The following is a 115343-nucleotide window of genomic DNA, read 5'->3' on the forward strand; positions in this document are numbered from 1 at the left end:
ATCGTCATGGGGGCGCTGGTCGTCGGGGTAGCGCGAGGAATCCTCGTCATTTTGGAAGACGGCAAGATTCTGGATACGATCCTCTACGGCCTCGCCAACGCGGTCGGGACGCTCCCGGCTGCATTGACGGCGATCGGCATGTACATCGTCCAGGCATTGGCGAACTTCATTATTCCATCGGGAAGCGGACAGGCTGCGGTTACGATGCCGATTATGGCTCCGCTCGGCGACCTCGTCGGTGTGACGCGGCAGACAGCCGTTCTTGCATTCCAGCTGGGCGACGGGATCTCCAATATTTTCACGCCTACGTCCGGCTATTTCATGGCGGGCCTTGCCCTGGCAGGAATCTCCTGGATCAAATGGGTCAAGTGGATTTGGCCGTTGATTCTCATTCACTACACGCTGGGTGCGGTTTTTGTCACGATCGCCCACATCATCGGCTACCAGTAAGGCAAAACGGCTGACAACGGGAGAATACGAGTATGAAGATTGCGTCTATCACGCTGTACGGGTTGCGGCTTCCCCTCATACGTCCGTTTATCGTGGCGTATGAGACCTACGCGGACATGCCGACGATTCTCGTGAAAATGGAGACGGATGAAGGGATTGCCGGATACGGAGAAGCGACTCCGGACCAGCATGTGACAGGGGAGACATGGGAGGGGACGTTCAGTCTCCTGCTGCACCAGTTGGCTCCGGCAGTCATCGGAGAGAATCCGTTTCAGATCGAGCGGATTCACGAAAAAATGGCGACGACGGTCTACGCAGCGCCGAGTGCCAAGGCGGCCATCGACATTGCGTGCTACGATGTGATGGGCAAAGCGGCGGGGCAGCCCGTCTACAACCTGCTGGGCGGACGCTACCACGACAAGCTGTCTGTACCGTATGTGGTAAGTATTCTCGAACCTGCCGTCATGGCCGAGGAGGCGCTCCAGGCGGTGAAAGCAGGGTATCGTTCGATCAAGATCAAGGTGGGTACCGACCCGCACGTCGACGTCGAGCGGATTCGCGCTGTGCGCAGCGCCATTGGCAAGTCGGTGCCGCTGCGCGTCGACGCCAACCAGGGCTGGAGAAACAGAGCCGTCGCCATGTGGGTTTTGGAGCAGGTCAAAGGATGTGACATCGACTGGATCGAGCAGCCCGTGATCGCGGACGATCTGACTGCTCTTGCGGAAATTCGCAGGCAGTCGATCGTTCCGGTCATGGTGGATGAAGGCGTCCACGGCGACCGGGAAATGCGGGAGACGATCGTCCGGCAGGCTGCCGACAAGCTGAACATCAAGCTGATGAAATGCGGGGGCTTGTACCCGGCGTTGAAGCTCGTGGCACAGGCGGAGATGGCGGGAATCGAATGTCAGGTCGGCTCGATGGTGGAGTCTGCTGTCGCGACGGCGGCGGGTGCCCATCTGGCTGTCGCCAAAAAAACGATTCGCTCCAACGAATTGGTCGGTCCGTTGATGTTTTCCCGCGATGTCGCCGCTTTTCCCTATGAGAGCTTGCACATTTGCCTGTCTGAAGCCCCCGGTCTGGGCTTGCAGGTAGAGGAGCAGGCGCTGGCAGCGCTGACCCGGATGACGGAGACGGTCAAGGGCTAGGGACACCCTGGGCTTCAGGAATAAGTACGATAAATGACGGGGCTGCTCCGCTGGGGCGGCCTCGTTTTTTTATGGCGTCTGACAGCGAGTGGTGTGTCCCAGTCGTTCCAGCCGTTTGCTGCACAGAATGTCCGGTTTTTCGGACACTGATGTCTGGCGGGTGTCTTCTTATGTACAGTTCTCATCGGCAAGAACGCAAGCGAGCAGGCGCGAGCCATGACTTCACGCTTTGGTATCTTCCTTGCATCCCATCTCGGCATGGTTCGAGGAAGGAGAGGAACGGCGTGGATATGCAAAATGCAGTTGTCATCGTAACGGGGGGTGCCTCGGGTCTGGGAGAAGCCACCGTCAGGCAGGTGGCTGCGCGTGGGGGCAAGGCAGCGATTCTCGATCTCGCCATGGAACAAGGGCAGGCGCTGGCAAAGGAGTTGGGGCGCGAGCGCGTGATGTACGTACAGACAGATGTGACGAACGAGGGCAGCGTGCAGGCCGCGATCGAGCATGTAGCCGGGAGTTTCGGCACGATTCATGTCGCTGTGAACTGCGCAGGCATCAGCATGGCCCAGAAGACGCTTTCGCGCAACGGGCCGCATCGTCTCGATCACTTCACCAAGGTCGTGTCGGTCAACCTGATCGGCACCTTCAATGTGATTCGCCTGGCAGCCGAACAGATGGCGGGCAACGAGCCAAACGTCCACGGAGAGCGTGGAGTGATCGTCAATACTGCGTCCATTGCCGCTTTTGAAGGACAGGTCGGGCAGGCAGCATACAGTGCATCAAAGGCGGGAATTGTCGGCATGACGCTGCCCGTCGCACGCGATCTGGCCCAGCTCGGAATCCGCGTGATGACGATTGCGCCGGGGCTGTTCGATACGCCGATGTTTGACCAGCTTCCGCGCTTGGCACGGGATGCGCTGGGAGCGATGGTGCCGTTTCCGCAGCGTTTGGGAAAACCCGAGGAGTACGCCATGCTTGCCGCACAAATTGTGGAAAATCCGATGCTGAATGGAGAGACGATTCGCCTGGACGGCGGGATTCGGATGCAGGCGAGATAGCCCTTTCTTTGCGAATAAACGATTGCCCGAAGGTCGGTTGCGCTCGACTGCGGGCAGTCTTTTTTTGTCCGGATACGGATTGTCAGGGATATTCGCAAACCAATAATTGGGAATTAACAAAAAAACCAAACCAGTTCCAATCAATAAAATTATCAAAATCTTTTGTATTGACACCATCATTACGAAAAAATTAAAATAAGAGTACAACTTAAAAACAAACTTTGTTTTCTATATGAAACAAAACGCAATCATTCACATGAATGACAAAAAAGAGGATCAGCAGGTAGGATGTTGCGTTTCTTTTTTTTATTGATTTTTGTAAACATTGTTTCATATACAAAACAATCTGCTTCACAAAATGATCCCTGTATTCAAAAAATGAAAAAGAGGTGATTTCCTATGTTGGGTATTACCCATCTGCGTCACATCAGCCTGTTCAGCCCCGTGTTGAAAGAGCAAGCCGACTTTTATGAAAAGGTGTGGGGTCTCGACAAGCTGCACGAAGACGAGAATAACGTCTACTTCCGCGGTGCAGGCTCGGAAAACCACATTCTGCATCTGCAGCGCGGCGAAAAGCGCGGATTGCATCACATCGCGTTTGGGATGGTTGACAAGCATGCCGTCGATAAAGCGGCTGAAACCTTGAAATCACTGGGTGTTCCGCTCGTACAGGAGCCCGGCTATCTGGACGAGTTCGGAGCGGGCTACGGTCTTCGCTTTCTCGATCCCGAGGGCAGATGCATCGAGCTGTCCTGTTGGGTAGAGATTCACACGACCGACTGGAGCAAGAAAAACGTCGATCCGATCAAGCTCAACCACGTCGTTATGAACACGAAAGACATCGACATGATCACCGATTTTTACACAAAAGTAATCGGTTTCAAAGTAACCGACTGGAGCGAGCATCAAATGGTGTTCCTGCGCTGCAACAAAAACCACCACTCGCTCGCCTTCAACCAGGATGAGCACGCTTCGGTAAACCACATCGCCTACGAAGTGGAGAGCGTGGATGAAGTCATGCGCGGCATCAGCAATGTTCGCAAGGCAGATGTAGAGCCGATGTGGGGACCAGGCCGCCACGGTCCGGGGAACAACATCTTCTGCTACTTCCGCGACCCGGCAGGCTATGTAATGGAGTACACCTGCTACCTGACTACGGTAGAAGACGACGACAAATGGGAAGCGCTCGTGTGGAAACGCGTGCCGCATCTGATGGACCGCTGGGGAACGGCAGGACCGCCGCCGCCAGGAGCGCGCGCTTCGATGAAAGGCGATCCCGACGAAGGCTGGGCCAGCAAACTCGGAAACAAAGGCTGAACCCCCACAACGAGCCAGGGCAGAAGAAGGAGTGTTGAACAAGATGGATCTGGGTCTGAAAAACAAAGTGGCGATCATCATGGGGGGAACCTCTGGTGTCGGACTGAAGACCGCTGAGATGTTTTTGCAGGAAGGCGCGCGCGTCGCCATTTGCGGCCGCGACCAGAAGCGGATGGAAGCAGCCTGTCAGCATTTGCTGCAGTTCGCTCCTGCAGATCAAGTATTCGCACAGACATGTGACGTCACCAGCAAAGAAGATGTGCATCGCTTCATCGACGGCACGGCAGCTCACTTCGGCAGTATCGACGTTTTGGTCAACGCCGCCGGACAGAGCGTGATGGGCTATTTCTTCGACATTACGGACGAACAGTGGCGACAGCAGATTGACCTGAAGTATTTCGCCATCATCTACGCTGTTCACGCCGTCTATCCGCACTTGAAGAAACAGGGCGGTGGCCGGATCATCAACATCAACGCGACCCTGGCAAAGGAGCCGGAACGCCATATGGTCGCAACGGCGGCAACGCGCGCAGGCCTTTTGAACCTGAGCAAAACCCTTTCACAGGAATTGGCGCCAGACAACATTCTCGTCAACTCGGTCAGTCTGGGGCTGATCGCTACCGATCAATGGGAACGCAGACGTTTGAAAAATGCACCGGATATGGACCCGACGGAATACTACAACGATTTGGCAAAAAAACGGAACATACCGATGGGCAGAGTCGGACAGCCGGAAGAGGTAGCAAGCGTCATTTTGTTCCTCGCTTCCGAGCAGGCCAGCTATGTATCGGGGTCTACCATTGAAGTAGCGGGGGCTTTGGGAAAAGCGCTCTAATGGGAGGGGAGTATACCATGACAACGAATGTGCAAATGGAATATACGACAGCGGATGCTGTAGTCGCCGAGCTCGTACGCGCCGGCGTAGAGGTAGTGTTTGGGGTCGTCAGTATTCACAATATGCCGATTTACGATGCGCTGCTGCGCGAGGGAAGCATCCGCATCGTCTGCTCCCGTGGTGAGAGCGGTGCGGCGAACATGGCAGATGGCTACGCGCGTGCGACCGGGAAGCTGGGCGTCGTGATTACGAGTACCGGAAGCGGTGCCGGAAACGCAGCAGGCTCGCTCGTCGAGGCATGGGCTGCCGGCGTGCCGGTCCTGCATCTGACCGGTGAAGTATCCTCCAAGTACCTGGGAACAGGCAGAGGGTATATCCACGAGTGCAAAGACCAGCTTTCGATGATGAAAGGCTGCTGTAAAGAGGCGTACCGTCTGCGCAAGCCTGAACAGGCTGCGTCCGTAGTGCGCCAGGCGATCCAGATGGCGCAGGCAGCTCCGGCTGGCCCGGTCTCTCTGGAAATCCCGATCGATTTCCAATCGGCAATCGTCCCGCAAAGCAAGATCGAAGCAGTGCAAACGGTACAGGCTGCGCACGAGATCGCTCCTGTCATTCCCGCAGAGGTCATCGAGCAGATCGCGGCAGCGCGCCGTCCGGTTATCTGGGCTGGTGGCGGCGTGATTACGTCCGGAGCCTCCGAGGAACTGACCAGACTGGCCGATTTGACCGGCGCGGCTGTCATTACCAGCCAATCCGGCAAAGGCTCGATTCCGGAGGATCATCCGCAGTGTATCGGCCATTTTGCAGCCTATGAAGCAGTCAAGGAACTGTTGAAAAACGCGGATTTGCTGGTTAGTGTAGGCGTTCGCTTCCGCGGCAACGAGACATCCAACTGGAAAGTGACGGCACCGGAAGCGCACATCAGCATCGATGCCGACTACACGGCTTTCAACCGCAACTACGAAGTGACACACGGCCTGCTGGGTGACGCCAAGCCGATCCTGAACGCCATAAACGAAGCGCTGAACGCGCGCGGCAAAGCACCGGAAGCTGCATACGTGGCAGAGGTGAAGGCAGTCCGCGAGCAAGTTCGGGCGACGCTTAGAGCAACTCTCGGACCGTATGAGGCAATTGTCGACGGCATGCGCAAGGTGCTGCCAAAAGACGCGATTCTCGTCCGCGACGTGACCGTGCCCGCCAACGTATGGGGCAGCCGCTTGTTTGAAATCTACGAGCCGCGCACGTCGATCCACGCTTCCGGCGGTGGTATCGGACAAGGTCTGCCGACTGCGCTCGGTGCACAGTTGGGGCAACCGGATCGCGTCGTCGTCCTGATGGCAGGCGATGGCGGCTACATGCTCAACGTCGGCGAAATGCCGGTTGCCGTCCAGGAAAACCTGCCGCTGATCGTACTCTTGTTCGACGACCAAGGATATGGCGTACTGCGCAACATCCAGCAAAACGCTTACGGACGCCAGGTCGCAGTCGATCTCGTCAGCCCGGATTTCGTAATGCTGGCCAAAGCGATGGGCTACGAAGCGAGCCGCATCGGCTCCCCTGACGAACTGGTGCAAGAGCTGGAGACTGCGGTAGCGAAACGGAAACCGACGATGATCGTGGTAGACATGAATGCGGTCGGACCGATGGCCAAGCCGTTTGGTGGCCCTCCGGGAGCAGCCGACGCGTTCAAGCCGAAAAAACTGTAAGGAGGCCGCACCATATGAGCGTATACCCAAGCATTTCCGGCCAATTTCTGATAAATGGCGAGTGGATCAAAGGCGGGAAGGTCACAGATGTGACCAACCCTGCCGACATCAAGGAAGTCGTAGGCCAGGTCGCCTTGTGCAGCAAGGAAGAAGTGGCTCAGGCGATCGATTCAGCTGAGCGGGCGTTCTCTGCCTGGGCCAGCACCCCGGCGGAAACGAGAGCGGCACTGGTAAAACAGGCCTCCGAAAAGCTGGCAGCGATCATCGAAGAGACCGTTCCGCTGTTTGTGCGCGAGAACGGGAAGGTACTGGTCGAAGCGAAAAAAGACATGCTGCGCTGTGTGGAGATTATGAGCAAAGGTGCGGACGCACTGGTCAAATGGTGGCAAACCGAGACGCTCCCTGGAGCGCAAATGGTGCAAATCCGTCGCCGCCCGCGCGGTGTAACGGCTGTCATCTCGCCGTGGAACTCGCCGATGATTCTCACCTTCAAACGCGTCATTCCTGCCGTTTTGGCCGGAAACAGCGTCGTCGTCAAGCCGGCGACAGACTGTCCGCTGACGGTTCTGGAAACACTCAAGGTAGTAGCGGCAGCGCTCCCGCCTGGTGTCATCAATATCGTCACTGGCTCTGGCTCGCTTGTAGGAGAAGTCATCTGCAACGATCCTCGCGTGCGTACGATTGCCTTTACAGGGAGTACGGAAACAGGCAAGCGGATTATGAGCATGTCGTCTGGAACGGTGAAAAAGCTGTACATGGAGCTGGGCGGAAACGATCCGGCACTGATCTTGCCTGATGCCGTCCTCGATGACACCGCGATGCAGCGCATCCGCATGGGAATCTTGCGCGCCGCAGGGCAGGTGTGCTCGGCGATCAAGCGGGTCTACGTGCACGAATCCCGCTACGAAGAGTTTATGGGCAAACTGACCAAGGAATTTCAGCGCATGATCGTCGGCAACGGCATCCAGCCTGACGCGATGATGGGTCCGATCAACAACAAGGCCCAGTTCGACTACGTCGCCGGCCTGATCGAGCGGACCCGACAGTCCGGCGCACATGTAGAGACATTGGGCATCAAGCTGGATGAGGAAACGTGGGAAAACGGTTACTTCATGCTCCCTTCGATCGCGACCGGTGTAACACAGCAAAGCGAACTGGTCCGTGCCGAGCAGTTCGGTCCGGTCATTCCCGTCTTGACGTACAGCGACCTGGACGAAGCGGTCGCGATGGCGAACGACACGGAATTCGGCTTGCGCGCATCCGTTTGGACGGCTGACCAGGCACAGGCGGAGAATCTCGCTGACCGTTTGCAGGCAGGAGCCGTATTCTTCAACAACCACACGATTTTCCAGGATTTGCACTACGACTTCCCTGGCCTGAAAGAAAGCGGTCTGAGCCGGGAAACGGAATGGTGCAGCATCGACTTGTTCGCAGATAAATACGGCTTTGCCAACTAAATGTGAATATTGGGTACCTTTCTCATCCTAGAGGAGAGAGTCAAGACACCAGGAGGCGCAGATAATGCTTAGCAAAAACATGCGATGGGTCTACATCACGATACCGATTTTCTTCTTTTGGTTTTTTGGCCAAATCGACAAGCTGGGAATCTCGGTTATTCAAACCGACCCTGGATTTTTGGCGGACATGGGGCTTACCGGACCTGACAAAAACGCCAAGCTTGGTTTTCTGACCTTTATTTTTACCGTTTCGTACGCTCTGTCCAACTTGTTCTGGGGCGTAATTATCGACAAGCTGGGCGCCCGGAAAACAGCGATGCTGGGCATTAGCGTCTGGGGTTTGACGATGATTATGGCCGGGATGTCTACTTCGTATGAGATGTTCGTCGTATCGAGAATTATCCTCGGGATCGGGGAAGGGATTATGATTCCGATTTCCGGCAAATTTATCGCCAACTGGTTCAATCGCAAGGAGATCGGGAAAGCGCAAGCCTCCTGGATTTCCGGCAACTACCTGGGACCTGCTCTCGGGGCGCTCGTCCTGACGCTTCTGATCGCCAATGTCCACTGGGAGTACGCATTCTACCTGCTGGCGGCATGTAACCTGCTGCTGAACATCCCGATGTTCTACTTCCTGACGCGCGAGAGACCAGAAGAGCATCCGGGCATGAGCAAGGAAGAGATCGCCTACATTCGCCAAAACGACGAGCCTTCCGACGCTCCGAAACAGCGCTTTACCCAGGATTACCGCTATTGGATGGTGTGGGTAGGGATGCTTGCTTCCTCCTTCCTTTTCTTTGGAATCAGCATCTGGCTGCCGACGTATTTGACGCAGGGCAAAGGTTTTGCCGTCGAAGAGATGGCGGGAATCACCTCGCTGTCCTGGCTGTTCGCCTTGTTTTTCGTACTGATTTGCGGATACTTGTCTGACAAGACACAGCGGCCTTCGCTTTTGGCAAGCATGATGTTCGGGATGAGCGCCATTTTCCTGCTGATTGCTTCCAATTCGACCAACCCGATTGTTGCCGGCGTCAGTCTCGGCCTGGCAATGGGCACGCAGGGCGGAGTCTTCCATTTGAGCAATCTGTTTATCGTGAAGTTCTCTACGCCTGAAACGGCTGGCCGCGCAGCGGGGCTGATGGGCTTTACCAACATTCTCGGCGGTTTCGCCAGCTACATCATGGGCTGGATGCGGGATGCGTCCGGCGGAGACTTCGGTCCGTCCATTCTCATGCTGATTGGCGTCGCCCTGATCGGATTTATCGCCTACGTCACGACGCTGAAAAAAGAAGCGTCCGAAGTGAGACTGTACAAGCAAGCCTAGAAAGATCATCGGAAATGGAGTGATCACGTATGAACAAGCCACAAGCGCTGTTGCATGAAATGACGCGTGAAGAGGTCGTTCAACACCTCAACGACACGGTTCGTCCGGAAGAAGGAGCGATTCCTGCCTACATCCTGGCAGACCCCTCCATTTACAAGCTGGAGCACGAAAAGATCTTTATGAAAACCTGGGTCCTCCTGGGACATGAGTCGGAGCTGTCGGAGAAAAACGATTACCTGACCCGCGATCTGGCCGGCTATTCCGTTATCATTACGCGTGGTGCGGACGGGGAACTGCGTGCTTTCTACAACATGTGTACCCACCGCGGGATGAAGCTGTGCCGCGCCGACAAAGGCAACAAGGCGAACTTCGTCTGTCCGTACCACGGCTTCAACTTCCGCAATACCGGAGAACTGATCGGTGTTCCGTTGCAAAACGACATCTACGGCGACGGCATGGACAAATCGAAAATGGGCCTGCACCAGGTGACGATCGCCACCTACAAAGGACTGATCTTTGGAACGTGGAACGACAATCCGCAGCCGCTGGATGAATTCCTGGGCGATTACAAATGGTACCTGGACATCGTCTTCGGACGCACCGAGATGGAAGTCGTCGGCCCTCCGCAAAAGTTCGTCGTACACTCCAACTGGAAGATCGGCTCCGACAACTTCGTCAGCGATTCCTACCACACGATGGTGACGCACGGATCGATCGCAGCGCTCGGGATGGTGCCAAGTGCCACGTACTCCAAAAAAGGGTACCAGGTGTACACGAAAAACGGACACGGCTGCAACATCGGGATGCCAAACCCTGATTTCGCCTTCCCGGAAGAGCTGATGGACGAGTACAAGGCGAACCTGAGCCCTGAGCAGTTCGATCTGATGTCCAACATCAAAAACTTTATCGGTACACTGTTCCCGAACCTGTCCATCCTGATTTCCCACACCAAGGTCAAGGACAAACTGATCTCCAACACGACCATGCGTCTGTGGAAGCCGATCGGTCCGGACAAAATGGAAGTAATGACGTGGTTCCTGGTGGAGAAAAACGCGACCGAAGACTGGAAGCAGCGCTCCCGCGAGGCGTACGTTCTCACCTTCAGTCCATCGGGTATTTTTGAACAGGACGACACAGAGGTGTTCACCGACATCACGGCTGCGGCGACTGGAACGATGCCGTTTACGAAGCAGCTTACCTACAACTACACGATGGGGATGCACCGCGAGCAGGTCAAGGACTTCCCGGGTCCTGGCGTCGTATATCCTGACAAGTTCTCGGAAGCAAGCTCCCGCAACTTTTACCGGTACTGGCTGGACCTGATGAAGTCGTAATCTGCGATCAAGGAGGATGGGCGTAATGAGCATGGAAATGATGCTGGCTACACACGAATTTGAACAATGGCTGTACCGTGAAGCGAATTTGCTGGACGAAATTGATTTTGACGGTTGGTTTGCCCTGCTGCACCCCGAGATCAAATACGTCATGCCTGTGCGCGTGAACAAAGAGGGGATGGAACGCCCTGATTACGCTACGGACATGTTTGCCTTCAACGACGACTACGAGCTGATGAAGCTGCGCGTTGAGCGCTTGAAAACGGACTATGCCTGGGCGGAAATGCCTCCATCCCGGACGCGCCGTTCGGTCAACAACGTGCGGGTGATGGAGTATGTGGCCAACGAGCGGGCAGTTGTCAAAAGCTACCTGCTGTTGTACCGCAGCCGTTCGACGGATATTTTCCACGATCTCGTATCGGGAGAGCGGACCGACGAGTTTCGCTTCGTGGATGGAGAGTGGAAGCTGTCCAAGCGCTTTTTCCTGATCGACCAGACGACGATCAATACGCGCAATCTGGCTATTTTCGTATAGAGAGCTACGTGAGGAGGCAGACAGCAATGGCAGAGCTTACAGGAAAATCGGTCTACGTAACGGGCGGTGCCTCCGGGATCGGCAAGGCAGTGGTGGAGGAGTTCGTCAAACAGGGAGCTGTCGTTACTGTCCTCGACCGTTCAGCAGAAGGACTGCAGGAGCTTGAAGCGCAGTTTGGCGAGAAAATTCGCACGATCGTCGGCGATGTGAGGGTGTACGAAGACCATCAGCGCGCCGTGGAGACGGCTGTAGCCGCATTCGGCAAGCTGGATGTGCTGATCTCCAACGCGGGCGTGTTCGACGCCTTTGCCAAATTTGTCAACGTCACCCCGGAAGCGTTGGCCGATGCGTACGATGTGCTGTTTTCGATCAATGTCAAAGGCTCCTTTTTCGCTGCAAAGGCAGCAGTCGACGAACTGAAAAAGACACAGGGGAACATGATTTTCACCGTGTCCGGAGCAGCCTTCTACCCGGACGGCGGAGGAGTCTGGTACACCGCCAGCAAGCACGCACAGCTCGGTCTGATGAGACAGCTCGCGTTTGAGCTGGCTCCGGATGTGCGTGTCAACGCGGTCGCACCAGGCGGGACGTTGACGGCACTCTCCGTCATCCCTCCGCTGCGCCCCTTTGTCACCGTGGTAGACAATGAAACCAAGGCGAAAAGCATCAAGACGCGCAACCCGCTGCGCATTGCGATGATGCCGGAGGATCATGTCGGCGCCTATGTGTTGCTTGCGTCCAGCAAAGCCTCTGCGATCACGGGAGAAGTCATTTCCAGTGACGGGGGACTTGCCGTGCGCGGACTGAGCTAAAAGGAGTGGACGCACAAATGGATAAAGCATTGCTTGGGACCAGCGAGATCAACCAGATCTGCTTCGTCGTACGCGATATTGAAAAAGCGGCAGAATCGTTCGGAAAACTGCTGGGTGTGCCGAAGCCGGACTGGTTTTTGACAGGCGACAGCTCGATTTCCCAAATCGTCTTCAACGGCCAGCCCACCGGTGCGCGAAATAAACTGATTTTCATCAATACACCGTCTGTTCAGATCGAGCTGATCGAGCCGGACCAAGAGCCTAGCACGATGCGGGAATTTCTCGACACCCAGGGTGAAGGCATCCACCATGTCGCCGTAGATGTAGACGACATGAAAAAGCAACTGGCAGTCCTGGCAGAACACGGCTATCCGGTCGTGCAGACAGGCGAGTTTACTTCCAGCAAGGGGCGCTATGCCTACGTGGACAGTGTCCCTGCGTGCAAGACCATGATCGAGCTTCTTGAGCGTGACGAGCCGCAGGCGATCCCGCCCGCGGCGAAGAAGCCGGAGGGACTCGCACCGCTGCTCGGCTCCGATACCGTATCGCAGATTGCGATCGTCGTCCGCGATCTCGACGCGGCTGCGGAAGCGTACTGCTCGCTATTGGGCGTAGAAAAGCCGACTGTCCTCAAGGAAGGAGCGCCACAGGTGACGCAGGTCGTCTATCGCGGCGAGCCGACAGAGGGCAAATGCCGCTTTATGTTCATCAAGACGCCGCTGATCGAGATCGAACTGATCGAGCCGGGTGATTCGCCCAGCACGTGGAAAGAACATCTGGATACGAAGGGCGAGGGCGTGCATCACATTGCCTTCCATGTCCAAAACCTGGATGAAACGGTAGCCAAGCTGGAAGCGATGGGTTACCCGCTGATCCAGAAAGGGTATTTCTTTACAGGCAATGGAAAGTACGCTTATATGGATACGCTGTCTGAATATCACGTCATCATCGAGCTCCTGGAGAAGTTTGCGAACAACTAAGCTTTGACCGGTATGCTCTTAATTCCTAGGAAAGTGAGGGCAAAACGGTGAAAAATGAAGAAAAGACACGCTACAGCTCAAGCTCCCTCGTGCGAGGACTGGAAATTTTGCGGCTGTTCCGCCCGGAGCAGCCGACGCTCTCGCTCGTGGAGATCGCCAATGAATTGGGCGTCAGCCGTACGACGCCCTTTCGCCTGCTGTTTACCCTGCAGCATCTGGGGTACCTGAAACAAAATGAAAGCACCAAGCGCTACGAGCTGACGCCAAAAGTGCTGGAGCTGGGCTTTGCCTATCTGAGTTCGCAGCCGATCACGGAATTGGCCCGACCGTATCTGGACAGGCTATGCAAGGAAATCGGCGGTTCTGCCCACATCGGCATCCTCGATGACACCTCGGTCGTATACGTTGCGAGCAAGACCGCTCCCAATGTATCCAACATCAATGTATCGATAGGTTCCCGCCTGCCCGCACATGCCACCGCAGTCGGCAAGACGCTGCTCGCATTCCAGCCGAAGGAGAAATGGCAGGAGCTGCTGCTCGTCTCCGACCTGCAGACGTATACCAATGAAACAAAAATTATGATCACCGCTCTGCTCAAGGAGCTCGAGCAGGTGTACCGCCAGGGCTACTCGATCAGCAGCGGCGAATTTCAGGTAGGGATACGCTCGGTTGCCGCACCGATCTTCGATGAGCAGGATCAGTTGATTGCGGCGATCAGCGTAGCTGCTCCCGAGAGCAGCTTGTCGGAAGAGTTTGTAGCCGATTACGTACTGCCTGCGATTCAGGATGCAGCCAGCGAGCTTTCCACCTTTTTCGGCTACAAAAAAGTCAAACAAAGGAGGAGTTAAGGTTGTCCTTGCATACGGAATGGATTCAGTTTGAGCAGGATGGCGTCCGGCATCGGCTGTATGCCGCTCGTCTTGCCCGGGCGAAGGGACCGCTGCCGACCGTTATCGTCATTCAGGAGCTCTGGGGGACGGACGCGCACATCCTCGATCTCACCGAGCGTTTTGCCAAGGCAGGCTACTTGGCGGTCGCACCGGATTTGTTCGCGGAAAACGGAGAGCGCCGGGACGTTCTTTCAGAAGAGCGGATCGAAGAGATCAAGTCGTTCCTCGACACGCTGGCTCCTCCGTCCTGGCACGATCCGGCTGCTCGCGAAGCGGCACTGGAGCAGCAGCCCGCAGCGATTCGCGAAAGAGTTCGGGAGACATTTCCCGAGCTGTTCGCATCGTTGACCAAGCTGCCCGAGCTGCTGGAAACAGTCAAGGCGACCGTCTCGTTTTTGTCCGCGTACGAGTGGAGCAAAGGACAGAAGGTGGCGTCCGTAGGCTACTGCATGGGTGGAGCGATGTCCACGATGCTGGCTGCAGCGCTGCCGCAACTGGCGGGAGCGGTCAACTACTACGGACGGATGCCGCTATCCAAAGAAGAGGTTGCCGCCATCCAATGTCCGGTGATCGGCTTCTTCGGAGAGAAAGACCCGAAAATCACTTCGCTCGTCCCGGAATTTGCCGAGGCGATGGAGGCAGCCGGAAAAACATTTATCTATAAAGTATATGAGGAAGCCCATCACGGCTTTTTCAACGACAGTCGGGGTGCTTATCATGTCCAAGCCTCCCGTGATGCCTGGGAGCGGACATTAAACTTTTTTAATAAAGTTTTGTCATAATCGGCGCGCTACTTTTACCCCTATTTTCCCTTTTTATACCAGTGGAGAATAGGGGATTATTTAGGTATCTAATTAGTTTATCTAAAAACAATATTCGTATTATTTACATCCTTTTAAATATTGACAAGGATATGACAGTCTGAGTAAGATAAGATATACATAGAAAACACCGTTTTTTATGTAAAACAACAATTTGCTGATAAATTTGAAAACAAGGGGGCATCATCGTGAAAAAGGGCTTAGGAAAACTTGCATGTATCTTGAGCATGGCTGTAGCTCTGGCAGCCTGTGGATCGGGGCAATCGAACGGGCCGCAAGCGACACCTGGACAAGGTGGAGAACAGGCCGCAGGCGATCAGCCGGTTGAGATCAGGCTGGGTGGCGGCTTTGCGTCTGAAGAAACATTTTGGCTGATGCAAATCGATCCTTCTCTGACGCCGAATCAGGGCAAGAGCTATACCCTGAACCTCACTCAGTTCCGGGCAAACGCTGACAGGCTGAATGCATACCAAGCCAATCAGATTGACATCGCATCGATCGGCCAGGGCGCGACGATGCTGGCTGCATCCCAAGGCATTCCGCTCAAGGTGATTGCCTCCGTGGTGAAAGACTCTCCTGATGAAGGATTCAACACCAAGTTTATGGCATTGAAAGATTCCGGCATCACGAGCATTGCTGATCTGAAAGGAAAGGTCATCGGTATCCCGGACTTCAAGGCACCGACTGACCTGTGGGCTCGCTCCGCTGTTCGCTCCGCCGGTCTGGACCCGGATGTGGACGTGAAGTACGCAGTCATTCCGATCCCGTCGATGGGAGAAGCGGTGAAGTCGAAAAAGATCGACGTTGGCGTATTCCCGCAGCCTTTCTATGAAACAGCCTATGCCAGCGGCGAGTTCGTCGAAGTATTCAACTCCAAAACAGGCGTACCTGTCGAGGAAGACTTCCTCGTGATGATGGCCAACCCTGACTTTTTGGCGAACAACGAGCAAGCGGTGAAAGACTTCCTGAGCGATTTCACGAATGCCGTCAAATACTATCAAGAAAACGGTGCCGAAGCGCGCCAAAAGCTGATTGACGCAAATAAAGTACAGGCCGATCCGGAACTGTACGTGAATATGACCGACAGCCACCGGGCAGTCGACGGCAAAGTAAACATCGAGGCCTGGAGCCAACTGCAAGAGATGCTGGTAGAGGAAAAATGGGTAGACAGTCCTGTAGATCCAAACACCATCATCGACATGTCGTACTTGCCAAACTAACGCATACGCGCTAAACAGTAGCGACCCCTATTCCCCACTATAGGGGTCGCTTATCTGTCTCTTACCTTATAGTGAAGGAGAATCAGTGATGGATAATAAGACACCAGCCATGGACATTGAAAAGTTGGGCAAAGTTTACACAAGAGGGAAAGAGGAAGTCACTGCTATCCAGGAGATCAGTCTGCAAATACCGGAAGGAAAGTTTGTCAGTATCGTCGGACCCAGCGGATGCGGAAAAAGTACCTTTTTGCACATCGTCGGCGGCTTTATTCCCAAGTCGAGCGGCACGGTGCGTATTCGCGGCAAGGAAGTAGACAAGCCGGGGCCGGATCGCGGCATGATGTTTCAGGAATCTGCGCTGTTCCCGTGGAAAAACGTCTTTGACAACGTCGCCTGGGGCCTTGAAGTGCAAGGCGTCGAGAAGGCGAAACGCGACGAAATCGTCGAGCACTATTTGAAAATGGTCCATTTGTGGGACTTCCGCAACAACCTGCCGTCCGAGCTTTCCGGGGGGATGAAGCAGCGCATCTCGCTGGCCCGTGTCCTCGCATTCAATCCCGATGTACTGCTGATGGACGAGCCGTTCGGCGCCCTCGACGCCCAGACGCGGGAGCAAATGCAGGTGGAATTGCAACGCATCTGGCGAGAATCCAACAAGAGCGTCCTGTTTGTCACGCACGATATTGATGAGGCCGTCTTTTTGAGCGACCTGGTCGTCGTCTTCAGCTCCAGGCCGGCAGTGATCAAGGAAATCATTGAAATCGACTTCCCGCGTCCACGTACGCTTGATATTCATAAAACGCAGGAGTTTATGAAGATTCGCAGCCATATCTGGGATCTGCTCCATCAAGAACACGGAAAGACGGGCGAGGAGGGGCTCTGATGGACAAACGCATGTACAAAATTGCCGTGATCGAGATTGCTGCATTGCTCGCGATCTGGCAGCTTTTGGCGAGCTTGCAGTGGATACCGGGCTATCTGTCCAGCCCCGCTGTAATCGGTGCGGAAATGTGGAAACTGGTGGTCAGCGGCGATTTGTTCACCAATGCGGCGGCCAGCCTGTACCGTTCCCTGATCGGCTTTTTGCTGGTCATCGTGCTGGGGATTGTGCTGGGAATTGCCGCCGGATTTTTCAAGCCTGTGGGCAGTTTTTTGCAGCCGATCGTGGATGTGCTCAACCCGGTTCCGAAGATCGCGCTGCTGCCGATTTTGCTCGTCTGGTTTGGCATTAGCGATACGACCCGCGTATTGCTGATTTTCTTGACCGCGTTCTTCCCCTGTTTTATTGCGACCAAGGATGGAGTGCTGGCCGTTCGCCAGGTGTTCATCTGGGCGGCCGAAAACATGGGCGCAAACCGCTTTCAGATTTTGTGGAAAGTGATTTTGCCTGCTGCATTGCCGAAAATTTTTGACGGTTTGCGCGTATCCCTCGGACTTACTTTCGTTATGATGTTTTCTTCGGAAATGATCGGTTCTTCCAACGGCCTGGGGCTTGGGTTCATGATTTTGACAGCGGATATGGCGGGACGTACCGACCTGATGTTTGTCTCCATCTTCATCATTGCCCTGCTCGGCTTTGTCTTTGATCGAATTTTGCTGGCCATCCGCGCGAAGATGCTCTGGTGGTCGGAGAACAGGGGGTAGATGAGGCATGAACAAAGCATGGAAGCTGATAGTCGAATACCAGTCGCTGATCTGGATCGTCGTAGCCTGGGAGTTGATCGTCCTGCTGCAAGTGATGCCGGAGCGGCTGTTCCCGTCCTTGTCCAAAGTAGTAGTCGTTTCGTATGAACTGATCGCAAACGGAATGTTGATAGAAAACTTGCCCGTCACTTTGTTCCGCGTCTTTGCCGGCTTCGCGCTGGCAGCAGTGGTCGGAATTCCCCTGGGGCTGATGATGAGCCGTTCGAAGCTGTTCAACGACCTCGTACAGCCCGTCTTTTCGATCGGGTTCCCGATTCCACGTGTGGCGCTCTACCCGATTCTCGTGTTTATTCTCGGACTTGGCTCTGCTTCCAAAATCACGCTGATTTTTCTGGAGTGTCTGTTCCCGATCGTGCTGAACACGTACTATGGCGCGACACGGGTCGGGAAGCTGTACCTGTGGGCAGCGGAAAACATGGGAGCCAACAAGCGGCAAGTATTCTGGCGCGTCCTCATGCCAGCGACGATGCCGTCCATTTTTACCGGCCTGAAAATCGCGCTGCCGATGGCCTTCATTATTGCCATTCTCACGGAGATGATTGGTGCGACTGCCGGAATGGGGTACATGCTGACGTACATGTCGGCGTCGCTGATGCAGGAGAAAGTGCTGGCTTGCGTCGTGCTCATCACGATTGTCGGCTACCTGCTGAACCTGTTCATCCAGGCGATTCAGCGCAAATACGTATATTGGCAATGAAACGAGAATCGTCTTACCATTTCGAATATTGACTTCCATCGGAAATTGCCCTATAATTTTAAATACAAAACAAAGTTTTATATTTAAAACACAAACACTTCTAAGGAGGCATTCCCATGAGTGAACAAAACATTTCGATTCAAGAGTTCGAACAAAAGTATGTGGCACGTCTGCAAACACGGACAATCGACTATAACGCACTCTCGTTCCAGGAGCAGGTAGACCCGTCCTACCGTCGCGCGCAATGCCGCTACGTTGGTACAGGCGGTGTCGCAACGACTGACAGCAACGTCATCCAGGCTGGTCACTTCACCCTGAGCAACATGTACCTGCCGCCAGGCGCACAAGGACCGCTCCACTTGCACAGTGACGTAGAAGAAGTATTCTTCGTGATCAAAGGCTCCATCACCGCGCTGGTGCAAATCGGCGAAGAAGTGCATGAGATCAAGCTGAGCGAGCGCGATTGCATCTGGACTCCTCCAGGCTACTACCGCGGCGTTCGCAACGACGGCGACGAAGAGGCGATCATGGCTGTTATGCTGGGTGCACCGAAACCGCAAATCCCGACTTACCCAGAAGGCAGCGAACTGGAAAAAATCCGCGTCGAGCGCGCCAAGGCAAAAGCAGCGGCAGCAGCGGCCGAACAACAAAAATAAAAGCGGGCAACCGCCAGGAAAACATGAAAAGACCGGCATTTCAATCCGCCGGCTCTTTTCATTTCAGCACATATGTTTCGCGCAGAAATGATACTTTTCTGACCTAGATGAGGTGAACGCAATGTCAGTTGTTCAAGTTGGCTCGCTATCCATCCACTACCAGTCGGCTGGCACAGGTGCCCCGCTGGTCCTGCTCCACGGTCTCGGCAACAACTCGCAGTCGTGGTCGAGACAATACGCCGGATTGCAAGAGCATGTTCACGTGATCGGCTGGGATACCCCGGGCTACGGCAAAAGCTCTGATCCCGAACCGGAATTCCGCACCTTCGGGGAGCTCGCGGAGATACTCAAAGGTTTCCTCGATGAACTGGGCCTTGGACCGGTCTACCTGCTCGGTCATTCCATGGGCAGTACGCTGGCGATGGAATTCGCCGCCAAGTACCCGGAATACTTGAAAGGGCTGATTCTTGCTGCCAGCACGCGAGGCGGCGCGACCAACCCGGAAACCAATGAGAAGAAACTGAAAAACCGCCTGCACAACATCGAAAACCTGCCTGCCCAGGAGCTCGCCGAACTGCGTACCCCGGCGATGTTCTCGCCGTACGCGTCGCCAGAGCTGATCGCCGAAGGCAAGGCGATCATGTCCCAGGTGCGGCTGGCAGGCTACCGTTCTGTTGCCTATTCGCTGTTCCACGCGGATCAGACTCGCTTCCTGGCTGCGATCAAGGTCCCGACGCTGCTGTTGTGCGGCGAAGACGACAGTGTGACGCCGGTTGCAGAGTCGAAGCAGGTGGCACAGGGCATCGCAGGCTCCACGCTGAAGCTGATTCCGCGAGCAGGTCACCTCTGCTACATGGAGCAGCCGGAGATGTTCAACGAGTTTGTCCGCACGTTCGTCCAGGAGCGCGAAGCGGCTGCCAAAAAGGGGGATGCGCAATGAAAATCGGCATTATCGGCGGGGGAAACGTCGCCCAGTACCTGCTCAAAAGCATCAACGTCGAGCGGCTTTTGCCCAATGTGGCGATTCGCTCCGCCTTGCTGCGACGGCCCGAGGCTGGGGCAGAGTGGGAGCGTGACTACGGCGTTCACGTATACACGGACATTGACGCCTTTCTCGATTCCGGGATTGACATCGTAGTCGAGGCGGCAACTGTACAAGCCGTACAGGATTACGCGGAAAAGGTCGTCGCCAAACGCAAAAACCTGGTCGTCATCAGCGTCGGCGCGCTCGTCGATCAAGATCTGGTGAGCCGGCTGAACGAGACCTGTCGTCAGTTGGGCACCCGCGTGCTGCTGCCGTCCGGGGCGATTGGCGGGCTGGACGTCATCCACGCCGCGATGGCTGCCGGCGAATTGCAATCCGTCGAGCTGACCACGCGCAAGCCACCGCTGTCCCTGATCGGACGGGAAGTAGAACAGGAAGAAGTCGTATTCGAGGGGACGGCGACAGACGCGATCGCCCGCTTCCCGAAGAACATCAACGTCGCCATCGTCCTCTCGCTCGCCGGTTTGGGAAGCGACAAGACGACAGTGAGAATCGTCGCCGACCCGCAAACGGTGAAAAATACACATTGCATCGAGGCTGTCGGCGCCTTTGGCAAAATGACGATCCAACTGGAAAACGATCCGATGCCGGCCAACCCGAAAACGAGCTATTTGGCGGCTCTGAGCGTCCTGTCTACGCTGAAAAAGCAAACCGAAAACATTTCTGTCGGCTGACGCAAAAACAAGTGACAGCTTCGCCAGTAGCGGGGGGCGAAGCTGTTATTTTCCAATCGGGTTCCAGTTGGCTCTTGTTACAACGTGGCTGAAAAGACTACAATAGGGTGAGAGGAGCCCATACCCCTCGTGAAAGGAGTAACAAGTGTTCATGTCGAACCCTGAAAAAGACCGCTATCTTTCTAATTCCTTAATCAGAGGATTGGAAATATTGAAAATGTTCGATGCCTCGACACCGACGTTGAGCCTGGTCGAAATTGCAGCCAGAATGGGAGTAAGCCGTACCGTTCCCTTCCGCTTTCTCTATACACTTCAATATCTGGGATACCTGCAGCAGGACGAGGTCACGAAGCGCTATCAGCTTACGCCCAAAGTAATGGAGCTGGGCTTCGCGTATCTAAATACGATGCAGCTTCCCGAATTGGCCAGGCCCTATCTGGAAAAGCTGCGCGATCAGACCGGTGCCTCTGCACACATGGGCATCCTGGACGGGAACGAAGTCGTCTACGTCGCCAGGGCAGCGACCAGTACCAATTTTTCCGCATTGAACGTAATGATCGGCTCCCGCCTGCCGGCGCATGCGACTTCGATGGGCAAAGTGCTGCTCGCCTTTTTGTCCGAAGAGAAACTGAAAAGTTTTTACGATAGCGTCAGCCTCCCCTCCTTTACAAGCCAGACGAAGACGATGATCGACGATCTGAAAAAGGAGCTGGAGGAAATCCGGCAGAACGGATACGCCATCAGCAAGGAAGAGTTTGAGATCGGCATTTGTTCGGTCGCCGTACCCATTTTTGACCGCGACGGCGTGATCGTCGCAGCGATCAACGTCGCCGCGCCAGTCAGCGTGATGCGCCCGGAAATCATGGAAACGGACATCATCCCGGCAGTCGTCGAAACGGCAAAAGCCTTGTCCGGCTACGCCCGGTAATGTGTCGGCAATGGAACAAGAGTGCGACAAAGCCGCTGCTTGATGCAGCGGTTTTTGTTCGTTGCAGGACACGTTGACAAACGGGCTGGAAGCTGCTACCATTATGTCTATAAAACATACTATTTAGGTAGGAATAATAAGGATAAAACAAGGCAATGCCAAGGAGGGAAACGCAAATGGCCAACGTGCTTGTCGTCGGAGGAGATCGGGTAGCAGAAATTGAATCGATGCTGTACGATAAGGGCTTTGAGCAGGTGTATCACGTATCGGGCAGAAAAAAGTCGGATGTCAAGGCGAACATTCCTGCTGACACGGCATTGATCATCGTCTTTATCAACTTCGTCAACCACAATCTGTCGCGCAACATCAAAAAGCTGGCGAAGCAAAGGCAGGTACCGATTGTCTTTTGCCGCCGCTCCTGTGAGTCGCTTGCCCTGGCATTGTAGACGAGCTGGTGATGTCGGCTGCGCTACTCTTTCTGCCATTTTTTCCGATTCGCCGTCTCGTCACCTCGCAGTGTCACGACGGTTCATACATGATATACATAAAAGCATCGTCGCAGATGCATGTCCCTTCTGGCCGGAGCAGTAGGAGGGTCTGCGAGGATGCTTTTTTTTTGTCATGTAAGCGCTATCTTGAAGGAATGTAAACCTATATCATGGAACTATATATGAAGAATGATCCTATCACATGGAAAGGGAGTGTTAGTAATGTCCTACCTCGACATGGAGCAGATGACGCTGCCAGAAGTGCTGGAGCAAACCTGCGGGCGCTACCCAGAGAGAACGGCGATTCATTTCAAGGGAGTGGAAATGGATTACACGGTATTTGGCGAGCATGTGCGGCGCTTCGCTGCGGGTCTGTCCGAGCTTGGCGTGGAAAAGGGAGACCGGGTCGGAATCATGCTGCCCAATTGCCCGCAGTTTGCCATCGCCTACTACGGCATCCTGCACCTCGGGGGGATCGTGGTGCAGATCAACCCGATGTCGGTGCCCGGCGAGTTGGAGCATTTTATCGGCGACTCCGGTGCCAAGACGCTGGTCATCTACGCGCCGTTGCTTCCGGTCGCTGAAAAGGCAAGCAATCTGGCGGAAGTCACCAAAATCGTCGTCGAACTTCCTCCCAGTGGTGGGGTCTACAATGGAAATACGGTCTTGTTCGAGTCGCTGTTCGCGTCCGGCCAAGCATTGCCGCGCCAGCCACTGGCACCGGAGGATATTGCGGTCTTGCAATACACCGGCGGGACTACCGGACGCTCCAAAGGGGCGATGCTCACTCATCGCAACCTCGTCCTGAACGCCTGGCAAATTTCGCAAATTTTGAAACAGTCCAACCCAAATGGAGAGCAGGAGCGCATCTTGACGGTCATTCCCCTGTTTCACGTCTATGGCATGACGGTTTGCATGAACATGGGCGTCCTGGACGGCTCGCAGATGATTTTGCTGCCGCGTTTTGATCGGGAGGAAGTGCTGGAGACGATCCGCGACACCCGGCCGACGATATTTCCCGGCGTACCGACGATGTACGTGGCAGTCAACGCCCACCCCAAGGCAGTCGACTACGGCATTTCCTCGATCCGCATCTGCCTGAGCGGGTCTGCGCCGCTGCCGGTGGAGATCATCAAGGAGTTTGCCGAGAAGACGGGCAGCACGATCATGGAGGGCTTCGGCTTGTCGGAAGCATCGCCCGTTACCCACTTCAATCCGCTCGACCGGCAAAAAACAGGCTCGGTCGGCAAGGTAGTCCCGTACACGGAGGCGAAGATCGTGGATTTGCAGGACGCAACACGCGAGCTGGCGCCAGGGGAGGCAGGCGAGCTGGTCGTTCGCGGTCCGCAAGTAATGAGCGGCTACTGGAACTTGCCCGAGGAGACAGCCCAGACCGTGCGTGACGGCTGGCTGTACACGGGTGACATCGCCTACCGGGACGAAGAAGATTACTATTATATCGTGGACCGGAAGAAAGATTTGATTATCTCCGGCGGGTTCAACGTCTATCCGCGCGAAGTGGAAGAGGTATTGTACCAGCACCCGGCCGTGCTGGAAGCCGTCGTGATTGGCGTGGCCGACCCGTATCGGGGAGAGAGCGTAAAGGCCGTCGTCGTCGCCAAAGCGGACAGCAATGTGGGCGAAGAGGAGCTGATCGCCTTTTGCCGCGACAACATGGCCGCCTACAAAGTCCCGCGCTTCATCGAGTTCCGGGACGCTCTGCCGAAGACAGCCGTAGGCAAAATCCTGCGCCGCACGCTGCGCGAGCAGGAGCTGACCCGGACCGCGAGTGAGCAGGCGGAATAGAGAGAAAGTATTGTTATTAGGAAGCGGATTATATACAACCTGGCGAACAAGGTGCCTTTTGGGAGAATGATTCTCCACAGGGCACCTTGTTCTCGTTCGTTCTTGTTTTTGCTAAATTGAAAAAAACACTGAACCTGTTCGCAAGGCCATGACAATATAGAGGTGAATGGCCATTCGGAGGGGAGTAACTCATTGGATATTGAAGAATTTTGCGAGTTGATCAAAAGTCACGGGAAGACGGTGTACGGGTTTTGTTACAAGCTGGCGGGAAAGAAAGCGGATGCCGATGATCTCTATCAGACGCAATTCGATCCGAATCTGGAGTTCGGATGAAAGACATGCAGATTGTGTAGTGATTATTGAGTATGTCGAATGATAGACTCGAAGTGACGGCGCCCACCAAAACAAAACGAACACGAAAAACCGAACAAAAGATAGGAATGAGCCCGCGAGATTATTATAATAGACGAACAGGGTCAAATTTTACTGGGGAGGTAAGTATATGAAGCTGCAGCAGGCAATTGAAGCAGTATTGCAAGAGGCGTCGGGGGAGTTTGGCGTGTCGGCACTCCATCTGGAATCAGGGGAAAGAGCCGGAAATCGGCAGGATGAGCTGTTCCAGCTTGCAAGTGTATTCAAAATTCCGATTCTTGTGACATTGATGCGCGAAGTGGAAACAGGCACGATCCGGCTCGATCAGCGCGTGACGCTGAAAGAGGAAGAGCGCGTCCCCGGTTCCGGGGTCTTGCAGGAGCTGGACCCAGGAGCGGTCCTAAGCGTCAAGGACCTGGCTATGCTGATGACGATTGTGAGCGACAACTTCGCGACAGACATGCTGATTGGCATGATAGGTCTGGAAAAAGTAGAAGCCTACATGCACGAGCTCGGTCTGGAAAGCGTCTCGCTGCCTCACACCTGCTGGCAGCTTCTCAACCGCTGTGTCGGGATGGAAGAGCCTCGTCCGTCGATCGCAGGTTTTAACGAGTACAACAGGCGCGAGGAGACAGGCGATTTCGAGCTTTTGTTCGACGTGAGCGAGCCGACTCCGCTCAACAACGTAGCGACTCCCGCCGATCTGAACAAACTGCTCACGCTGGTTGCGACGAAGCAAATTCTCAGTGAGCGTTCGTGCGACCAGATTCTCGATATTCTGCTGCGCCAGCAGTACAACAGCCGTCTGCCGCTTCTGTTGCCGGACGGAACCAAGGTGGCGCACAAGACGGGAACGGTCAACAACGTGGTCAATGACGCCGGGATCATCTATTTGCCAGAAGGCAAAGGAACGCTCGTCGTGTCCGTCCTGTCGCGCAAGATCGAAGAAAAACAGTACGCCGAGCGCAAGATTGCCGAATTGGCAAAAGCCTTGTGTGAACAGGTAATGGGGAGCTGATCAGATGAGCGAATGGACGTTGGCATTTGAAGCCTTTTCCCGCAAGCTGCTGGAGCAAGCGAAGGCGCCGGGGGCGATTGTCGCGCTCGCCCAGGACGGAAAGCTGCTCTACAGCCAGACAGTAGGCTGGCGCAATCGCGAAGAAGAGCTGCCGATCACTCTGGACACGGTGTTCGGGATCGCGTCTGTGACCAAATCGTTTACCTGCGCGGCAATTATGAAGCTGCAGGAAGCAGGCAAGCTCGCCGTCACTGACCCGATCTTGCAATACCTCCCGGAGTTTGCTTTTCTCGACGAACGCTGGACGAAGGAAATCACGATTCACCACCTGATGACGCACACGCCCGGCATGCCGCCCTTTCCGTTTTTGGACGGGGCGCTGAAGCGGAGCATGGAGCAGGACCCGATCGTCCCTGGCACGGTCGAGGAAGAGGAGATCAAGCCACTGCCCTATCTGGATACATACGCAGACGTGATGGAGGCGATCGCCAGCTACAAAGGAAAACCGCTGGGGCCCCCCGGAGAGGCGTTCAGCTACAACAACGACGGTTACGGCCTGCTCGGGGCGATCATCGAACAGGTGAGCGGACAGACGTATGAAGCGTATGTAGCCGAGCATATCCTGCGGCCGCTGGGAATGTCGCGGACCGTATTTCATGTAGCCGAGCTGGACGACCAGGAGGATGTCACCGTCCTGTACAAAAGAATGAAGCGGGACGGAGAAGAACAGGTCGTAGCCGCTCCCTTCTGGCGTGACGCTCCGGCGATGCGGGCTTGCGGCTTGCTCAAATCGACCGCCCGCGACTTGTTGGCCTACCTGGAGATGTACCGCGGCGCAGCAGCGCTTTTGGCGGATGCCAGCCTGGAGCAAATGACACAGCCGCACGCCCGATGCGACGGCTATCGGTCGTACGGGTACGGCTGGATGGTATCCCCCGCTTTTCCCGATGGTGTGCTGATCGAGCATGGGGGTTCGCTGAAAGGGGTCAGCTCCCACATCTTCTTCCTGCCGCAAAAAGGGCTGACCGGCGTAGTGCTGTGCAATGCTGACGGCGTGCCTGTGCGCGAGCTGGCGGTCGGACTGCTCAATGCGATGGCGGGCAGAGAACCTGACGCACAGCTTTATCCGATCGAGGCCCGCGCACTTGACCCGCGGCTGCATGCCGACTACGTCGGCACGTACAAATCCGATGAATGGATGGAGCTTTCGATCGAGAGCCGGGATGCAGCGCTTTTTCTCACTGTTGACGGGCAGTCGTACCCGCTGATTCCGGCAGATACAGACGCCTTTGTTTTCAAACGGGGCAATTCTGTCGTCTGGATCGACTTTTTCAGGTCTGCGGATGGGGAAGTCCAGCGTGTCAGCTACGCGTTGCGGCAATTGTTTCGAATGGCTCCATGACGGGTAATAAACGTGCATGAGGATGCAGTCTCGTGCACGTTTTTTTGCCCGTGTACGAGTGGCCTTTGATTTTCTCCGACCATAACCGTCATAATAAGAGTATTACACGCAGGAAGTGATGAGACATGCAAATCGTCGTATTTGATCTGGAGACGACACTGACACACCAAAAGGACAAGATACCGGAAATCATTGAAATTGGGGCGGCCAAGCTCGTCCCCGGGCAAAGCGGGGTCGACGTGGACACCTTTCAACGATACACCTTTCCCGCCATCGAGCGCAGGATTAGCGAGCGCACGCGGGAGTTTATCGGACTCGACAAGGAAAACATGCCGGAGTTTATTCCGTTTCCGCGAGCCTTTTCGCAATTTATGGAGTGGATCGGCCCTTCTTCTGATTCCTATCTCTGCTCGTGGGGGAAGGACGACAAGCGGCTGTTGATCGAGCATTGCGCGCGTTTTGGCCTGACTTTCTCCTGGCTGCAAAACTACAATGACATCCAGCCGCCGATCAGCATGCTTCTCGCAGGAAGGAAGCAGATGGGATTGAAGGACGCCATCGACGCGGCCGGAATCGAACAAGAGGGCCGGCTGCACTCTGCGCTCGTAGACGCGATACATACCGCGCATCTGATGGTCAAATACAATGACATCATCCCGCTGCAAAAAAACATGCCGGAAGAAAACTACCAGATGGCAAGTCCGCTGTACATCAACTGCCGTTCTTGCAAAAAAGCGAAATACTACACCAGCTTTGGCCGGAAGTCAAAGGTGTGTGCTTCCTGCCTGCAGCAAAAACGCAAGAAGAAGCAGGCGGAAGAGGCGGCGCTCGCCGAGCAAAACCAGTAGGGCGGGCTGCCGACAACAAAAAAATGCCGCGAGCATTGCGCTCGAACGGCATTTTTTTATGAAAACTATACGCCTAGCAACAGCAGAATGATCGAAGTCAGGCTGAAGCACATGCTGATCAGGCAGAGAAAAGCGACGACCTGCTTGGGGTTGAGGCCTGTCCGCAGCAGGCGGTAGTGAACCTGGCTGGCATCCGCCTGATAGATCGGCTTTCCTTGGAGAGCGCGCTTGATGACGACGAACAGGTTGTCAAAAATCGGCACACCAAGCGCCAGGATCGGGATGAACAGGGAAAGGACTGTCGCCTGCTTGAACGCTCCGTCGAGCGCAATGACGGCGAGAATAAAGCCCAGGAAAGTCGCTCCGGCATCGCCCATAAAAATTTTGGCGGGCGGCTTGTTGTAGCGCAGATAGGCCAGCGACACGCCAACCAGGCTGATTGCCATTACCGCCGACGTCGTTTGCCCTTTTGTCAAAGCGACGATGAACAGCGTACCGGCCGAGATCGCAGTCAGTCCGCCAGCGAGCCCGTCCATTCCGTCGGAGAAGTTGATCACGGTCGTCACACCGAAAATCCACAGGATAGTCAGCACGAACTGGAGCCAGACCGGCAGCAGCAAGTACTCGCCGCTCAGCGGGTTGTAAAAGCCGGAGAAGGTAATGCCCGACAAGTAGACGAGAACCGCGGCAGTGATATGCACGATCATCTTCGGCAGCGCCGGAAAGTCCTTGCCTTGCGTTTTGTACCAGTCATCTACCGTGCCGATCACGAGAAGCAGCAGAGAGCCGGCGAGCACCGCTGCTGTCTGAATGGCAGACTCTTTGGAAAACAGCAGAAAGGAGACGGCAAACCCGACGAATATCGCATAGCTGGCCGTCAGCGGGATCGGCTCCCGGTGAATTTTTCGCTCCACGTCTTTACGGGGCTTGTCTACAAAATCAATCTTGAACGCCAGCTTGCGCAACGGCGGAATCAGCAGCATTACGATCGACAGCGAGATTACAAAGGAAAGTACGTATAAAATCTGAATCATCTCCTGGCACTAACATTCCTTGCTCCTACCCATTATAGGAAGAATGGAAAGGATTGTCGAGACATGCTGGAGAAGTTGCGGAGATCGGGATCATTCGCATAGAATGTCTGCCTTTTATCCAGACTATACAGCAAATCGACATTGGAAACGTGAGGAAGCTGGAATGCGCCCCTTTTCACATTGGCTTGAAAAACAGAAAAGGAAAGTGAAACAGCAGGATTCAGGAGGAGCGCAGCACCGCCTGGAAGAACATATCGCTCCGACACTCGCCCACATCCAGACTGAGTTTGCAGGCTGCGCCGATCTGGTACATCGTACATATCCGCGGAATGCCACAGATGTTTTGTATTTTGGGCATTTGACAGCAAGCACCGATCTTAACCGGGACGTCCTGATTCCGTTGGCCAATGCGTCTGCCGATGAAATGGACAGCCTGTTGCAGCGATCGCAATTTATGGAGGTACACCACGCCAAGGAGTGTGTAAAGGCGATCCTGGACGGCCATGCTGCGATCTTTTACGGACAAAAGGCGTACGTGGTCAATGTATATGGTCCACCCTCGCGCTCCGTCGAATCGTCTGAGAGTGAATCGGTCATTACCGGTCCGCACGATGCCTTCATCGAGAGTATCGACACCAATCTTTCCCTTGTTCGGAGAAGGGTAAAAAGCCCTCATTTGAAATCGATCAAACTGAGCGTGGGGGAAATTACCAAAAGTGATATTTTTGTGCTCTACATCCAGGGAATTGCGGACCAGGACTTGGTCGACGAGATGGTGCAGCGGATTCAGGACATTGAGGTCGACAGCGTATTCGAGGGGAATATGCTCGTTCAGTATATAGACGAAAATCCGAACTCTGTTTTTCCCCAGTTTTTGACGACGGAACGGGCAGACGTGGTCGCTTCGAAGCTAATGGAGGGGAAAATGGCTGTATTTGTTGACAGCAGCCCATCCGTCATTTGTGCACCAACCGGTTTTTTTGAATTTTTTTCATCTCCCGACGACCATTATCAACGCTGGGCACTCGGATCGGGGCTGCGCATACTGCGCTTTATCGCTTTTATGATTACCGTCGCCTTTACCGCATTTTACGTCTCGATCACAACCTTCCACTACGAGATGATCCCGCAGTCCTTGCTGTTAAACCTGGCGGAGTCGCGAAGCAGAGTGCCGTTTCCTCCGCTCATCGAGTCGTTGCTGATGGAGACGATGATCGAGCTTTTGCGGGAAGCCGGAGCCAGGCTGCCGTCGAAGATCGGGCAGACCATCGGTATCGTTGGCGGTATCGTCATCGGGCAGGCAGCGGTGCAGGCCGGATTGACCAGCAACATTCTCATCATCGCGGTTGCTTCGTCGGCCATTGCCTCCTTCGTGATACCCAGCTACATTATGAGCGCATCCATTCGCTTGCTGCGCTTCGGGCTGATTATCATGGCGGGGATTTGGGGGAATCTCGGCCTTTTGCTGGGTCTGGGTCTGATCATTATTCATTTGGCGGGGTTGACCAATCTGGGGACTTCGTATTTGACGCCGGTTGCCCCGATGGTATTCACAGACTGGAAGGATACCTTCATCCGCGGACCGCTGTGGGCTCTCCGCAAAAGACCTGCGCAAACAAGAGCCAAAAATGCGGTGAAGAACAAAATGAGACGTTGAGGACGGGAATCGTGTGAGAGAAAAACTCAATCAGTATCATATTGCCATCCTTGTATACATGATCCAATCCGCGTTTATGTTTTTTAACCTCCCCCGTTTGCTCGCCGAAAACTTTGGGACAAACGGTTGGATAGCATTGCTGATCTGCAGCGCGGTTGCCACAGTCAACATCTTTTTGATCTCGCTCGTCTACCGACATGGACGGGGGAGGTCGATCTTTGCCATTTTGGAGCAATCCATCCCCAAATGGATTCTGGTTCCCTTCTATTTTGGCATGGCAGCAGTCAGCGCGTTGTTTGGCTGCCTCGTGATGAAGCAGTACGTCCTGCTTTTCCAGATGGTCGCATTCCCGACGACGAATCCGATGGTCTTCAAGTTTCTGTGCGACATCCTCGTGCTCTTGTTGATGAGAAAAGGACTCTACAATATCTCCAAAGCAGCAACTATCTTTTATTACTGCACCTTCTGGCTGTTTTTTTTGCTTCCCTATTTCTTAGGAGAGTTTCGCTGGGTGCGGCTCACTCCCTTTTTGTTCCAAGGAGGCACTCATCAGCTGGAAGACTGGCTGGAGGTGTACATGGCCTTCCTTGGATACGAACTGAGTCTCTTTTTTTTCCCTTATGTCGCGGAAAAGACGAAGTTCATGGCTGCCGTGTACACGGGCAATTGGCTGGTGACGCTGATCTACACGGCGACATCGATGATTTGCTTCGGTTTTTTCAGTTTTCAGCAGGTTGCCAACCTGGCGTACCCGGTAATTGATCTGCTGTCCTATATTGAGCTGCCGTTTGTCGAGCGAATCGAAAACCTGCTGTTTGCCTTGTTTATCTTTAAAATTCTGATTACCATCACGTTGTACAGCTGGGTGGCGGTAGAAGTCTTGAGAAGGATATTCCCGCGAGCGAGTGAATCGGGAGTCAGTTTTCTCGTCATAGCGGGGGCCTACCTGGCGGGGTTTTACCCGGAGGTTTTGGCAGACGTGGAACTCTGGCTCAGAAGGCTTGGGGCTATGCAGATTTGCATCGGTTTTGGGCTTCCTTTGCTGTTGCTGCTTTGTTTGCTCCTGCAGAGGGCTTACCACAAGGAGGAAACGCCGAATGCGTAAATCGTGCTGCATCTGGCTATTTTGCCTGCTCCTCCTCGTCACGGGCTGTCGGGACAGCAGAGTGATCGAAGAACTGGCGTTAATCGATACAATCAGTGCGGATAAAGCGGAAAAAGAAAATGACCAGGATTTGTTGATGATCGGGGTCAGCATTCCGAAAATAGATCCCCGGGCAAAGGAACCGAGGGAAACGATTTTCACGACGAGCAGAACATTCAAAGAGGCAAGAATTCACATTTCCGGCCAGACGAGCCGCAGGCTGGTGAGCGGACAAGTGCGAAATATCATGTTCGGGTCGGAACTGGCAAGAGACGGCGTCTGGAAGCATATCGATACTTTTGTCCGGGACCCCAGCATCGGACAGAGGGTAAAGGTCGTTGTCGTCAACGGGAATGCGGCAAAGCTGCTCAATTCGCAGTATCCGCAGCATGGTGTGATCGGGTACTATATTGGCGAACTGTTGGACAAGCAAGCGGCTGTAAGCGCGTTGCCGGAAGTGAATATGTATAATTTCTCCAGAGACTACCTCGACGATGGCATTGATCCCGTTGCTCCCGTCATCATAGGGCAGGAAAAACACATCAGTATGGACGGTATCGGCCTGTTTCGAGATGATCGGTACATCACGAAAATTCCACACGAAAAATCGCTCATCTTTACGCTGCTTCGCGGCATTATCAAGCAGGGCGAGATGAGCCTCGATTTATCGAAGGGCAACGAAAAGAAGTTTCTCCAGGTCAGTTCGGTTGCCAGCGGTCGGAAGGTAAAGGTGAAAAAAACGCAGCATCCCACATCGCGATTTGAGGTGTATTTGCAACTGGAGCTTCGCGGCACTGTGCGGGAATACATCGGTCCGTCCCGATTGGAGAGCTACGACGACCAGAAAAGGATGGAAAAAGAGGTCGGGGAATACCTCGAAAAAGAAGCGGAGCTGATGATCCGGCAGATGCAGCGACATCAGGTGGACAGCATCGGGATTGGGCAGTACGTGCGCAACAGCATGAGTTATCAGGAGTGGAAAAAGCTGGACTGGCACAGTGTTTACCCGCAAGTACCCATACATGTAAACGTCCGGGCCAAAATAAAGGACTTCGGAAAATTCGAGTAGAGAGAGGACATCGGCCCTCCCTTCGAGAAACAAAAAGAGAGCAGATAGCAAATACGATGGGAGTGTCAGACGTGGCTGAACAAAACGCTAAACGCATAATCGGATTTGTCGGGACCGGCGTGATGGGCAAGAGCATGGCCGGTCATTTTCTCAAGGCAGGCTATCAGGTGCTGGTGTACACGCGCAGCAAGGAAAAGGCAGAAGAGCTGCTGGCGCAAGGTGCGGCATGGAAAGATACCGTGGCTGCTCTCGCGCGTGAAGCAGATGTCGTGATCACGATGGTCGGGTATCCGCATGATGTGGAGGAAGTATATCTCGGGGAGGCAGGCATCATTGCCAATGCCAAGCCTGGTTCCTACCTGATCGACATGACCACTTCCAAGCCGACGCTGGCGCAAAAGCTGTATGAGGAAGCGAAGAAGCGCGGCCTGTATTCCCTGGACGCGCCGGTTTCGGGCGGTGACATCGGGGCACGCGATGCCCGCCTGACGATCATGGTCGGCGGAGATGAGGATGCGTTTGCCGAAATGGAACCATTGCTCAAAATTATGGGCACCAACGTCATCCTGCAAGGCGGTCCGGGGGCGGGTCAGCATACGAAGATGTGCAACCAGATTACGATTGCCAGCAACATGATCGGTGTGTGCGAAGCGATCGCCTACGCCAAGCGCGCAGGTCTTGATCCCGTGAGAGTGCTCGACAGCATCGGGACGGGAGCGGCAGCAAGCTGGTCGTTGTCAAATCTGGCGCCGCGGATGATCGCCGGCAATTTTGCGCCCGGTTTTTACGTCAAGCACATGATCAAGGATATGGCGATCGCTCTGGAGTCCGCCAAGGAGATGGGACTGTTGACCCCGGGGCTTGAGCTGTCCAAGTCGCTGTACGAGGAGCTTGCAGCCGATGGCGAGGAAAACAGTGGCACGCAAGCGCTGATCAAATGGTATGAAAAACAGCTCGGAGTGAACCAGTAAAAACTATGTAAGTGTTTTCATTGACAATTTCAGATGGACTCTCTATAATTTCTACTAGATTCACTTGTTAATCGACAATGATCGTTTTTTCTATACGGTTAGGCGGAGAACATGGAGAAAACCCTTACCCGTAAACACACCCAAAGGGCGAAGTGTGTTTATGTTGTGTAAGGGTTTTTGTTGTTCCAGGACCGCTATGTGTCGATTGGCGCCAATATTCAAAAAAATAGAGAGGGGTCTGACAAATGAGAAAGAGAAAATGGTTTCATGGCTTGACGGCAGCAGTTTTGCTGACATCAGTTGCGTTGACAGGATGCGGGTCATCGGATGGCTCAGCTGCTGGAGGCTCTGGCAGCGGCGGTGAAGGCGGGGGCAAGGACGGATTTGGATCGATCGCCTTCTATTCACCCGAAACGCCTGATATGACCAAGGAACTCGGACTGGCTTTCGAGAAGGCCAACGCTGGTTCTTCTGTAAACGTGCAATATGCAGGTACGAACGTGCTCGTAAACCGGATGATTGCCGAAAAAGACAACCCGATGGCAGACGTCTGGTATGGCGGCGGTGGATTCCTGCCGTTTGAATCGGCCAAAGACAAGGGCATCATTACTTCGTATATTCCGGAATCGATCAAGGATTGGCCGGAAGTGCAGGACGGCATCAAAATTCGCGACAAGGACTGGAAATGGATCGGCACTGAGGTATTCGTTCTCGGCTTTATCTACAACACCGATCTGGTCAAGCCGGAAGACCTGCCGAAAACATGGGATGATCTGCTCGATCCAAAATGGAAGGGTCAAATTCAAATGCCAAACCCTGCTGCATCCGGTACGGCTACGCTATTCGTACTGAGCCAGCTCATGGAAAAAGGCGAGGCGCCGGGCTGGGAATACTTTGAGAAGCTGGTAGACCAGACAAGCGCGATGCCGGATTCAGGTTCCGCTCCGGGGAAAGCGGTTGCAAAAGGCGAGGCCCTGATCGGAATCGGCTTTGACTTTATGGCATATGAAATGAAAGCAAAAGGCGAGCGGGTAGATTTCATCGTTCCCGAAAAAACGCCGATCATCGTAAACCCTGTGTCGCTGGTAGAAAACGGGCCTAACCCGGAGGGCGGCAAGGCGCTGATCGACTACCTGCTGTCCCAGGAAGGACAACAAACGCTCGCCAACTGGTATCATATTCCGATTTCCAAAGAGGTTGAGTCCAAGACTCCACTGACGCTGGAAAATGTACTGCCGCACGCGCAGGAGCTGGATGTCGATTGGGTCGTGGAAAACTATGACCGCGTCCGCAACGAATGGCGTCAGAAATTCCAATAAAGGGGGCTCTTCCGATGGGATCGGTGAAAATTGAACACTTGAACAAGCAGTTTAACGGAAACACCGCGTTGGAAGATGTCAGCCTGGAGATTCGGGAGGGCGAGTTTTTCGCCCTTCTCGGTCCATCCGGCTGCGGCAAGACGACAACGATGCGCTGCATCGCCGGTTTTGAGACGCCGACTTCCGGCAACATCTACATCGGCGACCGGATCGTCAACGATGTTCCGGCCAACCAGCGCAACTGCGGCATGGTCTTTCAAAGCTACGCCCTGTTTCCGCATCTGAATGTATTTGAAAACGTCGCATACAGTTTGAATATTCGCCGCTTTTACCAGGGGGGCATCGGTACGAAGATCGCCACCTTGGCCCATATGCTTAACCACAGGCTGGGCAAGGTCGACCGCATTACCGAACAAAAGGTGCGGGACGCGCTCGATTTCGTCGAGCTGAGCCATCTCGCAGACCGTCTTCCGGGTCAATTGTCCGGAGGTCAGCAGCAGCGTGTTGCCCTGGCTCGCGCACTCGTGATGGAGCCAGCCGTGCTGCTGATGGACGAACCGCTCTCCAACCTCGACAAAAAGCTGCGCAACGTCATGCGCGTAACGATTCGGCAGATTCAGCAAAAAGTGGGCATCACCACGATTTTTGTCACGCACGACCAGGAAGAAGCGATGAGCATGGCTGACCGTGTTGCTGTCATGCACGGCGGGCGTCTGGTGCAGGTAGACACGCCGACAGCCTTGTACAGCAATCCCGCTTCGAAGTTTGTCGCGGACTTCGTCGGCTCGTCCAACATTTTCCCGGGTACGGTCCTTCGCGTCAACGATTCCGGGGAGACGGTCATCCAGGTGTCGGATCACCAGCAGCTCCGCTCGGCCTATCCGGCGAAGCAAAAGGACGTCGAAGTCATCATCCGACCGGAAAGCATCCGCCTGTTCGCCGGCGAGGCAGCCACGAGCGATGAGAACATCTTGGATGGAACGATTGAACTATCCACTTATCTGGGCCCGACGATCCGCTATGATGTCAAAGTTGGCGAATTGCGCTTTGAGGTTGATACGGTTTTTGAAGCGGGCAGTCCAATCCTGCCATCAGGGACTTCTGTGAAGCTGCAAATCGATCCGAATCGCGTGGTGGTTCTATGAAAAAGCGGCCATCCTTTGCGTTGAATGGATTTACGGTGCTCAAATGGCTCATCTATCTGTTCTTCTTTGTATTTTTGCTCGTACCTCTCTTTTCGATTTTGCTTGTCAGTTTTACCGGCCAGCCGATCAATATTTTCGGCAGCCTGACCAATCCGAAAATTTTGTCTGCTACCTTGGAGAAGCTGTCCGGGTTTTCGGTCGAAGCGTACGCATCCGTCTTTAAAGAGGGAGGCAGCTATTTCAACGCGCTGATCAACAGCTTGAAGCTCGGGACCGGGGTCGCCGTTCTCGTCACGCTGGTCGTGCTGCCGATCGCCTATGCCTTCGCTCGGACGAAGATGCCGTTCAAAGCCTTTTTTGCGGCGCTTTGCACGATTCCGCTGGTCATGCCGACCTTTATTTCTTCCCACGCCTTTGTCCTGATGTTCGGGAAGACGGGCTGGGTGACGCATATTTACCAGTATTTTGGCGGACAAGGTGTGCTGTTTGACGTACAGTCGATGCTGGGCATCGTGCTGGTGCAGGTATTTTTCTTCTTTCCTTACGCATTGTGGCCGATGGTGGCAGCGTTCAAAATCAGCGATGTGACGCTGGAAGAGGCTTCGCAAAATCTCGGTGCGAAAAGCTGGTACACGTTTTGCCGGGTGACCTTCCCGCTGGCGATTCCAGGGATCGTATCGAGCATGCTGCTGATTTTCACGGTCAGCTTCTCGGACTTCGGGACGCCGATTATTTTGGCGCCAAAAGACCTGAACCTGATCGTCGTCGAATCCTACCGGGAGATTGCCGGGTTTTTCAACTGGGCTGGCTCTGCCGTATTGACGGTCATCATGCTGCTGGTCGCCGCCTTCTTCTTCTGGCTGCAGCGGCTGGTGATCAAGGGCAGGGAGTACGGCACGATTTCCGGCAAGCCGACCAAGCAAAAGCTCAACGACAACAAAGGCGTCGTTTCGGTGCTGACTGTTTACACGTTTTTGATCATGCTCATCCCGACGCTCGCTGTAGGTTCGGTCTTCCTGTCATCGATCGCCACTACGTGGGGGCATCATGCGCTGCCGGACGGCTACACACTGGATCATTACAAAACGATTTTCGGCACCTCGGGCAAAAACATCGTCAACAGTATGGTGCTCGCTGGCGGGACACTGGTGCTCAGCGTGGTCATCTCTACGTTCGTTTCCTATTTTGTCGTTCGTCGCGGCTCGGGCGGACTTGACTTCGTGTCGTCCATCCCGCTGATCGTGCCTGGTATCGCGTTGGGGATCGCCCTGATCCAGACGTTTAACACGGCGCCGCTCCATTTGACCGGTACAGCGCTGCTGTTGATCATCGCCTACACGATTCGCCGGATGCCGTACATGATCCGCTCGACGATGAGCTCGATGATGGCGATTCGCAAGGACATCGAGGAAGCGGCGGTCAGTCTCGGCGCGTCTTCGCTGGTCGCAGCGATTACGGTCATCGGCCCGCTGATGATTCCGGGGATTGCTGCCGGAGCGATTCTGGTCTTTGTCACCGTCATCAAGGAGACGAGTATTTCCATTCTGCTCGCTCCGACAGATTGGGCGCCGATGAGTTTGGCTGTCTTCCAGAATTTGTTGCGCGGTGAATATTATACAGCGTGCGCGATGGCTATTCTGATCATCGCCATCGTCATCGTGCTGCAGTCTCTTGCGAAGAAAATTACCAAAGACCAGCTCTACTAAGCGTGAAGACAGAATGTGGACCGAACAGGAGTGTGACAAGCATGAAAGGATTTATTTTCGATCTGGACGGAACCGTCTACCTGGGCGACAAGCTGATCGAGGGCGCCGGGGAAGCGATACAGGCATTGCGAGAGAGGGGCGACAAGGTCGTATTCCTCTCCAACAAGCCGATTGCCACCCGTCAGTCCTATGCACATAAGCTGACGAAGATGGGGATTCCGACGGGAGTCAACGAAGTGCTCAACTCTTCGTTGATCGTCGCCCGCTATTTGCAGAAGGTATGCCAGCAGGGAGAGAAGGTGCTGGTCATCGGCGAAGAGCCGATTCGCGATGAACTCCGCGACCACGGCATCGCGCTGAGTCACGATCCGCAGGAAGTAAAGTACGTCGTGCTCTCCTGGGATCGCCGTTTTACGTACGACCGGTTGAATGACCTGTATCAGGCGGCGATTCGCGGAGCCGTGGTGATCGCCTCCAATCCGGACCGGACCTGCCCGCTGGAGGATGGGCAGATTCCCGATACGGGCGCGTTGATCGGAGCGTTGGAAGGGGCGACGGGAAAACCGATCGACCTCGTCGTCGGCAAGCCGTCGCCGATCGCCGCACAGGCAGCGATCGAGCATCTCGGGCTGGATGTTTCCCAGTGCTACATGGTCGGTGATCGCCTGGAAACCGATATCAAAATGGGCAATGACACTGGCATGAATTCTGTTCTCGTACTGACCGGAATCACGACGCGGGAAATGGCGGAAACAAGTGAGCATCAGCCACGCTATATCCTGAATAGTATTAAAGAAATCGTAAACCTGTAATGGGCGTGCTATAATGATGCCAGATGTGATTTTACGGAGGTTTGCGCATGTATCCGATTGTTGATCTTGTTGAATGCCAGACAATTGCAGCCGTTCAGAACGAACAGGATTTAGACAGTGCCATCGCGGGTGAGCCGAACATCATCTTCTTGCTGACGGGGTCGATTTTCAACATCAAGGAGCTGGTGGACCGCGTCAAAGCCGCCAATAAACACGTCTTTTTGCATATGGAGTTTATTGAAGGCATCGCCGCAGACAAAAGCGGTGTGGCATACGTGGCACAAAACATCGTCCCGACAGGAATCATCTCGACTCGCAGCAACCTGATTCGGGTCGCCAAAGAGATGCAACTGATGGCTATTCAACGCATTTTCCTCATCGATCGGAACGCAGTGGTAAAGGGAATCCGGGTAATCGAACAATCGCTGCCCGATGCCGTGGAGGTGATGCCGGGCGTGATGCCCCGCGTCATTCAGGAGATGACCAATCTGACGCCGCTGCCGATCATCGCCGGAGGTTTGATCGACACGAAAAAGGAAATCGGCGATGCCTTGGCTGCCGGTGCCTTAGCGGTATCCGTCGGTACGAGCGAATTGTGGTATTAATTTCATAGCATTTTTCAACAGGGAAGAGATCAGGAGAACCCCCTTTGGAGAAGCTGCAACTTGTACACCGATTCAAGTTGCTCTTTTCCATGGGGGTTTTTTGTATGTGGGCACAGGACCGGCAGACGCCGGAAGAGGAGATGACTAGGAATGAACACACATTTTGCGGTTGCCAATCGGTCGGCGATCCTTTCCAGCATGGCGGAAGGGGAACTGGACCTTCTCGTCATCGGAGGGGGGATCACCGGCGCAGGGATTGCCCTGGATGCGAGCCAGCGCGGGATTCGCGTCGGTTTGCTGGAGAAAAACGACTTCGGTTCAGGGACCAGCAGCCGTTCCACCAAGCTGATCCACGGTGGCTTGCGCTATTTGAAGCAGGGAGATGTGAAGCTGGTACAAGAGGTCGGCCGGGAGCGGGCGATTTTGTACAAAAACGCTCCACACCTGGTCGAAGCAGCCCCGATGCTCTTGCCGATCTACAAGGGCGGGACATATGGCTATCTGGCTTCCTCGGTCGGCTTGTACATCTACGACTGGCTGGCAGGGGTCGAACGCAAGGAGCGGCGCAAAATGCTGAGCCGCGAGGAGACGCTTCGGCATGAGCCGCTGCTGAAGACGGAAGGACTGAAAGGAGCTGGCTTTTACTACGAATACCGGACAGACGACGCCCGGTTGACGCTGGACATTATGAAGACCGCGTGGAGCCAGGGAGCGAGCATCGTCAACTACGCCCAGGTGACGGAATTTCTCTACCGCGACTCGCAGGTTGTCGGGGCAAAGGTGACTGATCGCAGCAGCGGGGAGACGTACGAAGTATACGCCAAAAAAATCGTCAATGCGGCGGGTCCGTGGGTGGATGACGTACGCAAGCTCGATGGCTCGCTGCAAGGAAAGCGTCTGTACCTGACCAAAGGGGTGCATCTGGTCGTGCCGAAAAGTCGTCTGCCGATCAGACAGTCTGCCTACTTCGACACTCCGGATGGACGCATGGTCTTCGTCATTCCGCGGGGAAACAGCACGTACATCGGTACGACCGACACCAGCTACAAGCTGGAGATCGATCAGCCGCGCACGACAAAGGAGGACCGGGACTACCTGCTTCGCGCCGTCAACGCCATGTTTCCGCAGGTCAAGCTGGAGCCCGCCGATGTCGTCTCGCACTGGGCAGGACTGCGGCCACTGATATACGAGGAAGGCAAAGGTCCGTCCGAGCTGTCGCGCAAAGACGAGATCATCCTTTCCTCGTCCGGAATGATTACGATTGCAGGAGGGAAATTGACGGGCTTCCGCAAGATGGCGGAAAAAGTCGTGGATCTGGTGGCAGATCAATTGGCGCAAGCCAGCGCAACCCACTTCCCTCCTTGTCAGACCGACCAGATCGTCGTCAGCGGCGGCGAGCGGCTGGGGCATACCGATTACGCAGCCTGCAAGCAAGAGCTGCTGAAAGCAGGCGTGGCACTGGGCGTAGATGCCGCTACCGCTGCGGAGTGGGTCGAGACGTACGGGACCAATGCACAGCGCATTTACACACGTCTGGAAGCGATCCGGGAAAACGGGCAAGCCTTCACCGAAGAGCAGCTTCTGCACGCGCAGCTGTCGTACGCGCTGGAAGAGGAGATGACGGTCACAGCCGTGGACTTCTTGCGACTGCGCACGGGCTGGACGTATTTTCAGGTGAAAAAGGCCGAAGCAAAGGCAGAGGCCGTCATTCGCATCATGGGGGAAAAGCTGGGCTGGAGCGATACGGAAGTGGCTCGGGAGCGTGCCAGTGTACAGATGCTGTTGGATACGATCTACAACCTGCCGGAAAACGAGGATGAGATTGCGCAGGGATCAAGCCCGAAGACAGCGAGAACAGCACTGTAGGCAGGGGCATATCAGGGGTGTGAAGGATGAGAAGGACAGTCGGTACGAAATTGCTTGCCGGTTTTGCCTGCATGCTGCTCTTGATGGGCGGCTTGGGCTGGTTCAGTTTGCACACCGTCGACCAGATCAACGAGAAAGCCGAGGAGATCAATGGGAACTGGTTGCCGAAAAGCATGGCGATTATGAATGTCAAATACTTGACGGAGCACTTCTTCGCGCTGCAGCTTGAGTACAGTACGACCCGCGATTTGAGCAAGCAGACGATCATCAACGGGGAAGCGGAACAGACGCTGGCACAGATTCAGGAGCAGTTTGCACTGTACGAACAGCAGCCGCTCAGCGATGAAGAAAGGAAGTATTTCCAGTCGCTGAAGGCGTCCTGGGCCAATTACCAGGCAGCGTACCAGTCGCTCTTGCAGCAGTCAGGCGAGGTTTCCACCAGTGATCTGCTGCGCGAAGCAGACACGATGTTCCAGGTGATGGAAGGGTACTTGAACAATCTCGTGCAGATGAGCCAGCGCGGAGCCGAACAGGCGACCATACAAGCCGCTCTGCTGCACGAGACGGGGCGGATGAGCACCCTGCTCAGTCTCGCTGCCGCGCTCGTCGCGAGTCTGCTGCTCGCGTTCGGATTGACGAGACATATCCGCAAGCCGTTGTTGCAGGTGGCAGAGGCGGTCAGGCAAGTCGCAGAAGGGCAGCTCGGCTCTGCCGATCTCGCTGTGAAAAACCGGGACGAGATTGGAGAGCTGGCAACGCACATCAACGAGATGCGCTCAAGGCTTCGCCAGTTTTCCGCTACGATCAATCGCACGGTAGAGCATGTCGCCAGCTCGGCTGTGCAGGTGAGCGGCCACGCGCAGGAGACGTTGGCAGCCAGCAATGACATCGCCGCATCGCTCAAGGAAATGTCCGCAGGCTCCAGTGCGATCGCCGCAGGTGCGGAAGAAAGCGCCAAGGCGATGGAAGAGATGGCCGCGGGGATTCAACGAGTTGCCCAGTCCGCGTCATCGCTGGCGGAGGCATCGCTCATTGCGGAACAGGATGCCAAGCAGGGTATTCACGCTTTGGGCGAGGCGAGCGCGCAGATGGACACGATCACCGCAGGCATGAGCCAGTCGGCGAAAGTGATTCGGCAGTTGGGAGAAAGCTCGCAGGAGATCGAAAAAATCGTAGAGATGATCACCGCAATCGCATCCCAGACGAATCTGCTCGCCCTCAATGCCGCCATCGAGGCTGCCCGTGCAGGGGAGCAGGGCAGAGGCTTCTCTGTCGTAGCCGAAGAAGTGCGCAAGCTGGCCGAACAATCCGACCAGTTTGCCCAGCAAATCGCTGTCCTGAGCCAAAACGTGCGCAGCGAAGCCGACCAGGCTGTACATTCGATCCAGGCGATGGCACAAGACGTCCATACCGGAGCATCCGTCGTCAAGGAAGCGGAGAGCGCGTTCGCGCAAATCACGACGGGGATGGGCGAGATCGCAAGCCAGGTACAGGAGATTTCCGCGATCACCGAAGAAATGTCAGCCAGCATCGAGCAACTGGCCGCATCTGCGGCGCAGACGGCGCATGTCGTCAAGGAAGGGGCCGAGCAGACCGAAAATATCGCAGCAGCCACGCAGAAGCAGGTAAGCGCCTGCGAAGAAGTAAGCGCCGCCACGCAAGCCCTGGAAAAGGTGGCGGAGGAAACGAAACAGGTCGCCGGCTGGTTCCGGCTGGGAACGGGATGATGTACGGTTATGCTGGTGAGCCGTTGAAAAAGGGGCTGTCTCAAAGTCACACGACTTTGGGACAGCTTTTTTTGCTGCACACCACGGCGATGCATATCGGCACACCTTGTACGTATAACTCCAACCGATCGCAATCAGCATGCTAGAGGGCTCCATGTGAGTCGGTTGCCTCCTTGAAGCAGGGAAGATTCTTTCGTTCCGTTTGCTTATGTTCCTGCTCAAACAACGAAAAGAGGCAAAATAACCGGGGATCGGAGATTGCTTCATGTCACACCAATTTTGGTTGGCGAGTGATTTTTTTAAAAATTCAATAAATGATGTTGCAAACTTATACGGACAAATATAAAATGGGCATATAAATGTAAGCGCTTTATTTAACCACTTACCTTTGAGGGGGATTGAAATGAAAAAGAAATTTTTGTACGGACTTCTTGTCAGTTCTCTGGTTTTCACATTGGCTGCTTGTAATCAGCAGACAGGCGGCGGCTCCGGGACAAATGGCGGTTCAGGGGGCGAGGACGATCAATTGGTATTCGGCTATACGTCCATGACGCAAAACAATCCTTTCTTCATCGTTTTGGAAGAATCGATTCGCAAGGAAGTGGAAGCCAATGGCGACAAGCTGATCACGATGAACCCGGCGATGGACGTGGCGCTTCAAATCAACCAAATTGAAGATATGATTGTTCAGGGAATTGATGGAATTTTCTTGAATCCGGTTGACTGGGAAGGAATCAGGCCTGCTCTCGTTATGCTTGAAGAAGCAGGAATTCCGATTATTAACTACGATACTGAGGTAAAAGATTTTGAATATGTAACAGCTTACGTCGGTTCGGATAATAAGAACGCGGGCAGAGTCGTAGGGGAAGACCTGGTGAAGCGATTCCCGGATGGCGGAAAGATTGCCGTATTGGACAGTCCGACGATGAACTCGATCAATGACCGTGTTGCCGGCTTCATGGAAGCAATCCAAGGAGCGAATTTTGAAATTGTCGCGCAACAGGATGGTAAAGGCGACCTGCAGACATCTCTGGGGATTACGGAAGATATTCTCCAGGCACATCCTGACATAATCGCGATTTTTGGCGGTAACGATCCAAGTGCATTGGGTGCTTTAGCAGCCGTAAAGGCAGCGAACCGGAACGATATTGCGATTTATGGTGTCGACGGATCACCGGATGCCAAGGCTGCTATGGCTGAGGGTGGACCATTCAAAGGTTCCGGTGCCCAATCGCCCATTTCGATCGGAAAAGAGTCAGTAAAAGTGGCTTACAAGATTCTCAATAAAGAACAGTTTGAAGAAAGAACGCCTGTCGAAACATTCCTGATCAATCAGGACAATGTTGAAGAGTACGGTACAGATGGCTGGCAATAGGCAGTAAGGAACAATGGGTGACTCGTGGCAGTAGTGTTTCTTTTGATTCGACATATAGTGTTCGGTTCAATGGAGGCGCTATACTTCGTCCAGAATCAAGGAAGCCGCTTATGAGTCACCCTTTATTCGTAAACGAGGTGGATCAAATGAGCAGCAAACTGCTGGAAATGACTGGAGTAAGCAAACAATTTCCCGGAGTTTATGCGTTAAAAGGGGTTGATTTTACCTTACAAAAAGGTGAGGTGCATGCTCTCCTTGGCGAAAATGGCGCAGGTAAATCAACCTTGATGAAAATCCTGGGCGGGATCTACAGCATAGACGAGGGAAAGATTGTGATAGAAGGCAAAGAGGTCAAGATCAACAGTGTAAAAGATGCACAGCAGTACGGGATCAGCATTATTCACCAGGAAATTGTGTTAGTGCCTTATTTATCGATTGCCGAAAATATTTATCTTGGCCGAGAGCCTCTGACGAAAGCAGGGTTGATCGACCGCAAACAGATGTATGGGAATGCACAAAAGTTTTTGGATGATTTTGATTTGGGCTTATCTGCCGAAACACTCGTCGGAAAATTAACGGTGGCCCAGCAGCAGATGATCGAGATCATCAAGGCAGTCTCGTTTCACTCGAATATTATTATCATGGATGAGCCTACCTCTTCTCTTAGTGAAAAAGAGGTTGAATTCCTGTTTAAGACGATTCGCGATTTGCAAGCGCAAGGTGTTGGGATTGTGTACATCTCGCATCGGATGAATGAATTATTTGAGATTACCGATCGCATAACAGTCCTGCGCGACGGAGAGTACATCGGAACCGTGGTGACGAAAGAAACCACTATTGATGGTTTAATTTCGATGATGGTCGGACGCGAGCTGACGAATTATTATGTTAGAGATTTTTCTGCACCTGGAGAGACCGTATTAAAGGTGGAGCGTTTATCCAGAAAAGGTGTCCTGGATGATGTCAGTTTTGAGCTTCATAAAGGCGAGATTCTGGGATTTGCCGGTCTTGTCGGGGCGGGTAGATCGGAACTGATGAAATGTATTTTTGGTCTGGACCCTTTTGATCAGGGTGAGGTGTTCGTCAACGGGAAAAAAGCGATGATCAAAAATCCGAATGATGCGATTAAAAACCGAATTGCTTATGTAACGGAAAACCGGAAAGAGGAAGGCTTGTTTTTGATCAAATCCGTTCAATACAACGTAACAATAAAAATTTTGCATGAGTTTATGAGGTTCTTTCAAGTAAATGCGAAATACGAAGATCGGGTAACACAAGAGTATATCAACGATTTGTCGATTAAAACTCCAGGTGCCGGGCAGACTGTGGGGAATTTAAGCGGCGGAAACCAGCAGAAGGTATTAATTTCGAGGTGGCTCGCGACGAAGCCAAAGGTCCTCATTTTAGATGAGCCAACACGCGGTGTCGATGTTGGAGCGAAAGCCGAAATATACGCGATTATGAACCGGCTGGTCCAAGAAGGAGTATCGATTATCATGGTTTCTTCTGAACTGCCGGAAGTCATTAACATGAGCGATCGGATCGCGGTAATGTGCCAAGGGAAAATTCAGACCATTTTAAATAGAGATCGTTTTAGTCAAGAAACGATCATGCATTATGCAACTGGGGGGAATTAATATGGCTCAATTATCGGTACAACCGAAACACGATACGGCCCTTTTTCGTTTTCGTTCTGCCAGTAAAAACTTTCTAAAAGAAAATATGGGGATTCTGATCGGGCTTGTCATCCTGTGTGTTGTCGTAGCCATTGCCAATCCGGCGTTTTTAACATCGAACAATCTGATGAACGTGTTGCGCCAAACATCTACAAACCTCTATCTCGCCCTGGCGATGACGATGATTATTATTTTGGGTGGAATTGACTTGTCGGTCGGCTCTATTGTTGCCGTCACCGGAGTTGTCACGACGATGGGAATCGCTTCGTTTGACCTGCCTGTTGCCGTAGCGGTTGCAGTTGGTCTTTTGGTAGGGATGATGATTGGAGCGATAAACGGCTATGTCGCTGCGACCACAGTGATCCCGCCATTTATTATTACGTTAGCCACGATGAATATAGCCCGCGGTGCGGCTTATGTGTTAACCGACGGGCAGCCGGTCCGGGTGATGTCGGATTCCTTTAACTTTATCGGGTCCGGCTATGTGTTCGGTTTTTTGCCGACACCGGTTCTTTATCTGATCGTCTTTATCTTTGTCTGTTATGTAATTATGAATAAAACCCAACTGGGACGCCATATCTATGCGGTAGGAGGCAACCCGGAAGCCGCAAAATTCTCTGGAATCAATATCAAACGGGTAAAATTCTTTGCTTATGTCTTCAGCGGATTTATGGCGTCTGTCGCGGGGATTGTGCTGGCGTCACGGATGTTTTCCGGACAGCCGACTGCGGGCGAAGCGGCCGAACTGGATGCGATTGCTGCCGTTGTGTTGGGCGGAACGAGTATGTCCGGCGGGGTCGGGAAAATTGGCGGCACCATTATTGGAGCGCTTATCATCGGGGTGTTAAGCAACGGATTGAACCTGATGGGTGTCAGTTCCTTCTGGCAGTATATCGTAAAAGGGGCAGTGATTATGGCAGCCGTCTACGCTGACGTGATCAAGAGAAGGAGAATGGCGTAACCTGTTTATTTTCCTTTGAAAGAATAGTCTGAAAGACAGTGGGTGATAGTTTGAAAAAGGGAATCGCGTTTGCGGGTACAATCGCCGTTGATGAAATAAAGCGAATAGACAAGTACCCTGGCAAATCTGAATTGGCAACGATCAAAAGCATTTCCAGGTCAAACGGCGGGGCCGTTTCCAACTGTGCGATTTCGCTGGCCAAAATCGACCCCGAGCTGCCGATTGAAGTGATCGCGCTGATTGGGAACGATGACAAGGGTCAGTTTTTGAAAGAAAGGCTTTCGAGCTATCCAAATATCGATCAGACCCAGGTCAAATATGCTGGAGAAACCCCGTTCACCGATGTCATTCAGGAAGAATCGGGCCATACGCGGACATTTTTTACGTGATAGAGGGAATATGGCTTTGTTTGATGAACATGCGATTGATCTCGCAAACGTAAAGTCTGAAATTCTTCATATTGGCTATATTCTTTTGCTGGATTCACTGGATCAGGAAGACCCCGAGTACGGAACCAAGATGGCAAAGCTGTTAAAACAGGCCCAGGATCTCGGCTTGAAAACGTCGATTGACATTGTCAGTGAACATAGCAGCCGATACGAGAAACTAGTCCCGCCAAGCCTGCGATACGCGAATTATTGTGTCATCAATGAACTGGAAGCGGGGCGAAGCGTAGGGATCGAGTTGCGTGATGAATCAGGAGCTTTCATAAGCAGCAATGTCAGGAACGTGCTTGTTCGGTTGAAAGAATTGGGCGTCAAGGATTGGGTCGCCATCCATGCGCCAGAAGGCAGCTTTGGCTTCGATGGGGGTGATTTTTACAGCATCCCTTCCCTGCTGATTGAACCCGAAAAGATAAAAGGAACAGTGGGAGCCGGCGATGCATACGTAACGGGCGTCCTATACGGGGCATTGCAGCGGTTGACTCTTCCGGAGGCGATGAAGGTAGGGACGGCTGCAGCCGCTTCTTCGTTGCTGGCAGAGGACAGTACTTCTGGTGTCCAAAGATATGAACAGCTTGTCCGGATGTATCAGGAGTTTGCGAAACAGCCTGAAATCAACATATGAAGGAGGTTCATCCGTTATGTTAGTTACGTTGCAAGAAATTCTGACGAAAGCAGACGAAGGAAACTATGCGGTGGGAGCGTTTAATTCGCCCACATTGGAGTCTGCGCGAGCCGCAGTGGAAGCGGCCGAAGAACTGCAAGTGCCGATTATCCTGTCCCATGCGGAAGTTCATTTTGAAGTGACCCCGCTTGAGATTATGGGCCCGATTCTCGTGCATTTGGCGAAACAGGCAAGCGTCCCGGTAACCGTGCACCTTGACCATGGCTCCAGTCTCGAAAATGTCAAACGGGCCATTGCGCTTGGTTTTTCCTCCGTTATGATCGATGCCTCCCATATGAGCTATGAAGACAATGTGAAAACCGTGAAAGAAGTGGTCGAGTACGCACACGATCATCATGTTTCGGTCGAAGCGGAACTGGGCATCATTACATCTTCGGAAATTGGCGGCGAAGAAACGGCGGGCGGGGCGCACCATGACGGGGAGGACATTTACACAGATCCTGACATTGCGAAAGATTTCGTGGAACGCACCAAGATCGATGCGTTGGCGGCTTCCTTCGGGACGGTTCACGGTATCTATTTGAAAGAGCCAAAGCTTGATATTGCCAGGCTGAACGCGATCTATCAAAACATTCAAAAACCGGTCGTCATGCATGGCGGCTCCGGTTTGAGCGAGCAAGACTATATCAACACGATCAATGCCGGAGTTCGGAAGATTAACTACTATAGTTACGCTGCCAGAGCAGGCGCGCACGCTGTAAAAGAGATGATCGAAAAGGAACCGAATATCTTTTATCACGATTTGGCGGTAGTCGGCAAGAATGCGATTAAAGAGGATTTGAGAAGGGCGATGCAGATTTTCTCGAACAAGAGCAGCGTTTTTCAATAATGCATGTAAAGAGGTGAATCCAATGAATCGCGAAAAGCATGAAGAGATAAAGGCAAAGGCGCTGGAGTTATTTGCGAAAGCCAACATTGTGTTAACCGACGCTGAGAAGGAAGCAGTTGAAGTGGCGGACTTTGGGCTTAACAAAGTTGAAGATACCGGTCTGCAATTGATTACGTATGTGAATACCGAGAAAGTGTGCGCAAAAGAGTTGGCGCTGCTGCCATTTCAAACTTGTCCGGAACACAAGCACCCGAAAAGGGATTATGATGATGGCAAGGAAGAAACATTTCGTTGCCGTTACGGAACGGTCTACCTGTATGTGGAGGGAGAAGAAACGAAGGATCGGGTGATGAACCCGCCTGAAGGTGATGAAGCGTACTATACGGCTTTTACAGAAATCATTTTGCGCCCGGGCGAGCAGTACACGATTTATCCGAATACGCTTCATTGGTTTAAAGCAGGGAGTGAGGGAGCGATTGTTTCTGAATTCTCAACCAGGAGTACGGATGAGAGTGATGTGTTTACGGACCCGCGCATTAAACGGATTCCTGTGATCGAGTAAGGTTTCGTGACTGACGTACATTGGTGTTTTACATGAATATCACGCGGAGAAGGAGGAGCACTCCTCCTTTTTTTTGAACATACAGGAATGTATAAGCGACAAGCATATGAATCGGAACGCATATGAAATTTCTTTAATTCATTGAATATACGTACAAATTAAAATAAACTGTAAATAAAAGATGTACTCTTACGTACAAGTTGGTTTGGGTGAAAAACGACTGATGCAAGAAAGGTGTGATGCCATTGTGTTGGAGGAATTGAAACAGCAAGTGCTGGAGGCCAACCTCTCACTGCCGAAGTACGGATTGGTTACGTTTACGTGGGGAAATGTAAGCGGTATCAATCGAGATGCAGGGTTAGTGGTAATTAAGCCGAGTGGTGTCGCTTATGAGGAAATGAAGACCGATGACCTCGTTGTTCTCGATCTGGAAGGAAATATTGTAGAGGGACATTTGAAGCCGTCTTCTGATACGGCGACCCATTTGGTCCTTTACAAGCATTTTCCGGATATAGGCGGGATTGTGCATACACACTCGCCATGGGCAACCGCCTGGGCTCAGGCAGGATATGATCTCCCTGCTTTCGGAACGACACATGCGGACTACTTTAACGGCGCGGTTCCGTGTACGCGACCGATGACAAAAGAAGAAATATTGGGAAATTACGAACTGGAAACGGGCAAGGTCATCGTGGAGACGTTTAGGGACAAAAATCCGAATGAAGTCCCGAGCGTTCTGGTTCACAGCCATGCACCGTTTAATTGGGGGAAAGACCCATCTGAAGCTGTGCACAATGCGGTCGTCCTGGAGGAATGTGCCAAAATGGCGTTTTATTCTTGCCAGTTACATCCTGGCTTGAGAGCGATGGATCACATGTTACTGAAAAAGCATTTTTATCGAAAACACGGGGCAAATGCGTATTACGGTCAAAAGTAACGGAGGGGTCATAAATGACAAAGTATACAATTGGGGTTGACTATGGAACACAATCGGGGCGAGCGGTCCTCGTTTCTCTTGCAGACGGAAAAGAAATAGCCGATCATGTCACTCCATACAAGCATGGTGTCATAGATACCGTTCTTCCGGATTCAGGGATTGAGCTGGGACATGAGTGGGCCCTGCAGCACCCAAATGATTATCTTGAAGTGATTGCCACCTCCATTCCTGCCATACTCAACGATTCGGGAATTGATCCGAAGGACGTGATTGGAATTGGCATTGATTTTACGGCATGTACGATGCTGCCCGTGGATGCTTCTTGCCAGCCCTTGTGTTTTCGCGATGATGTAAAAGACAATCCTCATAGCTGGGTGAAACTTTGGAAGCATCATGCCGCTCAGCCGGAGGCCAATCGAATCAATGAAATTGCAGAACAAAGAGGGGAAACATTTTTGTCCAGATATGGCGGCAAGCTGTCTTCCGAGTGGATGTTGGCGAAAGCCTGGCAAATTCTCAACGAGGCCCCTGAAATCTATGAGAAAGCGGATATGTTTGTCGAAGCGACCGACTGGGTGATTTCACAATTGACCGGGAATTTCTTGCGCAACAGTTGTACTGCCGGATATAAAGCGGTTTGGCATAAGCAGGAAGGTTATCCGGGCAAGGAGTTCTTTCAGGCATTAGACCCGCGTCTTGAGCGTTTCGTTGAAACAAAATTGCGTGGGAAGGTGGTACCGCTCGGAACGAAGGCTGGAGGACTTACGAAAAAAATGGCAGCGTTGACCGGTCTGCCAGAAGGCATCGCAGTGGCGGTCGGCAATGTCGATGCACACGCGGCTGTACCGGCAATGGGCGTGGTCGAACCGGGAAAGATGGCCATGATCATGGGAACTTCAATCTGTCATATGGTCCTCGGGTCCGAGGAAAAGGAAGTTGAGGGCATGTGCGGAGTGGTCGAGGACGGGATTATTCCTGGATTTTACGGCTATGAAGCAGGACAGTCTGCTGTCGGAGATATTTTTGAATGGTATGTGGAAGAAGCGGTTCCAGCGTATGCGCAAAAAGCAGCTCAGAAACAGGGAGTTGATATTCACCGCTATTTGGAAGCAAAGGCTTCTGCGTTACAACCAGGCGAAAGCGGAGTGCTCGCCTTAGATTGGTGGAACGGCAACCGGTCTGTGCTGGTCGATACTGAGCTTGGCGGGCTTTTGATCGGGATGACTTTGCAGACAAAACCGGAGGAAATCTATCGGGCCTTACTGGAAGCGACTGCATTCGGGACAAAAATGATCGTAGAAGCCTTTCAGAAAAATGGGATTGAGATTCACGAACTCTATGCATGTGGCGGACTGCCGCAAAAAAATAAACTGCTGATGCAAATTTTTTCTGACGTCACGAATCTTCCTATTAAAATAGCTGACTCGAAACATACGCCGGCCCTTGGAGCAGCGATGTTTGCTGCGGTGGCAGCCGGAAAAGAGGGAGGCGGCTATGATACGATATTGGAGGCTGCGGAAAAAATGGCTCGTGTGAAGGATGAAGTGATAAAGCCGGTTCCCGAGAATGTTATCCTGTATGCTAAAATATATGAGGAATACAAGCGTTTGCACGATTATTTTGGCCGTGGTGAAAATGATGTGATGAAAAGACTGAAATCACTTCGGACGGTCTCGATTGATTCACCTCTAGGTTCGCCAGCCGTATAGGAGGGGCAATGATGCTTAGGTTGAGACCTTATCGGTTCTGGTTTGTCGTCGGAAGCCAGCATTTATATGGACAAGAGGCGCTTGCAGAGGTCGAGGGGAATTCGCGGAAGATGGCGGAAGGGCTGAATCGCGGAGGAAATCTCCCCTTTGACCTGGAGTTTAAAGGGGTACTGACGGATGCTGAAGCGGTTTCCCGGCTTGTGTTGGCAGCCAATGCCGATGAAAATTGTGCGGGAATTGTGACCTGGATGCACACGTTCTCGCCTGGGAAGATGTGGATCGCGGGTTTGTCATCCCTTCAGAAGCCGCTGCTTCATTTGCATACCCAGTACAACCGGGATATCCCCTGGCAGTCCATTGATATGGATTATATGAATCTGAATCAGTCCGCCCATGGTGACCGGGAGTTTGGGTATACCGTAACGCGCTTGCATATTCCCAGAAAAGTGCTGGTCGGTTATTGGGAGCATAGTGAATTGCAGCGGAAAATGGGTGCGTGGATGAAAACGGCTGTCGCTTTCGGGGAGAGCCGTCAGATCCGAGTGGCGCGGTTCGGAGACAATATGCGCAATGTAGCGGTATCGGAAGGCGATAAAATCGAAGCACAAATCAAATTTGGCTGGACCGTCGACTATCATGGAATCGGCGATTTGGCTGAGAGGATGAAGACTGTTTCGGATGAGCAGGTTGATAGGCTCTTTGAAGAATATACAGAATTGTATGAAATGGATGCGGAAGCACTGGTGCCCGGTTCCCTCCAGGATTCGATCAAAGAGCAAGCCCGAATTGAATTAGGGCTGAGAGCATTTTTGGAAGAGGGTCGTTATACGGCTTTTACGACCAATTTTGAAGACTTGCATGGGATGAAGCAATTGCCTGGGCTGGCTGTACAGCGGTTAATGGCGCAAGGGTATGGTTTTGGCGCCGAAGGGGATTGGAAAACAGCGGCCCTGACTCGTTTGCTGAAAATTATGAGCGATAATCAGACGACTTCTTTTATGGAGGACTACACCTACCATCTGGAGCCTGGAAATGAAATGATTCTTGGTGCCCATATGCTGGAGGTTTGTCCGACAATTTCTTCGGAAAAGCCGCGCGTGTCGGTACGGCCATTGTCAATTGGCGGGAAGGAAGACCCGGCCCGGCTTGTGTTTACCGGGAGAGGCGGTCGAGGCATTGTGGCTTCTATGATAGATGCGGGCGGACGCTTTCGATTGGTCGTCAATGAAGTCGATGCTGTCCAGGTAGGGGCAGAAACGCCCAATCTGCCTGTAGCCAAGGTGTTATGGAAACCGCTGCCTTCCTTTGCGGCTGCCACAGAGGCCTGGATTTATGCAGGAGGCGCCCATCATACCGTGTTTTCCCTTGCCGTCACAAAGGATCAGCTTTATGATTTTGCTGATATGGCTCAGGTAGAATGTGTGATAATAGATGAAAACACGGAATTACGGAGGCTGCGGCAAGAGCTGAAGATAAACGAAGTGATCTGGAAATCGAATCGCATAACTTGATGAATGATGAGGTGCGTTTAGTGGCAGAAACGAAGTACAACAAAGTCAAAGGGTGGATCAAGTCCAAGATTTTGGATGGCACCTACACCCCTAACCAAAAAATTAACTCGGAAACCGAACTGATGAAGCAGTTTGATGTTAGCCGACATACCGTCCGGATTGCCATCGGTGAGCTCGTCAATGAAGGATGGCTTTACCGGGAGCAAGGAGCGGGGACGTTTTGTGCCAATCGCTCTGCGGTTGAACAGGAAGGGAAAAATCCGGGTGATAAAAAGATTGCGATCATTACTACCTATATTTCCGATTATATTTTTCCTTCTATTATCCGGGGTGCCGAGGCGGAAATTAGCCGCGAAGGCTACCAGGTCAGCTTGTTCAGCACAAATAATGATCATGAAAATGAAAAACGGATTCTGGAAACGATTTTGTCACAGCGGTTTGACGGTGTGATTATCGAGCCGACGAAAAGCGCGATTTCCAATCCCAATATCAACTACTACCTGAATTTGGAATTGCTCCATATCCCCTATGTGATGATTAATGCCTGTTACGATGAGCTGGAACCGATCAGTGTCGTTATGAATGATGAAAAGGGCGGATATATGCAGGCAGAGCATTTGATCAAATTGGGCCACGAGAGGATCGTAGGTTTTTTTAAAACGGATGACATACAAGGTTCCAAGCGGATGAAAGGCTTTATTAAAGCGCTGCGGGATTATGGAATTCCGATTAAACCGCAACATATTCTCACCTATTCCACAACGGAAAAAATGACGCGGCCAGCAGAGTATTTAAGCAAATTACTGCATTCTGCTGAGGAAAAGCCAACCGGAATCGTCTGTTACAACGATGAGTTGGCGATGAGGCTGTTAGATGTCATCCGAGAAATGGATTTGGCGGTGCCGAGAGATATTTCCATCGTTGGATTTGACAACTCTTTATTCGCGGAAGTATCGGAAGTCAAGCTGACTACGATTGAGCATCCGAAATCCGGGTTAGGGAAGCTGGCTGCGAAAATGGTACTGGAAATGGTTGCAAAAGGGAAAAGTTCCCGAAAAGGGATGGATATCGAGTCGTTCATGTTTGAACCAAAGCTAGTGGTGCGGAAGTCGACCAGGAGTCTGAGGGCGGACCGGGAATTGAGCGCTGAGGTTGTAGTTGGGGAAGCAGGGGTTGAGTTGGGAAAATCTTGATCTGGATTGTGCTGGAGTGCGGTGTTCCAGCACTTTTTTTGTACCTGCAGCGATGGTTATCGCCTGCTCCTGCAGGCTTTGAGCAAGCCAAGCATTTTCTTTGCGAATCAAAAGAATGGCACCACGCGGCGCTCCCAAATAAGTACATATTTGGTAAGATGATAGGGAAGGAGGGAGCAAACCGTGATCATAGCCACGAAACTTCATATTCCCCGATCACGAAGCCCGCTTGTTGTTCGTTCCAGACTCACCCATCGTTTGCATGAAGGGCTGGATCGTGCGCTTACCTTGATCACAGCGCCTGCCGGGTATGGCAAAACCACCTTGCTGGGCGAGTGGGTGACGACGCTGGAAAATCCCGTCGCCTGGGTCTCTCTTGATCAAGCGGATAATGATCGCATGCGCTTCTGGGCACATACCATTGCGGCGCTAAAACAGGCCTATCCGTCTTTTGACGAACAGGCTGTGCTTCGTCATGCCGTGGAAGATCCATCGGGGTTCTCACTGATTGCCACGCTCGTCAACGGGCTTCATCGTATACCGCAAACGACGGTGCTCGTATGGGATGACTTTCATCACATCGAGGAAGCGTCCATATTCAAGGGAGTCACTTATCTGCTGGAACGCTTGCCGTCACATGTTCATCTCTATCTCGCAAGCCGAAACTTCCCATCGTTGCCCCTCTCGAGAATACGGGCGGGAAATGGGTTGAACTGGCTGGATGCAAGCGATCTCCGCTTCTCTTCGGATGAAACGACTGAATTTTTTGCGAAGTGCGGCGGTATGGACATGGCCATCGAAGACGTGGCTGTCGTACAAAAAAAGACGGAGGGATGGGTAGCGGCGATGCGATTGGCGATCTTATCGTTGCATGAACATGCTGATCCCGCATCGCTGGTCCGGAAGATGGCGGGAACGGAACGTGACATATCGGATTATTTTTTCGATGAAGTGTTATCCTATCAGTCTGAAACGATGCAGCAATTTTTGCTGCAAACGTCGATTTTAGATCGGATGACGGGCGAACTTTGTGAGGCGGTAACTCACATAGCCGAAAGCGATGCCTACCTGCAACAGTTAGACAGGGAAAGCTTGTTTCTTGTGGCTCTGGACGAGCGTCGGGAGTGGTACAGGTACCATCATTTGTTTCAGCAGTTTTTGAAGGCGCACCTGAAAAGGCGGGAGCCGCGGCGATGGCAAACCCTTCACATGGCAGCGGGAGAATGGCTAGAAGCGAACGGGTATCCTCGTGAAGCGGTGAATCATTACCTGGAGGCTGCCAGTTACGAACATGCGCTTTCATTAATAGAGGCGATTACACCAGAGCTGATGGCCAATGAATGGACGACGCTCTGCACGTGGCTCAGCGCTATTCCCGATTCACTGTTATTTGCTAGGCCGATGATGCTTTTGACAAAGCTCGCTTCCCAGTACATGTCCGGGCATGTCGAAGCGGCCACAGTCGGGTATTGGCGAGCGGTTCGCAGGCTGGAAGAGGACACAGCTTCCCTTCATCCTTCTGAAGCCGAAACATTGCATGCCGGACTCGCTTTTCTGACCGCATTTCGCACGTTTTTGGATCGGGATTTTGAATATGCCGTTCAATTTTCAAAGGAATATGTCGAGAAACAACCGGAAGGCAATCTCTTCATTGGATTCGGAAGCGACCGGGATGGCTATCATCCGCTGTGGGACATCTATGTGTCGGATGACGGCCTTCGACTGGCGGAACAGGTGGTAACGCCCTTGCTGTCGATTTGGTCCGGAACCCGAAACGTGTATTTTGTTGCTCATCTGTATATCGACTTTGGAAAAATGCAGTACGAACGAAATCGCTTGGTCGAAGCGGAAAAGGTGATGCGCCAAGCCTATGATATTGGAAGAACGCATCATAATATAAGCCTGATGACCATCGCGGCGCTATGGCTTGCTCGCATTGCCGCCGTGCAGGGAGACGAGGAGATGGCAGACGACAGATTACAAGAGTTAGCCAAACTAGCGTCTGTGAAGGCGAATCCCAATTTGTCCGGGAAAATGGCCTTGTTCCGAGCCATGCAAGGCTGGATGCGTGGGGAAGAGAAACCGATGAGACAATGGCTGAGAAAGAGCGGCTTGCGATTTCAGGATGAGATTCCGGTATCCATGATCAAGGAATATGATCTGCTGGCTGCTATACTGGCAGAGCAGGGAAAAATCGAGGAAGCTGCATCTTTAACGGAGCGTCTCCTCTTTGTTGCTGGAGAAACAAGACGGCAAAGCGATTACATTCGCCTTCTCGTTCGTAAGAGCAGAATTTTTTTTCTTCAAGGAAGGATTACAGAATGTATGGATGTATTAGAAGAAGCGCTTGCATTGGCGTGGCCCGAAGGATACATCCGAACCTTTGTTGACGAAGGGAATGCCTTTGGGCAAATATTGGATCGATATATCCGACTGCGTCAAAATCAACATCGCCGCCCCAGTCATAAGGTGCCTTTATCCTACGTGAAACGATTGCTCAGACTGTTCCCGCCACTTGAAAAGGAAGCCAGCATTCCCCCAGAAAGAACGGCGGTTGCTTTAACAGCCAAAGAACAATGTGTGCTTCGTTTGATGGGAACAGGGATGTCCAATAAAGAAATAGCACTGAAACTGAATGTTTCCCTGGCAACCATAAAAACCCACATTAACAATATCTATGGGAAATTACAGACGAATAATCGATTGCAAGCGCTGGAACGAGCCAGAACACTACAGTTGTTCTGACCCGTTCCTCTTTTTTTGTATAAATCATCTCCACCTCCCTGCTCAACCTTTTTGATCTTTTGTGCCAGGCAGGGTTGATCACAAAGGGATTTGGAAGTTAGTATAATGAGTTGGATAAAGCTATGAAGTGAGGGCAGGAGGATGATGAGGAGATGAATGTTTTAAAGATAAGGCAAATGAACATACCGAAGCGTTACAACGTGACCAGGATTGGTTTACTCATGCTGACTATACTTTTCGCATGGTTGGGTACAGACACTAAAGAGGCAACAGCAAGTGAAAGTGATTATGAATATCAGGAGATTGCCGGTGGTGTAGAGATTACGAAATATGTGGGCACGGCGAAAGATATAACGATTCCGGATACGTTAGGCGGTAAGGGCGTTATACGAATAGGAAATACAGCTTTTCGTAATAAAGATCTGACAAGTGTGACGATTCCGGACAGTGTGACGACCGTCGGGGAATCCGCATTTGCATCCAATCAACTCGAGAGTGTGACGATTCCGGACAGTGTGACGAGTATTGGGAGGTGGGCATTTCAAAACAACCGACTCAAAAGTGTACAAATCGGGAACGGTGTGACGAACATCGAGACTTCCGCATTTGCATCCAATCAACTCGAGAGTGTGACGATTCCGGACAATGTGACGAACGTCGGACATTACGCATTTAAATCCAATCAACTCGAGAGTGTGACGATCCCGGACAGTGTGACGAACATCGGGGATGGGGCATTTGATGACAACCAACTCGAGAGTGTGACGATCCCGGACAGTGTGACCAGCCTTGGGGAGGGGGCATTTCGAAACAACCGACTCCAAAGTGTACAAATCGGGAACGGTGTGACGAACATCGAGACTTCCGCATTTGCATCCAATCAACTCGAGAGTGTGACGATCCCGGACAGTGTGACGAGTATTGGGGGGTGGGCGTTTCGAAACAACCGACTCCAAAGTGTACAAATCGGGAACGGTATGACGATCATCGGGAATGGGGCATTTGAAAACAACCAACTCGAGAGTGTGACGATCCCGGACAGTGTGACGAGTATTGGGGGGTGGGCATTTCGGAACAACCGACTCCAAAGTGTACAAATCGGGAACGGTGTGACGAACATCGGGACTTACGCATTTGCGATCAATCCCCTTAAAGTGATCATCGGGGAAATTGAATCTCAGGCACAAGACTATGCCCAAAATAATGACATTCTATTTCTGAATTTCGATCCATGGAGCAGCGGCGGACAGGAGCAAAAGGAAGCGGCGACGACTGTCAAGGCGCTCTGGAGCAAAACGTTCAGCTTGCAATATCAGTGGACAACAACTGAAGAGACTCCGGCTTTGCCAACCGAACCGGAAGGCGACGGCTGGACGGCGTTTGAAAGCGGAGATACCCTTAATCACTCCCTGGATGATGCGCAAACGACAGATAGTACCTGGTATGTGCACATTTATGCCGAAGATGAAGATGGCAAGGAATTATTTACAGTCCATTCCGGAGCATTTCTACTTGAAGTGCCGGAACAGGTCGCCAGGCCGGTGGCAGATCCTTCCGGTGGTGTGGTTCCTTCCGGCACCAAGGTGACATTGAGTACGCCAACTGAAGGAGCGACGATTTACTACACGACAGATGGCAGCGAACCGACAAGCAGCAGTGCCGAATATACCGCGCCCATCGAAGTGACAACAGAGATGACGATCAAGGCGATTGCCGCGAAGGACGGTATGCTCGACAGCGAAGTGATGGAGGAGCATTATACGATCTTGTCTCCCGAGCAAGTCGCCAAACCGGTTGCAGATCCCTCAGGCGGTGCGGTTCCGTCTGGCACAAGGGTGACATTGAGCACGGCGACCGAGGGAGCAACAATTTACTACACGACGGACGGCAGCACGCCGAGCCGCAGCAGTATGGAATATACCGCACCAATCGAAGTTGCTTCGGAGATGACGATCAAGGCAATTGCTATAAAGTCCGGCATGCTCGACAGCCAAGTAATGACCGAGTCGTACACGATCTTGTCTCCCGAGCAAGTCGCCAAACCGGTTGCAGATCCCTCAGGTGGTGTGGTTCCTTCCGGCACCAAGGTGACATTGAGTACGCCAACTGAAGGAGCGACGATTTACTACACGACAGATGGCAGCGAACCGACAAGCAGCAGTGCCGAATATACCGCGCCCATCGAAGTGACAACAGAGATGACGATCAAGGCGATTGCCGCGAAGGACGGTATGCTCGACAGCGAAGTGATGGAGGAGCATTATACGATCTTGTCTCCCGAGCAAGTCGCCAAACCGGTTGCAGATCCCTCAGGCGGTGCGGTTCCGTCTGGCACAAGGGTGACATTGAGCACGGCGACCGAGGGAGCAACAATTTACTACACGACGGACGGCAGCACGCCGAGCCGCAGCAGTATGGAATATACCGCACCAATCGAAGTTGCTTCGGAGATGACGATCAAGGCAATTGCTATAAAGTCCGGCATGCTCGACAGCCAAGTAATGACCGAGTCGTACACGATCTTGTCTCCCGAGCAAGTCGCCAAACCGGTTGCAGATCCCTCAGGCGGTGCGGTTCCGTCTGGTACAAGGGTGACATTGAGCACGGCGACCGAGGGAGCAACAATTTACTACACGACGGACGGCAGCACGCCGAGCCGCAGCAGTATGGAATATACCGCACCAATCGAAGTTGCTTCGGAGATGACGATCAAGGCAATCGCGATGAAGTCCGGCATGCTCGACAGCCAAGTAATGACCGAGTCGTACACGATCTTGTCTCCCGAGCAAGTCGCCAAACCGGTTGCAGATCCCTCAGGCGGTGCGGTTCCGTCTGGTACAAGGGTGACATTGAGCACGGCGACCGAGGGAGCAACAATTTACTACACGACGGACGGCAGCACGCCGAGCCGCAGCAGTATGGAATATACCGCACCAATCGAAGTTGCTTCGGAGATGACGATCAAGGCAATTGCTATAAAGTCCGGCATGCTCGACAGCCAAGTAATGACCGAGTCGTACACGATCTTGTCTCCCGAGCAAGTCGCCAGGCCGGTGGCAGATCCTTCCGGTGGTGTGGTTCCTTCCGGCACCAAGGTGACATTGAGTACGCCAACTGAAGGAGCGACGGTTTACTACACGACAGATGGCAGCGAACCGACGAGCAGCAGTGCCGAATATACTGCGCCCATCGAAGTGACAACAGAGATGACGATCAAGGCAATCGCGATGAAGTCCGGCATGCTCGACAGCGAACTAATGGAGGAACAGTATACGATTGAAACGATACCTGCACCTGCGAATCTGACAGCTTCGGCAGCTAATCGTTCCGTTACATTGGAGTGGGATGCGGTCACGGAAACAGGCAGCGTGACTTACGCGGTTTACCAAGCAGAAGGCGCATCAGCTCCGGTCGATCCGGCGAACTGGAGGCTCGTTCAATCGAATATTGCAATGAACTCCTACATCGTCACCGGATTAACGAACGGAAAAACGTATGCATTCGCAGTGAAGGCTGTCTCTGCAGAAGGAACCAGTGATTTCTCCAATGTAGCGACAGCGACCCCAAGAGCATCAGGAGGTAACAGCGGTTCCGGTGGTGGTGGCGGAGGTCGCGGGTTGTCCAACAATGCGGATCTTGCGGATCTGCAAGTATGGGCGGGAGGCAAACCATTGAATCTAAGCCCTTCATTTGCTTCTGGAACAACGGCATATACGGCACGTACAACATCCGAACAAGTGGAGCTTGTAGTAAAAGAAGCGCACTCCGCAGCCAAAGTCATTCTACAGGATAAAGTCATGGCCGACAGGGCGAAAGTCGATCTGGAGGAAGGCAAAAATACGTTCGTATTAACGGTACGAGCAGAAAATGATGCGGAGAAAAACTATACGTTGACCATTTACCGCGAAACGCCACAACCGTCCGAACCGGCCATTGAATTTTCCGATATCGCCGGACATTGGGCAAAGAACTACATCCTGCGTGCTGTAGAGAAAGGCTTCGTTAGCGGTTATCCAGACGGCACATTTAAACCGAACAATCCGGTCACTCGCGCCGAGTTTACCGTGATGCTGGCAGGCGCTCTGAAACTGAAAAGTGAAGGTACAGCACTTACGTTTGCCGACAACGAACAAATCGGCGAATGGGCAAAACAAGCCGTTGCACAGGCGGTAGAGGCGAGAATTATCGATGGATACGATGATGGCAGTTTCCGGCCGAACAACCGCATCACGCGTGCAGAGATGGCGGCGATGATCGCCCGGTCCCTTACATTGCAGACGAATCCCGGCATGTCAACCGGCTTTGCCGATGATGAAGTGATTCCACAATGGGCGAAAGGTGCAGTCGAAGCGATCCGCAAACTTGGCATTGTCGATGGGCGGGGAGGAAACCGTTTTGTAGCAAACGAAATCGCAACCCGCGCAGAAGCGACGGTGATGCTGCTTCGGATGTTGGAAGTCAACAAATAAAGATGTGCGCCCGAATTTGAGGATTCGGGCGCTGTGCTTTTTATACGCAGGATACGTACCGTGGTCATAGAAAAAACACCTCCAAGCTGTCCCATATCTTATGCATGGTCGGATTCTCTTGTAGGTGTTTTGATTTTTCTTATGTTACGGGGTCAGTCCAACGTGAGAGTGTTCGCCTTGAGCCACCATACCGTCTCCGGTTTCCTCCCCTGTTTCATAGCGTTTTACTGGTGTCCACTTTCAAAACGACCGGACAGTGGTCGCTCCCCATGACATGGGCATCAATCTGGGCGTCGACCAGAGAAGGGGCAAGTCTGGCGGAAGCCAGAAAATAGTCGATGCGCCAGCCGATGTTTCGCTCGCGGACTTTCGGCATAAACGACCACCACGTATACGCATCGGTGCTGTCCGGGTAGAAGTAGCGGAAGGTGTCAAGAAAGCCTGACTCCAGCAGTTGCGTCATTTTTCCCCGTTCCTCGGGCGTAAAGCCGGAATTGTTCCGGTTTGACTTTGCGTTTTTCAGGTCAATCTCCTGGTGCGCGACATTCAGATCGCCGCAGACGATGACAGGCTTGTCCGCGTCCAGCCGCAGCAGGTACTGGCGAAAGCGGTCTTCCCATTCCAGCCGGTAGTCCAGCCGCGACAGATCACGCTTGGCGTTGGGCGTGTAGACGTTGACCAGGTAAAACGCCTCGTATTCCAGCGTGAGAATCCGTCCTTCCGCCTCGCTGTCTTCCTCGATGCCGTAGCGGACGGAGAGCGGCTCGGCTTTGGTAAATACCGCCGTTCCGGAGTAGCCTTTTTTGACAGCGTAATTCCAGTATTGGTGGTAGCCCGAGGCGAACTCGGTTTCGATTTGCCCTTCCTGCAATTTCGTCTCCTGGATGCAGAACACATCGGCGTCCGTTTCCTTGAAGTAGTCGACAAAGCCTTTATTCACACAGGCTCGCAAGCCATTTACGTTCCATGATACCAGTTTCATATCTGTGTGTTCTCCTTTGCGGCGGTTCGTCCAAACCCGTTCTTCCTTTTTATTATAGAGAAAATACGTGCAAAAAGGGAAAAAAGGCGGCATAGAAAAAGACCGAAGCCAAAACTTCTGCTCTTCGGTCCTGGTGGTTCGTATGTTTAGCCGTTGCGGGCGATCTCATCGCGCACGAGCGGAGCGACTTTTGTTCCCAGAAGCTCGATCGCACGCAGGATGTCACGGTGTGGCAGCGTACCGACGTTGATGTGCAGGAAAAACCGGTTGATTCCCAGTTGCTTGCGCAGCAAAATCATCTTTTCGGCGACGAACTCCGGATCGCCGACGTAGAGCGCTCCCCGCAGACTGCGCGCCGAGTCGAAAGTGGCGCGGGTGTACGGTCCCCAGCCGCGTTCGCGTCCGAGCACGTTCATCTGCGCTTGTGTCGGCGGGAAAAACAGGTCGGCTGCCTGCTCGGTCGTATCCGCGACAAAGCCGTGCGAGTGTGTGGCGATTGGCAGCTTGTCTGGATCGTGGCCAGCCTTTGCAGCCGCTTCCTTGTACAGGGCGACGAGCGGCGCGAAGTTCTCCGGCGAACCGCCGATGATGGCAAATGCGATCGGCAGCCCGAGCATCCCCGCCCGGATCGCCGATTGCGGGGTACCGCCGCTTGCGATCCATACCGGCAGCGGGTTTTGGACGGGGCGAGGATAGACGCCGAGGTTGTCGATTGCCGGGCGCAGACCCCCGCGCCACGTCACTTTTTCCGAATCGCGGAGAGCCAGCAGCAGCTCCAGCTTTTCCGCGAACAATTGGTTATAGTCATCCAGGCTGTAGCCGAAGAGCGGGAAGGATTCGATGAACGAACCCCGTCCGGCCATGATTTCGGCCCGGCCGTTGGAGATGCCGTCCAGGGTGGAGAAATCTTGGAACACGCGAACCGGATCGTCTGAGGACAAGACGCTGACGGCGCTGGTAAGGCGTATTCGTTTGGTCATGGGAGCAGCCGCAGCCAGGATGACAGCGGGCGAGGAGCTTGCATAGTCAGGGCGGTGATGCTCACCGATACCGTATACATCCAAGCCGACCTGATCGGCCAGGACGATCTCCTCCACCGCATTGCGCAAACGCTGCGCGTGGCTGATTACTTCTCCAGTCGCCGGGTCTGGTGTCGTTTCCAGGAATGTGCTGATTCCAATTTCGAAGCTCTTTGCCTGTTCGCTCATAGTCTGTTCCTCCTTTATACCTACACACTACGGGTACTGCCAACCGTTGTCAAATTTCGATGTGCGGCTGTATGATTTCAGGACTGAAAAAGCAAAAGGCCACCTCGAGAGTGACCTTGTTTTGCCGTGTTGCGATTCGAGTTTCTGTCATAATCCCGCCGTTGACATGAGGCACTTGTCCGGTGACAAAGGACGAATCGTCGGAAGCCAGATAAATGTACACCGGTGCCAGCTCGAACGGCTGCCCTGCACGTTTCATGGGTGTTTCCAAACCGAAAGGGTCCATATCGGACCAGGTGCCACTGCATTGACACGAATGCCTTTGCTGACCAGTTGGAGGGACAGGGAACGGGTAAAGGAGACGATGGCACCCTTGGTCGAGGAATAATCGACAAGCAACGGGGCACCTGCATAAGCGGTGACGGAAGCGGTTGAAATAATGGAGCTCCCTTGTCCGAGGTAGGGGAGTGCGGCCTTGGTCATGTAAAAGTGCGGAAAAATATTGGTACGGTACGTATTTTCCAATTGTTCGTCGGTGATGTCCAGGATGCTCACTTGCGGGAACTGGACTGCTTGATTCAAACCTTTTGTGAAAATACGTGCTGTCCTGATTGAGCGAAACCTTTTCCACTTTCCTCCGTCTAAGCAGTATTACGCCACGATGCTGCACGAGGAGGAAGCTGTGCATGAACAAATACATCCTGGGAATCGGCGCGGCTGTGCTATTGCTCGCACAGAGCAGCTCGTTTCCCGTACACGCTGCCGACTATTCCGCGATCCAGCCGTTTTTGGCTGCGAACGGCAAGATCGGCTTTAGCAATGGAAAGGAACGAGTGACGAATGCAATCTACGACGAGAGCATCCAGTACCCGACCAGCATCATAGTTTCCGCAGGCGGGAAAAAAGGAATTCTTGACGCCCGGACAGGCAAGCAACTGACACCTGTGATCTGGGATTCGATCGACATTCCGAGCGACGGAAACATTGCGATCCTCCAGCGGGGAGGGTGGTTCCAGCACCTCAATCTGCAAACAGGCCAGCTTTCGGACACGAAGTTCGTCGGGGCGCACACATACTTCCTGTCTGCTGCCTATCCGGCCGTGATTGCGATGGGTGGAGAGATGCAGATGCTGCTCGATCCCGCAGGCGAGATACTGCTGCCGCCGTTTGCGGGAACGATCATGTTCGTCGACCTGGTGGCAACGAGTGACAGCGAAGAAACTGGAGAGGGAGCACAACAGGAGGGCATGCGAGACAGCATGCGCTTCGTGGCGACACAGACTGCTACGAAGTTTACATTGTACGACCCGGCTGCGATGAAGCCGATCTTCTCGCTGGAAAATGCCCGGTATCTCCCCCAGGATGGCGCGCGTACCGCCTATATCCGGGTACAGGTGGGCGCTAAACAAGGCCTTGTAGACAGCAGGGGCAACTTCGTGCTTGAGCCTGTATACGACCGTCTCGTCTTTTGGAATCACGGATATGTCCGTGTAGAGAGCGAGCAGGGAGTCGGCTTGTGGAAAGATGGACAGATGCTGGCGGAGCCTCGCTTTGCCGACGTCGGGATCGAGTCCAGTACGGACGAGGTGTACCATACGAAAAGCGCCGACAGCAGTACGGTCACCTACCACACAGTGGAGAAGCAAGGTACTGTTCCGCTGAAAACGGGAGCCGAATATTTGCTGCACGGCTACGTTCTGGGCCAGGACCCGAAGACTGGTCTGTACGGCGTAGTCGAGGCGGGCGGTGAAGTGGTCATCCCGTTTCAGTATCCGCGTATCGAAGGACCGCCTGCTGCGCGCCTGTTCATCCGCTCCGACGGGAAAAAAGGGCTGATCCCCGCCAATGGGCTGCCGATGCAGGAGCCGACCGTCTGGTTTGACACGGTGACGACGCTCGGTACGTACAGCATGCTGAGCATACAGGACGGCAAAAAGATCGGTCTGTATTCGGAGAGCAAGGGACTTTTGCTGGCCCCCGAAGCCGGCAGGGTCATTCGCCATGAAGCGGATGCGGGTTACTTGGTACAGGTGACCGAGCCGAACGGGGAAACATTGTACTTCCGAATGGACGGTACGCGCGTCGACCCGCAGGAATCTGCGCGGATGCCGGTGACAGACGCTTTGGATGCCTCCTTTCTGCCAGGCAGCGATGCGCTGCTGATCGAACGGCAGACCGAGCGGACGATTGACAGCTACAGCGGCGCACTCTACCTCGATGCCGAGGCTGGGTTGGTCGTGGGGACCCAAGATGGCGGGCAGACCGCAGACCTCTACACTCCCGAGGGCAAGCCGGTGGCAGGCGAGATTCAGGTTCCTGTGTTGCCGGGCGTCCAGGAGGGAACGCCTGTCGTGTTTGCCAAGCTGGGAGAGGCGGTCTACACCGTAGGCAAGAAAGACGGTCAGGAAGGCTGGGCATTGGTCAAGCTGGCAGATGGGCAGTTTTCGGCGGTCAGCGACTTTGTCTACCGGGATTTCGCTGTTCGTGAGCTTCACGGCAAAAGACTGCTGGTGCTGACCCGCATGGACGGAATATTCGACCTGTGGGCGTTGGGGGAAAACCGCGAGCTTGCGCAATTGAATGAAGTCGTCGCGTTCCAGACGCCCGAATCCCGCGACGTCCTGCTGGTCAAGTCGGCTGCGGGCTGGGATGTCTACAGCTTTGGGCTAAAGCGCCTGAGCGAAGGCAGCTACAGCTCCTTGGAGCTGGCAACGACGCGCGAGGCGGGGGGCAGCGGATTCGTGTACCAGGATGGAAAAACCGGTTTGTACGGACTGCTCGGCGCAGATGCGCGTCCGCTGACCGAGCCGCTGTATGCGTCGATTCAGGCGACCGACCAGGTATTCAACCAGCGTCCAGGCGTGGAAGCTCCGCCGTTTGTCTTTACGACGACACATCATTTCGGCTACCTGGACGCAGAAGGCAATGAGCTGTTCCGCACAGAGCGAAACTAACCCGTTTACGAAGCGAATCACATATGCTTGTGCAAACGAAACACAAGGCTGTTCCGACGTCTGTTGACTGCGGAACGGCTTTTTTTGCTTTGCAAAAGGGGCAATCTGTATGTGTGAAATAATCACAATGACATGTTCAGTTTTTTCAAAAATGCGTTTTCATTCTTGACATTGTTGTTCAAAGTTCACATAATGATAGTATAAGATGTTCGAGAATAACAAGGGTGATGAATAAATGCAACCAAACGAGCGCAGAAAATGGATACTGGAACAGTTGAGCCGAGATGAAAAGATCGACATCGACGAAATGGCCGCACAGCTTAATGTGTCAGCCATGACCATCCGAAGAGATTTGGCCTACCTCGAAGAAGAGGACAAAATCATTCGCACGCTCGGCGGGGCAATACTAAACAAGCCCTTGATCAACGAAACACCCTTTCTCACCAAAGAAGGCAAGTACAGCAGGCAGAAAAAGGCGATCGCCCAAAAAGCGATGACACTGGTTCAGGACCATTCCACCATACTGCTGGATTCTGGCACGACGACACTTGAAATTGCCAGACTGCTCAAGGAAAAAAACAATCTGACAGTGGTGACAAATGACATAAAAATTGCCGCCGAGCTGATGGACAGCGAGGTGAAGGTGATTGTCGCGGGCGGGGAGCTGCAAAACAGCGTCGGGGCGTTGTTCGGCCCGATGACCGAGCTGCTTTTGCAGACGATTCACGTCGATCTGTTCTTCCTTGGGGCACACGCCATTCATCTGGAAGCAGGGGTGACTGCACCGACCTTTGAAAAGGCTTCCATCAAACAGCGCATGCTAGAAGCAGCGGAGTCAACCTGGCTGGTTGCCGATTCGAGCAAGTTTGACCAGAAGTCATTTACGAAAGTGTGCGACCTCTCCCTCCTCGATGGATGGATCACAGATGACGAACTTTCCGATGAAGATGAAGCCAAGGCACGGGAACATCTGAAAGTTGTAACAGCAAAAGGCGGGTGATGCCACGTGAAAATTGGAGTTATTGCCGATGATTTGACAGGTTCCAACGCCACTGGCGTAAGACTGGCCAGACAAGGCTTTGAAGCCGCGACAATGGTTCACTATTCCGATCTGCCCAAGTCCGATTCCTACAACGCTGTATGCATCGACACAGACAGCAGATACGCGAGCGAAGAAGTGGCCCGCACGAGGGTCAAGACAGTGCTGGATAACCTCAAAAAATGGGGCGCGAACGTCATTTGCAAACGAATCGACAGTACCGTCAGGGGAAATATCGGCATTGAAATCGATACAGTATTGAACGAACTGGGGGAAAATGCGGTCGCTGTGGTCGTAGCCTCCTTTCCGGATTCGGGACGCATCACGTCAGGCGGCTATCTGCTCGTAAACGGCATTCCGCTGCAGGTGACCGACGTGGCCCACGATCCGGTCGCACCACTCACCCAGTCGTACGTCCCGGCGCTCGTCCAGAAGCAGAGCCGCTACCCCGTCTCCTACATTGGGCTGGATACTGTCCTGGCTGGTGAAAAGGAAACGGAGCAAGCGTTGCGCGAGCAGATTGCTGCGGGCACACGAATCATCGTGCTCGATGCGGTGACGGACGAGGAAATCGAATCGATCGCCAGGGCGATGGTGGCGATCAAGGAATGTCAGATGATTCCCGTCGATCCGGGACCGCTGACTTCCGCCTATGCCAAGTTCTACACCCGCCAGCACGCAAGCGATAAAAAAATCATCGTGACGGTGGGCAGCATTACCTCGAACGCCGCCAGCCAACTGCAGTACGTGTCGGAGAAAACGAATGCCCAGCCGATTTACGTCGACGCGAAAAAACTGGCCAGTTTTGGGGAATCGTGGGAAGAAGAGACCGACCGCGTGATCCAGACCGTCCTGGACGAGATGGAGCGCCAATCGATTCTCGTCATTACGACGAACTCTCCGTATGCAGATCCGCTTAATCTGAAGGAGATTGCGCGCGAGCAAGGAACCAGCCAGGATGCGCTGGCAAAACGGATCGCCGACGGCCTGGGGAAAATCACCCGCTTCGCGATCCAGAAAAGCCCGTATGAAATCGGCGGGTGCTTTACCAGCGGCGGAGACGTTACGGCTTCGCTGTGTGCCCTGGCTCGCGCGGAAGGTATCAAGCTGGAGGTGGAGGTGCTGCCGTTGGTGGCGTACGGACACCTGATCGGCGGGTACCTGGATGGCATTCCGCTCGTGACCAAAGGCGGCATGGCTGGCGACAAAAAAGCGATTTACGCAAGCATTCAATATCTGATGGCAAAATGCTAAGGAGGAACACCAACATGACAACGGAAAGAGCCATTATTGCAATTCCGATGGGAGACCCTGCGGGAATCGGACCTGAGATTACCATGAAGTCGCTCTCCAAAAAAGAGATTTACGATGTCTGCAAACCGCTCGTAATCGGCGACGCCAAAGTTTTGGCAAAAGCAATCGAGATCGTGAAAGCTGACCTGAAAATCAATACAGTCACATCGCCAGCCGAAGGGAAATACGAACTGGGCACGGTAGATGTCATCGATATGGACAACATTGACATGGCAAAGCTGGAGTACGGACAAGTCTCTGCGCAAGGCGGTCAGGGAGCGTTTGAATACATCAAAAAAGCCGTTGACCTGGCGATGAATGGTGAAGTGAAGGCACTGGCGACTACGCCGATCAACAAGGAGTCGCTGAAAGCGGCGAACGTACCGTTTATCGGCCATACGGAAATGCTTGAGGCGCTGACAAACACCAAAGATCCGCTGACCATGTTCGAAGTAAACGGCATGCGTATTTTCTTCCTGACGCGCCATCTGTCCCTGAAGGATGCTATCGGGCAGATGACCAAGGAACGCGTGCACGACTACCTGATCCGCTGCGACAAAGCGCTTCAGCGTCTGGGTGTCGAGCAACGGAAAATCGCGGTTGCCGGTCTCAACCCGCACAGCGGAGAAGGCGGCCTGTTCGGCATGGAGGAAGTAGAGGAAATCAAACCGGGCATCGAAGCAGCCGTCCAGTCGGGAATCAGCGCGGTAGGACCTGTTCCGGCAGACTCCGTCTTCTTCCAGGCGCTGCAAGGCAGATATGACGCGGTATTGTCCCTCTATCACGACCAGGGCCATATCGCAGCGAAAATGACAGACTTCCACAGAACGATTTCGATTACAAACGGGTTGCCATTCCTGCGCACCTCTGTCGATCACGGTACAGCCTTTGACATTGCCGGAAAAAACATCGCGGAGAGCATCAGCATGGAAGAGTGCATCAAGCTGGCAGCCAAATACGCGCCGAAATTTACGAGCAACACGCTGTAATCACAGGCGGTTTCTTGAGAAAAAAGATGGCAGTACTTGTTGCAATGAAGGGTCGAGTCGATCCTTCATTGCGACATTCAAGTAAATGAAAATGCTTACAAGCAAAGGAGGAGTGACTTGTGGAGGTTTCAGGAACACAAATGGTGCTTGGTTTGGTTTTGGCAGTTATCGTTTTGATTTTTCTCGTGTTGCGTACCAAAATCCACGCTTTTCTGGCACTGATTATCGCTGCTTCGATCGCAGGGATCGTTGGAGGCATGAACCCTGCCAAAGTAGCCGACACGATCTCGTCAGGATTTGGGAGTACACTGGCCTCGATCGGGATTGTCATCGGGTTGGGCGTGATGATCGGGCGGATTCTGGAAGTTTCAGGAGCCGCCGAGACGTTGGCGTATTCCCTGATCAAGTTTGTCGGCAAGAAAAAAGAGGAATGGGCCATGGCGATCGCCGGTTATATCGTGTCGATTCCGATTTTCGTAGACTCTGCATTCGTTATTTTAAGCCCATTGGTAAAAGCGCTTTCAAGAAAGACCGGTAAATCGGTTATTGCACTTGGTGTCGCTTTGGCTGTCGGTCTCGTGATCACGCACTCCTTGGTGCCGCCAACTCCAGGACCGCTCGGTGTAGCAGGTATTTTTGAAGTCGATATCGGCCTGATGATCGGGCTGGGTCTGCTGTTCGGGATTCCGATCATGATTGTGGGGGTTCTGTACGCCAAGTGGCTGGGCAACCGGATTTATCAAATTCCCGATGATTCCGAAGAAGGATTTTCAAGACCTGACGCCAAAGCTGCCTACCAGGAGTTTTTGGATCTGGCTGATCAAAAGGCGTCTGAGCTTCCTTCTCTGGGAAGATCGCTTTTGCCGATTTTGGTTCCGATCATTTTGATCTTCCTCAACACGACGCTTTCTGCTATGGAACTGACGTCAGGATTGTTCGGCGTGCTGGTTTTCCTGGGGAAACCGATTATTGCTGTGAGCATCGGTTTGCTCGTAGCGATCTATTCGCTTGGCCGCCATATGAGCCGCTCCGAGGCGCTTGATCGGATGGAAGAAGGAATCCAGACGGCGGGGATTATCCTGCTTGTAACGGGTGCAGGTGGCGCGCTTGGTGCCGTGCTGCGCGAAAGCGGCGCAGGAGATTTTATCGCCGGGAAAATCGCCGACTTGCCATTGCCGGCTGTCCTGATCCCGTTCTTTATCGCTACCTTGGTACGTCTCGTACAAGGCAGCGGAACCGTAGCGATGGTAACAGCGGCATCGATTTCCGCACCGATTTTGGCCAATCTGGAAGTCAATATGGCATTGGCTGCGCAAGCCGCTGCCATGGGTTCGATGATCTTCTCCTACTTCAACGACAGCTTGTTCTGGGTCGTAAACCGCCTGCTCGGCATCAAGGATGTAAAAGAGCAAATGATGGTCTGGTCTGTGCCGACGACAATCTGCTGGGCGGTTGGACTGGTTTGCTTGCTGATCGCCAACATGTTTGTGTAACGGCAAAAACGGGTGACGCTTTGTGACGTCACCCGTTTTATGCATGTCCGAACCAGAATTGCATCGACAGGACGTAAAAGACCACGATCCCGACCGTTGTCGCGACGAGCAGCAGGATCAGCGTAAAGAGGGAGATCTGCTGGAGTTTGTAGGCTACGAGGAAAAAAATGAAAAAGGCGAGAAAGGCAAGAAACGTGCCTGTTTCAAATTGGCTCAATGAACGTCACCCCATCCGGTAAATGTGCTTTTTCTATCGTACCACAACGAAGCCAGCAAGGGCCTGTAAAGATATAAGAAATTGCGCATATAAAAAGCCGCCCGAGGGCGGCAGGGATTACAAGGTGCGCTTGTGCAAGCGGTAGAACGGCTTTTTGGCGATAAACTTGCGATCGATCAAAAAGGCTGCGGCGAAGCCAAGGACGAGCGAGAGCAGCAGGTGTACATAGGTCATGTAAGGAAGCGCCCTGCCCTCCAGCCTGATATTGTCGGCGCGGTATTCCAGACGCTTCACACCATGCCGGGCAGTCAGCAGATCTTCTTGTCTGGCCAAGTCCTCCAATGGCGCTTCAAACACATAGCGCTCGGGAGAATCGGCGTGAATGAGCAGTGTCACATCAGCCTTTCCTGTTTCGTTCCAGAGCTGGATGTCGTCGTGAGCCAGTGCAGCCGCATCGCCACCGGGGATGATCATTTTGTCCAGAGCCGGGGCGTTCTCGATCGTGTGCCGGGCCACGATGTTGAGGTGGTACTTGGTCGCAAGCGGAGCATCCGATCTGGAAATGGTCCGTACTCGTGTCGTACCTGTGTCCGCATACGTATCGAAAATCGAGGAGAGAGCCAGTTCTTCCATGCCGTCGTAGAGCAGAACGCCCATTTGCTTCTTGTTCCAGCGAAACGCGCTGTTCAGGATGTAGGTAGAAAACTTGTAGTCCAGAACAAAAGGTTCCACTTTTGGATTCGCGACGAATTCGTAGTTGGGATAGCTGATGTCTTTCGCGATTTTGGCAGCCATGGGTTCACCGACTTGTTGCGAGATCAGATGAAGGACTCCATCAATGCCAGCCGTTTGACCGGCAGTCGCCACGGTGTTTCCTTCATGGACATAGCGAACGTCCTCTACCCAGTTTGTATCCGGATAGAATGTGCGCAAGGAAGGAATGGCTTGCCAATGAGACGCGGCCGATTTTCCTTGCAGCAGGCCTGCATCAGCCATGTTGCCCGAACCTCCGCAAATGCTCAGGAACGTCGTAGTTTCGTTGAACGAATGTTTTTGAATCCATTCCCGAGTAGGTGCATACGCCGCATCGTCGAGAATGGGCATGAATGGGATAATGATGACGTCAGGGCTTGTCGCCAGCAGCGCATCCAGCTCCGCATACGTGTAATGCGGGATGACATCGAGACCTCCTGACAGTGACTTGATGTCATGGTCGGGTGCGACAGCGTAGACATTGTACGCCTCTGTCATGGAGAACAGCGTGTAGGGAATGAGAAAATCGAAATCCTCTGTCGTAATCGACGAAGGTCCTAATATGACTGCCACGGTTGGCTTTTTTGGATCATGGGGTGGGATTGTGATTCCATCCAGGGCAGGAACGGGCTCTTCACGCAACGACGCGTAAAATTCCTTCTGTGTCTGGGAAAAGCCGAGGAAACCGAGACCGCCTACAAATACAGCCAAACTGAGAACATACACCATCAAACGCAACAAACCTTTTTTCACTTTGTATTCCTCCTGTTTTACAATACCCCTGTAGGGTAACTTGCTTGCAGGAAAAATATAATGCAGCATTGTGAACTCAATATGAACAAAAAACAAAAAAAGAAAAAAACCGCGCATGGCGGTTTCTTCACTGCGGCAAGGTAATGTCAAACGTCGCCCCCGTGCCCGCTTCGCCTCTGACCCGAATGTCGCCGTGATGCCGGTCGATGATTTGCTTCACGATCGACAAACCGAGACCGTTTCCTTTTACAGCGGAATGGCGCGCTTTGTCTACTTTGTAAAAAGGCTGGAAAATATGGCTTCTTTCTTCTTCGGGTATCCCGATCCCGCTATCGGAGAGGGTGACGACGCACATCTTGTCTTGCATGGCAGCCTGTATGCGGATCGTGCCGTCAGCGGGTGTGAACTTGATGCTATTGCTGAGCAAGTTGATCCAGACCTGGCTGAGCTGGTCCTCGTCTGCTTCGATGACGAGCGGCTGCAGATGAAGATCGATGTCGATTCGCTTGGCTTCCCACTGTGGAGCGAGTGCAATCACAACCTTGCGAAGCTGCTCGTCGAGCCGATACGTTCTGGTCTGCAACGGCATGTTGTCCTGCTGCAGACGGGATAATTGCAGCAAATTTTGGCTTAATCGGGACAATCTCTCGCTCTCTTCCTCGATGATCGTCAAATAACGCAGGCGGCTTTCTTCACTTACTTCCTTTTGTTTCAACGCCTTTGTAAAACCGGAAATCGAAGTGAGGGGAGAGCCGATTTCATGCGAGACGTTGGAGACAAAATCCCGCCGCATTTGATCGAGCACGGCGAGCTCTTTTGCCATCTGGTTGAAGCTGGCGCTCAAAATTCCGATCTCGTCCTTGCGCCTGCCCGGGACCTCCACCGCGAATTCTCCTTTTGCCATGCGCCGGGTGGCTTCGGTCAACTGGACGATCGGCTTGACCAGATAGCGGGCAGCGACGACTATCAGAAAACTCCCGATAAACAGGATCAACGCGTACATGACATGAATCGAATCCATCAGTTCCTCGTCGGCTTTGTTCCGCTTCATCGTCACGAACAAGGCGTACGGCTGCCCGTCTACCTGAACTGGCAGGCCAACGACAGGCAGGGAAACGCCGTGGGAGGAAGCAGTGTCGATCCGCTGGAGATCGGTTCGCTGTTCACCGGCGAGGACGCGGGCGACATCAGCAGCCTCTACATCCAGCGGAATTTCTTCCCCGTCGAGCAGGGGATTGCCTGCTGCGTCGTAGAGCTGCGTATGAGTCAGAGACAGACCAGACAAGTGCTGCATGAACGGGACGAGCTCGGCGCCAGGGGTGGAGTGGTAGGCGGCAAGCATCTGTCTTCCATTTTCGAGCAGCATATCCTGTACGATTCCTTTGGCTCGCTCTTCGTACAGCCAGGTGGCGAGGAAAAAGGCCGTCACCAGACTGACCATGACAATGCTGACGAATACGAGTACGACACGTGTGTAAAGCGACTTGATCACGGTGATACCTCCAGGCGATAGCCGAGGCCGCGAATCGTCACGATGCGAAAGCCGGACTCCTCTTCGGGAAAACGCTCGCGAAGCCGTTTGATGTGAACATCTACCGTCCGTTCGTCTCCTTCGTAATCAAGTCCCCAAATCTGCTCGATCAACGTATCGCGGGTAAACAGTTGCCCGGCATAGCTGCCCAGCTTGTACAGCAATTCAAATTCTTTCATGGGGATTGTCCGGGTGTGGCCGTTTTCGTAGACCACTTCGTAGCGCGAACGGTCCAACGACAGATGACCCAGGGTGATCGTGTTGGATACGGCAATGCGATACCGCCGGAGCAGTGCCTTTACGCGCAGGACCAGTTCCACGGGATCAAACGGCTTCACCAGATAATCATCGGTTCCCTGTTTGAAGCCATGTATCCGGTCCTGTGCCTCACCTTTTGCCGTAACCATGATGATTGGCATATCACCCAGCTCGCGGAGTTTGTTGCACAGCTCCCAGCCGTCCATCTGCGGCATCATAATGTCGATCACCGCCAAGTCCACGGGGTGATTTTCGGCGTATGCCAACGCGTCCGCTCCGTTCGTTTTCTCGACGATGTCAAAACCTTCATCCTTCAGATACAGTGCGACCAATTCCCGGATGTGCGGTTCGTCGTCGACCACTAATGCCCTTGGCACGTTTGTTTGCTCCTTTCATACCTGGCTGCCTGGAAATGGTCATGCTAGTACGTGTACAATTGGTACAGGATTTCCCGTTTTTGAGAACAAGCAGCGGGTCATGCTCATGGCACGATTTCGTAACTGTTTCGAAAATATGGTATATTCATCCAGAAGGCAAGATTTCGATTCTGGATTCGAGGCGGTTCGCACGGACAGGAGTGAGGAGCTATGGAAGCCAGCAGCCGTATGGAAGTTGATCGTACACGAGCAAATCGGGCACGGGCAGAACAAAGACGCGTGAAACGAAAAGTGGCGCTGTTTCTTGTGGCTGTCGTCCTTGTCTTACTCGGATCGCTCGCATATGCTGCCTACTGGCTGTTCTACGACCTGGAGCGAATTCCCCGGGGAGAATTGCTTGCAGAGCAGCAGTCTCCCGACGGTATGTACACGGTTCGGATTTATGTGTCCGATGCCGGAGCGACGACGTCTTTTTCCGTTGTCGGGGAGCTGATTGACAACGAGAGCGGGGAGAAAAAGACAATTTATTTCCAGAATAAGGAACATGCTGCCCTGCTCACGTGGCTCGATCGCGATGTCGTGCTGATTAATGGACGCGCGCTCCGCGTACCGGATGACGTGTTTGATTACAGGAAAAACGATTGGCCGGAATATCTGAAAAAAGGAGAGGTGTATCGATGAATTTCCTCGCCAATGGCTGGAATATCTTCTATGTCATTATCCTTGCAGTCGTCTCGGTTTTTACGGGTGAGATCATCACCTTCGTCATGCTGGGCTTTATCCTGATGGCGCTCAACAGCATCCACGGCACATTGAAAAACATACTGGAAAACATGGAGAAGCAAAAGAACGGACAGTAGGCTGCCAAAGCATCAGTCAGACAGTTTTTCCCCGATTGGCGTAATGACTCCGTCCATGCTGACCGTATTTTTTGTTTTCCGGTATTCTTCCAGCCCTCGATCGCCTTTCTGGACAGCCCATTTCTGAAGAGTCTCCCGCTCGCCGTTGTACGAGAAAAACGGCACGCTGTACCCGCAAGACGTTTTGACCGTTTCGATGTGCGCATGGATGATTTGCCTGGCACCGGGCACGCGCTCGAAATGGGCAGAAAGCTCATCCCACTCGGGTGTATCCGGCAGAACGACTGTTCCACGCCCGTACAGGCGCACAATGTTGGGCGGACCTTCAAATGCGACAAACAGAAACGTGATGCGTCCATTTTCCTTCAGATGGGCGCTCGTCTCGTTGCCGCTGCCGGTCAGGTCCAAATAGGCGACTTCGTTCGGCGACAAGATGCGCAGCGTGTCATATCCTTTTGGGGAGAGGTTGACATGTCCGTCTGCCGATAATGGTGCTGACCCCACGAAGAAAATTCGCTGGTTGCGGATGAATTGCTCGTGCTCCGGATGAATCGATGAAAATGTTTTTCCCATAATACGCGCTCCTCGTCATACGCCGTTTTGGAAATATTCTTCATTCTATTCCCAGGCGGGTACGCCGTCAATTGAAAAAATGTGCTTTCTGATGCATACAAAGATGGCGGTGCAGGATGATTTCCTGCACCGCCATTTTCCATCTAGCGATTATCCACTTTCTCCGGATACAGATCGTGATTCATCATCCGGTGCTGCGCCATCTCCTCGTACTTCGTACCCGGCTTGCCGTAGTTGCAGTACGGGTCGATGGAGATGCCGCCGCGCGGGGTGAATTTGCCCCAGACCTCGATGTAACGAGGCTCCATCAGCTTGATCAGGTCGTTCATAATGATGTTGACGCAATCCTCGTGAAAATCGCCGTGGTTGCGGAAGCTGAACAAGTACAGCTTGAGCGACTTGCTCTCGACCATCTTGATGTCGGGAATGTAGCTGATGTAGATCGTGGCGAAGTCAGGCTGTCCGGTGATCGGGCAGAGACTGGTAAACTCCGGACAGTTGAATTTTACAAAATAGTCCCGATACGGGTGTTTATTGTCGAATGTCTCCAGGACGCCCGGATCGTAGGTGTAGCTGTAGGTCGTTCCCTGGTTGCCCAAGAGCGTCAGCGAAGACAGGTCGCGTTCCGAATGGTTTGCCATCTGGTATTCCCTCGTTTCTGTCAAAATTTACACACCGCGTTTGTTTCCCCAGACGAGTGCGTGCAGTTGCGGCAGCACTTTGGCGTCGTTCATCTCCGGGGCAGCCATCGCCTTGTCGATCAGCCATGAATACGACTCCAGCAGCTTGCTGCGCAGCTCGTGCGTATCTGCATTGACCAGATCGCCGTTTCCCGGCTGCAGGTAGAAAGGCAGCTTCGGGTAGCGCTGGTGCACGCGCGCGGCATAGGCAAAATCAGCCTCGTCAAAGACGACCACTTTCAGGCTGGTGCCATTGTGTCCGTGATCGGCCAAACGCTGGATGATCTGGTCCAGCACCTCCCAGTTCGTCTCCATCCCGGAGCTGGGCGGTTTGGGCGAGATCGTCACGTCGTCGATCTCAGCCAGCCACTCCTGCCATCTGCTGCCTTGTGTCTCGACAGCGGTGCGAATGCCTTTTTCCCGCAGCAGGCGGACGAGCGATCCGATGCTTGCGAGCAGCGCGGGATTGCCGCCGGAGATGGTGACGTGGGCAAAGCGGTCCGCGCCAAGGCCGACCAGCTCCTGCCAGATTTCTTCCGCCGTCATCTGCCGGATTTCGTCGCGGGCGCTGCCGTCCCAGGTAAAGGCGGAGTCGCACCAGCTACAGCGGTAATCGCAGCCAGCCGTGCGCACGAACATCGTCTTTTGTCCGATGACCATGCCCTCTCCCTGGATGGTCGGCCCGAAAATCTCCAATACGGGAATCATGCTCATTCGCTCATCCACTCCCGTCTCGCTTCGGCGTAGCTGGTCGGCGTCTCGTACAGGCGGACGAATTCCACGCGTGCCCCGCTGTAGCGCTCGCGGTACGTGTCGGATTGAAGCTGTGCCTCCATCTGCTCGAACAGCCAGACTGCCATGTTTTCCGCTGTTGTGTTCATCGGCGGCAGCATTTCGTTCAGGTAGCGGTGATCGAGGTAGATCTCGATGTGTTCCTTCCAAATCTGTTTGATGTCGCCAAAGTCGATGACCAGACCGATCTCGTCGGGATAGCCGCTGATGCCAAAGACGACGGTATACGTGTGGCCGTGCAGGTTTTTGCATTTTCCTTCGTAGGCGTGCAGGTGGTGGGCTGCGTCGAAGGTAAATTCCTTGCTGACCAATACGCGTTTGCCATGGTAACGAAGCTGTGATTTGTCAATGTCGGTCCCCAGCTTCTGCATGCGGTCTACGATGCGAAAGTCGAAGTGGGCGCTCATCGGGCATCAGTCCCGGTTTCCTGTTTTTCTGCCAGGTACGCGTCCAGTCCGGCTTTGCGCAGGTGGCAGGCCGGGCAATCGCCGCAGCCGTCCCCTTTGATTCCGTTGTAGCAGGTCAGGGTATGTTCGCGGATATAGGAAAAGCCGCCCAGTTCATCGGCCAGCTTCCACGTCTGCGCCTTGTTCAGCCACATCAACGGCGTGTGGATGACAAACGGGTAATCCATCGCCAGGTTGAGCGTCACATTAAGCGACTTGACAAACGAGTCGCGGCAGTCCGGGTAACCGCTGAAGTCCGTCTCGCACACGCCGGTGACGAGGTGGCGTGCACCGCGCTGTTTGGCGAAAACGCCGGCAAACGAGAGGAACAGCAGGTTGCGTCCGTCGACAAACGTGGAGGGAGGCTGTCCTTCCTCCTGGGTAATGGCAATGTCTGTGCGGGTCAATGCGTTGGGGGCAAGCTGGTTCAACAGGCTCATGTCCAGCACCGTGTTGGCTACGCCCAGGTCGCGGGCGATTTGCTGGGCGCATTGAATCTCCAGCTTGTGTCGTTGGCCGTAATCGAAGGTGATCGTTTCTACTTCTGCGAATTGCTGCTTCGCCCAGAACAGACAGGTCGTACTGTCCTGTCCGCCGCTGAAGACAACAACCGCTTTTTCCTTGTTCATGCTCTCCATCTCCTTTTTCAAATGTGGGGAAGAAAGAGAGTTCTTGAACTTGCTCCTGTAAAAAAACAAAACAATACCAAGGTACGGGTATTGTTTTCCACCTTAGTTTTTTATAGAGGGAGTTCGCGAACCTCTCCCATGCCGCAGCATGGATTTGTATGCAATTGCGGGAAGCGTGCAGGCTGCCCGTGGTCATTATACTACATTTCAGCCCGGACGGGGGCATGAAAAAGCAGGATGTGATTCTCAGGAATGACATCAACTTCTCATTTTTGAGAAGAAAAACGGGGAGCATCCCGGGACAGATCGGCGTTTCTTCCTTGGCATCGTTCTTGCTTTGTTATAGTTCGACAAGAAAAAGCGAGGCGGCAGGTGGCCGGAGGAGAGGAGGGAAAGAGGGTATGGCACGATTTGATAAAAAGCTGTTTATTGCCGTCTTGCTTTCCATGGTTCTGCCGCCGCATGGGATTTCCCCGGATTGATCGTCGATGATAAAACCCAAAAACAGCCATTGCCGCAAAAGATAGCGCTTGTTTGGCTGCTTGTCTGGCAGCGCGCTGCTTTTTTGCGGCAAAAGGCAAAGTCTGGAGGAGAGACCATGCAATATCCGCTTACGCCCGATATTCAACCCGAGTTTTGTACGACCGGATCGTTTATGCGTTTGCCGTCCAGCCGGGAGCAGGCCAGGCTTGCGATCGTTGGTCTGCCTTTTGATACGGCGGCATCCTTTCGCGTCGGTGCACGCTTTGCTCCACAGGCGATCCGGCAGGCTTCGATGCTGCTGTTTCCCTACCATCCCGTACACAAGGTGTACCCGTTCGAACAGACGCGGGCGATCGACATCGGGGATGTTTCGATTATCCCGCACAATATCCACCGCAGCTACGAGCGCATCACAGCCGCGATGCTGGACCTGATGAGAAAAGGCATCGTCCCGATCGGGCTGGGCGGCGACCACTCGATCACGCTGGCAACGCTTCGGGCAGCAAAAGAGGTGTATGGACCAGTAGCGCTGATCCAGTTCGATTCCCATACGGACACCTGGGACAGCTATTACGACGAGAAATACTGGCACGGCTCGGCGTTTATCCGCGCCCAGGAGGAAGGTCTGCTGCTGTCCGACAAGGTGTTCCAGCTGGGGATTCGCGGCACGCTGAACCATCCGGGCGATGTGGAAGCGAGCCTGGAGCTGGGCTTTCACGTCATCACCACGCAACAGCTGCGCCAGCGCGGCATCGAGGATGTCATCCGGCAGGTCAAGCGAACGATTGGCGATTCGCCTTGTTTTGTCAGCTTTGATATCGATTTTGTCGATCCGGCGTTTGCGCCCGGGACGGGGACGCCCGAGGTCGGCGGCTTTACCAGCTCCGAGACGCTGGAGCTTTTGCGCTCGTTTGGCGGGCTCAACTACATCGGCTTTGATCTGGTAGAGGTCTTGCCGCCGTATGATCCGGCGCAGACGACGTCGCTTCTCGCGGCTACCCTGATCCATGATTTTGCCGCGCTGGTCGCCCTGGGCAGCCAGACGGAAGAAGCAGGGCAAACGCGAATTTCTCACATATGACAAGGGAGGATGATTGAGATGATGGAGCTGAACATGTACATCAACGGGGAGTGGGTTCATGCCCGTTCCGGCAAGACGCGGGAGGTGCTCAATCCCGCTACTGGCGAAGTAATCGCGCTCGCTGCCGAAGGCGATGTGGAAGATGCCCGCGACGCTATCCAGACAGCGCGTCAGGCGTTTGACAGCGGCATCTGGTCGGAGCTGCCGGCTGCCGAGCGCGGTCGCTATCTGCTGGCGATTGCCGACAAGCTGGAGCAGCAGTCGGAGGAGATCGTGCGGCTGGAGACACTGGACAACGGCAAGCCGCTGCGCGAATCCGCCTTCGACGTAGCCGATGCTGTCGCCTGCTTTCGCTATTACGCCGGGATCGTCACCAAGCCGGACGGCCAGACCTATCACGTCTCGGATCCGATGCAGACGCTCGTCGTGCGCGAGCCTGTCGGCGTGTGCGGGCTGATCGTGCCGTGGAACTACCCGCTTTTGATGGCGGTCTGGAAAATTGCCCCGGCATTGGCGGCAGGCAATACGATCGTGTTCAAGCCGTCCGAAGTAACACCTGTGACAGCGCAAAAGCTGTTTGCCATCATCGACGAGGTCGGTATTCCCAAAGGTGTAGCCAACATGGTGATGGGTGCCGGGCCTACGGTGGGCAACGAGATCGCGGAAAGCCATCTGGTCGACAAGGTCTCCTTTACTGGCGGAACCGTCACCGGGCGCAGCATCATGCGGGCTGCTGCCGGCAACATCAAAAAAATCTCTCTCGAACTGGGCGGCAAATCGCCCAATATCGTCTTCGCCGACGCTGATTTTGAGACGGCGGTTGACTACGCGCTGTTCGGCATTTTTGCCAACCAGGGCGAAGTGTGTTCGGCCGGTTCCCGCTTGCTTTTGGAGGACAGCATCTATGACCGCTTCGTCGCGCGTCTGGTCGAGCGGACGAAAAAAATCCGCATCGGCTCGGGTGACGATCCCGCCACCGAGATGGGTCCGCTGGTGAGCCAGGCGCATATGGAAAAAGTGCTGCGCTACATCGAGCTGGGCAAAGAGGAGGGGGCGACGCTTTTGTGCGGAGGCAATCGCATTACCGAAAACGGACTGGATAAAGGGTACTTCGTCGAGCCGACGATTTTTACCGACGTAACGCCCGAGATGCGCATTGTCCAGGACGAGATTTTCGGTCCTGTGCTCGTCATTCAGCGCTTTTCCGATGAAGCGGAAGCGATCCGCATGGCCAATGATACCCCGTACGGACTGGCGGGCGGCGTATTTACCCAGGACGGGGCAAAAGCGCTGCGTGTGATCAAAAAGCTGCGGGCGGGCATTACCTGGATCAACTGCTTCAACCCGACCTACAACGAAGCTCCGTGGGGCGGCTACAAACAGAGCGGGATCGGTCGTGCGCTCGGGACGTATGGATACGAGGAGTACACCGAGGTCAAACAGATCAACATCAATCTGCAGGTACAGCCGACAGGCTGGTTCGAGGAATAAAGAAAAAGCCGGGTTATCCCGGCTTTTTTGCTTCATTTGGCTTGTTTACTGGCTTTCTGCTTTTAGCGCCACGAGCAGGTTGTCAAGCTCGTTCAGCATGCGGTTGTGGTACTGGTTGTCACTCTCGTCTTCCCGCTTTTGATTGGTCCTCTTGAGGTTTTCCACGATCTTCGTCCGGACGAGTGCTTCTTCGTACTGATCCCGCTGAAAATCGAAGAAAAACTGTTTCTCGGTAATTCCCAGCCCTGCTTTAACCCCTTCTTTCAAATCATACGAGACGTGCAAAAAGGTATCGGCCACAATCTGGATGTAGGCGCGAATTTCCTCTTCGCTCGGGTAGAGGTCATTTTCCTTGGCGTATTCCGCGAGCAGCTTCCGCTCCCGCAATTTCTCAATGGCCTGCTCTTCCGTCAGCTTCATTGAATACAGCTCGGAGTAGGCTTTGTAGAAAGCGACCTTTTTGACGAATTCTTCGTCGACGGCCGGATCGGCGGCTAGATAGTTCGCGTAAGCCGAATGATACGTTCGGGCAAACTGCAAGCCTTTTTGATAATCTTCGGAGTGCTGGATCGGTTCGGGTGTCGGGGGGGCATCTACCCGTTCGTAGGCGACTGTATAGACGATACTCCCCAGGGAGAGTATGAGGAGAAATATCATGGCTGTCAGATGGTATTTCACGATCTCCCCCCTTTGTGACAAGTATTACAACATTTACCATATTACATGCTCTTCCTTTTCCCGTCGAGCAGAAAATTCAGGATTTGTGAAATTTCGTGGAAAGTCTTAGAATAAGGTCAGGTCTTCTCCGTACCCAACCTGAAAGGATGAGTGGCATGATACAGGTATATCCCTCAAATTCAAGATATGCAGTCGATCTGGGCTGGCTGAAAAGCGGACTCAGCTTTTCGTTTGGCGAGTATTTTGATCCCGACAATACGGCGTTTGGCGTGATGCGCGTCTGCAACGACGACTGGATCGCAGGAGGAAAAGGCTTCGGTCCGCATCCGCACAGCGACATGGAGATCGTCACGATCGTTCTGCGCGGAGCGATCAGGCACGAGGACAATCTCGGCAACATCGAGGTAACGGGTGAAGGGCAGGTGCAGCGCATGTCGGCGGCCAGCGGAATCATTCACGCCGAATACAACGCTTCCGAGACGGAAGAGCTTCAACTGCTGCAGCTTTGGTTTATGCCCACCAAGCGCGGTGGAGCCCCTTCGTTTGAGACAGCCAGCTACGATCCGGCGAAGATGCGCAATACTCTGCTGCCAGTCGTCACCCCTGCGGGCGGCGAACAAGCCGCTTCGATCAATCAGGACTTGACGATTTACTTGAGCAGGCTGGAGTCAGGCAAGGAGCTTTCCTTTCAGCAGGAAGCGTCGCGCCGCGTTTTTCTGTTTCTGCTTGAAGGCAGTCTGCGCGTAAACGGAGAGCTGCTGCAACGACGGGATACGGTCCGGATGCATGGCGAGCCGAGTTTGTCGCTCGTCGCTGGTGAAGATGCCTATTTCATGTTGATTGATTTGCCGTAAGAATTAAGGAGGAATCGCGATGCTGCAAGAAAGGCTGCTAATCAAACACGCCGTCGGAGGCAGAACCTTCATCGATACGTCCATTGAGCCGGCCGACTATCGACTGGAGCAGTCGGAACATGGCTGGAAGCTCGTACTGCACCGGAACTATGACGAGATCATGGCAGAGATTTGCAAGTGGAAGGATGAGTTAAACCTGTTTTTGTTCCTGCGGGAGGAAGGTGAGCCGGAGAAAAAAATCTGGTTTTACGTCGAGCAGGGGGCTGTTTCCTACGACAGCGAGCAGCAGCGCCTGACGATTGTCGGCACTTCGCGGATTGAATACGTGCCGGAGCGCTTTGGCGAGATGGGCTAACAGGGAGCGAAAGAGAAAAGGACATCGGCAAACTTTTGTTGACAGGCAAACGATGTTGAGGTACAGTTATCTTAAATTCAAGATATTTTACTGTCGCACACGGCGGCACTCCCCGGATGGGGAATTTTTCCTGGTATAAATCTTTAATTAGAGATATCGAAATTTGAAATATATGTAAGCAAAAGGAGTGTCACACTGATGGGTCATTTCTCTGATTTGGTCAAGCAACGTCGTTCTGCCAACAAGTTTGTGCCGGATACACAGCTTCCGCGAGAAGAGTTGGACGAGATTTTTTCTCTGGTCAAGTATGCGCCTTCCGCCTTCAACCTGCAGCATCAACACTATATCGTCGTGGATGACCCGCAGATCAAAGACCGCATGTACGAAGCAGCATATAGGCAATATAAGGTCAAAACAGCATCGGCGGTCATTCTCGTCCTCGGCGATACGGCAGCATACCAGAACGTGGAGAAAGTAAACGAAGGGCTGCTGCAACTCGGTGTCATCACCAAGCACGAATTCGAACGGGAGGCGTCCTCGGTTCGCTCGTTTTACGAAAGCCGTGGAGAAGGTTTTCAACGCGAGGAAGCCATCCGCAACGCCAGTCTATCCGCCATGCTGTTCATGCTGGCGGCAAAGGACAAGGGCTGGGACACGTGTCCGATGATCGGCTTTGATTCGCAGGCAGTGCAGGAGATACTGAACATCCCGGATCGCTACGTGCCTGTGATGATGATTACGATCGGGAAGGAAGACGTGTCCAGCCAGCGCGTGCGCGGCTATCGCAAGCCAGCGGGCGAATTTGTCAGCTACAATGGCTATCAGGCGTAAACACTACATACAAAAAAGGAGTGGATACCATATGACACAACAAACGGCAGGAATTCATCACATCACCGCATTTGTTACCGATCCGCAGCGAAACGTCGATTTTTACGCCGGTTTTCTCGGTCTGCGTCTGGTGAAAAAAACAATCAATTTTGACGCCCCGGAAGTGTACCACTTGTACTTTGGCAACGAGCTGGGCAGCCCGGGTACGGCGATCACGTTCTTCCCGTGGCCAGGCGCACGGCACGGTCAGGTAGGGGGTGGACAGGTCGGCTACACCACGTTTGTCGTACCGCCGGGATCGCTTGGCTTCTGGGAGCAGCGGCTGCGCAAGTTCGGCATGACTTACTTCCGCATCGAGCGCTTCGGCGAGACGTTCCTGCAATTCCGTGACCCTGACGGCATGCAGTTGGAAATCGTCGAGCGTGAAGAAGGGCCGAACAGCAAGTGGGCGTTTGGCGGAGTTCCCGCAGACAAGGCGATCAAGGGCTTTGGCGGAGCGATTTTGTACAGCATGAATCCGGAAAAGACGATGCATACGTTAGAGCATCTGATGGGTCTTACGAAAGTGGCGGAAGAGGGCAGCCTGATCCGCTTCCGTGCCAGTGGCGACCTGGGCAATGTCATTGACATGAACGCCAAACCGATTCCGCGCGGACAGGATGGTGCCGGAACAGTCCACCACATCGCCTGGAGAGCCAGAGATCTGGAAGATCAGCGCCACTGGCAGGAAGCGGTGAGCAGCTACGGCTTGCGCCCGACGGACATCGTCGACAGACAGTATTTCACAGCCGTCTACTTCCGCGAGAACGGGGGCATCCTGTTTGAAATTGCCACCGACCCGCCGGGCTTTGCGACGGATGAGAGCGTCGAGCATCTGGGTGAAAAGCTGATGCTGCCTGAGTGGTACGAACCGCATCGGGCACAAATCGAGAACGGCTTGCTGCCCTTTGAAGTGCGCGTATTGGAGGAGGACAAAGCGTGATACATCTGTTTCAAAAAGGAACCGACCAAAAGGCCCCGACCTTGCTGCTTTTGCATGGAACAGGGGGGAATGAGCGCGATTTGCTGCCGCTTGGCGCGATGATCCATCCCGCCTCGTCTGTCCTCAGCGTTCGCGGCAACGTATCGGAAAACGGTATGCCCCGCTTTTTTCGCCGCCTGGCGGAAGGCGTCTTTGACGAGCAAGACCTGATCTTTCGGACGAAGGAACTGTACGAGTTTCTCGACCAGGCGGCTGTCGAGCATGGCTTTGACCGCAACAATATCGTGGCGGTCGGCTATTCCAACGGTGCCAATATCGCCGCCAGTCTGATGTTCCACTACACGGACGCGCTTAAAGGAGCGATTCTGTACCATCCGATGGTCCCCCGACGCGGAGTGGATCTGCCCGCTTTGCAGGGTACCCCGGTGTTTATCGGAGCAGGCAAAAACGACCCGATCTGCTCGCCGCAGGAGACAGAAGAATTGACTCGGCTGCTCGAGGGTGCGGGAGCTGCGGTGACGCTTCACTGGGAAGCGTACGGCCACCAGTTGACCGAGCGGGAAGTGCAGGCGTCCGCCGCCTGGTTCCGGGAGAATTGCCTGTAAGAACATTGAGTTGGAAATACGCGATCATTCACCCCTTTTTTCCATTTTCCGTAAAGCTCGGATATAATGGAAGAAAGGGGTGTTTGCTGTGGAAAAAGTAAATATCGCACAGAAATTTACGCTGTTTTCCGACTTGTGGAGTCCCAAGATCGCCGGTGAAATCAACGATACCCACGTCAAGCTGGTGAAGCTCAAGGGCGAATTCGTATGGCATCACCACGAGCATGAGGATGAGATGTTTCTCGTAGTAAAAGGAAGGCTGCTGCTCAAATTCCGCGATCGGGATGTGTGGCTGGAAGAAGGCGAGTTTCTGATCGTCCCGAAAGGAGTAGAACATATGCCTGTAGCTGAGGAGGAGGTGCACGTTCTGCTTTTGGAGCCGAAAACGACGCGCAATACAGGCAATGTGGAAAACGAGAGAACGGTATCTGATCTGTCTGTGATCTAGCCGACAGAGTGGAAATGGGTCTGAAGGTAAAGCGACGAAAATTGCAACAATATTCGTGATAATGGGAAGAAGGGTTGGCAGATGCAGACTGACACATTGCAAGCACATCTCTCCCGGATCATATCCGGGGCAGAAGGGAGCTGGGGCGTGACTGTTTCGGAGATCGGGCGCAAGACGTACTATGCGCATCGGGCCGATGAGCCGTTCATTGCCGAGAGCATTATCAAACTTCCGATCATGGCTGCTGTATTCGCCGCAGCCGCCCAGGGACGCTTTTCCCTGGACGAGCGGGTTGCGCTGCGCCAGGAGGATCTGGTCGCGGGCTCCGGGGTGCTGTACAGGCTCACGCCGGGCCTTCTGCTGACGATCCGTGAGCTGGTCACACTGATGATTATTCAGAGCGACAACACGGCGACAAATGTCCTGATCGACCTGGTCGGCACAGCCCAGATTGAGCAGACGATGCAGGAGCTGGGCATGGAACGCAGTCGCTTCGTGCGCAAGCTGATGATCTATCCGGCAGACTGCGAGGACAACAACCTCGTTACGGCGGGAGATGTGGCGCGAATGTTGGAGATGCTGGCCGAAGGACGATACGTGTCGGCGGGTGCCTGCGAGGAAATGATCGCGATTTTGAAAAAACAGCAGTTTTGCGACGGGCTGCCCTCGCTGTTGCCGAAAGCCGTCTCTTCCACGGGCAAGGAAGAGCAGGCTTGCGATTGGGAAATGGGCAGCAAATCGGGATGGGATACAGGGCGGCAGCACGACGCGGGAATTTTGTACACGAATGGACGCTGCTTTGTCATCGTGGCCCTGTCCCGGGACGTAGAAGCGGAAGGAGCGCTCGCGACGCTTGGCTCACTGGGCAGAACAGTCTACGAGTATGCAAAGCGGGTGTAGGTCTGTCTTCTCACAAAAAAGAGGTGTCCGATCGATCAGGATCAACGGACGCCTCTTTTGCTTTACATAACCTCCTGCAGCGCGAGTGCATGGGACGGAATCAGACATTCAAAGCGGCTCGCTGCATGTGGAGAAACATGCTCCTTCAAGAACCCCATTTTGACAAAAAAACGCAGAGCGGTGTAGACGGTAGAAAGTGTAATGTTGGGCATATCACTTTTGAGCGCGAGATAGACATCCTTGGCTGTAGGCGGGTTGACGGCGCTCAGCATGTGGAGCAAAACCGCTCTTCTTTGTACGGTCAACCGTTTGCCAAGATGCTTGACTTGCTGCGTGACACTGGAGAGTTGTGGATCCATCGCAGCTCACCTCTTTTTTAAAATAATTATTATATAATTTTTATTATCGTTTTCTTGCGCCCGATCGTCAACCCTTTCTTCGCCCGTTTCCTCGACAAAAAACGCCCCGCCTGACAGAAAGGGGGGCGATGACACGTTTCCCTTTTTGCCAGTCGAGGCGTGAATTGTATCCATGATCTCGTTACAGCTTCGTGATGAGCTGGTTGAGGCGCTCTGCCATGCTGGCCAATTCCTCGGTGGCGGCAGCCGTCTCTTCCGTGCTGGCTGAAGTCTGCTCGGTTACCGCGGCGATGCTCTGTGCCGCATGCAGGATTTCATTTACTTGCGCTGCTTGCTGTTCGCTGTTGGCAGCGACTTCGGTGATGCGCTCCGAAGAGTCTCTCACAAAGCGGATGATCTCGGTGAACGATTCACCGGCGCTCGTGATCAGCTCATTTCCGGAACGCACGGTTTCCACTGCGTCTTGCGTGCTTTCCTGCATATTTTGTACGAGCTGGATAATTTCCTTGGTCGCTTCACTGCTCTGGTTGGCCAGCTTTCCGACCGAGTCGGCGACGACAGCAAAGCCGCGTCCATGCTCTCCGGCGCGTGCAGCTTCGATCGAAGCGTTCAGGGCGAGGAGCTTCGTTTGGTCGGCGATGTCTTTGATCGTCGTGACAATCAGATCGATCTTGCGCGAATGATCCAGCAGATAGTGCACTTTTTGCGAAATGTTCCGCATTCCGTCCATCGCGTTGTTCATCAGGTCTCCACCGTTCGTCGCGGCGCTGGCGGTCTGGTTTACGAGCGTGCTGGTCTGATCGATATGGGTAGCGATTTGGCTGATGGCGATGTTCATCTGTGTGATCATTTCCGTGATGTTGTTTACCATGTTGCTTTGATGGACACTGCCGTTCGCCACTTCTTGCACGCTCGCGGTAATTTCCTCAGACGAGCTGGCCAAGGTTTGCGCTGAAGCACCGATGTTAAAGGAGACGTTGCGCAGGTCTCGGGTGATGAAAACGACCAAAAGAATACCGATTGCGATTGCGACGAGAATGACAACGACGACAATAATAAAGGAAGTATAGTAAATATTCACGGATTGGGTGGCAGCATTCTCGGAGCCGGCTCCGTTTACGCCAATCAGTGTGGAGAGCACTTGTGCTGCCGATTCCCATTCTGCGTTGATTTTTTTGACTTCCTGGAGAGTGCGGTCCATGTCCGACCCTCTGGCAATTTCGATGACCACTGGAAGTTTTTGCTTGTAGTCTTGCCAGGACTGGCTGAATTGTGCAAACAGATTTTGCTCTTCTTCAGTAGAGATCAGTGCTTCGTATTGTAAGAGTAGCTGGTCTATTTCTTTACGGCATCGGTAATGTTGTTCTCATATCTGGTCATTTCCGATTCATTGCTTTCCATGCCGAGCGCATTCAAAAACCTTTGGATGTAGACCGTTTGGGTTTCTACTTCGCCGAGCATCGTAACGCTGGGCAGCCAGTTGTCTTTAATCTCGTTTGCCTTGTCGCCCATTTGGCTCATTTGCAGGATGGTGATCCCCCCGGTTACGGCCAGCAAGCATAAGAGTGTGATAAAACCCAGAAGCACCTTTCGTCTGATTGGCATGTTCGTTCCTCCATGATGTTCGAATGACTATCTATCTCAAGAGATACCCATTTTGGATACGGTTGAAACTTTATTATTTTTTTTAATGTCACAATACTGTAAAATGACAAGCCATCTGCTTTTCAAGTCAACTTCTGGTATAATGATCGGGATAAGCATAATTTGGATGGAGGTAGGGACGATGTACAACATGTTGTTGGAATCCCACGTCGGCGGTTGGGAAGTGGCATTCGTACTGCTGATCATAGCTTATATTTTGCACCGAATGGGAAAGGCAAAGGCCGGGAAGATCCTGCATATGATCTTGCGCCTGATGATCGTCATTATTTTGGTTTCGGGAGCAGGTCTGCTTTTCAGCTACCATGCGACCGACGTTTATTTCTACATCAAGGCGATTCTCGCGCTGGTCGTGTTCGGACTGATGGAGATGTCGCTGGGACGCGCATCGAGACAGCAGCCGAGCCTCGGCTTTTTCATCGGGGCGATCGTACTGATGGTAGTGGTTATTTTGTTCGGTTACGAAAATTTCCGATGGTAGTAGGAAGTGCAGCAGGAGGCTTTTGTCCGCGAATCGTTTGCGGGCGAGAGCCTCTTTTCATGTTTGGGACTGACGTGTTGGGAGCAGTGGCGGGTGAAGGTCTTTTCGTTTATGGATGGAATTGGAGAAAAACTCCGCTTTTTATTTATATCGTGGAGGTTTACTCCTTTTTCTTGTATAATGGTGGTAACGATGATGCGATTGCGGCCATTTTTTCCCGCGCACAAGGAGGTGTCAAACGGAAGTGAATATCGTATTGCAGATACAAAGTTTGCTGCCGTCCTTTACCAAGTCGGAGCAAAAAGTAGCGCAGACGGTTCTCGCCCAGACAGAGGATGTGATCTATTTCTCCGTGCTCGATCTCGCCGAAAAGGCGGGGGTGGGGGAGACGACGGTGCTGCGCTTTTGTCGCAAGATCGGGTTTCGCGGCTATCAGGAGTTCAAGCTGGCTTTGGCACAGGAGCTGGTCACTCCGGTCAAAAACCTGCATGGCGAGGTCAGTGAAGACGATTCGCTCCAGACGATCGCGCAAAAGCTGAACGCTGCCAACCAGAAAGCGATCGAAGACACGACTGCGCTGTTTCGGGAAGACGAGCTGGCGCGTTGCGTCGAGCTGCTGCGCAATGCCCGCACGATCCATTTTTACGGGGCGGGAACATCGGCAATGACCGCGCAGGATGCGAAGTACACCTGTCTGCGGCTGGGGCTTAGGGTGGACGCCTTTTCCGAATCCCACCTGCAGGCGATGGCGGCGGCTACGCTGGGCGAGGGGGATGTGGCGGTCGGCCTGTCCGTCTCAGGCAGCACGAAAGATACGATCGAAGCCCTGAAGGTAGCCAGGGAAGCTGGAGCCACGGTCATCTGCATCACGCACTACCGACGCTCGCCGATTACACAGGAGGCGGACATTACCTTGCTGACGGCTGCACAGGAGGGACCGCTGCAAGGCGGATCGCTTGCCGCCAAAATCGCCCAGTTGCACGTAATCGACGTGCTGTTCACCGCGCTCGCGATGCAGATCAGGGAGACGGCGCTCTTGTACAAGGAGCGGACGGCCAAGGCCGTGCTGGAGCGAAAATATTAATCTGGAGTGAAACGACATGAAGCTGTGGGTGGTTGAAGACTATCAGGCGATGAGCCGTCGGGCAGCAGATGTTCTCGCCCGTGAAATAAAAAGGAAGCCGGATAGCGTGCTGGGCCTGGCTACCGGCGGGACACCAGTCGGAATGTACCAGGAGCTGGTCCGGATGCACCGGGAGGAAGGTCTCGACTTTTCCCGGGTTACGAGCTTTAATCTGGACGAATACGTCGGATTGCCTGCCGCTCATCCGCAATCCTATCGCACCTACATGGAAGAAAACCTGTTTGCCAAGGTCAATATCGATCCCCGTATGACCCATATCCCCCGCGGTGACGCGCCTGATCTCGAAGCCGAGTGTGCGCGATACGAGCGGGAGATTGCCCGTGCCGGAGGAATTGACATTCAGGTGCTGGGCATCGGGCGCAACGGTCACATCGGTTTTAACGAGCCCGGCTCCACTGCTGCGACGGCGACGCGGGTGGTGCAACTGACGCGCGATACCGTGGAAGCAAACGCCCGTTACTTCGATTCGCCCGATGAAGTGCCGACACAAGCGATATCTATGGGCATCCGGACGATTCTTGCAGCAAAGCGAATCCTGCTGTTGGCGAGCGGCTCTTCCAAGGCCGAAGCTGTACAGCGCATGCTGGAAGGCGAGCTGACGCCAGAGCTGCCTGCTTCGTTCCTGCGCCAGCACGCTGACGTGACGGTGGTCATGGATCGGCAGGCTGCCTCCCGTCTTCCCGCGGCGACGATTGCCGGTACTGCGGCGGACTGATCCGTCAGGACACTTGTTCACCAATCTGTGTAGGAATATCGATTTGTGCTTGTGTTATACTGGAAATGTCGCAAGAGGAAATCCAGATTTTACATGAGGAGTTGACGATACATGAGCACGAACGAAGCGCTTTTGACCTTGGAGGGCTGGTACACGTACCACAACTTCCGCACGATCAACTGGGAGAAGTGGAAGGCTGCCTCGGCGGACGAGCGCCAGGCTGCGCTGGACGAGCTTTCGACACTGCTGCACGTCTGGGCTGAAAATGAAGAGAAACAGGAAGGCAGCACGGCTGTCTACTCCATTTTGGGACATAAGGCCGATCTCGTTTTCATGTTCCTGCGTCCTACGATGCAAGAGCTGGACGAAATCAAGACCGCGTTCAACAAGACGCGTTTTGCCGCATACACAGAAGCGCCGTATTCCTATGTTTCGGTCGTGGAGCTGAGCAACTACGTCCACAACCCGGGAGAAGATCCAAAGGCCAATCCGCATGTGCGCGAACGCCTCTACCCGATTCTGCCCAAATGGGAGCACATCTGCTTCTATCCGATGAACAAAAAGCGCAATCTGCAAGACAACTGGTATATGCTGACGATGCAGGAGCGCCAGGAAATGATGCGTTCCCACGGCATGATCGGCCGCAAGTACGCAGGAAAAGTCAAACAGATTATCGGCGGTTCGGTCGGCTTTGACGACTGGGAGTGGGGAGTTACCCTGTTTGCCAATGATCCACTGGAATTCAAGCACATCGTCTACGAAATGCGCTTCGACGAAGTGAGCGCACGCTACGGCGAATTCGGCAATTTCCTGGTCGGCAATGTGCTGAACGAAGAGTCGCTGAAGAAGCTCTTGCACGTATAACGGAGTTTTTGAAAAAACGGTTCCCGCGAGTTGATGCGTGAGCCGTTTTTTTGTGCTTATCGCACTACCGGGGGCAAGGTTGTTTTGGATGCCAGATAATGGTACCATCGATGAGATATGCCAAACCGAATCTATCAAAGAGAGGAGCAATGTTTACGTGAACAAACGGAGCAAACCTTGGAGACTGACGGCAGGCGTGACGACTGCGATATTGCTGGGCCCGACACTGGCTGGCGTCGGGGCACCCGGTGTGCTGCCGGCTGCGTATGCTGCGGAGCAAGCCGCCGGCGAACTGAGCCGGGAAGACGCGATCAAGCGGGCTCAGGAGCAGTTGGAGTTTCTGGCGGGCTACAAGCTGGAGCGAGCGAACCACTATGTAGATCCAACAGAATCGGTATATTGGACCATGACCTGGAAAAATGACAGCAATGAAAGGATCTCTATCGATCTGGACGCATCGACGGGTGTCCTTCAGCGCTTCTTCCGTTACGTGGAACGGCCCAGCTCTGCTGTTGCAGGGGGCAAGCTGGATGCAGAAGCAGCAAAACAGACGGCAGTGCGGTTTTTGGAAAAGGTGGCCAGTCCCGAGGAACGGGCCAAATTGTCAGAAGCAAATGAATATCCGAGCTTCTCTGGCTATTATGGCAGTGTCCGGGAAAACCAGTTTACGTTTACCCGTGTAGAAAACGGCCTGCCTTTCCTCGAAAACGGATTTGAAATCGTTCTGGACGAGACGGGTGAAGTTCAATCGTACTGGCGCAACTGGTATGAGGGAGAACTTCCCGACCCTGCCGAGGTCATCTCCGAGGAGGAAGCGGCGGAGCTGCTCGCACAGGAAATAGCGCCATCCCTGATGCATCAATCGCTTTCGTCGATGTATCCGACTATCGCCTCGAACAGCCAGACAGCAATGATCTACCGTTTTGGGCCGCATGATCCGCAGTATGTAAACGCTGTTGACGGGACAGTCATCAACGCGTTGGGCAAACCGTCCCAAGCCAGAACGATTGAGCCGCTGGGCAGCACCGTTTCCACAGTGCAGCAACAAAGGATTACGGTGGAAGAAGCGCAGAAAATCGCGGATCAGGTCATTAAACGGCTGCCTGGAAACTACCAGTCGGAAGGGCAGCGAGGAAGCGGCTCCAGCTCCGGTTCCGACGGGATCGAGTACAGCTACTGGGTGTTTGCATACGAGCCGCTGCACGGGAGCGGCGAGGACGCCGTGCCAGTGGAAATCTCGATCGGAGACCGGGGAGAGTTGGTCGAATACCAGCTCGATTCCAATCGCCGCTTCGGCAGTACCGGCCCGATCACCGGGGAGACGGTGACATGGGAGCAGGCGCAGCAAAGTGCGGTTGAGCTGGTGAAAACGCTCTTGGCAGACAGGCTGGGAGAAATCTACCTGATGCCGGATCCAGGCGAAGGGCAAGTGAAATGGGCGCTGGAGCAAGGCAGCTCGTACCGCGTATCGTTTGGCTGGCTGCACGCAGGTGTGCCGATCGAAAACGCCGAATTTTCGGTTGATGTAGACCCGAAAACGGGAGAGGTGGTCGAACTGCGCGTGAATTTGCGCGACCTGCGCCGGACTTTGGCAGAGCCCAAACAGGCCGTCGACCTCGATACGGTGAGAGCGACCTTGAGGGACGAACACAAGCTGATGCTTACGTATTACCAGCCGGGAATCTATTTCCAACCTTCCGAAGCCGCGAATGGACCGCTTCTCGTCTATCGCTACGTCGGCGAATCCGGCTTTGTCGACGCCACGACAGGGGAGTGGATCAGCTACAGCCAGCTTGAGGAAAGAGCGAAACCGCAGGACATCGCCGACCACCCGCAGCAGGAGGCGCTGGAATGGGCGGTTCGATACGGCCTTTTGCAGGTGACCGACGGCAAACTGGAACCGGAGCGGCAAGTGACGCGCGGGGAAATGGCACAAGTTATTTCGCGCTTGTCTGACATGGCGGAATTCCACAGAGCGGTCTACTTCGGCTACGACGACACCGAGCAGGTGACGTTCGCCGACATTGGCGAGACGCATCCGCTCTACGGCGTCATCCAGAAAAATCTGCGCCAAGGCTACATCGAAAAGACAGCGCAGCGCTTTGAGCCGGAGCAGCCGGTGACGCGCGCCCAGGCTGCCGACATGATCGCCCGCTTGCTCGGCTACAAGGACTTGCTCGACAATCCGGAAATCTTTAATTCGCCTTTCACGGATTTGCAGAGCCATCAGGTCGCAGCCGTCAGCATTTTGCACGGCGAAGGCGTTTTCCCGGGAAAATCGGCCAACCGCTTTGATCCGAATGGCTCGCTGACCCGGGCTGAATTGGCGCAAATCGCACAGGCGCTGGTGCAATATAAAGAAAAGAGATAAAAACGTAACAAACTCTTTGCTTTGGATATGGTCTCGTTTTTGCTATTCTAAACAGTGATAAGAGCGAGGACAGATACAACATGAAGATCACGCACTGTGGAGGGGAACGAGACTGAGCTTTTACTCTTTTCGCATCGGAAATCGAACAATCAAGACTGCAATCGGCACAGCGATTTCCATTTTGATCGCCCAGCAGTTGGGATTGATGTTTTACGCAGCGGCAGGGATCATTACCATCCTGTGCATCCAGGTGACAGTCAAGCAGTCGGTCAGGACAGCGCTCAACCGCTTCCTGGCCAGCCTGCTCGGGCTGGGTCTGGGTGCTGCCTGGTTTTACCTGATCGGCTTCACACCGCTTGCGCTGTTGCTGACGATTCTCGTCTTTATGCCAATCGCCGTCCGCGTCCGGATTCAGGAAGGCTTTGTGACCAGCATGGTCGTATTGATGCACCTCTACGCGGAGGAGCGGATGGACCTGGCGCTTATTGCCAACGAGCTGGCCCTTTTGACGATCGGGATCGGGGTGGCGCTGCTCGTCAACCTGTACATGCCCAGCCTGGAAAAGGAACTGAAGGCGATGCAGGAAAAAGTGGAGGAGCATTTCAGCAAAATTCTCCGCGAGTACAGCCACTACTTGCGTTTTGGCGACAACGAATGGGACGGTCGCGAGCTGATCGAACTGACCAGCCTGTTGGACAAGGCCGTCAAGCTGGCTTCGCGAGACGTCGAAAACCGCCTCGGACGCGGAGACGATACGTATCGCTCCTACTTTGTAATGCGGGAAAAGCAATTTGAGCTGTTGGAGCGGATGATGCCGATCGTCTCTACTCTCGACGCCCAGGTTCCGCAAGGGTTGCAGATCGCCGACTTTTTGGAGCGGCTCAGCGATTCGGTCCACCCCGGCAACACCGCCTACCGCTACCTGGACCAGCTTCGGGAAATGCGCGAGGAGATCCAGGCGTCGCCTTTGCCGAAGACACGCGAAGAATTTGAGACGCGCGCGGCGCTGTTCTATTTGCTGCGCGAGATCGAAAACTACCTGTACATCAAACATGAGCTGGGCAAAAACGAGGGGAACAGCCCCGCAAGCAAAAAGACCGCACGTGAGCCATAGACGGCCAGGCGGTCTTTTTGCTGTCATGGGAGGCAAAGTGCAAGCATATAAACAAAGCAACCAAGCTGAGTGAAAATGGAGTATTAGCAATTATTTGACTATTTAATAAACGGCAGGTATAATTTGGATAACTTTGTTAGTAAATATAACTAACTACTAGGTGGTGAGAAATGAGACGTGCATGGTCTCAACAAAGCAGGTAACCGAAAGCTCGTCAAGCTGTTGAACAAGGAAGAGGTTTTGCAGCAGGTCATCCAGCACGGTCAGATGTCTCGGGCCGACATCGCCAAGCGGACACAGCTCAGCCGCCCTTGCGTCTCCGCCCTCGTCGAAGAAATGATCCACGAAGGGCTGTTGCAGGAAGTGGGAATGGGCGACTCCAAAGGCGGGCGAAAACCGATCCTCTTGGAGTACAACTACCAGGCCTTTGTCATCGCCGGAGCGATTTTCGAGGGCACTTCGCTGGACATGACGATAGCCGACCTGAAGGGTGAGTTCCTCGCCCGCTACCGGAAAAAGCTGGCCCAGCCTGCCGATGGAGAGGCCGTCATTGCCGACTTGGCGCATGGTTTGGAACATTTGCTAAAAGAGAGCGGAATGGCGCGGGAGCGGTTGTTGGGAATCGGCGTCGGCTTGCAGGGCGTGACACAGCGCGGGAGCGGCACCGTCAGCTTTTCTCCGAGTACGGGCTGGATGGGGTCGCCGATCCAGCAGACGATAGAAGCGCGTCTGGGCGTCCCGGTGATCATCGACAACGACGTCAACCTGATGACGCTGGGCGAGTATGTGCGGGGTGTCGGCGTCGGCCATTCCCATGTCGTCTACATGTACGTCGGTACGGGGATTGGCTCCGGCGTGATCCTGGACGGACAATTTTACCGGGGCAGCCGGGACGCTGCCGGAGAGATCGGATTCATGCTGATCGGTCCTGATCACAAGCGTCGTGACAGCGCTTCCGGCGTCTTTGAGTCGCACTATTCCGTACCCGGCATTTTGCAGCGGGCCAAGGGAGTTCTCTCTGACCTTCAGGAAGGGTCGAGTGTCATACAGGAGCTGAACCGTCACGCCAGGGCAGGCAGCCTCGAAGCGCGCAATCTGCTCGACGAGGTATACCGCCACTGGGCGTATGGGATCGCCAACATCGCAAGCGTAGTCAACCCGGAACTTTTGATCCTGAGCGGAGAGATGGTCCATATCGATGACGAAGGGGTGAAGCGAATAGCAGATTGGCTCACGGAATGGGTGCCGGAAGTGCCCATTCTGAAAAAGGCGGTACTCGGCGAGCAGGCAGGACTGATTGGCGCCGTACATTCCGTGTTGGAGTCATTCCCATCGATGAGCCTGCTTCACAAGGTAAAAGAAGAATAAGGGGGAGAACGCTTTGAAAAAGAAGAGTACACACATAAGCAAATGGATAAGAGGACTGTTTGCCGGTTCGCTGGCGCTCATGGTCGCTGCATGTTCAAGCGGAGGGCAGCAGCCGGCACCTCCCGAAAACAGCCAGGGCAGCGGGACGGGCGGACAGACTGCGGAGCAGCCGGCTCCATCCGACGAACCACAGCAGCTGGTCATCTACACGGGGCGCGACAAGAACATCTTTGAACTGGTAATTCCGAAATTCAACGACAAATACCCGAATATCGAAGTCGAGACGCTGGAGATGGGGGCACAGCAAATTCTTGAGCGTGTCCGCGCCGAAAAGGCCAATCCGCAGGCAGATTTCTGGTGGGGTGGCACACAGTCCGCGCTGAGCACGGCAGCCAATGAAGGCCTGCTGGAAGCATACAAGCCTACGTTTGCCGACCAGATCCCTGATCTCTACAAAGACCCGCAGGATCGCTGGTACGGGGAAATGCTGCTCCCGGAAGTAATCATGTACAACAAGGATGCGATGAGCCGGGAAGAAGCGCCGCAAGATTGGGATGATTTGCTCGATCCCAAGTACAAGGACAAAATCGTCATCCGCAACGTGCTGCCATCAGGAACGATGCGCACCATCTACTCGGCAATGATCTATCGCCAGGGTCCGGATACGCCGGAAAAAGGGTATGAGTGGCTGATGAAGCTGGACGCCAACACCAAGGAGTACACCCAGGACCCGACCAACCTCTACCTCAAGCTGGACCGCCAGGAGGGGCTGATCTCCCTGTGGAACCTGCAGGACGTGCTGATTCAGGGGCTGAAAAACAACCACCCGTACGACTTTATTTATCCCGAGAGCGGGGCGCCGATTCTCGTCGATGGCGTGGCGATCATCAAGGGAGCGAAAAATCCGGATGCCGCGAAAAAGTTCATGGAATTCCTGATGAGCCCGGAGATGGCGGCCGAATTGGCCAAGGAGCGCTTCCAGTTCCCGTCCCGCACCGACATCGGCAAGGATCAGCTACCGGATATCATGCGAAACCTGGAGCTGAAGCCGCTTGAGCTGGATTGGGACGTCATGGCGGAAAAAGAGATGGAATGGATGCAGTACTGGGACGAAAACATCAAGGGAAAAGCGCAGAAGTAAACGATTCGGGAGAGCAAGACTGCCCGAAAGGCTAAGGGCAGGATGATGGCGGACGGAGAGGAGCGATCCCCTCCGTCCTATCGCTTGCCGTCCTTGGACACAGCAATTTTTTCACAAAAGGAGGGTCATCTACTGGATGAGCAGCGTCACACTGGATCACGTACACAAACAGTTTGGCACGGCAAAGGGGGTAGAGGATGTACACATTCACATCGAATCGGGCGAATTTTTTACCTTTCTCGGGCCCAGCGGCTGCGGCAAGACGACCACGCTGCGGATGATCGCCGGTTTTTACTACCCGTCGCAGGGCAGCATCCGGTTTGATCAGCAGGATGTGACCTCCGTGCCGCCGCACAAGCGAAATACAGGCATGGTGTTTCAAAACTACGCGCTGTTTCCGCATATGACCGTATTTGAAAACATCGCATTCGGCTTGCAGGTGCGCAAAATGGGCAAGGAAGAGACACGCGAGCGGGTGGAGAAGATGATGAAGCGCGTCCGGCTGGAAGGCTACGGCGAACGCCGCATCGACCAGCTCTCGGGCGGTCAGCAGCAGCGTGTAGCACTGGCCCGGGCACTGGTCATCGAGCCACAGATTTTGCTCCTGGATGAGCCGCTCTCCAACCTGGATGCCAAGCTGCGGGAAGAGACGCGCTTTGAAATCAAGCGGCTGCAACTGGAATTGGGAATCACCACGATCTACGTCACACACGACCAGGCTGAGGCGATGTCCATGTCAGACCGGATCATGGTGATGAAAAACGGCGAGGTGCAGCAGGTCGGAACGCCCTACGAAATCTACCACGCCCCCGTCAACCGCTTTGTCGCCTCCTTTATCGGCGAGACCAATTTGTGGGAAGGGACGGTAGTTGCTGTAGACGGGGAGGAGGTGCGCGTGCAGCTCGCTGCCGGACAAATGCTCACGGGTATGCGCAAACACGCCTCTCCGCGCGCCAATTTGACGACGGGCAGCAAAGTCGTCATGTCGATCCGGCCGGAGTCTGTGGAGGAAAGAACGGCCGCCGAGGGAGAGAATACCGTCAGCGGAACCGTGCAGTTGGCTGAATTTACCGGGGCTTGCGTCAACTACGTCACCACGGTCGGCAGCGAGCAATTGCGCAGCATGTCGATCAATCTCGGCAGGCCGATCAAACAGCGTGGTGCCACGATCCACTGGCATATTCCCAAAGAGAGCATTTACTTTGCCGAGTGAGGAGGAGAAGCGATGAATACCGAACTGCAACCCGTTTCGGCACCGACCAGGCGAAAATCGATCACCGCTTCCCCTGCCTTTGTCTACGTCCTGGTGTCGCCGCTCTACATCATTTTGCTGGCGTATGTCATCTATCCGTTGTATGAGACGTTTCTATCCAGCGTCAATGTAAATGAGGAATTCACGTGGAAAAACTACGCGCGCTTTTTCAGCCTGGAGCATACCGCCAATCTCGAGGCGCTGTGGACAAGTGTGTACATATCCGTACTCAGCGTCATCACCTGCGGCATTGTCGGGGTGAGCATGGCGTTTTTGCTGGAGCGCTACGAGTTTCCGGGACGCAAAATTCTCTCTGTCCTCGCCTTGGTCCCGATGGCGCTGCCGCCGCTGATCGGCGTTTTGTCGTTTACGTTCCTGTACGGGGAGAGCGGCATTTTCCCGCGAGCGATCAAGGAGTTGTTTGGACTGTCTCAGGTTCCGTTCTCGCTCAAAGGTTTTTGGGGCGTAGTCGTCGTTCATACTTTTACCATGTACCCCTATTTCTTTATGACGGCGAGCGCGGCGATCAAAGGGCTTGATCCCTCACTGGAAGAGGCTGCGGCAAGCCTCGGGGCCAATCGCTTTACGGTCTGGCGCCGCGTCATCCTGCCGATGCTGACACCGGCGATGGTGGCTTCCGCGCTGCTCGTATTCATGGTCTCGATGGCATCGTATACCGCTCCGCTTATTTTTGGCATTGACCGGACGATGACGATGCAGATCTACCTGTCCCGCACCAACGGAGCCCTGGACATGGCAGCCACCCAGTCGACGATCCTGTCCATCGTCTCTGTCGCCTTCCTGCTTGTGATGCGCTGGTATCAGGGCAGACGCAACTACCAGAACATGAGCAAAGGCGTGAGCGTCCATCGCACGGAAATCCGCAGCAAAGTCGGCCGCTACGCGACGATTGTCCTGTCGTTTGTCGGGACGCTTGTTCTGATGCTGCCGATCCTCGTCATCGTGCTGATTTCCTTCTCCGTCGACGGGACGTGGACGGTCCAGGTGCTGCCGCCGGAGTACACCTTCCAGCATTACGTCGACCTGTTTACCGACAGCAAGACATGGCGGCCGATCGCCAACAGTCTGCAGCTTTCTGCCGTCGCCTCCGTCGGCATCGTCTTGTTCGGGGTCGCCGCCGCATATGCGATGGTTCGCCTCAACTTCCGCGGAAAGGCACTGATGGACACCCTGATCATGCTGCCCTGGGCATTGCCGGGAACCGTCGTCGCAGTCAACCTGATCGCAGCTTTCAGCACGCCCAACGTCTTCAGCTTCAACCAGGTGCTGATCGGCTCGTTCTGGATCATTCCGCTCGCCTACTTTGTCCGCCATCTGCCGCTCGTCTTCCGCTCGACGCAGGCGACGCTGATGCAGATGGACCCGTCTGTGGAGGAAGCGGCGCGCAATCTGGGGGCGTCGTGGTGGTACAGCTTTCGCCGCGTCGTCTTTCCGATGGCGTGGGGCGGCATCCTGGCGGGCACACTGCTGGCATTCGTGCAATGTATCGGGGAGTTTGTCGCCTCGATCCTGATTTTTACCACGCGGACGATACCGCTCTCTGTGGCGATTTTCCAGCGCATGTACAGCTTTGAGTTCGGCACCGCCTGCGCGTATGGGGTCTTGCAGATTTTGGTCATTATCATCGTCTTGTTCCTGTCGCGAAAACTTGCTGGCGACAAGGCAGGAACAGCCGTCTGAGGACGCCCGCCGTCGGGTGTTCGCCGTTTTGTGGCCTTCCTTTTTCGTTCAATCCACGGCTTCTGCTGCAACAGATGCCGTGATTGAGATAAATACCAATCTGAAAAGGGAACGGAGGATTGCACATGAGGAATGGGAAACGTGTCAAGCTGTCCACGCTTGCCGCTACCGTGGCGCTGGCGAGCAGCATCCTGCTGCCAGTCAGCCCGCAGCCAGCCTATGCCGACAGGGGAGTCGTCGATCTGTGGAAGGCGATAAAACCGCTGACTACGATCGCCACCGCGATGAATACCGGGGCGCATCCTGACGACGAGCACAGCGCTACACTGGCGTATTTGTCTTTGGGCAAAGGCGTGGAGACGAGCAGCGTCATCGCCAATCGCGGCGAGGGCGGTCAAAACGAGATCGGCAGCGAGCTGGGGAATGCGCTGGGCATTATCCGCACCCGCGAGCTGCAGGAAGCCTCCAAGGTGACGAATGTGCATCTGGAGCTTTTGAGCCAGCAGATTGATGATCCGATTTACGATTTTGGCTTCTCCAAAAGTCCCGACGAAACGCTTGAAAAATGGGGAGAGCAGGTGGCGTATGAGAGGCTGATTCGCACCATTCGCACGCTGCGGCCTGATGTGCTGATTCCTTCCTTTCTAAATGAACCATCGACCCACGGCCACCATCGCGCGATCAATATTATGACGGTCCGGGCGTTTGCGGACGCCGCAGATCCCACTGTCTTTCCCGCCCATCTGAGGGAGGGTCTCGCCCCGTGGCAGCCGAAAAAACTGTATGTGCCGGCCAGCGAAAACTCGTATTCGGTACGCGTTCCCGTCGGTGACTACGACGTCGTATACGGCGCTTCCTACACGCAGCTTGGCGAGGAATCGCGGTTTATGCACAAGAGCCAGGGGATGGGACGCCATTACGACGAAGGGCCGCGCTACAGCTACTACAAGCTGGAGCAATCAACGGCGGCATCGCTCGTAAACGAACAGGAGAGCGATTTCTTTGACGGCATCGCGTTTACCTTCGACGACCTGGCCCGCGAAGTGACCTTGCAGCCGGGAGCGGGGCCGATCGTCTCCGACCTGCGCCAGCTGCAGCGGCAAGCAGATGCGGTCATTGCTGCCTTCCCGAGCTTCCCTGACGTAGCGGAGCAGGTGCACAAGATGCTGGCTACGGTTCAAAGCACAGCGGCCAAAGTGCAGGCATCAGCGCTGGAGGACAGCGTCAAGCAAGACTTGCTGCACCGTTTGGCGATCAAGGAAAAGCAGTTGAACAAGGCCAGTCTCGAGGCGCTCTCTCTGGTCGTCAAGCTGCGGCCGGATACGCATGAGCTGGTGGCCGGTCAAACGACAAAAATCAGCGTTACGGCGTACAACGGCGGAAGCGCGTCTGTCGAGCAGGTGCAACTGAACCTGAACCTGCCACGCGGCTGGCAGGCAAAAGCGCTGGGCGCAACGAGCTTTTCCAGTCTCGGCTACAACCAGACGGTGAAGGCGGAGTATGAGGTGACAGTACCAGCCAACGCTGCCCTGTTCCAACCGTACGCCGCACCGGAAGTGACGGCAGATGTCGCGTACCATTTTGCCGGCACCGCCTCGAAAACGACGTTCAGCTCCGACAATCCCGTCGCCGTTTTGCCCGCGTTTGCCATGGAGCTGAGCCCCGAAGCAGCCGTTCTGAATACGCTGAAACCAACAGATCCGATTCCGGTCAAAGTGACCGTGCGAAATTACACGCCCGGCTCTGTTCAGACAAACATCTCCCTGCAAGTGCCAGACGGCTGGAAGGTGGAGCCGCAGACGACCCCACTCGCCTTTTCCGCCAAAGGGCAGACGCTGTCCGCAGCCTTTACGGTCACCGCTTCCTCTGGTGTTCGCTCCGGCATTTACGGGATTACCGCAGTCGCATCCGGCGGCGGCAAAGTGAGCAACCACGGAGCGCAAGTCATCAGCTATCCGCATATCGGAACCACTTACTTTGTCAAGCCGGCCACCTTGACCATCCAGGCATTTGACTTGCAGGTGCCGGAAGGATTGAAGGTAGGATACGTCTCTAGCGGCTTCGACGATATCGACAAGTATTTGCAGCAGCTCGGCATCGATGTGACGCTGTTGACGGCCAAGGACATCGAATCGGGCGATCTGGACGCCTATGACACGATCGTGCTGGGAATTCGCGCATACGGCTTCCGTCCCGAATTGACGGCGAGCAACGACCGTCTGCTGCGATACGTGGAAAACGGCGGCAACCTCGTCGTACAGTACCACAAACCGGAGGACAACTGGAAGCCGGAGCTGGCGCCTTATCCGATCAAGATCGGGACACCGCTGATCCAGTGGCGGGTCACGGATGAAAACTCGCCCGTGACAATGCTCGCTCCTGATCATCCGCTGTTCAACACCCCCAACAAGATTACCGCCGAAGACTGGGAGCACTGGGTTCAGGACCGCTCCGCCTACAATCCGTCAGAGTGGGGAGAACAGTACACCGAGCTGATTTCCAACGGCGATCCTGGCGAGGAGGAATTTACCGGGACGTACTTGACAGCTACCTACGGGAAGGGCACCTACACCTACAGCTCGCTCGTCTGGTATCGCGAAATTCCTGAGCTGGTGCCGGGAGCGATCCGGATGTTTGTCAACATGGTCAGCCTGAACCAGTAGCACAGACGTGCAAGCAGTATAAGCGAAAGGTATTTTGTACGTGCGCAACAACTGTTTCGGGAGAGCGGGGACGGGCGTTTTACATTGCGTGGATGCCCCTCCCTCAGCCCGCTTTTTTCAGGAACATTCACCGCATCAGTCGGCTACGAGCAGGAGAGGAGAGGCACATGACATGGATTTGAGAGAAAAAATTTTTCAGCAGGAAGGGGCGAGCTTCCCCGGCAAAACGTACGTGGAGGCCGTACTGGAGCCTGCGTACAACGAGGCGAAGCAGCATTTGCTGCAGCCGATGATGGCGATTCACAAAGCCCATCTGATCATGCTGCGCGAACAGGAGCTGATCACAGACAGCGAAGCCAAGGCGATCGCGCGTGCGCTGTCCGAAATCGAGCTGGAAAAATTGCGCAGCGGCACGTATAGCGGGCAATTTGAAGATTTGTTCTTTCAGGTAGAGAGCCGCCTTCTGGAATTGGCTCCCGAGGTCGCGGGCAACCTGCACCTGGCGCGCAGCCGCAACGACATGGGGATTGCGATATACCGCATGGTGCTGCGGGAGAAGCTGCTCATTACCCTGGCTTCGGCCCTCTCACTGAAAGAACATCTGCTGCATGTTGCCGAAGAACACATCGATACCGTGATGATCGGCTACACGCATACCCAACAGGCCCAGCCTACCACGCTGGCGCACTACATCATCGCCATGGCCGACGTGCTCGGCCGGGATGTCAAACGGCTAGTCAGTGCCTACCAGACGTGCAATCGCAGTCCGATGGGAGCGGCAGCCTTGACCACTTCCGGCTTTGCTATCAGCCGCGAGCGCATGCGAGAGCTGCTTGGCTTTGCCGAGCTGGTGGAAAATTCCTACGACGCGGTCTGCGGAGCCGATTATCTGGGCGAGGTGGCGACGGCTACCCAGCTTGCTGCGCTCAATCTCGGGCGCAGCGTACAGGACATGCTGCAGTGGTGCACACAGGAGTTTGGTGTGCTGAAAGTAGCCAGCCCCTATGTGCAGATCAGCTCGATCATGCCGCAGAAGCGCAATCCGGTCTCTTTTGAACATATGCGCTCGCTTTTGTCCAGCAGCGCAGGCAATGCTGCGACAGTGTTGCAGATGATGCACAACACGCCGTTTGGCGATATCGTCGATACAGAGGACGACATGCAGCCGTACGCCTGGCGCGGCTTGAGCGTGCTGGAGCAGATGTACCGGCTGATGGCCTGCGTCGTCGGGACGATGGAGGTCAACAGGGAAGGCTTGCTGCAGCGGGCCAGGGAAAGTTTCGCCACTGTAACCGAGCTGGCGGATACGCTGGTGCGCACGGATCGGCTTTCGTTTCGCAGCGCTCATCACATCGTCAGCCGCGTCGTCCAACACGCGACGCAGTCTGGTCTTAGGGCCGATCAAATCAGCCTGGAGCTGGTCAATGAAGCGGCACGGTCGATCATTGGAAGAGAGCTTGGCATAACCGCAGAGCAGCTTCGCCTCGCGCTCGATCCGGTCCACTTTGTCCAGATACGCACCTTGATTGGAGGACCAGCCCCGTCCGAGATCAAGCGGGCGATCGAACGGCGCAGGGAAACTTTGGAGACGGAGCGCGCGTGGCTCGAACAAGAGAAGCAGACATCCCAGGCAGCCATGGACAGGCTGGATCAGATCACAGCCGAATGGAGTGTGGCGCCATGAAGGCGGTGCGGATTCCGCTGCTCGCCGTAGACGGGGGCGGGACCAAATGCCTGGCCGTTTTGCTGGACCAGAGCAGACAGGTGGTAGGGTCGGGGCGTTCCGGCTCGTGCAACTACCAGGGAATCGGGACCCAAGCAGCTGCCCGCGAGTTGACAGCGGCGATTCGCGGGGCGATCGAAGAGTATCGCAATCGTGCTGATCTGCCGGACCCCCAAACACAGCCCTGGGAGGTGGAGTGCGGGGTGTTCGGCATCGCCGGGCTGGATACGGAGCACGACCGCCGTATCATTACCCGGATGGTCGAGCGTGTACTCGCCGGACTGCATCTGCGCGTCCGCCATTTGATTGTGGAAAACGACGGTTTCGCCGCACTGCTCGGTGCGACTGGCGGCAAGCCCGGCATTTTGGTGATCGCGGGGACGGGTTCGATCGCCTTTGGGCTCAATCAGGATCAGCAGACGGCGCGTGCCGGCGGCTGGGGTCATCGCATCGGTGACGAGGGGAGCGGATACTGGATCGGCAAGCAAGCCTTGATCGCAGTGGTCAAGGCAGCGGACGGCAGGGGAGAGAAGACACAGCTTGCAGACTTGATCCTGCCCTACCTCGGCTTGCAGCAGGCGGATGAACTGATCAACTGGACGTACGGACGCCAGTATGCGATTGAAAAGGTCGGGGAGCTGTCGCAGCTGGTCGGAGTGGCGGCGGAGGCAGGCGATGAGGTGGCGATTGCCATTCTCCGGCAGGCAGGCGAAGAGCTGTATCATGCTGCCCGAGCTGTCATTGACCAGTTGGCGATGAGAAATCAGCCATTTCAGATGATATTGCAGGGGGGCGTACTGCAAAACAACAGCCGTGTCCGCAAGATGGTCATGCAGCAAATCAGCGAATACGCTCCTGGCGTCATCCACGAGTCCGCCCATCACGATCCGATCTACGGTGTCATCGCCAAAGGCTGGGCGTATCTGGATCAAGCCGATGACAGTGCTGGAGGTGTTTGAGCGATGAAAAAAATCATGGCGGTGTTTCCCCATCCGGATGACGAGTCATTTGCGTGCGGGGGGACGCTTGCCCGTTTCCACGAGCAGGGGGTGCCGACCTGCCTGCTCTGCCTCACCTCGGGATGCGGCGGCAAATCGGGTGCATTTTCATTTCCGGGCCGGGCGGAGCTGGCTCGCCATCGTGAACGGGAGCTTGCCAGGGCGGCGGAAGTGCTGGGCATCAGCCGGCTCGAACTGTTCCGCTATCCCGACGGTTCGCTCGCTGCCCAGGAGCAGGACGAGCTTGCGCGGCGCATCAGGGATACAATCGTCGACTGGAAGCCGACTGTGGTGATTACGTTTCCGCCGGACGGAGTGACGGGCCACCGCGATCATATCGTCACCTGTCACGCGACGACGCAGGCCGTGATGTGGGCAGAAGAGCAGCTCGCCCAGGAGGAGTACCCCGACCTGTACTACGTCTCGATTCCAAACTATTACGACCATTGCCAGGACCAGGGGCCGCAGCCTGCCGTGCCGATTACGGGCAAGGTAGACATCACGCAGTACCGGCAGCGAAAAGGAGAGGCGCTGCGCGCGCACCAAAGCCAGGTGTACTCGCTAAACCGGGCGTTTCCCGGTGTTATCGAAGGCGACTTTGGGGTGATCGGCAGCTACGAGTACTACACGCTGGTGCGCTCCAAAGGCAAGCCGGTCGAGCCAATCGCAGGAGTGGACGGTATTCCGCTGATTGAGTTGTAGCCGGCAGGAGGGGGGCATCCTTTTTACTGGTTGATCTGATCGCGTGTATTTTGCAAGACTTGTTCCATATATACCTGATCGTATGTTCCCGGCGGCTTTTGCCGCTTTTTTGTTCTTCTCCTGGAAATGACTTCGCAGCAGACGCCAAACAACAGCAATCCGCCGATCACGATGACGAGAAACAGCCATAGTTGCATCCAGATTCCTCCTTTTCATCAATTTCTTTCTTGTGAGATAATAGAGTGATGATTCATAAAAAAGACGGGGGTTGGACATGAAACGGAGAGTCCAAGGATTTATTTGCATAGTGCTCGCTTTTTTGCTGCTGCCCGCCATCGGAGTGTACGGGGCAGAGCAGGATGTGAGCAAAAGCGTCGTGGCGGGCAGCCAGGTCGTTAGTGTCGCAGGCGGGAAACGGACGGTTCAGTACGTCAAGGTAAACCTCAATGACACCCGGCTGGAAGTGCGCCCCGTACTGGCGCATGGCGAGATCGGGAAGACGCAAAGTCTCGAGGGGATGGCCAGTCAGCACGGAGCATTGGCCGCGATCAACGGCAGCTTTTTCATGGCCTACAACGAAGGGGAGCATAAGCCGCCCTGGGGACTGATCGTCATCGATTACCAGAAAAAACACGATGGGACAAGCGGGGCCTCCATCGGCTTTAACCAAAACAGTCTTCCGGTCATATCCACAACGAGTCTGATCAGAGCGGATCACTATGAGCATATCACGAGCGCCGGACCGACACTATTGCAAAATGGCCAGATCGTACTGAACCCGCAAGCGGAAGGAATGAACGATCCGAAGCTGACTACGCTCGGCGGGCAGCGTTCGTTTATCGGCTACACGGCCGACAACTATCTCGTATTCGGAACTGTCTCCAATGTCACGCTGCCGCAGTTGGCCCAAATTTGCCAAAGCATGGGCCTGACGGCAGCGATGAATCTGGACGGCGGCGCTTCCTCCGGGCTCTATGCGCACGGAAAGCTGCTGACGCGTCCGGGCAGGGAACTGAGCAATGCACTGGTCGTGACGACGCGCAAGTCAGCTCCGGTTCAGGTGGTGCAGGGCGGACAGCAGCTCGTCTTTTCGAAGGGGCCGCTGCTGATTCAGGGCAGCCTGTACGTACCGGCCGAGGAAATCGTGGAGAAGCTGGGGGTCCAGCCTGCTGGCAAGCCGCAGTATTTTACGCGCATCATTGCCGACACGCCGATGGTTCCATTGCGGGCTGTCGCAGAGTCGCTGGGCATGCGGGTGGAATGGGACGCCGCTGCCCGGATTGCCACGATTGTTGATAGGAAGCTCGAACAGGAGTAATCGCCAGATGGCGGGTTAGCCCCTGTACTGTGTTTCGCTTGCGGGAGAGATGAGACAGCGGCAGGCGATTTTCCCGTTTGCGTTCTGCTATAATGAAAGCAGCGTATGAAAAACGAGGGATGATGGAACATGAACGAGAAAAAAGACCAGCCACAGAGTCAGGTACATCCGCAAGCGAGTGAAATCGTAAGCCTGTTCAAAGAGAGGCAGCAAGGGATCATGGGGCATCAGCGGCTGGGATTTTTCAGCGTGCTGCTTCCGCTGGTTACGATGGGAGACGGCCGCCTGGGGGTTTTGTTTGAAAAGCGGGCCAGCACGATGCGCCGTCAGGCAGGAGAAGTCTGTTTTCCGGGCGGGCGCAAGGAAGAGGAGGACCAGTCCTTCTGGGATACTGCCCGCCGTGAGACAAGCGAAGAGCTGGGCATTGCGCTGGAGCACATTACCTACGTCGGGCCGCTGGACATTCTGCTGGGTCCGGGAGCTGCCTGTGTCTATCCGTTTATCGGGTACCTGGAAAAAATCCACGACTTGCAGCCCAACCCGCACGAGGTAGAAGAAGTGTTTGTCATTCCTTTGGACACTTTGCGCGCCACGCAGCCTTCCCGCCATCGGGTCAACATCTATATGGAAGCAGAAGAGAGTTTTCCCTTCCATCTGATTCCTGGCGGCAGGCGTTCTCCTTGGCGCACCGGACAGATGGAGCATTTGTTTTACGTGATCGAAGGGCGGGTGATCTGGGGGATGACAGCCAGGGTTCTCCAGCATTTTCTCGAACTGCTCGACGAGTACGGTCTGGATGCACGATAGTGAGGAACGGGAGGAGAGGCAACATGTGGGGGAAAAACGAAGTAACGGCACGGCTGCAAATCGAATGGCCGATCATTCAGGCAGGCATGGCGGGGGGCTCGACGACGCCGGAACTGGTCGCAGCGGTTTCGCAGGCGGGCGGCCTGGGCACGCTTGGTGCAGCCTACATGAGTCCGGATCAGATGTGCGCAGCGATCCGGGAGATTCGTCAGCGTACAGACAAGCCGTTTGCTGTCAATCTGTTTGTCCCGGAAGCCTTTGATGCGAACTTTTTCGTCTCTGCTTCTGTAGCGGCGGTATTGAACGAAGTGCGCCAGGAGCTCGGCATCCCGGCCGATCCGCCGATGACGAAGATCGTCGAGTCGTTCGCCGCGCAGATGGAAGTCGTGCTGGAGGAGCGGGTGCCTGTCTTCAGCTTTACGTTTGGCTTGCTGGAGCAATCGTGGATGGCGGAGCTGAAAGAGCGGGGTATTGTCGTGATCGGGACCGCCACCACAGTGCGCGAGGCGCAGGCACAGGAAGAAAGCGGCGTGGATATGGTGACCGCACAAGGAAGCGAGGCGGGCGGACATCGCGGGGCGTTTTTGCAGGACGCTCCGAGCAATCTGATCGGCACGATGGCGCTCGTTCCACAGGTCGCAGATGCGGTCAGCATACCGGTGATCGCCGCCGGGGGCATCATGGATGGACGGGGCATTGCAGCGGCGTTTGCCCTGGGAGCGCAGGCGGCCCAGTTGGGTACTGCCTTTTTGCCCTGCGTCGAAAGCGGAGCGCATCCGCTGCACAAGCAGGCGGTTCGCGAGGCGAGCGACGAGACGGCGGTGATCACGCGTGCGTTTTCGGGAAAGGCTGCGCGGGGAGTTGAGAACCGGTTTATGAACCTGCTTGCGCCTTATGAACAGGAATTGCCGCCCTACCCGATCCTCAATGCGTTGACGCGGGACATTCGCGCGGCGGCGGCCAAGCAGCAGCGCAGCGAGTATTTGTCCATGTGGGCGGGTCAGGCCGCATCGCTTGGCAGGGAGACGACAGCGGAGGAATTGCTTCAGCAGCTCGTCCAGGAAACAGAGCAGGTTTGCCGCAGATTGCTGTAACGACAAGCAGAGAGCAACACGGGGGGAAACGAGGATGGCAGAAGAATGGGCCCTTCGGGGGAAAATGATCGCCAATGGAGAAGAAATTGACGATGGTCTGGTCGTCGTTTCCGGCGAGACGATTCACTACGCGGGAGCTGCCGGACGGTACGGCGGCATGCTGCCACAGCAGGTGATGACAGTGGAGCAGGGGTGGATTTGTCCCGGCTTTGTGGACATTCACATGCATGGCATTGACGGCTACGACACGATGGACGCCACGCCGGAGTCGCTCAAGGCGATCTCTGCAGCGCTCGCTCGCTACGGTGTCACGTCATTTTTGGCGACGACGATGACTGCAGCCTACGACCAGATCGAACGGGCATTGCAAACGATCGTTGAAGAGAGCAAAAACAGACTTCCTGGTGCGCAGGCGGCAGGCATCCACCTCGAGGGGCCGTGGATCAATCCGCGCTACAAGGGAGCGCAGAAGGAAGAGCATATCGCCAAGCCGTATTTGCAGGATGTACGTCGCCTGTACGAGCTTGCCGGGGGGCTGCTCAAGGTGGTGACGATCGCGCCGGAGCAGCCGGGAGCGCTGGAGGCGATCGCCTGGCTTCGGGAGAAGGGCGTAATCGTCTCCTGCGGGCACACGGGTGCCAGCTTCGCGCAGGCGGAGCAGGCGGTCGATGCGGGCATTCGCCACTTTACCCACTGCTTTAACGCAATGACGGGCCTGCATCACCGCGAACCGGGCGTCGTCGGTGCAGCCATGTACCACGAACAGTTGAGCACGGAGCTGATCGCCGACGGCATCCACGTCCATCCGGCAGTGATGCGTATCCTGTATCGGGTCAAAACGGCAGAAAGGCTGGCGCTGATCAGCGATTCGATGCGGGCTGCCGGGATGGGCGAAGGCAGCTACGATCTGGGCGGCCAGGAGGTACATGTCCAAAACGGGGAAGCCAAGCTGGCAGACGGGACGTTGGCAGGCAGTGTGCTAACCTTGAACCGGGCTGTCGGCAACATGGTGCGCCTGAGCGGCGTACCGATGGCCGATGCGGTACGCATGGCATCGCAAACGCCGGCGGACATCCTCGGGCTGGGTCAGAAAAAAGGGCGTCTGGCGGCAGGTTGGGACGCTGATCTGGTCGTCCTCGACCCGCAGTTTGAGGTCAGCCTGACGGTCGTCGGGGGAAGGGAAGTGTACCGGGCTGCGCAATTGTCCTCCAAATGATGGGCAGTCGTGCAACTTAGTGGCAAAAACAGCTTGACCAACTGGCAATCCATACGAAAACCACAGCGGTGAGGGAGATGGCACAGCATCTTCGTCACCGCTTCGCTTTTCGAAAAAGTATTGACATGAGACGAAAATCGGAGTTATAGTGTGTTCAGGATATGAAACCGGTTACAGGTAAGAAAATGGCATGTCTTTGTGCCTTATTTTTTTCACCTGTGTGTAACCGGTTACACATTTTCATGGAAATCGATGAGACGGAGAAGTGCGCATGCCCACGATTCGAGATGTGGCCAGGCTGGCAGGAGTATCTGTCGCCACTGTGTCACGCGTTATCAATCAAAACGGATACGTCAATAAAGATACGGAACAAAAGGTACGCAAAGCGATCGAACAGCTTCAGTACATGCCAAATTCGGTAGCGCGAGGATTGGCGGGGAAACAGACGGGGACTATCGCGCTGATTCTCCCCGATATCTCCAACCCGTTTTTTCCGGAGATCGCCCGGGCGGTAGAGGATGTCGCCCAAAAACAAGGCTATACGGTCATCCTGTGCAATTCCGACGATCAGGGGCAGAAAGAACAGACCTACATCGAGATGCTGCGGAAAAAGTATATCGACGGGATCATCTTTGCATCGAACACGCTCCGCGAAGAAGACGTGCAGCAGATGCAAGCGAACAAAATTCCGCTCGTTGTCCTCGACCGCGCCCTGGCCAGCGGGTCATGCAGCGTGATCCGCTCCCGCAACTACGAAGGAGCGAAGCTGGCAGTTGAGCATTTGCTGCAAATCGGTTGCCGAAAGATCGCCCATCTGTACGGACCGCAGGAGATGATTACCGCCAAAGAGCGGATGCTTGGCTTTGAAGAGTCGGTCATGCACTTTCCCTGGTATTCGCCCAGCCTGATGGTTCCCGGGTATTTCAGCGTGGAAGGCGGCATCGCAGCGGTCAAGGAGCTGTTGAGCAGGCACCGCGATGTCGATGGCATTTTTTGCGGCAACGACCTGATGGCCATCGGTGCGCTCAAAGGCTTGCATCAACTGGGGATTCGCGTTCCCGACGAGGTAGCCTTGATCGGCTTTGACGGAATCAGCCTGACGCAGATTACACAGCCGGAGCTGTCTACCATAGCGCAGCCGATTTACGATATGGGCACGCTGGCAGCCCAGGTATTGATTGCCGCGATCACATCCGGGGAACTGCAGCCGAAGCTGTATGAACTGGATGTAACCTTGATTGAGCGCGAATCGAGCAAGCGCTAGGCAAGCGATACTTGAAACAGATGGGAGCGAGATGAATGAAGCAAATTCCTCGTATTGTCGTCATCGGCAGTTTAAATATGGATGTCGTCGTGGAGGCGGACAGACCTCCGGCGCTCGGCGAAACCGTCGCAGGGAAGCAGGTCCATTTTATTCCCGGCGGAAAAGGAGCCAACCAGGCCGTTGCTGCTGCACGCCTGGGGGCCAATACGCGAATGGTTGGCGCGGTCGGCACTGACGCATTCGGGCAGTCGCTGCTTGCGGCGCTGCGGCAGGAGGGCATCGACGCCGATACCGTCAAAGTAGTGGAAGGAACCCATACCGGTATTGCCTCTATTGTCCTGTCCCAAGGAGACAACCAGATTATCGTCGTTCCCGGTGCCAATGATCACTGCCTGCCTGCCGATCTGTCGGATTGCGAGAGGCAGATTGCCGAGGCAGATGTAGTCCTCTTGCAGCTGGAGATACCGCTTCCGACCGTCCTGTTTGCGGCCAAAATGGCGAAGCGACTGGGCAAAACGGTCGTACTCAACCCGGCACCTGCACGGGAATTGCCGGATGAACTGCTGCAGCACGTAGACGTCCTGATTCCCAACGAATCAGAATTGTACCTGTTGGCAGACAGCGCAGCAGGTCAAGAGCTGGAGGCAGCGATGCGCTCGTTATTGCAAAAAGGGGTGCGCACAGTCGTGACCACCCTGGGGGCAAAAGGAGCGGCTTACCTGACGGACAAAGAGCCACTCGGCTTCGTATCCAGCCACAAAGTCGATGTCGTCGATACTACTGGCGCAGGCGACTCGTTCAACGCAGGCTTTTCCTACGCCTTGGCCAGCGGCAGCAGCGTGGCAGAGGCAGCAGCCTTTGCGACGGCAGTAGCAGCGCTTGCTGTAACCAAACTGGGTGCCCAGGCAGGAATGCCGACCCTCGCAGAAGTCAATCAATTCATCCATGCATAAGAGGTGGACCTGGTGAAAAAAATAGGCCTTTTAAACAGTGACATTTCCACAGTGATCAGTCAGCTTGGACATACCCAGCACATTGTGATTTGCGATGCGGGCTTGCCGATTCCCGCCGGGGTCAAGCGGATTGACCTCGCTGTCGTTCCGGGCCTGCCTTCGTTTGCCGACATTCTGGAAGCAGTGCTTCTGGAGATGCAGGTAGAGCGCGTGATCTACGCGGAGGAAT

General features: G+C 54.3%; 106 protein-coding genes, 2 pseudogenes and 1 riboswitch (2 of these 109 cut by a window edge). Of the genes and pseudogenes, 90 read left to right on the forward strand and 18 right to left on the reverse strand.

From position 1 onward, the window contains the following. The 28 genes from ACAF76_RS03990 to ACAF76_RS04125 form a co-directional block, all read left to right on the forward strand. Positions 1-450 carry the end of a YfcC family protein gene (locus ACAF76_RS03990; RefSeq protein WP_421617534.1) on the forward strand. Its footprint begins 930 nt before the window's first position, so 450 of the gene's 1380 nt are visible here — the last part of the coding sequence; the start codon falls outside the window, past its left edge; its stop codon occupies positions 448-450. Positions 451-482: 32 nt separating this feature from the next. Continuing rightward, positions 483-1595 carry a mandelate racemase/muconate lactonizing enzyme family protein gene (locus ACAF76_RS03995; RefSeq protein ID WP_421617535.1) on the forward strand — a complete coding sequence of 371 codons (1113 nt, stop codon included), beginning with the start codon at positions 483-485 and terminating at the stop codon, positions 1593-1595. Positions 1596-1879: 284 nt separating this feature from the next. Next, the gene (locus tag ACAF76_RS04000) at positions 1880-2650 is read left to right on the forward strand and encodes a 3-hydroxyacyl-CoA dehydrogenase (RefSeq protein WP_421617536.1); all 771 of its coding nucleotides are present in this window, start codon (positions 1880-1882) and stop codon (positions 2648-2650) included. 399 nt (positions 2651-3049) lie between these two features. Beyond that, positions 3050-3967 (forward strand): VOC family protein, encoded by a 918-nt coding sequence (locus ACAF76_RS04005; RefSeq protein WP_421617537.1) that lies wholly within the window; start codon positions 3050-3052, stop codon positions 3965-3967. A gap of 43 nt (positions 3968-4010) precedes the next feature. Then, positions 4011-4802: an SDR family oxidoreductase gene (locus ACAF76_RS04010; protein WP_421617538.1), complete on the forward strand. Its 792-nt coding sequence runs from the start codon at positions 4011-4013 to the stop codon at positions 4800-4802. A gap of 17 nt (positions 4803-4819) precedes the next feature. Then, complete coding sequence (locus tag ACAF76_RS04015) at positions 4820-6508, forward strand: thiamine pyrophosphate-binding protein (protein ID WP_421617539.1); 1689 nt, start codon at positions 4820-4822, stop codon at positions 6506-6508. Between the two features lie 14 nt (positions 6509-6522). Next, positions 6523-7965, forward strand: coding sequence for an aldehyde dehydrogenase family protein (locus ACAF76_RS04020; protein WP_421617540.1), 1443 nt, complete (start codon positions 6523-6525; stop codon positions 7963-7965). 64 nt (positions 7966-8029) lie between these two features. Further along, on the forward strand, positions 8030-9289 hold the full coding sequence (locus ACAF76_RS04025; RefSeq protein ID WP_421617541.1) for an MFS transporter: 1260 nt from the start codon (positions 8030-8032) through the stop codon (positions 9287-9289). 29 nt (positions 9290-9318) lie between these two features. After that, positions 9319-10623: an aromatic ring-hydroxylating dioxygenase subunit alpha gene (locus tag ACAF76_RS04030; RefSeq protein ID WP_421617542.1), complete on the forward strand. Its 1305-nt coding sequence runs from the start codon at positions 9319-9321 to the stop codon at positions 10621-10623. Positions 10624-10648: 25 nt separating this feature from the next. Next, on the forward strand, positions 10649-11158 hold the full coding sequence (locus ACAF76_RS04035) for an aromatic-ring-hydroxylating dioxygenase subunit beta (RefSeq protein ID WP_421617543.1): 510 nt from the start codon (positions 10649-10651) through the stop codon (positions 11156-11158). A gap of 26 nt (positions 11159-11184) precedes the next feature. Then, complete coding sequence (locus ACAF76_RS04040) at positions 11185-11970, forward strand: SDR family NAD(P)-dependent oxidoreductase (protein ID WP_421617544.1); 786 nt, start codon at positions 11185-11187, stop codon at positions 11968-11970. Between the two features lie 17 nt (positions 11971-11987). Then, positions 11988-12950 carry a VOC family protein gene (locus ACAF76_RS04045; RefSeq protein ID WP_421617545.1) on the forward strand — a complete coding sequence of 321 codons (963 nt, stop codon included), beginning with the start codon at positions 11988-11990 and terminating at the stop codon, positions 12948-12950. 47 nt (positions 12951-12997) lie between these two features. Beyond that, positions 12998-13798 (forward strand): IclR family transcriptional regulator, encoded by an 801-nt coding sequence (locus tag ACAF76_RS04050; protein WP_421617546.1) that lies wholly within the window; start codon positions 12998-13000, stop codon positions 13796-13798. Between the two features lie 2 nt (positions 13799-13800). After that, on the forward strand, positions 13801-14622 hold the full coding sequence (locus tag ACAF76_RS04055) for a dienelactone hydrolase family protein (protein WP_421617547.1): 822 nt from the start codon (positions 13801-13803) through the stop codon (positions 14620-14622). A 227-nt stretch (positions 14623-14849) separates the two neighbouring features. Continuing rightward, entirely contained in the window at positions 14850-15881 is a 1032-nt protein-coding gene (locus ACAF76_RS04060) for an ABC transporter substrate-binding protein (protein ID WP_421617548.1), read from the forward strand. An 88-nt stretch (positions 15882-15969) separates the two neighbouring features. Then, a complete protein-coding gene (locus ACAF76_RS04065) occupies positions 15970-16764 on the forward strand; it encodes an ABC transporter ATP-binding protein (protein WP_421617549.1) in 795 nt (264 codons plus the stop codon). Continuing rightward, positions 16764-17525, forward strand: coding sequence for an ABC transporter permease (locus tag ACAF76_RS04070; protein ID WP_421617550.1), 762 nt, complete (start codon positions 16764-16766; stop codon positions 17523-17525). The genes ACAF76_RS04065 and ACAF76_RS04070 overlap by 1 nt, the downstream gene beginning before the upstream one ends. A gap of 7 nt (positions 17526-17532) precedes the next feature. Next, on the forward strand, positions 17533-18282 hold the full coding sequence (locus ACAF76_RS04075; protein WP_421617551.1) for an ABC transporter permease: 750 nt from the start codon (positions 17533-17535) through the stop codon (positions 18280-18282). A 116-nt stretch (positions 18283-18398) separates the two neighbouring features. Next, positions 18399-18938 carry a cupin domain-containing protein gene (locus ACAF76_RS04080; protein WP_421617552.1) on the forward strand — a complete coding sequence of 180 codons (540 nt, stop codon included), beginning with the start codon at positions 18399-18401 and terminating at the stop codon, positions 18936-18938. Positions 18939-19059: 121 nt separating this feature from the next. After that, positions 19060-19878, forward strand: coding sequence for an alpha/beta fold hydrolase (locus tag ACAF76_RS04085; RefSeq protein WP_421617553.1), 819 nt, complete (start codon positions 19060-19062; stop codon positions 19876-19878). Next, positions 19875-20657, forward strand: coding sequence for an aspartate dehydrogenase (nadX, locus tag ACAF76_RS04090; protein WP_421617555.1), 783 nt, complete (start codon positions 19875-19877; stop codon positions 20655-20657). The genes ACAF76_RS04085 and nadX overlap by 4 nt, the downstream gene beginning before the upstream one ends. A 151-nt stretch (positions 20658-20808) precedes the next feature. Beyond that, positions 20809-21585 carry an IclR family transcriptional regulator gene (locus ACAF76_RS04095; RefSeq protein ID WP_421617557.1) on the forward strand — a complete coding sequence of 259 codons (777 nt, stop codon included), beginning with the start codon at positions 20809-20811 and terminating at the stop codon, positions 21583-21585. Between the two features lie 176 nt (positions 21586-21761). Then, entirely contained in the window at positions 21762-22031 is a 270-nt protein-coding gene (locus ACAF76_RS04100) for a DUF2325 domain-containing protein (protein ID WP_421617558.1), read from the forward strand. A gap of 264 nt (positions 22032-22295) precedes the next feature. After that, a complete protein-coding gene (locus tag ACAF76_RS04105) occupies positions 22296-23879 on the forward strand; it encodes a long-chain-fatty-acid--CoA ligase (RefSeq protein WP_421617560.1) in 1584 nt (527 codons plus the stop codon). A 192-nt stretch (positions 23880-24071) separates the two neighbouring features. After that, entirely contained in the window at positions 24072-24212 is a 141-nt protein-coding gene (locus tag ACAF76_RS04110) for a sigma factor (protein WP_421617561.1), read from the forward strand. Positions 24213-24381: 169 nt separating this feature from the next. Further along, positions 24382-25269, forward strand: coding sequence for a serine hydrolase (locus tag ACAF76_RS04115; protein ID WP_421617562.1), 888 nt, complete (start codon positions 24382-24384; stop codon positions 25267-25269). Between the two features lie 4 nt (positions 25270-25273). Next, entirely contained in the window at positions 25274-26671 is a 1398-nt protein-coding gene (locus ACAF76_RS04120) for a serine hydrolase (protein WP_421617564.1), read from the forward strand. Positions 26672-26796: 125 nt separating this feature from the next. Then, positions 26797-27519 (forward strand): exonuclease domain-containing protein, encoded by a 723-nt coding sequence (locus ACAF76_RS04125; protein ID WP_421617565.1) that lies wholly within the window; start codon positions 26797-26799, stop codon positions 27517-27519. Positions 27520-27584: 65 nt separating this feature from the next. On the opposite strand, the gene ACAF76_RS04130 is transcribed toward ACAF76_RS04125, so the two are convergent. Then, on the reverse strand, positions 27585-28553 hold the full coding sequence (locus ACAF76_RS04130) for an MraY family glycosyltransferase (protein WP_421617566.1): 969 nt from the start codon (positions 28551-28553) through the stop codon (positions 27585-27587). Positions 28554-28758: 205 nt separating this feature from the next. Between ACAF76_RS04130 and ACAF76_RS04135 the strand changes: the two genes are divergently transcribed. The 24 genes from ACAF76_RS04135 to ACAF76_RS04250 all read left to right on the forward strand — a co-directional run bounded on the left by ACAF76_RS04135 (position 28759) and on the right by ACAF76_RS04250 (position 61669). After that, entirely contained in the window at positions 28759-30210 is a 1452-nt protein-coding gene (locus ACAF76_RS04135; RefSeq protein ID WP_421617567.1) for a spore germination protein, read from the forward strand. Positions 30211-30223: 13 nt separating this feature from the next. After that, positions 30224-31315 carry a GerAB/ArcD/ProY family transporter gene (locus ACAF76_RS04140; protein ID WP_421617568.1) on the forward strand — a complete coding sequence of 364 codons (1092 nt, stop codon included), beginning with the start codon at positions 30224-30226 and terminating at the stop codon, positions 31313-31315. Next, positions 31308-32423: a Ger(x)C family spore germination protein gene (locus ACAF76_RS04145; protein ID WP_421617569.1), complete on the forward strand. Its 1116-nt coding sequence runs from the start codon at positions 31308-31310 to the stop codon at positions 32421-32423. The genes ACAF76_RS04140 and ACAF76_RS04145 overlap by 8 nt, the downstream gene beginning before the upstream one ends. A 71-nt stretch (positions 32424-32494) precedes the next feature. Further along, entirely contained in the window at positions 32495-33394 is a 900-nt protein-coding gene (locus tag ACAF76_RS04150; protein ID WP_421617570.1) for an NAD(P)-dependent oxidoreductase, read from the forward strand. Positions 33395-33639: 245 nt separating this feature from the next. Beyond that, positions 33640-34713 carry an extracellular solute-binding protein gene (locus ACAF76_RS04155; protein ID WP_421617572.1) on the forward strand — a complete coding sequence of 358 codons (1074 nt, stop codon included), beginning with the start codon at positions 33640-33642 and terminating at the stop codon, positions 34711-34713. Positions 34714-34727: 14 nt separating this feature from the next. Then, complete coding sequence (locus tag ACAF76_RS04160) at positions 34728-35858, forward strand: ABC transporter ATP-binding protein (protein WP_421617573.1); 1131 nt, start codon at positions 34728-34730, stop codon at positions 35856-35858. Continuing rightward, positions 35855-37564: an ABC transporter permease gene (locus ACAF76_RS04165; RefSeq protein ID WP_421617574.1), complete on the forward strand. Its 1710-nt coding sequence runs from the start codon at positions 35855-35857 to the stop codon at positions 37562-37564. The genes ACAF76_RS04160 and ACAF76_RS04165 overlap by 4 nt, the downstream gene beginning before the upstream one ends. 41 nt (positions 37565-37605) lie before the next feature. Further along, positions 37606-38376 carry an HAD-IIA family hydrolase gene (locus ACAF76_RS04170; protein ID WP_421617575.1) on the forward strand — a complete coding sequence of 257 codons (771 nt, stop codon included), beginning with the start codon at positions 37606-37608 and terminating at the stop codon, positions 38374-38376. Positions 38377-38423: 47 nt separating this feature from the next. Then, positions 38424-38981, forward strand: coding sequence for a glycerol-3-phosphate responsive antiterminator (locus tag ACAF76_RS04175; protein WP_421617576.1), 558 nt, complete (start codon positions 38424-38426; stop codon positions 38979-38981). Between the two features lie 150 nt (positions 38982-39131). Then, a complete protein-coding gene (locus tag ACAF76_RS04180) occupies positions 39132-40847 on the forward strand; it encodes a glycerol-3-phosphate dehydrogenase/oxidase (protein WP_421617577.1) in 1716 nt (571 codons plus the stop codon). A gap of 26 nt (positions 40848-40873) precedes the next feature. Next, complete coding sequence (locus ACAF76_RS04185; RefSeq protein ID WP_421617578.1) at positions 40874-42574, forward strand: methyl-accepting chemotaxis protein; 1701 nt, start codon at positions 40874-40876, stop codon at positions 42572-42574. A 403-nt stretch (positions 42575-42977) separates the two neighbouring features. After that, positions 42978-43949 (forward strand): sugar ABC transporter substrate-binding protein, encoded by a 972-nt coding sequence (locus ACAF76_RS04190; RefSeq protein ID WP_421617579.1) that lies wholly within the window; start codon positions 42978-42980, stop codon positions 43947-43949. A gap of 146 nt (positions 43950-44095) precedes the next feature. After that, positions 44096-45586 carry a sugar ABC transporter ATP-binding protein gene (locus tag ACAF76_RS04195; RefSeq protein WP_421617580.1) on the forward strand — a complete coding sequence of 497 codons (1491 nt, stop codon included), beginning with the start codon at positions 44096-44098 and terminating at the stop codon, positions 45584-45586. A gap of 1 nt (position 45587) precedes the next feature. Next, positions 45588-46586 (forward strand): ABC transporter permease, encoded by a 999-nt coding sequence (locus ACAF76_RS04200; RefSeq protein ID WP_421617581.1) that lies wholly within the window; start codon positions 45588-45590, stop codon positions 46584-46586. A gap of 50 nt (positions 46587-46636) precedes the next feature. Further along, on the forward strand, positions 46637-46975 hold the full coding sequence (locus ACAF76_RS04205; RefSeq protein ID WP_421617582.1) for a hypothetical protein: 339 nt from the start codon (positions 46637-46639) through the stop codon (positions 46973-46975). A gap of 16 nt (positions 46976-46991) precedes the next feature. Further along, the gene (locus ACAF76_RS04210; RefSeq protein ID WP_421617584.1) at positions 46992-47654 is read left to right on the forward strand and encodes a carbohydrate kinase family protein; all 663 of its coding nucleotides are present in this window, start codon (positions 46992-46994) and stop codon (positions 47652-47654) included. A gap of 16 nt (positions 47655-47670) precedes the next feature. Next, complete coding sequence (locus ACAF76_RS04215; protein WP_421617585.1) at positions 47671-48543, forward strand: class II fructose-bisphosphate aldolase; 873 nt, start codon at positions 47671-47673, stop codon at positions 48541-48543. 22 nt (positions 48544-48565) lie between these two features. Continuing rightward, the gene (locus ACAF76_RS04220) at positions 48566-49105 is read left to right on the forward strand and encodes a D-lyxose/D-mannose family sugar isomerase (protein WP_421617586.1); all 540 of its coding nucleotides are present in this window, start codon (positions 48566-48568) and stop codon (positions 49103-49105) included. Between the two features lie 247 nt (positions 49106-49352). Next, positions 49353-50042, forward strand: coding sequence for an L-ribulose-5-phosphate 4-epimerase (gene araD / locus ACAF76_RS04225; RefSeq protein ID WP_421617897.1), 690 nt, complete (start codon positions 49353-49355; stop codon positions 50040-50042). A 14-nt stretch (positions 50043-50056) separates the two neighbouring features. Beyond that, positions 50057-51751 carry a ribulokinase gene (locus ACAF76_RS04230; protein ID WP_421617587.1) on the forward strand — a complete coding sequence of 565 codons (1695 nt, stop codon included), beginning with the start codon at positions 50057-50059 and terminating at the stop codon, positions 51749-51751. 11 nt (positions 51752-51762) lie between these two features. Then, positions 51763-53262 (forward strand): L-arabinose isomerase, encoded by a 1500-nt coding sequence (gene araA / locus ACAF76_RS04235; protein ID WP_421617589.1) that lies wholly within the window; start codon positions 51763-51765, stop codon positions 53260-53262. Continuing rightward, positions 53262-54455 carry a GntR family transcriptional regulator gene (locus ACAF76_RS04240; protein ID WP_421617898.1) on the forward strand — a complete coding sequence of 398 codons (1194 nt, stop codon included), beginning with the start codon at positions 53262-53264 and terminating at the stop codon, positions 54453-54455. Before araA ends, ACAF76_RS04240 begins: the two co-directional genes overlap by 1 nt. A 183-nt stretch (positions 54456-54638) precedes the next feature. After that, positions 54639-57200 carry a LuxR C-terminal-related transcriptional regulator gene (locus ACAF76_RS04245; protein WP_421617590.1) on the forward strand — a complete coding sequence of 854 codons (2562 nt, stop codon included), beginning with the start codon at positions 54639-54641 and terminating at the stop codon, positions 57198-57200. Positions 57201-57421: 221 nt separating this feature from the next. Next, entirely contained in the window at positions 57422-61669 is a 4248-nt protein-coding gene (locus tag ACAF76_RS04250; protein ID WP_421617592.1) for a chitobiase/beta-hexosaminidase C-terminal domain-containing protein, read from the forward strand. Positions 61670-61883: 214 nt separating this feature from the next. Here ACAF76_RS04250 and ACAF76_RS04255 read toward each other — a convergent pair whose 3' ends face one another. From ACAF76_RS04255 to ACAF76_RS04265, 3 genes and pseudogenes are all read right to left on the reverse strand, one after another. Further along, positions 61884-62651, reverse strand: coding sequence for an exodeoxyribonuclease III (locus ACAF76_RS04255; RefSeq protein WP_400162663.1), 768 nt, complete (start codon positions 62649-62651; stop codon positions 61884-61886). 146 nt (positions 62652-62797) lie between these two features. After that, positions 62798-63859 (reverse strand): LLM class flavin-dependent oxidoreductase, encoded by a 1062-nt coding sequence (locus ACAF76_RS04260; RefSeq protein ID WP_400162664.1) that lies wholly within the window; start codon positions 63857-63859, stop codon positions 62798-62800. 139 nt (positions 63860-63998) lie between these two features. Further along, positions 63999-64441 (reverse strand): annotated as a pseudogene (locus tag ACAF76_RS04265) (SDR family oxidoreductase); the annotation flags it as partial. A gap of 104 nt (positions 64442-64545) precedes the next feature. Here ACAF76_RS04265 and ACAF76_RS04270 point away from each other — a divergent pair. From ACAF76_RS04270 to ACAF76_RS04290, 5 genes are all read left to right on the forward strand, one after another. Then, entirely contained in the window at positions 64546-66813 is a 2268-nt protein-coding gene (locus ACAF76_RS04270; protein ID WP_400162665.1) for a WG repeat-containing protein, read from the forward strand. 235 nt (positions 66814-67048) lie between these two features. Next, positions 67049-67813, forward strand: coding sequence for a DeoR/GlpR family DNA-binding transcription regulator (locus ACAF76_RS04275; RefSeq protein WP_400162666.1), 765 nt, complete (start codon positions 67049-67051; stop codon positions 67811-67813). 6 nt (positions 67814-67819) lie between these two features. Then, the gene (locus ACAF76_RS04280; RefSeq protein ID WP_400162667.1) at positions 67820-69106 is read left to right on the forward strand and encodes a four-carbon acid sugar kinase family protein; all 1287 of its coding nucleotides are present in this window, start codon (positions 67820-67822) and stop codon (positions 69104-69106) included. A 14-nt stretch (positions 69107-69120) separates the two neighbouring features. Further along, positions 69121-70134, forward strand: coding sequence for a 4-hydroxythreonine-4-phosphate dehydrogenase PdxA (gene pdxA, locus ACAF76_RS04285; RefSeq protein WP_400162668.1), 1014 nt, complete (start codon positions 69121-69123; stop codon positions 70132-70134). 119 nt (positions 70135-70253) lie between these two features. Continuing rightward, positions 70254-71627 carry a GntP family permease gene (locus ACAF76_RS04290; protein ID WP_400162669.1) on the forward strand — a complete coding sequence of 458 codons (1374 nt, stop codon included), beginning with the start codon at positions 70254-70256 and terminating at the stop codon, positions 71625-71627. A gap of 37 nt (positions 71628-71664) precedes the next feature. Here the strand turns inward: ACAF76_RS04290 and ACAF76_RS04295 are convergent, their stop codons facing one another. The 4 genes from ACAF76_RS04295 to ACAF76_RS04310 form a co-directional block, all read right to left on the reverse strand. Beyond that, positions 71665-71844, reverse strand: a complete 180-nt coding sequence (locus tag ACAF76_RS04295) for a hypothetical protein (protein WP_400162670.1) — start codon at positions 71842-71844, stop codon at positions 71665-71667. A gap of 117 nt (positions 71845-71961) precedes the next feature. After that, positions 71962-73350, reverse strand: a complete 1389-nt coding sequence (locus ACAF76_RS04300; protein WP_400162671.1) for a DJ-1/PfpI family protein — start codon at positions 73348-73350, stop codon at positions 71962-71964. Positions 73351-73477: 127 nt separating this feature from the next. Further along, positions 73478-74842, reverse strand: coding sequence for a sensor histidine kinase (locus ACAF76_RS04305; RefSeq protein ID WP_400162672.1), 1365 nt, complete (start codon positions 74840-74842; stop codon positions 73478-73480). Continuing rightward, positions 74839-75516 (reverse strand): response regulator transcription factor, encoded by a 678-nt coding sequence (locus ACAF76_RS04310; RefSeq protein WP_400162673.1) that lies wholly within the window; start codon positions 75514-75516, stop codon positions 74839-74841. The genes ACAF76_RS04305 and ACAF76_RS04310 overlap by 4 nt, the downstream gene beginning before the upstream one ends. 210 nt (positions 75517-75726) lie before the next feature. Here ACAF76_RS04310 and ACAF76_RS04315 point away from each other — a divergent pair, with 210 nt between their 5' ends. Next, on the forward strand, positions 75727-76197 hold the full coding sequence (locus ACAF76_RS04315; protein WP_400162674.1) for a DUF5412 family protein: 471 nt from the start codon (positions 75727-75729) through the stop codon (positions 76195-76197). After that, positions 76194-76376 carry a hypothetical protein gene (locus ACAF76_RS04320; protein ID WP_400162675.1) on the forward strand — a complete coding sequence of 61 codons (183 nt, stop codon included), beginning with the start codon at positions 76194-76196 and terminating at the stop codon, positions 76374-76376. Before ACAF76_RS04315 ends, ACAF76_RS04320 begins: the two co-directional genes overlap by 4 nt. Positions 76377-76388: 12 nt before the next feature. On the opposite strand, the gene ACAF76_RS04325 is transcribed toward ACAF76_RS04320, so the two are convergent. The 5 genes from ACAF76_RS04325 to queC all read right to left on the reverse strand — a co-directional run bounded on the left by ACAF76_RS04325 (position 76389) and on the right by queC (position 79496). Next, positions 76389-76949 (reverse strand): pyridoxamine 5'-phosphate oxidase family protein, encoded by a 561-nt coding sequence (locus ACAF76_RS04325; protein ID WP_400162676.1) that lies wholly within the window; start codon positions 76947-76949, stop codon positions 76389-76391. 143 nt (positions 76950-77092) lie between these two features. After that, positions 77093-77590, reverse strand: coding sequence for a preQ(1) synthase (gene queF, locus ACAF76_RS04330; protein ID WP_400162677.1), 498 nt, complete (start codon positions 77588-77590; stop codon positions 77093-77095). A 27-nt stretch (positions 77591-77617) separates the two neighbouring features. Next, entirely contained in the window at positions 77618-78343 is a 726-nt protein-coding gene (gene queE, locus ACAF76_RS04335) for a 7-carboxy-7-deazaguanine synthase QueE (protein ID WP_400162679.1), read from the reverse strand. Next, on the reverse strand, positions 78340-78828 hold the full coding sequence (gene queD / locus ACAF76_RS04340; protein ID WP_400162680.1) for a 6-carboxytetrahydropterin synthase QueD: 489 nt from the start codon (positions 78826-78828) through the stop codon (positions 78340-78342). Before queD ends, queE begins: the two co-directional genes overlap by 4 nt. Continuing rightward, positions 78825-79496, reverse strand: a complete 672-nt coding sequence (queC, locus tag ACAF76_RS04345; protein ID WP_400162681.1) for a 7-cyano-7-deazaguanine synthase QueC — start codon at positions 79494-79496, stop codon at positions 78825-78827. Before queC ends, queD begins: the two co-directional genes overlap by 4 nt. Before the next feature lie 96 nt (positions 79497-79592). Continuing rightward, a riboswitch (PreQ1 riboswitch) is annotated at positions 79593-79636 on the reverse strand. 84 nt (positions 79637-79720) lie between these two features. Here queC and ACAF76_RS04350 point away from each other — a divergent pair. From ACAF76_RS04350 to ACAF76_RS04360, 3 genes are all read left to right on the forward strand, one after another. Next, positions 79721-79978, forward strand: a complete 258-nt coding sequence (locus ACAF76_RS04350; protein ID WP_400162682.1) for a hypothetical protein — start codon at positions 79721-79723, stop codon at positions 79976-79978. Positions 79979-80094: 116 nt separating this feature from the next. Further along, positions 80095-81060 (forward strand): agmatinase, encoded by a 966-nt coding sequence (speB, locus tag ACAF76_RS04355; RefSeq protein ID WP_400162683.1) that lies wholly within the window; start codon positions 80095-80097, stop codon positions 81058-81060. Between the two features lie 18 nt (positions 81061-81078). After that, positions 81079-82551 carry an aldehyde dehydrogenase family protein gene (locus ACAF76_RS04360; RefSeq protein WP_400162684.1) on the forward strand — a complete coding sequence of 491 codons (1473 nt, stop codon included), beginning with the start codon at positions 81079-81081 and terminating at the stop codon, positions 82549-82551. Between the two features lie 45 nt (positions 82552-82596). Here the strand turns inward: ACAF76_RS04360 and ACAF76_RS04365 are convergent, their stop codons facing one another. Beyond that, positions 82597-83229, reverse strand: a complete 633-nt coding sequence (locus ACAF76_RS04365) for a hypothetical protein (RefSeq protein WP_400162685.1) — start codon at positions 83227-83229, stop codon at positions 82597-82599. A 155-nt stretch (positions 83230-83384) separates the two neighbouring features. Here ACAF76_RS04365 and ACAF76_RS04370 point away from each other — a divergent pair, with 155 nt between their 5' ends. The 7 genes from ACAF76_RS04370 to ACAF76_RS04400 all read left to right on the forward strand — a co-directional run bounded on the left by ACAF76_RS04370 (position 83385) and on the right by ACAF76_RS04400 (position 88204). Beyond that, complete coding sequence (locus ACAF76_RS04370; RefSeq protein WP_400162686.1) at positions 83385-84083, forward strand: pirin family protein; 699 nt, start codon at positions 83385-83387, stop codon at positions 84081-84083. 19 nt (positions 84084-84102) lie between these two features. Next, positions 84103-84438, forward strand: a complete 336-nt coding sequence (locus ACAF76_RS04375) for a hypothetical protein (protein ID WP_400162687.1) — start codon at positions 84103-84105, stop codon at positions 84436-84438. Between the two features lie 198 nt (positions 84439-84636). Continuing rightward, entirely contained in the window at positions 84637-85269 is a 633-nt protein-coding gene (locus ACAF76_RS04380; RefSeq protein WP_400162688.1) for a nitroreductase family protein, read from the forward strand. A 31-nt stretch (positions 85270-85300) separates the two neighbouring features. After that, on the forward strand, positions 85301-86251 hold the full coding sequence (locus ACAF76_RS04385) for a ring-cleaving dioxygenase (protein WP_400162689.1): 951 nt from the start codon (positions 85301-85303) through the stop codon (positions 86249-86251). Then, entirely contained in the window at positions 86248-86856 is a 609-nt protein-coding gene (locus ACAF76_RS04390) for an alpha/beta hydrolase (protein ID WP_400162690.1), read from the forward strand. Before ACAF76_RS04385 ends, ACAF76_RS04390 begins: the two co-directional genes overlap by 4 nt. Before the next feature lie 88 nt (positions 86857-86944). Further along, positions 86945-87304, forward strand: coding sequence for a cupin domain-containing protein (locus tag ACAF76_RS04395; RefSeq protein WP_400162691.1), 360 nt, complete (start codon positions 86945-86947; stop codon positions 87302-87304). 81 nt (positions 87305-87385) lie between these two features. After that, positions 87386-88204 (forward strand): serine hydrolase, encoded by an 819-nt coding sequence (locus ACAF76_RS04400; protein WP_400162692.1) that lies wholly within the window; start codon positions 87386-87388, stop codon positions 88202-88204. A gap of 62 nt (positions 88205-88266) precedes the next feature. Here ACAF76_RS04400 and ACAF76_RS04405 read toward each other — a convergent pair whose 3' ends face one another. From ACAF76_RS04405 to ACAF76_RS04415, 3 genes and pseudogenes are all read right to left on the reverse strand, one after another. Further along, positions 88267-88563: a Fur family transcriptional regulator gene (locus tag ACAF76_RS04405; protein ID WP_400162693.1), complete on the reverse strand. Its 297-nt coding sequence runs from the start codon at positions 88561-88563 to the stop codon at positions 88267-88269. Between the two features lie 181 nt (positions 88564-88744). Continuing rightward, positions 88745-89434 (reverse strand): methyl-accepting chemotaxis protein, encoded by a 690-nt coding sequence (locus tag ACAF76_RS04410; RefSeq protein WP_400162862.1) that lies wholly within the window; start codon positions 89432-89434, stop codon positions 88745-88747. 258 nt (positions 89435-89692) lie between these two features. Beyond that, positions 89693-90168: pseudogene (locus tag ACAF76_RS04415) on the reverse strand (MCP four helix bundle domain-containing protein); the annotation flags it as partial. A 181-nt stretch (positions 90169-90349) separates the two neighbouring features. Here ACAF76_RS04415 and ACAF76_RS04420 point away from each other — a divergent pair. The 14 genes from ACAF76_RS04420 (at position 90350) to ACAF76_RS04485 (ending at position 108462) form a co-directional block, all read left to right on the forward strand. Beyond that, entirely contained in the window at positions 90350-90706 is a 357-nt protein-coding gene (locus ACAF76_RS04420) for a YisL family protein (RefSeq protein WP_400162694.1), read from the forward strand. Between the two features lie 244 nt (positions 90707-90950). Continuing rightward, entirely contained in the window at positions 90951-91790 is an 840-nt protein-coding gene (locus ACAF76_RS04425) for a MurR/RpiR family transcriptional regulator (RefSeq protein ID WP_400162695.1), read from the forward strand. Positions 91791-91806: 16 nt separating this feature from the next. After that, positions 91807-92565 (forward strand): glucosamine-6-phosphate deaminase, encoded by a 759-nt coding sequence (gene nagB / locus ACAF76_RS04430; RefSeq protein ID WP_400162696.1) that lies wholly within the window; start codon positions 91807-91809, stop codon positions 92563-92565. A gap of 111 nt (positions 92566-92676) precedes the next feature. Further along, positions 92677-93429, forward strand: coding sequence for a hydrogen peroxide-dependent heme synthase (gene hemQ, locus ACAF76_RS04435; RefSeq protein ID WP_400162697.1), 753 nt, complete (start codon positions 92677-92679; stop codon positions 93427-93429). Positions 93430-93586: 157 nt separating this feature from the next. Then, positions 93587-95800, forward strand: a complete 2214-nt coding sequence (locus ACAF76_RS04440; RefSeq protein WP_400162698.1) for an S-layer homology domain-containing protein — start codon at positions 93587-93589, stop codon at positions 95798-95800. A gap of 133 nt (positions 95801-95933) precedes the next feature. Then, on the forward strand, positions 95934-96914 hold the full coding sequence (locus tag ACAF76_RS04445) for an aromatic acid exporter family protein (RefSeq protein WP_400162863.1): 981 nt from the start codon (positions 95934-95936) through the stop codon (positions 96912-96914). Positions 96915-97091: 177 nt separating this feature from the next. After that, a complete protein-coding gene (locus ACAF76_RS04450; RefSeq protein ID WP_400162699.1) occupies positions 97092-98282 on the forward strand; it encodes an ROK family protein in 1191 nt (396 codons plus the stop codon). Between the two features lie 79 nt (positions 98283-98361). Next, positions 98362-99423: an extracellular solute-binding protein gene (locus ACAF76_RS04455; RefSeq protein WP_400162864.1), complete on the forward strand. Its 1062-nt coding sequence runs from the start codon at positions 98362-98364 to the stop codon at positions 99421-99423. A gap of 136 nt (positions 99424-99559) precedes the next feature. Continuing rightward, positions 99560-100636 (forward strand): ABC transporter ATP-binding protein, encoded by a 1077-nt coding sequence (locus ACAF76_RS04460; RefSeq protein WP_400162700.1) that lies wholly within the window; start codon positions 99560-99562, stop codon positions 100634-100636. Positions 100637-100648: 12 nt separating this feature from the next. Further along, a complete protein-coding gene (locus ACAF76_RS04465) occupies positions 100649-102376 on the forward strand; it encodes an ABC transporter permease (protein ID WP_400162701.1) in 1728 nt (575 codons plus the stop codon). Between the two features lie 125 nt (positions 102377-102501). Then, positions 102502-105039, forward strand: a complete 2538-nt coding sequence (locus tag ACAF76_RS04470) for an NEW3 domain-containing protein (protein WP_400162702.1) — start codon at positions 102502-102504, stop codon at positions 105037-105039. A gap of 172 nt (positions 105040-105211) precedes the next feature. Beyond that, the gene (gene argH, locus ACAF76_RS04475) at positions 105212-106723 is read left to right on the forward strand and encodes an argininosuccinate lyase (protein WP_400162703.1); all 1512 of its coding nucleotides are present in this window, start codon (positions 105212-105214) and stop codon (positions 106721-106723) included. Beyond that, positions 106720-107721: an N-acetylglucosamine kinase gene (locus ACAF76_RS04480; RefSeq protein WP_400162704.1), complete on the forward strand. Its 1002-nt coding sequence runs from the start codon at positions 106720-106722 to the stop codon at positions 107719-107721. The genes argH and ACAF76_RS04480 overlap by 4 nt, the downstream gene beginning before the upstream one ends. Before the next feature lie 3 nt (positions 107722-107724). Beyond that, positions 107725-108462 (forward strand): PIG-L deacetylase family protein, encoded by a 738-nt coding sequence (locus ACAF76_RS04485; protein ID WP_400162705.1) that lies wholly within the window; start codon positions 107725-107727, stop codon positions 108460-108462. A gap of 23 nt (positions 108463-108485) precedes the next feature. Here ACAF76_RS04485 and ACAF76_RS04490 read toward each other — a convergent pair whose 3' ends face one another. Continuing rightward, positions 108486-108659 carry a resistance to Congo red protein gene (locus tag ACAF76_RS04490; protein ID WP_400162706.1) on the reverse strand — a complete coding sequence of 58 codons (174 nt, stop codon included), beginning with the start codon at positions 108657-108659 and terminating at the stop codon, positions 108486-108488. Positions 108660-108736: 77 nt separating this feature from the next. On the opposite strand from ACAF76_RS04490, the gene ACAF76_RS04495 reads away from it, so the two are divergent. The 7 genes from ACAF76_RS04495 to rbsD all read left to right on the forward strand — a co-directional run. Next, entirely contained in the window at positions 108737-109780 is a 1044-nt protein-coding gene (locus tag ACAF76_RS04495; protein ID WP_400162707.1) for a phosphodiester glycosidase family protein, read from the forward strand. A gap of 129 nt (positions 109781-109909) precedes the next feature. Then, a complete protein-coding gene (locus ACAF76_RS04500) occupies positions 109910-110587 on the forward strand; it encodes an NUDIX hydrolase (RefSeq protein ID WP_400162708.1) in 678 nt (225 codons plus the stop codon). A gap of 23 nt (positions 110588-110610) precedes the next feature. Next, positions 110611-111681 (forward strand): NAD(P)H-dependent flavin oxidoreductase, encoded by a 1071-nt coding sequence (locus ACAF76_RS04505; RefSeq protein ID WP_400162709.1) that lies wholly within the window; start codon positions 110611-110613, stop codon positions 111679-111681. A gap of 34 nt (positions 111682-111715) precedes the next feature. After that, positions 111716-112897, forward strand: coding sequence for an N-acetylglucosamine-6-phosphate deacetylase (gene nagA, locus ACAF76_RS04510; RefSeq protein WP_400162710.1), 1182 nt, complete (start codon positions 111716-111718; stop codon positions 112895-112897). A gap of 271 nt (positions 112898-113168) precedes the next feature. Then, the gene (locus ACAF76_RS04515) at positions 113169-114161 is read left to right on the forward strand and encodes a LacI family DNA-binding transcriptional regulator (RefSeq protein WP_400162711.1); all 993 of its coding nucleotides are present in this window, start codon (positions 113169-113171) and stop codon (positions 114159-114161) included. A 35-nt stretch (positions 114162-114196) separates the two neighbouring features. After that, the gene (gene rbsK / locus ACAF76_RS04520) at positions 114197-115114 is read left to right on the forward strand and encodes a ribokinase (protein ID WP_400162712.1); all 918 of its coding nucleotides are present in this window, start codon (positions 114197-114199) and stop codon (positions 115112-115114) included. Between the two features lie 12 nt (positions 115115-115126). Then, positions 115127-115343, forward strand: partial view of a D-ribose pyranase gene (rbsD, locus tag ACAF76_RS04525; RefSeq protein ID WP_400162713.1) — the 5' portion only. It continues 179 nt past the right edge of the window; the window shows 217 of its 396 coding nt (coding positions 1-217); its start codon is at positions 115127-115129; its stop codon lies off the right edge, out of view.

The sequence above is a fragment of the Brevibacillus sp. TJ4 genome (genome assembly GCF_044627595.2).
GTDB lineage: Bacteria > Bacillota > Bacilli > Brevibacillales > Brevibacillaceae > Brevibacillus.

Excerpts from the sequence above, each read along its gene's own strand:
- ACAF76_RS04115 (WP_421617562.1), top strand. The coding sequence starts at position 24,382 with ATGAAGCTGCAGCAGGCAATTGAAGCAGTATTGCAAGAGGCGTCGGGG.
- ACAF76_RS04230 (WP_421617587.1), top strand. The coding sequence starts at position 50,057 with ATGACAAAGTATACAATTGGGGTTGACTATGGAACACAATCGGGGCGA.
- rbsK (WP_400162712.1), top strand. The coding sequence starts at position 114,197 with ATGAAGCAAATTCCTCGTATTGTCGTCATCGGCAGTTTAAATATGGAT.
- ACAF76_RS04025 (WP_421617541.1), top strand. The coding sequence starts at position 8,030 with ATGCTTAGCAAAAACATGCGATGGGTCTACATCACGATACCGATTTTC.
- ACAF76_RS04480 (WP_400162704.1), top strand. The coding sequence starts at position 106,720 with ATGAAGGCGGTGCGGATTCCGCTGCTCGCCGTAGACGGGGGCGGGACC.
- ACAF76_RS04215 (WP_421617585.1), top strand. The coding sequence starts at position 47,671 with ATGTTAGTTACGTTGCAAGAAATTCTGACGAAAGCAGACGAAGGAAAC.
- ACAF76_RS04460 (WP_400162700.1), top strand. The coding sequence starts at position 99,560 with ATGAGCAGCGTCACACTGGATCACGTACACAAACAGTTTGGCACGGCA.
- ACAF76_RS04405 (WP_400162693.1), bottom strand. The coding sequence starts at position 88,563 with ATGGATCCACAACTCTCCAGTGTCACGCAGCAAGTCAAGCATCTTGGC.
- ACAF76_RS04385 (WP_400162689.1), top strand. The coding sequence starts at position 85,301 with ATGACACAACAAACGGCAGGAATTCATCACATCACCGCATTTGTTACC.
- ACAF76_RS04380 (WP_400162688.1), top strand. The coding sequence starts at position 84,637 with ATGGGTCATTTCTCTGATTTGGTCAAGCAACGTCGTTCTGCCAACAAG.
- ACAF76_RS04195 (WP_421617580.1), top strand. The coding sequence starts at position 44,096 with ATGAGCAGCAAACTGCTGGAAATGACTGGAGTAAGCAAACAATTTCCC.
- ACAF76_RS04190 (WP_421617579.1), top strand. The coding sequence starts at position 42,978 with ATGAAAAAGAAATTTTTGTACGGACTTCTTGTCAGTTCTCTGGTTTTC.
- ACAF76_RS04185 (WP_421617578.1), top strand. The coding sequence starts at position 40,874 with ATGAGAAGGACAGTCGGTACGAAATTGCTTGCCGGTTTTGCCTGCATG.
- queD (WP_400162680.1), bottom strand. The coding sequence starts at position 78,828 with ATGAGCGCCCACTTCGACTTTCGCATCGTAGACCGCATGCAGAAGCTG.
- ACAF76_RS04420 (WP_400162694.1), top strand. The coding sequence starts at position 90,350 with ATGTACAACATGTTGTTGGAATCCCACGTCGGCGGTTGGGAAGTGGCA.
- ACAF76_RS04175 (WP_421617576.1), top strand. The coding sequence starts at position 38,424 with ATGTATCCGATTGTTGATCTTGTTGAATGCCAGACAATTGCAGCCGTT.
- ACAF76_RS04020 (WP_421617540.1), top strand. The coding sequence starts at position 6,523 with ATGAGCGTATACCCAAGCATTTCCGGCCAATTTCTGATAAATGGCGAG.
- nadX (WP_421617555.1), top strand. The coding sequence starts at position 19,875 with ATGAAAATCGGCATTATCGGCGGGGGAAACGTCGCCCAGTACCTGCTC.
- argH (WP_400162703.1), top strand. The coding sequence starts at position 105,212 with ATGGATTTGAGAGAAAAAATTTTTCAGCAGGAAGGGGCGAGCTTCCCC.
- hemQ (WP_400162697.1), top strand. The coding sequence starts at position 92,677 with ATGAGCACGAACGAAGCGCTTTTGACCTTGGAGGGCTGGTACACGTAC.
- ACAF76_RS04105 (WP_421617560.1), top strand. The coding sequence starts at position 22,296 with ATGTCCTACCTCGACATGGAGCAGATGACGCTGCCAGAAGTGCTGGAG.
- ACAF76_RS04005 (WP_421617537.1), top strand. The coding sequence starts at position 3,050 with ATGTTGGGTATTACCCATCTGCGTCACATCAGCCTGTTCAGCCCCGTG.
- ACAF76_RS04095 (WP_421617557.1), top strand. The coding sequence starts at position 20,809 with ATGTCGAACCCTGAAAAAGACCGCTATCTTTCTAATTCCTTAATCAGA.
- ACAF76_RS04320 (WP_400162675.1), top strand. The coding sequence starts at position 76,194 with ATGAATTTCCTCGCCAATGGCTGGAATATCTTCTATGTCATTATCCTT.
- ACAF76_RS04410 (WP_400162862.1), bottom strand. The coding sequence starts at position 89,434 with ATGGTAAACAACATCACGGAAATGATCACACAGATGAACATCGCCATC.
- pdxA (WP_400162668.1), top strand. The coding sequence starts at position 69,121 with ATGACAACGGAAAGAGCCATTATTGCAATTCCGATGGGAGACCCTGCG.
- ACAF76_RS04515 (WP_400162711.1), top strand. The coding sequence starts at position 113,169 with ATGCCCACGATTCGAGATGTGGCCAGGCTGGCAGGAGTATCTGTCGCC.
- ACAF76_RS04145 (WP_421617569.1), top strand. The coding sequence starts at position 31,308 with ATGCGTAAATCGTGCTGCATCTGGCTATTTTGCCTGCTCCTCCTCGTC.
- ACAF76_RS04465 (WP_400162701.1), top strand. The coding sequence starts at position 100,649 with ATGAATACCGAACTGCAACCCGTTTCGGCACCGACCAGGCGAAAATCG.
- ACAF76_RS04495 (WP_400162707.1), top strand. The coding sequence starts at position 108,737 with ATGAAACGGAGAGTCCAAGGATTTATTTGCATAGTGCTCGCTTTTTTG.
- ACAF76_RS04035 (WP_421617543.1), top strand. The coding sequence starts at position 10,649 with ATGAGCATGGAAATGATGCTGGCTACACACGAATTTGAACAATGGCTG.
- queC (WP_400162681.1), bottom strand. The coding sequence starts at position 79,496 with ATGAACAAGGAAAAAGCGGTTGTTGTCTTCAGCGGCGGACAGGACAGT.
- ACAF76_RS04270 (WP_400162665.1), top strand. The coding sequence starts at position 64,546 with ATGAACAAATACATCCTGGGAATCGGCGCGGCTGTGCTATTGCTCGCA.
- ACAF76_RS04155 (WP_421617572.1), top strand. The coding sequence starts at position 33,640 with ATGAGAAAGAGAAAATGGTTTCATGGCTTGACGGCAGCAGTTTTGCTG.
- ACAF76_RS04130 (WP_421617566.1), bottom strand. The coding sequence starts at position 28,553 with ATGATTCAGATTTTATACGTACTTTCCTTTGTAATCTCGCTGTCGATC.
- ACAF76_RS04260 (WP_400162664.1), bottom strand. The coding sequence starts at position 63,859 with ATGAGCGAACAGGCAAAGAGCTTCGAAATTGGAATCAGCACATTCCTG.
- ACAF76_RS04455 (WP_400162864.1), top strand. The coding sequence starts at position 98,362 with ATGGTCGCTGCATGTTCAAGCGGAGGGCAGCAGCCGGCACCTCCCGAA.
- ACAF76_RS04240 (WP_421617898.1), top strand. The coding sequence starts at position 53,262 with ATGAATGATGAGGTGCGTTTAGTGGCAGAAACGAAGTACAACAAAGTC.
- ACAF76_RS04010 (WP_421617538.1), top strand. The coding sequence starts at position 4,011 with ATGGATCTGGGTCTGAAAAACAAAGTGGCGATCATCATGGGGGGAACC.
- ACAF76_RS04490 (WP_400162706.1), bottom strand. The coding sequence starts at position 108,659 with ATGCAACTATGGCTGTTTCTCGTCATCGTGATCGGCGGATTGCTGTTG.
- ACAF76_RS04350 (WP_400162682.1), top strand. The coding sequence starts at position 79,721 with ATGAAAAAGCAGGATGTGATTCTCAGGAATGACATCAACTTCTCATTT.
- ACAF76_RS04500 (WP_400162708.1), top strand. The coding sequence starts at position 109,910 with ATGAACGAGAAAAAAGACCAGCCACAGAGTCAGGTACATCCGCAAGCG.
- ACAF76_RS04220 (WP_421617586.1), top strand. The coding sequence starts at position 48,566 with ATGAATCGCGAAAAGCATGAAGAGATAAAGGCAAAGGCGCTGGAGTTA.
- nagA (WP_400162710.1), top strand. The coding sequence starts at position 111,716 with ATGGCAGAAGAATGGGCCCTTCGGGGGAAAATGATCGCCAATGGAGAA.
- ACAF76_RS04505 (WP_400162709.1), top strand. The coding sequence starts at position 110,611 with ATGTGGGGGAAAAACGAAGTAACGGCACGGCTGCAAATCGAATGGCCG.
- ACAF76_RS04045 (WP_421617545.1), top strand. The coding sequence starts at position 11,988 with ATGGATAAAGCATTGCTTGGGACCAGCGAGATCAACCAGATCTGCTTC.
- speB (WP_400162683.1), top strand. The coding sequence starts at position 80,095 with ATGCAATATCCGCTTACGCCCGATATTCAACCCGAGTTTTGTACGACC.
- ACAF76_RS04370 (WP_400162686.1), top strand. The coding sequence starts at position 83,385 with ATGATACAGGTATATCCCTCAAATTCAAGATATGCAGTCGATCTGGGC.
- ACAF76_RS04120 (WP_421617564.1), top strand. The coding sequence starts at position 25,274 with ATGAGCGAATGGACGTTGGCATTTGAAGCCTTTTCCCGCAAGCTGCTG.
- ACAF76_RS04100 (WP_421617558.1), top strand. The coding sequence starts at position 21,762 with ATGGCCAACGTGCTTGTCGTCGGAGGAGATCGGGTAGCAGAAATTGAA.
- queE (WP_400162679.1), bottom strand. The coding sequence starts at position 78,343 with ATGAGCATGATTCCCGTATTGGAGATTTTCGGGCCGACCATCCAGGGA.
- ACAF76_RS04040 (WP_421617544.1), top strand. The coding sequence starts at position 11,185 with ATGGCAGAGCTTACAGGAAAATCGGTCTACGTAACGGGCGGTGCCTCC.
- ACAF76_RS04275 (WP_400162666.1), top strand. The coding sequence starts at position 67,049 with ATGCAACCAAACGAGCGCAGAAAATGGATACTGGAACAGTTGAGCCGA.
- ACAF76_RS04470 (WP_400162702.1), top strand. The coding sequence starts at position 102,502 with ATGAGGAATGGGAAACGTGTCAAGCTGTCCACGCTTGCCGCTACCGTG.
- ACAF76_RS04375 (WP_400162687.1), top strand. The coding sequence starts at position 84,103 with ATGCTGCAAGAAAGGCTGCTAATCAAACACGCCGTCGGAGGCAGAACC.
- ACAF76_RS04065 (WP_421617549.1), top strand. The coding sequence starts at position 15,970 with ATGGATAATAAGACACCAGCCATGGACATTGAAAAGTTGGGCAAAGTT.
- ACAF76_RS04485 (WP_400162705.1), top strand. The coding sequence starts at position 107,725 with ATGAAAAAAATCATGGCGGTGTTTCCCCATCCGGATGACGAGTCATTT.
- ACAF76_RS04400 (WP_400162692.1), top strand. The coding sequence starts at position 87,386 with ATGCAGACTGACACATTGCAAGCACATCTCTCCCGGATCATATCCGGG.
- ACAF76_RS04315 (WP_400162674.1), top strand. The coding sequence starts at position 75,727 with ATGGAAGCCAGCAGCCGTATGGAAGTTGATCGTACACGAGCAAATCGG.
- ACAF76_RS04360 (WP_400162684.1), top strand. The coding sequence starts at position 81,079 with ATGATGGAGCTGAACATGTACATCAACGGGGAGTGGGTTCATGCCCGT.
- ACAF76_RS04085 (WP_421617553.1), top strand. The coding sequence starts at position 19,060 with ATGTCAGTTGTTCAAGTTGGCTCGCTATCCATCCACTACCAGTCGGCT.
- ACAF76_RS04160 (WP_421617573.1), top strand. The coding sequence starts at position 34,728 with ATGGGATCGGTGAAAATTGAACACTTGAACAAGCAGTTTAACGGAAAC.
- ACAF76_RS04075 (WP_421617551.1), top strand. The coding sequence starts at position 17,533 with ATGAACAAAGCATGGAAGCTGATAGTCGAATACCAGTCGCTGATCTGG.
- ACAF76_RS04165 (WP_421617574.1), top strand. The coding sequence starts at position 35,855 with ATGAAAAAGCGGCCATCCTTTGCGTTGAATGGATTTACGGTGCTCAAA.
- ACAF76_RS04180 (WP_421617577.1), top strand. The coding sequence starts at position 39,132 with ATGAACACACATTTTGCGGTTGCCAATCGGTCGGCGATCCTTTCCAGC.
- nagB (WP_400162696.1), top strand. The coding sequence starts at position 91,807 with ATGAAGCTGTGGGTGGTTGAAGACTATCAGGCGATGAGCCGTCGGGCA.
- queF (WP_400162677.1), bottom strand. The coding sequence starts at position 77,590 with ATGGCAAACCATTCGGAACGCGACCTGTCTTCGCTGACGCTCTTGGGC.
- ACAF76_RS04200 (WP_421617581.1), top strand. The coding sequence starts at position 45,588 with ATGGCTCAATTATCGGTACAACCGAAACACGATACGGCCCTTTTTCGT.
- ACAF76_RS04030 (WP_421617542.1), top strand. The coding sequence starts at position 9,319 with ATGAACAAGCCACAAGCGCTGTTGCATGAAATGACGCGTGAAGAGGTC.
- ACAF76_RS04250 (WP_421617592.1), top strand. The coding sequence starts at position 57,422 with ATGCTGACTATACTTTTCGCATGGTTGGGTACAGACACTAAAGAGGCA.
- ACAF76_RS04255 (WP_400162663.1), bottom strand. The coding sequence starts at position 62,651 with ATGAAACTGGTATCATGGAACGTAAATGGCTTGCGAGCCTGTGTGAAT.
- ACAF76_RS04080 (WP_421617552.1), top strand. The coding sequence starts at position 18,399 with ATGAGTGAACAAAACATTTCGATTCAAGAGTTCGAACAAAAGTATGTG.
- ACAF76_RS03995 (WP_421617535.1), top strand. The coding sequence starts at position 483 with ATGAAGATTGCGTCTATCACGCTGTACGGGTTGCGGCTTCCCCTCATA.
- ACAF76_RS04015 (WP_421617539.1), top strand. The coding sequence starts at position 4,820 with ATGACAACGAATGTGCAAATGGAATATACGACAGCGGATGCTGTAGTC.
- ACAF76_RS04170 (WP_421617575.1), top strand. The coding sequence starts at position 37,606 with ATGAAAGGATTTATTTTCGATCTGGACGGAACCGTCTACCTGGGCGAC.
- ACAF76_RS04070 (WP_421617550.1), top strand. The coding sequence starts at position 16,764 with ATGGACAAACGCATGTACAAAATTGCCGTGATCGAGATTGCTGCATTG.
- ACAF76_RS04325 (WP_400162676.1), bottom strand. The coding sequence starts at position 76,949 with ATGGGAAAAACATTTTCATCGATTCATCCGGAGCACGAGCAATTCATC.
- araA (WP_421617589.1), top strand. The coding sequence starts at position 51,763 with ATGCTTAGGTTGAGACCTTATCGGTTCTGGTTTGTCGTCGGAAGCCAG.
- ACAF76_RS04125 (WP_421617565.1), top strand. The coding sequence starts at position 26,797 with ATGCAAATCGTCGTATTTGATCTGGAGACGACACTGACACACCAAAAG.